Genomic DNA, 85,685 nt, shown 5'->3' with positions numbered 1-85,685 from the left:
GGGCAACGCTAATAGACCACTAACAATGCAAGGAAAGGCACGAAAGCCAGAACAAAGAAAGGCACGAAAGCCAGAACAAGGAAAGGCCAAAGCCCCAAGAACACTGACAAACAAGACGCGCCGCAGGCCCCAATCTATATCGAAAAAGCGACCCAAAACTTGCTAAATCGCGGCAGCGCCGACAGCGAGTCACGCACCTTACAAACCCATATCCCCCGCAGAGATAGGCCCTGCCAGCGCCCAGCCACGGCAAACACCCAATTGCTGCACCGCAGCACACCCCGCCCACCTCTTTGAGAAATTAATTTCCGCTTGCGAGACTCCGCGCCATGCCGGATGAGTCGGGCAGGCCTAACCCGCCCCCCATCCATGACATCCTCAATAAAACCTGGATGGAGACACGCGTGTTCCTTTACGGCTTTGGTCCGGTGTTGCTAGCCGGCACGATCCAGACGATCGAGCTGTCCGTCCTGTCGCTGGCAGCTTCCGTGCTGCTCGGCCTCGCGGGCGCAGCGGCGAAACTCTCCTTCAACCGCCCGCTCAGGGCAATCGCAACCGGCTATACGACGCTGATCCGCTCGGTGCCCGACCTCGTGCTCATGCTGCTGCTCTTCTACAGCATCCAGATCGCGGTCAACAATCTCACCGATGCGCTCAATCTCCCGCAGTTCGATATCGATCCGTTCGTGGCCGGCGTGCTGACCCTCGGCTTCATCTATGGGGCGTACTTCACCGAAACCTTCCGCGGCGCGTTTCTCGCCGTGCCGCGTGGCCAGCTCGAAGCGGGCAGCGCCTACGGCATGAGCGGCGCACGCGTATTCACGCGCATCCTGTTTCCGCAGATGATGCGCTTCGCGCTGCCGGGCATCGGCAATAACTGGCAAGTACTGGTCAAGGCCACGGCGCTCGTGTCGATCATCGGTCTCGCCGATGTCGTCAAAGCCGCTCAGGATGCGGGCAAGAGCACCTTCAACATGTTTTTCTTCATTCTGGTCGCCGCGCTGATCTATCTGGCGATCACCACCGCGTCGAATCTCGTGCTGATCTGGCTGGAAAAGCGCTATTCCATCGGCGTGCGTCACGCGGAGCTCTAAGACCATGATCGACATTCTCAATCAATTCTGGCGCGCGTTCCTGTACTGGGACGGTCAGCGCATGTCCGGTCTGGCGGTCACGCTGTGGCTGCTGGTGGCGTCGATCGGGATCGGCTTCTTCATGGCGATTCCGCTCGCGGTGGCGCGCGTATCGAAGAAACGCTGGCTGTCGACGCCGGTGCGTCTCTACACTTACGTGTTTCGCGGCACGCCGTTGTACGTGCAACTGCTCTTGATCTACACCGGCATGTACAGCCTCGAATTCGTGCGCTCGCATCAGTTGCTCGACGCGTTTTTCCGCAGCGGTTTTCACTGCGCTATTCTCGCTTTCGCCCTGAACACCTGCGCATACACCACCGAGATTTTCGCCGGCGCGATCCGTTCGACTTCGCACGGCGAAGTGGAAGCGGCTCGTGCTTACGGGATGAGCTGGTTCACGATGTACCGCCGCATTGTGATACCGTCCGCGCTGCGCCGGGCGCTGCCGTTGTACAGTAACGAAGTGATCCTGATGCTGCACGCCACCACGGTCGCGTTTACCGCCACGGTGCCGGACATCCTGAAGGTGGCGCGCGATGCGAATTCCGCCACGTATCAGTCGTTCGACGCGTTCGGCCTCGCGGCGCTGATTTACCTCGTGGTGTCGTTTGGGCTGGTGGCCTTGTTCCGTCGCGCGGAGCGTCACTGGCTGGGTTACCTGGCGGTGCGCACGCACTGAGCAGGCATGTTTCGATTGAGCGGCGCGGCAGGTTCGCGCCGTCACGTAGATTGATCCGTATTTTCAAAGGGAGAGCATCTTGCTCCACACGACTCAAACCGAAGCTTGCAAGCTCGCCGTCCAGGACATCCACAAGCGCTACGGCGACAACGAAGTGCTCAAAGGCGTGTCGCTGAACGCAAACAAGGGTGACGTGATCAGCATCATCGGCGCGAGCGGATCGGGCAAGAGCACCTTCCTGCGCTGCATCAATTTTCTCGAGCGGCCGAACGCGGGGCAGATCGTCGTCGACGGCGAAATGGTCAAAACCAAAGCCGACCGCGCCGGCAATCTGGAAGTGGCCGATCACAAGCAACTGCAACGCATCCGCACGAAACTGGCGATGGTGTTCCAGCACTTCAACTTGTGGGCGCACATGAACGTGATCGAGAACATCGTCGAAGCACCGATTCATGTGCTCGGCATGTCGCGTCGCGAAGCCGAAGAACGCGCGCGCGAATATCTCGAGAAGGTCGGTCTCGCGCCGCGTCTGGAAAAGCAGTATCCGTCGCATCTGTCGGGCGGTCAGCAGCAACGGGTCGCCATTGCGCGTGCGCTGGCGATGAACCCCGACGTCATGCTGTTCGACGAACCCACGTCCGCGCTCGATCCCGAACTGGTCGGCGAAGTGCTGAAGGTGATGCAGAAGCTCGCTGAAGAAGGTCGGACGATGATCGTCGTGACGCACGAAATGGGCTTCGCGCGCAACGTGTCGAACCATGTGATGTTCCTGCACCAGGGCCGCACCGAAGAAGAGGGCTTGCCCGCTGAAGTGCTGACCACGCCGCGCAGCGAACGGCTCAAGCAGTTCCTCTCCGGCAGCCTGAAGTAACGCGCGGCTCGCGCATTCCGCGTTTTACTGACAAGTGATGGCTCGCACGTCCAACCCGGCTCGCACCACGCAGGTCGCCATCGTCGCCTTGCCGCCGGTGTCGATGTCGGGCGTGGGGCCGATTGTCGACGCGCTTAATCTCGCCAACGAAATCGACGGCCGGGCGTTGTATCGCGTGCAGGTGTGTTCATGGGACGGCCGTGCGGTGCCCTTGTCGGGAGGTGCACAATGGCCGGCCGATGCCGCCTTCGGCGATGCGATTTCGTGCGACTGGCTGATCATCGTCAGCGAACGGTTCCAGCAATTCGCCGATTACCGGCTGTTTCTGGCAAGTCTGTCGCGCGTCGGGCAGCGCACGCCGCTCGTCACCGGCATTCATCATGGCGTCTGGTGGCTGGCGATGGCGGGGCAGTTGTCCGGCTATCGCGTGAGCGTCAACTGGGAAACCTATCAGCAGTTCTCCGAGCAGTTCGAGCGCTCGATCGTTACCCAACAGATTTTCGAAATCGACCGTGATCGCGCAACTTGCGCGGGCGGTCAGGCGACCGTCGACTTCATGCTGGCGATGATCGGCCGCGATCACGGGCCCGAATTGGCGGACCGGATTGCCGATACGCTGGGCGTCGGCGTATTGCGCGCGGGCGAAGAGCGTCAGCGCATTCCGTTCGTGACCGCACCGGGCGAGCGTCATCCACGTCTGAACGATGCGCTCATGCTGATGGAAGCGAATATCGAAGACCCGCTGACCACCGATGAAATCGCCGGTCTCGTCGGTGTCTCGCGGCGTCAGCTGGAGCGCCTGTTTCGTCAGTATCTCGGCTCGATGCCGTCCAAATACTATCTGGGGCTGCGGCTTTCGAAAGCGCGCACGCAATTGCAACGCACCAGCAAATCGGTGGTGCAGATCAGCCTTGCTTGCGGGTTTTCGTCGGCGGCGCACTTTTCGAATGCTTACCGCGAACGCTTTGGTGTCACACCACGCGAGGATCGTCGTAACTGGATCGACAAGCAGACCGGTGCGACCGGCGCCGCGGCCAGCGAGCCGCGCCCGGCCGCGTTGATCGAACGGCCCGACCAGGCGGAATAACCAGACGGAATAAACGGCCGGAAAGCACGCAGTCTGCAAGCTGCACGCGACATATCCGCCGGAAGCTCATAGAAAGCGTCGCGTATGCGCAAGACGTATCGCGCGCAGTTTCCTACACTACCTGTACTACCTCTCACCTGTAACGAGGATTTGCCATGAACGACCTGACTGTGACACGCCAGACCTTCGACGAAGTGATGGTGCCGGTGTTTTCGCCCGCCGCCTTCGTGCCGGATCGCGGTCTCGGCTCACGCGTCTGGGATACGCAAGGCCGCGACTATATCGACTTCGCCGGCGGTATCGCCGTCACTGCGCTCGGTCATGCCCATCCTGAACTGCTGAAAGTCTTGCACGACCAGGGCGGCAAGCTGTGGCACATCGGTAACGGCTACACCAATGAACCGGTGCTGCGCCTTGCCAAACGTCTCGAAGAACTGACTTTCGCCGACCGTGCGTTCTTCGCCAACTCGGGCGCGGAAGCGAACGAAGCTGCGCTGAAGCTGGCGCGCCGCGTCGCGTTCGAGCGCCATGGCGCGGATAAGGTCGAAATCATTTCGTTCACGCAGTCGTTCCATGGTCGTACGTTCTTCACGGTGAGCGTCGGTGGCCAGCCGAAGTATTCGGAAGGCTTCGGCCCGGTGCCGGCCGGCATCATCCATCTGCCTTACAACGATATCGAAGCGGCGAAGAAAGCGATCGGCGCGAAGACGTGTGCGGTGATCGTCGAGCCGATCCAGGGCGAGGGCGGCGTAATCCCGGCCGATCCGGCATTCCTGAAGGCACTGCGCGAAGCCTGCGATGAGCACGGCGCACTGCTGATTTTTGACGAGGTACAAACGGGTGTGGGCCGCAGCGGCTATTTCTACGCGTATCAGGACACCGGCGTGACGCCGGACATCCTGACCACCGCGAAGGCGCTCGGCAACGGTTTCCCGATCGGCGCGATGCTGACCACCAACGAACTGGCCGCGCACTTCAAGGTCGGCGTGCATGGCACGACCTACGGCGGCAATCCGCTGGGCGCGGCGATCGCGGAGAAGGTGGTCGAGCTGATCAGCGACCCGAAGGTGCTCGAAGGCGTGCGTACGCGCAGCGAAGCATTGAAGGGCCAACTCGCGAAGCTGAACGAACGCTTTGGCCTGTTCAAGGAAGTGCGCGGCAAGGGTCTGTTGATCGGTGCTGAGTTGACCGATGCATTCAAGGGCCGCGCAAAAGATTTCGTCACGGCTGCGGGTCAGCACGGCGTGATCATGCTGATGGCGGGTCCGGACGTGCTGCGTTTCGTGCCGTCGCTGATCATGCCGCTCGACGATATGTATGAAGGCTTCGCGCGTCTGGCGAAGGCGATCGAAGAGATCGTCGGCGCAAAGACTGAAGCCGCGTCGAAGTGAACCACGGCAGCGAGCTAAAGCACTGAATCATGCGTCACATTCAACAGGAACGATGATGCTCTTCGTACGCCCCGGCCGCCTCGCCGATCTCGATGCGCTCGAACATATGGCGCGCACCGCGCAACCGGTGCTGCATTCGCTGCCGCACGATCGGGGCGCGCTCGAAGCGCGCGTCGCGTTGTCGGAAGACTCGTTTCGCGCGGATGTGGATTTTCCGGGCGAGGAGTTCTATCTGTTCGTGCTCGAGGATGCACAGAGCGGCAAGTTGATGGGCACGGCGAGCATCGTCGCTGCTGCCGGTTACTCCGACCCGTTCTACGCGTTTCGCAACGACGCGCTGATTCATGCGTCGCGTGAGTTGCACGTGAATCGCAAGATTCACGCGCTGACCATGTCGCATGAGTTGACGGGCAAGAGCCGGCTGGCGGGCTTCTATATCGACCCGTCGCTGCGTGGCGATGCGGCCGCGCATCTGATGTCGCGCGCGCGGATGATGTATATCGCCGCCAATCGCAAGCGCTTCACGCCTGAAGTGTTCTCGCTGCTGCTCGGCGTGACCGACGACTCAGGTGTGTCGCCGTTCTGGGAAGCGGTGGGGCGCAAGTTCTTCGGCCGCAATTTCGCCGACATCGAAATCGAATCGGGCGGACGCAGCCGCACCTTTATCGCCGAAGTGATGCCGACCTATCCGATCTATGTGCCCTTGCTGCCGGAAGCGGCGCAGCGGGTACTCGGCGAGCCGGATTCGAAGGCGCTGCTCGCGTATGACATTCACCTCGAAGAAGGCTTCGAGACGGATCGCTTTATCGATATTTTCGACGCGGGCCCGGTGTTGACCGCACAGGTGGATCGCAGCGCCTGCGTGACGCGCAATGAAACACGTGTGGTGCGCGAAGCCGGCGCGGCAGCCGAAGGCTCGACCTATCTGATCGCGCATAACGGTGCAGGCGGTGAGTTCCGCTGCGTGCTCGATACCTTGTCGGGCGAAAAGGCGGCCGGCGCGTCGCTGTCGCATGCGGCGCGCGCCGCACTCGGTGTGCAGGAGGGCGACGCGGTACGCTGCGTGCCACTGCATCAGCCGCATCAGGAAGAATTGACGGGAGACGCACGATGATCGTCGTTCGTGTTGTGCAACGAGGCGATGTGGACGCGCTCATGCGGCTCGCGCAGGAGACCGGTCCCGGTCTCACCACCTTCAAGCCGGATCGCGATGCATTGGCGGCGCGCGTTGAGCGTGCCCGCCGCACGATGGAAGACAAGGCCGAGCCGCACGAAGCCGGTTACTTCTTTGTGATGGAAGACACCGACACCGGCGACGTGGCCGGCGTATGCGGCATCGAAACGTCAGTCGGCCTGCAGCAACCGTTCTACAACTATCGCGTGAGCACGGTGGTGCACGCGAGCCAGGACCTCGGAATCTGGACGCGCATGCGCGCGCTGAACATTTCGCATGACCTGACGGGTTACGCCGAAGTGTGTTCGCTGTTCCTGAGCCCGCGTTACCGCACGAGCGGCGTCGGTGGTTTGCTGTCGCGTTCGCGCTTCATGTTTCTCGCGCAGTTTCGCGAGCGCTTTCCGCAGCGTTTGTGCGCGGAATTGCGTGGCCATTTCGATGCGGAAGGCACCTCGCCGTTCTGGCGTGCGGTCGGCTCGCATTTCTACCAGATCGATTTCAACGCGGCGGACTATCTGAGCTCGCACGGCCGCAAGGCGTTTCTCGCCGAGCTGATGCCGCGTTATCCGGTGTATGTCGAGCTGTTGCCGGAAGAGGCGCAGGAATGCGTCGGCCTCACGCATAACGACACGATTCCGGCGCGCCGCATGCTCGAATCGGAAGGGCTGCGCTACGAGAATCACGTCGATATCTTCGATGCGGGCCCGGTGCTCGAATGCCATATCGCCGACTTGCGCACGGTGCGCGAAAGCGTGGTGGTGCCGGTCGAGATCGCCGACGTGCCGGCGGGCGCGCCGCAGGATGCACCGCGTTCGATGGTATCGAATACGTCGTTGGGCGATTTTCGCGTGGGCGTGGCCGCGGGCGTGCCGCAAGACGGCGTGTTCCGTATGAGCGCCGCCGAGGCGGCCGCACTCGACGTCAAGGCAGGCGACCCGGTTCGGGTCCTGCCGCTGAAACACAAACAAGGATGATCATGAGCGAGCTTTTCATCGACGGCGAATGGGCCGCCGGCACAGGACCCGCATTCGCGTCGCGCAACCCGGGTACCGGCGCGACGGTGTGGGAAGGCAATAGCGCATCGGCGGACGACGTCGATCGTGCAGTGCGCAGCGCGCGCCGTGCGTTCGCGGCGTGGTCGGCCTTGAGCCTCGACGAACGTTGCGGCGTGGTGCGCCGCTTCGCCGCGCTCGTGACGGAACGCAAGGAAGCGCTTGCCGAAGCGATCGGCCGCGAGACCGGCAAACCGCTGTGGGAAGCGCGCACTGAAGCCGCTTCGATGGCGGCGAAGGTCGAGATTTCGATTCAGTCGTACAACGAGCGCACCGGTGAAAAACGTTCGCCGATGGCTGACGGCACTGCCGTGCTTCGGCATCGCCCGCATGGCGTGGTGGCGGTGTTCGGGCCGTATAACTTTCCGGGGCACCTGCCGAACGGGCATATCGTGCCGGCATTGATCGCGGGTAACGCGGTAGTGTTCAAGCCGTCGGAACTCGCGCCGGGCGTGGCGGCACTCACGGTGCAGATCTGGCGCGATGCGGGCTTGCCCGCCGGCGTGCTGAACCTTGTGCAAGGCGAGAAAGAGACGGGCATTGCGCTCGCCAACCATCGACAGATCGACGGCCTGTTCTTCACGGGTAGTTCGGATACCGGCACATTGCTGCACAAGCAATTCGGTGGCCGTCCGGAGATCGTGCTGGCGCTGGAGATGGGCGGCAACAATCCGCTCGTGATCGGACCGGTGGCGGACGTCGACGCGGCCGTGCATCACACGATTCAATCGGCGTTTCTGTCGGCGGGGCAGCGTTGCACGTGCGCGCGTCGTATTTTCGTACCGAACGATGCGTTCGGTGACCGCTTTGTAGAACGCCTGACCGAAGTGACGTCGCGCATCAGCGTCGGCGAATACAACGCCGATCCGCAGCCGTTCATGGGCGCGGTGATTTCGGCGCGTGCGGCTTCGCGTCTGGTCGCGGCCCAGGAGCGTCTGCTGGCCGACGGCGCGAAAGCACTGCTGAAAATGGAGCAGCGCGATCCGAAACTCGGCTTCGTCACGCCGGCGATTCTCGACGTGACCGCCGTGAAGGACCTGCCGGACGAAGAGCATTTCGGGCCGCTGGCACAGATCATTCGTTACGGCACGTTCGACGGAGCGCTCGAAAAAGCCAACGATACCGAGTTCGGTCTTTCCGCCGGCCTGCTCGCCGACGACGAAGCCCTGTGGACGCATTTCCAGCGCACCATTCGCGCGGGTATCGTCAACTGGAACCGGCCGACTAACGGTGCATCGTCGGGCGCGCCGTTCGGTGGTCCGGGACGTTCGGGCAATCACCGGCCGAGCGCGTTTTATGCTGCCGACTACTGCGCGTATCCGATGGCGTCCGTCGAAAGCGCGCAACTGCAAATGCCCGCGAGCGTTTCGCCGGGCCTTCAATTCTAAGGATCGACGATGCAAGCCACTGAAGCCAATTTCGACGGTCTCGTCGGCCCGACCCACAATTACGCCGGGCTCTCGTTCGGCAACGTTGCGTCGCAGAACAACGAGAAGTCGGTCGCCAATCCGAAGGCCGCTGCCAAGCAGGGCCTGCGCAAGATGAAGCAGTTGGCCGATCTCGGCTTTCATCAAGGTGTGTTGCCGCCGCAGGAACGTCCCTCGATGCGTCTGTTGCGCGAGCTCGGTTTTTCGGGCGACGACGCGACGGTGATCGCGCGCGTGGCCAAGGACGCGCCCGAGTTGCTGGCCGCCGCAAGTTCGGCTTCGGCGATGTGGACCGCGAATGCGGCGACGGTGAGTCCGTCGGCCGACACGCATGACGGCCGCGTGCACTTCACGCCGGCCAATCTGTGCAGCAAGCTGCATCGCGCGATTGAGCATGAATCGACGCGCCGTACCTTGCGTGCGATTTTCAGCGACGCCGATCGTTTCGCGGTGCATGAAGCGCTGCCCGGCACGCCGGCACTCGGCGACGAAGGCGCGGCGAATCACACGCGTTTCTGCTCGGAATACGGCACACGTGGCGTCGAATTCTTCGTGTATGGCCGCAGCGAATATCGCCGCGGACCGGAGCCGAAGCGTTTTCCCGCACGTCAGACCTTCGAGGCGAGCCGCGCGGTCGCGCATCGTCACGGTCTGGCAGAAGCGGCCACGGTGTACGCACAGCAAAACCCCGACGTGATCGACGCGGGCGTGTTCCATAACGACGTGATCGCGGTCGGCAACCGCAATACGCTGTTTTGCCACCAACTCGCGTTCGTCGAACAGAAGGCGGTGTACGACGAACTGCGCACGAAGCTCTCCGGGCTGAAGGCGGAGTTCAACGTGATCGAAGTGCCCGACGCGCAAGTGAGCGTGTCCGACGCGGTCACGTCGTATCTGTTCAACAGCCAGTTGCTGACGCGCCCGGACGGCAAGCAGGTTCTGGTGGTGCCGCAGGAATGCCGCGAGAACGAGCGCGTGGGCGCCTATCTGGACGATCTGACCTCGCACACCGGTCCGATCGACGACGTGCTCGTGTTCGATCTGCGCGAAAGCATGAAGAACGGCGGCGGCCCGGCATGTTTGCGGCTGCGCGTGGTGCTGAACGACGTGGAGCGCGCGGCAGTGACGTCTGGCGTGTGGATCAACGACAAGCTGTTCGGACGCCTCGATACGTGGATCGAAAAGCACTATCGCGATCGTCTCGCACCGTCCGACCTGACCGATCCGCAATTGCTCGCCGAGTCGCGCACCGCGCTCGATGAATTGACGCAGATTCTCGGCCTGGGTTCGCTGTATGACTTCCAGCGCTGAGCACGGCATGCCGTTTTCGATGCTCGACGATTTCCTTGCCTATACGTTAGCGGGAACGCGGCCTGGCGCGCAGGAAACGCAAGGTGTGTGCGGCAACAATGCCAACGCCGTGCGCTGGTCATGGCTCGACGACGGCGTGCTGCTCATGGAGCCCGCGGTGCGGAATGAAGGCATCCGCAGTGTGCTCGTCTCTGCCGGCGTGCATGGCGATGAAACCGCGCCAATTGAACTGCTGTCGTATCTCGTGCGCGATATCGCACGAGGCGATGCCGCGCTGTCGTGTCGCCTGCTGGTGATTCTCGGCAACGTCGACGCCATGCGCGACGCGTGCCGCTATCGTGACGACGATCTGAACCGCCTCTTCAGCGGACGTCACGAGCAGGTGCCGCACAGCCACGAAGCGCCGCGCGCGGCGGCGTTGGAGCGTGCGGCAACGCAGTTCTTTGCCGCGGCGTCGCAGGAGCCGGGCGCCCGTTGGCACGTCGACATGCATACGGCGATCCGCCCCTCGGCTTTCGAGCAATTCGCCTTGTTGCCGCACACCGGCAAGCCGTTTTCGCGCGCCATGTTCGAGTGGCTCGGCGAAGCGCGCATCAGCGCCGTCCTGCTTCATACGACTAAGGGCAACACCTATTCGCACTTCACCGCGCATGCATGTGGCGCCGAAGCGTGCACGCTCGAACTCGGCAAGGTGCGCCCCTTCGGGCAGAACGATCTGACGCGTTTCGCCGGTGCGGACGAAGCGGTGCGTCATCTGCTGGCCGGCACAAAGAACGGCAACGCGCCCGCGGCAATGCCGCGCGTGTTCACCGTGATCGACCAGCTCACCAAGCAAAGCGACGCATTCGAATTGCTGGTGGCCGCGGACGTGCCGAATTTCACGCCCTTCGTGAAAGACACCGTGCTCGCACGCGACGGCGATTATCGCTACACCGTGCGTCACGATGAGGAACGTCTCGTGTTTCCGAACGCAACGGTCAAGCCCGGTTTGCGCGCGGGTTTGCTGGTGGTCGAGACGACGCAGGACACGCTGTCCGGTCTCGTTTAGACGTGCCATTGCAGCGCAGAACGTTGCGCGCCTTCGCGCGCAACGTCTCATACCAGACCGCTTACGCGGCCTGCGTCGCGGTCTGACTGACCAATCCTTCCGCCACCATCGCCTCACGTACCTTCGGCCGCGCTGCCACGCGGGCCAGATACGCGTTGAGGTGCGGATACGGGCCTAGATCCACCGACAGCATCCGCGCCCAGCTCAACACCGTGAATGCGTAAGCATCGGCGACAGAGTATTGTCTCGTGAGATAGTCGCGTGACGTGAGTACACCCTCGAGTTCGTTAAAACGTGTAGCGAGTTTCTCGCGGCATTCGAGCTTCGTTGATTCGGCTGTCTCCTGATGCCAGAGCCATGGGCTGAATGTCTTATGCAATTCCGTGCTGATATAGGTGAGCCATGCGACCGCTTCGAACCGTTGCGGCGTTCCAGCGGGCGGTAGCAGCGCGCGCTCCGGCGCAAGATCGGCGATGTATTGCAACAGCGCAGCGCCCTCGGTATGGCGCGAGCCGTCGTCGAATTCGACGAGTGGCACATAGCCGCGCGGCGAGATCGCGTAGTAGTCGTCGCCATTGGCGAGCTTGTGCGTTTGCAAATTGACCTTGATGGTGTCGAAGTCGAGTCCGGCTTCGCGCAATGCAATGTGAACGGCCAGCGAGCAGGCGCCCGGTGAGTAATAGAGTTTCATGGTGTCACCGCTATAAACGAGAGTGAAGTCCCGGCAGGTGCCGGTGGCAAGGCTCGTCGGCCGACAAGTCGATGTGGTAAAAGTAGCCCGGATCGCGTTCAGAATAAACAGGCGGCTTGCCAAACCATGCGTGCAAAAACGCAATACGAACTGACTTCGGCGGATACCCAGACCATTCTTGCGCTGGTGCGCGCCGGCACGCTGGCCGAGGCCGCGCAGCGTCTGGGGATCGATGCCTCGACGATTTTTCGCTCGGTGCAGCGGATCGAACGCGGGCTCGGGCAGCGTCTGTTCGAGCGTTCGCGCAGCGGTTATCGCGCGACGCCGCTCGGTGCGCAACTGGCGCGTCACGCCGAGCGGATCGAAAGCGAGCTGGCGGCCGCGCGCTCGACCGTGCAGGCGAGCAGTGACCGCGTCAGCGGCGCGGTTCACGTGACGACCACCGATACCGTGCTCTACGGTCTCCTGCTGCCCGCGCTGCATGATTTCGCGGCGCTGCATCCGGCGCTGTCGTTCGAATTGACTGCCACCAATAGTCTCGCGAGCCTGACCAAACGCGACGCTGATATTGCCGTGCGCGCTACGCGCCGCGCGCCGGATCATCTGGTCGGCAAGCATGTAGGCCCGCTGCGTATCGCCGTGTTTGCCGCGAAGGCGAGCGGTATCCGGGCGAGCGACGCCGATGCGTTGTCGCGCTGCGATTGGGCGGCGCCGGACAGTTCGCTCGGCGATCATCCTTCGGTTCTGTGGCGCAAGCGCCATTGTCCGACGGTCGAGCCACGCTACAAGACCAACAGCGTGATGGCGGTGTTCGAACTGGTGGTGCGCGGTTTCGGCGTCGGCATCTTTCCCACCTTCCTCGCGCGTGATCGCGACGATCTTGTGCAACTGACCCCACCGCTCGACGAAGCCGAATCGCAGGTCTGGGTGCTGGCGCATCCGGAGTCGCGTCATCTGCCGCATGTCGCGGCGGTCTACACGCATCTGTCGCAGCGGCTCGGCAGCGATTTCGCAGCCGGCGACGGCGCGGTCTGACGTGCATCACACAGCGTGCCGCCTTGCGTGAGCGCGACACGAAGTTGCACCTTTAAGCGCCCGTTGAGCGGTTCGCCAAACGAGCCGGGCAAAGGGGCGCCCACAGGGCCGCCTACAGGGCTGCAATTCGAAGCCTGTACAATCCCGCCCTCGCGGCTGTTGCGCTGCACCACACTGGCCGCACGAGTTTGAATCGCATTTTTGGCGCGGCAATCATGCTCGCCCGGATTCGGCTCCGTCTTATTCAATACCGTAGAGGAACACCCGTAATGAAGATGAATTGGCGAAACATGGCTGCGCTCGCGCTGTTCGCGACGGCAACGGTAGCGGCAGGGTCCGCGTCGGCAGCGGATATCAAGGAAGTGCGCTTCGGCGTCGAGGCGTCGTATGCGCCGTTCGAATCAAAGTCGCCGTCGGGCGAGTTGCAAGGTTTCGATATCGACATCGGCAATGCTGTGTGCGCAAAGCTGAAGGCGAAATGCGTGTGGGTCGAGAATTCGTTCGACGGCCTGATTCCGGCGCTTGAAGCGCGCAAGTTCAACGCGATCAACTCGGACATGACGATCACGGAACAGCGCCGCCAGGCCATCGACTTCACCGATCCGATCTACACGATCCCGAATCAGATGATCGCGAAGAAGGGCAGCGGTCTGCTGCCTACGCCGGCCTCGCTCAAGGGTAAGCACGTCGGCGTGCTGCAAGGCACGATTCAGGAAACGTATGCGAAGGCGCGCTGGGCCCCGGCGGGCGTCGACGTCGTGCCGTATCAGACGCAGGACCAGATCTACGCCGACCTCGCATCGGGGCGTCTCGACGCTGCGTTCCAGGACGCGGAAGCGGCTTCGAAGGGCTTTCTGAAGAAGCCGCAAGGCGCAGGCTTCGACTTCGCCGGCCCGGCCGTCAGCGATGAGAAGCTGCTCGGAGCGGGTGTGGGCTTTGGCCTGCGCAAGGGCGACAAGGCGTTGAAGGACGCGGTGAATCAGGCGCTCAAGGAACTGAAGGCCGACGGCACGATCGACCGCTTCGCCGCGAAGTACTTCGACGTGAAGGTCGTGTTGAAGTAAGGCGTTGGGTATTTTGCCTGAATGGTTTTGCTTGAATGGTTTTGTTTGCAGCAACCGGCCGCTTGATGCGGCCGGTTGTCTTTTGAGGTTGTCAGCGAACGTTCGCTTCAGGCTGATCGAGATAGTCGAACACCACTTCACCGAGTCCTAGCGTCAGATCGGCAATCAGATGCCGTGCCTCGACGATTTCGAGCACCGGCAATTCCGCGACCGGCGCCAGAGCATGGTGTGCCAGTTCGAGCGAAGCGGGACCCGTCCATGCACCTTTGAGGGTGATGTCTTGCAGGTAGTAGCGCACCAGTTCGCAAATGCGCGGTGTGCCGTCCACGTGCGGAATGATTTTCAGCAGGAAGTTCGGCGTCTCCAGACGCTTCTGTTGCTGCGCGAGATCCAGTTGCCGATGCTTGTAGCCCATCGTGCCGGTGGCGATGCGCACGGGGCCGTAATCGAGCGTGCCGAGGAGTGTGTCGGTATGGACTTCCAGCACCGGCGAGGCGAGCTTCTTCGGAAAGCCCCACAATTCGCGGCCGCCGGCGATCGGCGGATGATCGTCCAGATACATCGCCAGCGTGTAACCACCTGCCACGCCGTTGTACGACACCGGGATCACCTGACCGCTTTCCGTGTAGTCGCCGAAGCCGGTCGAATCCGGCATGCGAATGAATTCGTAATGGACGAGCGGCTCGCCGATCTGCAGCGGTTCGGGCACCACGGCGCGCAGTTTGTCCGGATCGGTGCGGTAAGTGATGATCAGAAATTCCCGGTCGACGAAACGATACGGACCCATCGGAAACGCCGGGCTCGTGATCGGCATCGCGAAGGCATTTGACAGCACGCTTTTGACGTCCATGATTTTCCTTGGTGGTTAAAGGCTGTGGTGGAACGCTTTTGCACTGCACAAGAGTATCGTCGATTCTTTCCTTCTCTTCAGCCAGACTGGTTGCCAATTATTTCGAGATATTGCGGCGCTGACATGTCCGGGCGCATCGGCCTGCGCTAAAATCGGCAGGCACACCGCACGCGCAAAGGGTCTCGGGGCCTGGATGGGCGCGATTGGTGCAGCAAAAACCAAAATACAGCAGGAAGCGCCCGGGCGGCGCTTAGCGGGGGACCAGAATGACCACCATCGCAATCGAGAATCCCAGCCATACGGGGGCTGCGGACGATGCGCAACTGAATGCCAGCTTCGCGCGCCAGCCGATTCTGAATCGGGACGGCATGCTATGCGGCTATGAGATCAAGGTGCGCGCGCCGGAGTTGCCGGTGGGCGCCGACTCCGAAGCGGGCGCAGCATCGCCTGGCGATCCGGCTGCGGATGCGTTGCCGGGCCGCGCGCCCGATCCGGCGCAACTCGTCGCGCGAGCCGTGATTCGCGGTTTGATGCAGGGCAATGTGCGCGGTGCGCTCACCGGGCATCCCGCTTACGTCGACGTAAGCCGCGAGATGCTGTTCGACGATTCGATCCAGCATCTGCCCACTGACCGCTTCATGTTCGAATTGTCGCCGTCGATCCTGGTCGACGATGCGCTGATTGAGCGCATCGTTCAATTGCACGGCCGGCGCTATCGCTTCGTACTCGACGAAGTGACGCAGCCCGATGAAACGTTTGCGAAGCTGCTGCCCTACGCGGAAGTCGTCAAGATCGATTTCACACGGGCGTCGAAAGCGCTGTTGCCCAAATTGACGAGCGTGCTCAAGTCCGCGGGCAAGCTGCTGATCGCGCTGGGTGTCGATGCACAGAGCGATTTCGAAGAGGCGCATGGTCTCGGTTTCGACCGCTTCCAGGGCTACTTCTTCGCGCGTGCGCAGACCTCGACGACGCGGCGTGTCAGCGCGCCGCGGCATGCATTGCTGAATCTGCTGCAACTGCTGTCGGGCGACCCGACCGTCGCGCAACTCGAAGCCGAACTCAAGCTGAATCCGGTGCTGGTCATGCATCTGATGAAGCTCGCGAATTCGAGCGGCTTGGCTGTCGGCCACAAGGTCACGACGCTGCGCGAAGCGATCAATGCGACCGGCACGAACCGGATTGCGCGCTGGACGCAATTGCTGTTGTACGCGGACGGCCGCAAGGTTGCGCTAGAGGACGATCCCCTGCTGCAACTCGCGGCGACGCGGGCGCGCTTCATGGAACTGGCGATCGAGCGTTTGCCCGAAGCGGGGCGTGACGAAGCCGATGCGGCGTTTCTGACTGGCGTGTTTTCGTTTGTCGATGCGGTGTTCGGCGGCTCGCTCGAAAGCACGCTGAATGTGCTGACGCTATCGCGGCCGATTCAGGCGGGGATTCTGCATCGGCAAGGCGTGTTGGGGTTGTTGCTGACCGCGGTCGAAGAGCTTGAGCGCGGGGCGTGGGATGAACTCGATGCCTTGTGCGCGCGCTTGCAGCCGTTGACGGTGGAAGAGATCGCGCTGCTGGGGTTGGCGGCGGGGGCGTGGGCCGGCGTTGCGGATCGGAGTGCGGAGGGGTTGGAGCGGATTGAGGATTGAGGGGTGAGGTTTGAATCAAAGGCCGGCATGCTGCGCATGTCGGCCTTTGCACATCTGCGATTCTCGATTTAGGGCAAACACAAAACCGGTGAGAGTGAAGCACTGTGGTCAACGATCACGCCACGTCTTCACATCATCTCCATTGCCTGCATCTGCCCCAGGCCAAAAAAACGTCCTAACTCCTTGGCTAACTCATTCAACGCGCTCATTTCCTTCTGGGATATTCGGCGTGGCTCCTGCGTATGAGACCAGTCGCCATATAGCAGCGCCACCGTCTGATCGGTGTCGTCGACTACCGGGAGCAGCACGAAGGCGCGGGCATCGTCGAACGAACGGCGGAACCACTCCGGTAGCCGCGCGACCATCTTCGGGTCACGTGCGTTCTCGATGAAAATGCCGACCGAGTTCGCGATCGCGAGATGAAACACGTCGGGTTCGAAGGCGGTGTTGAACGACAGCTTCGGCAGCGCCGCGTCGATCTTCGGACCGAGCCCGAGGCGCGCCTTGAAGGTGCCGTTGCTGTGCTTGACGAACACCACCGTACGCGCAAAGCCGAGCGCCGCCAGCACGGTTTCCGCGGCCAGCGCGAGGGCCGGCGCGAGCGCGCTGCCGTCGGGCAGGCCGCGCAGATCGCCCACCCCTGCCGCGATACGCGCTTCCGGATTGAGTGCCTCACGCGCGATCGCGTCCGCATTGGCGCGCAGTTCCACAATCTCGCGCATCACGCCGTCGCCACCTTCTTCGCGGGCGAGCGCGATGCTCATTCCATGCAGCACGTCCGGATCGGTATTCAGTGCGTGGCTGTATTCCTGCGCCAGTTCGGCGATGCGCTCTTCGCGCTCCCAGTCCGGCATGTTCTGCTGGGTGAGCACGTCGGCGACCGCCGTCGAATAGTTGGTGATGGCGCGCAGCCACTGCACCTGGCGCGGTTGCTCGACGTCCAGCGGATCGAACTCGCCCATGCCGGAGCGGATCATGTCCGGCAGGCGCCAGCGGACCGCGGCTTCGGCGCCGATTTCGTCGAACGTGACGCCGAGCACCAGCACGCAGGCATCGGCTTCGAGAGCGCCGTCGTCGATATGGCGGCGGATTTGATCCCACTCGGCGTCGAGGTAGAACACCACCAGCAGCTTGCCGATCTGCCGCATCAGCGTGCAGACCACGGCTTCCTCGCCGGCGCGCAGATCGCCGCGCTCAGTGAGCTTGCGGGCGACGCAGCCTGACAGCAGCGTGCGGTTCAATTCGAGTTTCGCATCGATACGGCGCGGCGCGCTGTGATGAAAGTGATCGACGATTTTCAGGCCGACCACCAGATGGCCGACTGCGTCCATGCCGAGCACCATCAGTGCGCGCGACACGGTGGTGATGTTGCCGCCAAACGCCATATACATGGCCGAGTTGGCCAGCCGCAGCACTTTTTGCGTCAACGCGAAATCCGACAACACGACCTGCACGAGGCCGGTGAAGTCGAGGTCGTCGTTGTTCATCGCCGCCATGGTGGTGCGCAACGACTGCGACAGCATGGGGAAATCGCCGCGCTCGCTCATTCGCGTCCAGAGCCGGTCGAGCACCGCCGCCTTTACCATGTGAGTCCCGCCAAAGCCATACATGTTCCAATGAGTGCCACACCGGCACGAGGCCGGCATCTTCCGCAGCGCACGAAGTTTGCCCGCGTCATTATGCGGTGTGCAAATGAAGCGTGCGCGCTTCGAAACGTTGTGCAAGTTCGTCGGAGGGCAACGCCTTGCAGACGAGCCATCCCTGAATGTGGTCGCATCCCATCTCGGTGAGCAGGCTGCGTTGCGCTTCCGTCTCGACGCCCTCGGCAACCAGCTCGAGATCGAGCGTTTGTGCAAGCCCGACGACCGCGCTAACGATTGCCTGATCGTTCCGGGAGGTTAGCAGATTCTCGACAAAACTCCGGTCGATCTTGAGCTTGGCCAGAGGGAATCGTTGCAGGTAAGCCAGACTCGAATAGCCGGTGCCGAAATCGTCGACGGCAAAGCGGATGCCCATCGCCGTCAATTCTTCCAGCAAACCCTTGGCATGCGCCGGGTCGTGCATCAACAGGCTTTCGGTGATCTCGAACACGAGGCGGCGCGGATCGATGCCCGTCAATTCGATCGCTTCGCGCACGCTGTCCTTGAAACGTGGATCGCGGAACTGCTGCGGCGACACGTTGACGGCGACGTATTGCAACGAGATGCCCCGCGCGTCCCACTGGATCAGCTGCATGCAGGCAACCTTCAACACCCAGTTGCCGAGGAAGTTGATCAGGCCGATCGATTCCGCGAGCGGAATGAACATCGAAGGAGGCACGAGGCCGTGCACGGGATGCGACCAGCGGATCAACGCTTCGACGCCGACCACGCCGTGCGTGCGACTGCTCGTGATCGGCTGGAAGTGCAGCGAGAACTCGCCATTGCGCACGCCGTCGTAGAGATCGGCCTCCAGCTTCAGGCGCTCGGCGTCGGCGGGGTTGTCGTCCGGTACGTAGAAGGCGAGGGTGTTGCCGCCGGCCGCCTTCGCCTGCAGCAAGGCGTGATCGGCCCAGCGCAGCAGGTGAGTGTCGTGGGCGGCGTCGTCGTTCGCGTGGCGCACATCGGGGTAGAGCGCAATGCCGATGCTCGCTGACAAGTGCACCTGTTGGCCGTTGAAAACGTACGGTTGCTGGATCGCGGTCAGCAGGCGGCGCGCCAGCGCTTCGGCCGCGGCGGCGGCGTCGGTGCGGCTCGCGGCAGGCTTCACGAGGATCGCGAACTCGTCGCTGGCGACACGCGCCACCGTCTCGTTCGGGCTCGTCATGTTCAATAGACGCCGCGCCGTGTCGCGCAACATCTCGTCGCCGGCATCGTAGCCGAGCGCGCGGTTCACGCGCTGATAGTCGTCGAGGTCGAGCAGCAGTAGTGCGGCCGGTGTGCCGTGGGCGTCGGCCTGCTGCTGCGCGTCGAGTAGCGCGGGGATCAGCGCCGGCTGATTGGCCAGGTTGGTCAGGCGGTCCAGATGCAGCGCCTGGGTCAGGCGTTCCTCGGTGGCGCGCCAGGCGGATACGTCGAAGCCGGCGATCGCATAGCCTTCGACGCCGTCATGCAGGCTGCGTACCACGCGCAGTTCGACGGTGATCGGGTAGGTCAGTGACTTGATAAGTCCGAGCGTGGCCTTTTCGACGTTGCCCGTGGCGGTGGCGCGCGTCAGCAGCGCATCGAGGCGCGGCACGTCGGCGGGCGCCACGAGATCGTGCAGCGTGATGGTCTCGAGATACTCGCGGTGATAACCGATGAAGCGCAGGCTCGCGTCTGAAACATAAAGGAAGCGCAGGCTCTCATCGATGTGCGCCAGCAGGTCGACGGCGCCGACCACCTGTTCCAGTTGCGCAGCGCGGCTGACGCCGGCTTGCGGTTTGCCGGGGGCATGCCGGCCGAACGCACGAAACCGGTCGATGACCGTGCGCAAGGAGCCCCGGCGGGGCGCGGTGATCCTGTTCGCTTCCATGTTTGTCGCTGGCAACCTGTGTTCGTCTGCAGGCGGGGCGGCATACTGCCCGCCGTATTCGGGCGGTTGAGAGGTATCAGGCCGCCCCATCAGAACAAGATAACGACCCCCGGCGGAAAATCTTTAGCGCCTGCTGCAAAAAACAAATGGTAAGGAAGTGACGGCGTGGCCCGGCGGCGGTGCGAGGATGATTCAGTTAAAGTGGACTGGCTTCGTTTCCGTTAATACGTCAAACCTGCTGTGCAGCGCCGGCGATGACGACGCTGCGTAGCTTTCCGAACACTTGCACCGATGATCCATGTCTGAACGTCACTTTGTCAGGGCCACCCCCCGGCACATCGAGGTGATCGAACAAGGTGCCGACGACGCCGACCCGGCATCCTCGGCACAGTTCGTTTATCTGGGACGCCAGCCGATTCTCGATCGCGACGGCGCGCTCAATGCTTACGAATTATTGTTTCGATCCGGCGCGCATAACTATGCCGAGGTCAGCGACGACGCCCAGGCGACGGCGCAGGTCGTGGCTCGCGCGATCGGCGGAATCGGCGTGGCGGCCGTGCTGGGCCAGCACCGCGGCTTCGTCAATATCGACCGTGCGCTGCTTTTTAACGACATCGTCCATCTGATGCCGCCCGAGCGCTTCGTGCTCGAGATTCTCGAAACCGTCAAGTTCGATGCGCACCTGGCCCGCCGGCTGACCGAATTGCGCCGCGCCGGCTTTCAGGTGGCGCTCGACGACGTCAGCGAACTGTCGGACGAGCTGCTCGCCGCGCTGCCGCACGCCGACATCGTCAAGATCGACTTCCTGCTGACCGAGCGGTCCGCACTGGCCAAACTGGCGTCGACCGTCCGCAGCCATGGCAAAACACTGATCGCCGAGAAGGTCGAGACGCGCGAAGACTTTTTGCTGGCTCGCGACCTTGGCTTCGACCTGTTCCAGGGCTACTTCTTCGCGCGGCCGCAGGTGCTGGCCGCGCCGCGCAATCGCTCGCCGCGCCCCGGTTTGCTGCGTTTGCTGGCGCTGTTGTCGCGCGATGCCGGGATTGTGGAGCTCGAAGCGGAGCTCAAGCAGAACCCGAGCGTGGTGGTGCAGCTGCTGCGTCTCGTCAATTCGAGCGCATTCGGGCTGGGGCGCAATATTGCCTCGCTGCGTGAGGCCATCATCGCCACCGGCACGCGGCAGATTGCGCGCTGGGCGCAACTGCTGTTGTATGCGGACAGCGGCGATCTGCCGTGGCGCGCCGATCCGCTGGTGCAGCTGGCCGGCACGCGCTCGCGCTTCATGGAATTGGCCGCGGGCTGTCTGCGCCCGTCCGATGACGATTTCGCCGACGCCGCCTTCATGACCGGCATTTTCTCTCTGGTCCACGTGGTGCTTGGCAGCACGCCGGCGGCTGTGCTCGAGAAGCTCGGCCTTGCCCCGCAGATTCGCGAAGCGATCGTCACGCGTGGCGGCGCGCTCGGCACCTTGTTGCGGATTGCCGAAGCGGCCGGCGAGGGCGCCGATGCCGCGCTGATCGCAGCCGGACCCGACGCGCCGCCCGGCTTCGCGGCGCTGACGCCCGAGGTGCTGGCGGAGCTGAACCTGTCCGCAGCGGCATGGTTCGGCGCGCATATCGAAGAAGCCGCCTGATGCATCCTGCGAGCAGTTTCCGACGTACCTTGTCAGTACGTGTTTCAATAGCGTATTGAGGTTGCCGAGGTTCGGCTGAACGCCGTGACTTTGGCTTATTGCACTGACTGCGTGCATTAACGTTCCGAGGAGACTGCAGATGAAGAGAAAACTCATTCCGATGACGCTGGCGGCTGTCTTGTCGGTGGGATTCGCGATGCATTCGCTGACGGCTTCAGCCACGCTCAAACCGGGCGATGTCGCGCCGCCGTTTACCGCGGATGCTTCGCTGGGCGGCAAGACCTACACGTATTCTCTGGCCGACGAATTGAAGAAGGGGCCGGTGGTGCTGTATTTCTATCCGGCGGCCTTCACGAAGGGCTGCACGATCGAAGCCCACGAGTTTGCCGAAGCGGTTGACGAGTACAAGAAATATGGCGCGACGGTGATTGGCGTATCGCACGACAACATCGACACCTTGACGAAGTTTTCGGTGAGCGAATGCCGCAGCAAATTCCCGGTGGCGGCTGATGCCGATTCGAAGGTGATCGGCGCCTATGATGCCGGCATGCCGATGCATAGTTCGATGGCCAATCGTGTGTCGTACGTGATTGCGCCGGACGGCAAGATTATTTACGAGTACACGAGCCTGTCGCCGGAGAAGCACGTCGAGAACACGCTGAAGGCGGTGAAGGATTGGGCGGCTGCGCATAAGCAGCCATAACGGGCGGGTTTTGCGCGGCGGCGCGTTTTTCGCAATGGTTTTTTGCCATGAGGATCGGGCGTTGCTCGTGCTAGCCTGAGTTTTTTTGCCGGGTGAGTTTGCGATGCCGATTCTCGTAGCACTCATTGCGCTGATCGCGCTGGTATATGGCGCTGTGCGGGCGTTTTATGCCTTGCAGGCGGCTTTTGGGTTGGGTGTTGCTGTTGGGGTTGCTGTTTTTGTTGGGTTGCTTTTGATTGCTGCGGTTGGTTATTGGTGGCGGCGGCGGAAGGAGGTCGCTCCTAATGTTCGTGATGGTGATTGGACTCACGAACTTAATGGCACCTGGGGGTCGGTGCGGCTTGCTGCTGGTAAACGGTTTTGTGAGGTTCGCCTTGGCGGCGAGCTGGGGGCCTATATTTTTGCTGATCTGCTTGGGGCTGAGGTGCAACGCCATGATGCTCTATGGCAGGTCGCTTTGATGGTCAAAGACCCTAAGCATCAGGTTTGGGTTTTGCCCATGCTGGGCGAGCGGCAGGCTAAGCAGTGGAGGAGGATTTTTTTGCTTGCTGTTGGGCAGAGGCTTTAAGGGTCTTTTTTGCCTTTTGCGGCGGCATTTGGCCGTGTTCCTGGGGCTTTGGCCTTTCCTTGAATTGTTAGTGGTCTATTAGTGTTGCCCCTGTGCGGGGCGGCACTTACTTTCTTTGCCGCCGCAAAGAAAGATAAGCAAAGAAAGCGGCTAGAAGCCCCTGCTAAGTGGGCACCGTGGTCTGCTACCGGTAGTGGTGCGACTGGAATCTGTGTTCGTGCCGCTGCTTAGGCTTGTGACAAGGGCGTCATACTTCCGGCGGCGCTGCGCGCGCCGAAGAGTACTTCTTAAAACCGCCCGCTACGTTTTAGCTCATACGTATCCACACGTTTGTGCTTTTGCGTTTGTGCCCTTGCGCCCAAGAGCCGTTTATAAAACCGATCGCTGCGTTTTGGCGCCCGCGTCTCGCCACCGGGCCGTGGCTCGTCATCGCACCGCCATATCATTTGAGGCGGGGTTCCCGGAAGAGTGCAGGGCGCGTCGCCGAGGCGAAGCCGATGGCCCTGCTGCGCAAAACCGAAGCCCATGGTTTCCCATGCAGACCCGTCCGCGACGCACGCAGTGCGGAGTGGGAGCTGACGAATCCTTTGTCACTAGCGTGGAATGTGAGAGAACACGGATTCCAGTCGCACCACTACCCGTAGCAGACCACGGTGCCCACTTAGCAGGGGCTTCTAGCCGCTTTCTTTGCTTATCTTTCTTTGCGGCGGCAAAGAAAGTAAGTGCCGCCCCGCACAGGGGCAACGCTAATAGACCACTAACAATGCAAGGAAAGGCACCAAGGCCAGAGCCACGAACAACAAGCGCCGCGAAGGCAAAAAACCTCAAGACGCTGCCACTCCAGCCCGCCGCCCCTTGCGGCCCTCCCACCGAACCCGAATCCGATCCATATAAAGATAAACCACGGGAGTGGTATACAAAGTCAGCATCTGACTAACAATCAACCCACCCACAATAGCAATCCCCAGCGGAGCCCGAAGCTCCGCCCCTTCACCACTTCCAAAAGCCAGCGGCAACGCCCCAAGCAGCGCGGCACAGGTAGTCATCATGATCGGCCGGAACCGCAACATACAAGCCTGATAAATCGCATCCTGCGACGACAACCCCTGCCGGGAGGCTTCAATAGCAAAATCCACCATCATGATCGCGTTCTTCTTCACGATGCCGATCAGCAAGATCACCCCGATCAACGCAATGATGCTGAACTCAGTCTTGAACAGCAGCAAAGCCAGCAACGCCCCCACGCCCGCGGAGGGCAGGGTCGACAAAATCGTCAGCGGGTGGATATAGCTCTCGTACAACATCCCCAGCACGATATACACCGCCGCCAATGCGGCCAGAATCAGGATCGGCTGGTCGGACATCGACTGCTGGAACGCCTGGGCCGTGCCCTGGAAGCTGCCGTGGATCGTCCCCGGCATGCCGATCTGCGCCATCGTGTCGTAGATCGCCTGCGTCGCCGTCGATAAGGACACGCCCGGCGGCAGATTGAACGAAATCGTCGAGGCCACGAACTGGCTCTGGTGATTCACCGACAACGGCGTATTCCCCGGCCCGAAGCTCGCGATCGCCGACAACGGCACCATCGTTTCCTTCGAGGTCGATACGGCCGCGCCCGATGAAGCACTCGACTTGCCGCTCGCCGCAATCGAATTGATCGCCTGGTTGCGCGCGGAGTCGGCAGCGATGCTCGCCACGCTCGATGCCGTCGTGCCGGCTGTGCCGCCAGTCGTTGCGCTCGTGCTCGCTGTAGTCGTTGTCTGCGCGGTCACCGTGCCCGCCGGCGCGTTAGTGGTCTGCGCGCCGCTCGCGCTGCCGCCCGAAGTGCTGACGTAAATCTGTTTCAGCATGTCGGGACTCTGCCAGTACTTCGGCGCCACTTCCATCACGACGTGATACTGGTTCAACGGGTTGTAAATCGTCGAGACCTGGCGCTGGCCGAACGCGTCGTACAAGGTGTTGTCGATCTGCGCCGGCTTGATGCCAAGGCGCGAGGCAGTCGCGCGGTCGATCGTCACCATCGCCTCGAGGCCGCCTTGCTGCTGGTCGGAATTCACGTCGGCGAGTTCGGGGCGCGCCTGCAGCGCCTCAGTGAGCTTCGGTCCCCACAGATACAGGTCAGGCGTCGAATCGGCCAGCAGCGTGAACTGATACTGCGCGTTCGATTGTCGGCCGCCAACGCGAATGTCCTGCACCGCTTGCAGGAAAGTCCGCGCGCCGGCCACGTCGCCGAGCGGGGCGCGCAGTTGCTGGATCACCTGGTCGGCGGAGAGCTTGCGCTCGCTCTTCGGCTTCAGCGAAACGAACATGAAACCGGAGTTGGTCTGCCGGCCGCCGGTGAAACCCGCCACGCTGTCCACCGCAGGGTTCTTGCCGACGATTTCCATCATTTCCGAGAACTTGCCTTTCATCGCCTGGAACGACGTGCTCTGGTCGGCCTGGATGCCGCCGACCAGCCGGCCCGTGTCCTGCTGCGGAAAGAAGCCCTTCGGCACGATGATGTACAGCCAGATGTTCAGTCCGATGGTCGCGAGCAGAATCATCACGATCAGGCGCGGATGCCGCAGCGCCCAGCCAAGGGTGCGCTCATAACCGCGATGCATCGACATGAAGCCGCGTTCGAGCCAGAGGCCGAAACGTCCTTCTTCCTTTTTCTCGTGCGGCTCGCGCAGCAGGCGCGAACACATCATTGGCGTCAAGGTGAGCGAGACGATCAGCGACACGCCAATCGCGAGCGACAGCGTCAGCGCGAACTCGCGGAACAGCCGCCCGACAATGCCGCCCATGAGCAGAATCGGCAGGAACACGGCGACCAGCGAGATACTGATCGACAGCACCGTGAAGCCGACTTCGCGCGCGCCGAGGAAGGCGGCCTTCATGCGCGGCACGCCGTTCTCGATATGCCGCGAGATGTTCTCCAGCACCACGATCGCATCGTCGACCACGAAGCCGGTCGCGATCGTCAACGCCATCAGCGAGAGGTTGTCGATCGAAAAGCCCAGCATATACATCGCGCCGAACGTGCCGATGATCGAGATCGGCACGGCCACGCTCGGAATCAGCGTGGCGCGCCAGTTGCGCAGGAACAGGAACACCACCATCACCACCAGCGCCACCGCGATCATCAGCGTGCGCTCGGTGTCTTTCAGCGACGCGCGGATCGTCGTGGAGCGGTCGGCGGCCGGCGCGATGTCGACGTCGGCGGGCAGCGACGCGTGCAATTGCGGCAGCATACCCATCACGCGGTCGATGGTGTCGATGATGTTCGCGCCGGGCTGGCGGTACAGGATCACCAGCACCGAACGCTTGCCGTTGAAGAGGCCGAGGTTGCGCAGGTCTTCGACCGAGTCGACCACCTCCGCGACGTCGGACAGTTTCACCGCCGCGCCGTTACGGTACGCGATGACAAGATCCTTATACTGCGACGCCTTGCTCGCCTGGTCGTTGGTGTAGATCTGCACGCGGTTCGGGCCGAATTCGATCGAGCCTTTCGGGCTGTTCGCATTGGCTGCGGCGAGCGCCGCACGCACGTCTTCGAGACCGATGCCGTAGTGGGAGAGGGCATTCGGTTCGAGTTCGACACGCACAGCCGGATTCGCTGAACCGCTCACATCCACTTCGCCAACGCCGTCCACTTGCGAGAGCGACTGCTGCAACACGGTGGCTGCCGAGTCGTACAACTGACCGGCGGTCAGCGTCTTCGAGGTGAGCGCGAGAATCAGGATCGGCGCGTCGGCCGGATTCACCTTGTGGTACGTCGGGTTGCTGCGCAAGCTCGCCGGCAGATCGGCGCGCGCGGCGTTGATGGCCGCTTGCACGTCGCGCGCGGCGCCGTCGATGTCGCGGTTCAGTCCGAACTGCAGCGTAATGCGCGTCGAGCCGACCGAGCTCTGCGAGGTCATTTCGGTGACGTCGGCGATCGAGCCGAGATGCCGTTCGAGTGGACTCGCGACGCTGGTCGCGACCGTGTCCGGGCTCGCGCCCGGCAGCGTCGCCTGCACCGAAATGGTCGGGAAATCGACCTGCGGCAGCGGCGCGACCGGCAGCTTGGTGAACGCGAAAATACCGGACAGCGCGATGCCGATCGCCAGCAGCGTGGTGGCGACCGGGCGGGAAATAAACGGACGCGACAGGTTCATCGCTTAAGTCCCTGCATCGGTGGCGGGCGGCACAGGCTTGCCGCGATTGAAGCGTTCACGTGCGCGGCGGGCGAGTGAGTCGAAACCGAGATAGATCACCGGCGTGGTGAACAGCGTGAGCAACTGGCTGACGATCAAACCGCCGGCAATCGCGATACCGAGCGGGCGGCGCAACTCCGAGCCGGCGCCGGTGCCGAGCATTAGCGGCAGGGCGCCGAGCAGGGCGGCGAGCGTCGTCATCAGGATCGGCCGGAAGCGCAGCAGACACGCCTGATAGATGGCTTCGCGCGGCGGCTTGCCTTCCTCACGCTCGGCGTAGAGCGCGAAGTCGATCATCATGATGGCGTTCTTCTTCACGATACCGATCAGCAGCACGATACCGATAATGCCGATGATGTCGAGATCGTGCCCGGTGATCAGCAGCGCGAGCAGCGCGCCGACGCCGGCCGACGGCAGCGTCGACAGAATCGTGATCGGGTGGATGAAGCTCTCATACAGCACGCCGAGCACGATATACATCGTGACGATTGCCGCCAGAATCAGGAACAGTTCGTTCGACAGCGACGCCTGGAACGCCAGTGCCGCACCCTGGAAGCGCGTCTGGAACGACGCCGGCAGCCCGACCTCCTTCTCCGCCTGATCGATCGCTTTCACGGCCGCGCCGAGCGACGAGCCGGGCGCGAGGTTGAACGACACGGTGGTGGCCGGGAACTGACTTAAGTGCGTAACGAGCAGCGGCGCCGGTTTCTCGATGAACTTCGCGATCGACGACAGCGGCACCTGGCCGCCCGACGAAGTGGAAGAGGGCAGATAGATCGATTTCAGCGACTCGGTGTAGTGCTGCATCTGCGGCTGCGCTTCCAGAATCACGCGGTACTGGTTCGATTGCGTGAAGATGGTCGAGATGATGCGCTGGCCGAATGCGTCATACAGTGCGCTATCCACGGTAGCCGGCGTGATGCCGTAACGCGACGCCGTGGCGCGGTCGATTTCGATGTACACCGACTGGCCGTTGTCCTGCAGATCGGTGGCCACGTCCGCCAGTTCCGGCGACTGCTTCAGCCGGTCGACCAGCTTCGGCACCCACGTGGTGAATTCGCTGATGTTCGGGTCGGTCAGCATGAACTGATACTGCGTCGGGCTGACCGTGGAATCGATCGTCAGATCCTGCACCGGCTGCATGTACAGCGAGGCGCCCGGAATATGCGCGACGTCCTGCTGCAACTGGCGGATCACTTCGCTCGCGGTGTTGCTGCGGTCGTCGCGCGGCTTCAGGTTGATCAGCATGCGGCCGCTGTTCAGCGTGATGTTGCTGCCGTCCACGCCGATGAACGAGGTGAGACTCTCCACGTCCGGGTTCTTCAGGATCTGCGCGGCGAGTTGCTGCTGGCGCTCAGCCATCGACGCATACGACACCGACTGCGGCGCCTGCGTGATCGCCTGGATCACGCCAGTGTCCTGCACCGGGAAGAAGCCCTTCGGAATGTACACGTACAGCACACCGGTCAGCACCAGCGTAAGCACCGCGACGAACAGGGTGGAGCGTTGCCGGTTCAGCACCCAGGTGAGCGCGACTGCGTAGCGGGCGATCACCCAGTCGATCGCTTTATGAGCCTTCGCTTCGAAACGGTGGCTTTCATGCGGTGGCGAGTGGCGCAGAAGCTTCGCGCACATCATCGGCACGAGCGTGAGGGAGACGATTGCCGAAATCACGATCGTCACGGCCAGCGTGATCGCGAATTCATGGAACAGGCGTCCCACCACGTCGCCCATGAAGAGCAGCGGAATCAGCACGGCGATCAGCGAAACCGTCAACGAAATGATCGTGAAGCCGATCTGCTTCGAGCCCTTCAGTGCGGCTTCCAGCGGCGATTCGCCTTCTTCGACATAGCGCGCGATGTTCTCGATCATCACGATCGCATCGTCCACCACGAAGCCGGTCGCAATGGTCAATGCCATCAGCGACAGGTTATCCAGCGAGAAACCGCACAGGTACATCACCGCGAGCGTGCCGATCAGCGAGAGCGGCACCGACAGACTCGGAATGATGGTCGCGTAGACGTTCGCGAGGAATAGATACATCACCAGCACCACCAGCACGACCGACATCAGCAGTTCGAACTGCACGTCGCGCACCGAAGCGCGGATCGTGGTGGTGCGGTCGGTGACGATCTCGACGTTGAGCGCGGCGGGCAGCGATTGTTGCAGTTGCGGCAGCAGTGCCTTGATGCTGTCGACCACCTGGATCACGTTCGCGCCCGGCTGGCGCTGCACGTTCAGGATGATCGCCGGCGTGTTGTTGACCCATGCGCCGAGCTTGGTGTTCTCCGCGCCCTGCACGATGTTCGCGACGTCCGTCAGCATGACCGGGCGGCCGCCCTTGTACGCGACCACGGCGCTCTTGTAGGCGTCGGCGTCGGTCAGCTGATCGTTCGCGTTGATCGTGTAGTTGCGCGTCGGGCCGTCGAAGTTGCCCTTCGGCGTGTTGACGTTCAGGTTCGAAATCGTGGTGCGCAAGTCGTCCAGATTCAGACCGTACGCGGCGAGCGCGCGCGGGTTCGCCTGAATCCGCACGGCCGGGCGTTGACCGCCGGACAGGCTCACCAGACCCACCCCCGCGACCTGCGAGATTTTCTGCGCGAGACGCGTGTCGGCCAGGTCCTGCACCTGCGTGAGCGGCATCGTCTTCGAGGTGATCGCGAGCGTGATGATCGGCGCGTCGGCAGGATTGACCTTCGCGTAGATCGGCGGCGCGGGCAGGTCGGACGGCAGCAGGTTGCCCGCGGCGTTGATCGCCGCCTGGACTTCCTGCTCGGCGATGTCGAGCGGCAGATCGAGGCTGAACTGCAGCGTGATGATCGACGAGCCGGCCGAGCTTTGCGACGACATCTGATTCAACGACGGCATCTGCCCGAACTGGCGTTCGAGCGGCGCGGTGACCGACGAGGTCATCACGTCCGGGCTCGCGCCCGGATAGAAGGTCTGCACCTGGATCGTCGGATAGTCGACCTCGGGCAGCGCGGAGAGCGGCAGAAAGCGCAGCGCGACGAGACCGACCAGCATGATCGCCGCCATCAGCAGCGCGGTGCCGACGGGGCGCAGAATAAAGGCGCGGGATGGATTCATGCGATAGTTGCCGTGCCTTTATTCCGAGGCTTGCGCCGCGTGTTTGCGATGATGTCCATGCGCGCCGGATGCGCCCGAAGCGGCAGCCGCACCGCTTGCACCGCTTGCACCACGCGCGCCCGAAGCGCCGCGCGGCTTGTCGGCCGGAATCGTGATTTTCGCGCCTTCCTTCAGCCGGTCCGAACCGTCGATCACGACGCGCTCGCCGATCTGCAGGCCGGATTTGATGCTGGTGCGTTCGCCGTCCACTGGACCGATCTTGACCGGACGCACGGTCACCGTGTTGTCCGGCTTCACGACATACACGAACTGACCCATCGAGCCGTTCAGCACGGCCGGCGTCGGCACAATCACGGCGTCCTTGATCGTGTCCACGAGCAGGCGCGTATTCACGAACTGATTCGGGAACAGCACGTTCTTCTCGTTCTGGAAAACTGCGCGCAGTTTGACCGTGCCGGTCGTGGTGTCGATCTGGTTATCCAGGGTTTCGAGCGAGCCGCCTTCGAGCGAGGTGGTGTTGCTGCGGTCGTACGCGGTGACCGAGAGCTTCGCGCCCGTTTGGGTCTGCTGGAGGATTTGCTGCAGGTTGTCTTCGGAGGTCGTGAAGATCACGCTGATCGGCTGCAACTGCGTAATCACGACGATGCCGTTGGTCAGGCTCGGCGTCACGTAGTTGCCCGGATCGACCTGGCGCAAACCGACGCGCCCTGACACCGGCGCCGTGATGCGCGCATAGACGAGGTCGAGCCTGAAGGTATCGATGTTCGCCTGATCGGACTTCACCGTGCCTTCATACTGCCGCACGAGCGAGGCCTGCGTATCGACCTGCTGGCTGGCGATCGAGTCTTGCGAGAGCAGCGTCTGATAACGCTTCAGGTCGAGGCGGGCGGTTTGCAGCAACGCCTGGTCGCGCGCGAGGGTGCCTTGCGCGTTCTCCAGCGAGATCTGATAGGGACGCGGGTCGATCTGCGCGAGCACGTCGCCCTTCTTGACCATTTGACCTTCCTTGAAAAACACGTCCTGCAGCACGCCGCTCAACTGCGGCAGCACGGTGACGTTGGCGAGCGGCGTGACCGTGCCGAGCGCGGTCAGCACGACCGGCATCTCACCCTGGGTGGCGGTTGCCACGTGAACCGGCTGTGGCATGTTGGCGAGGCCGCCGCCACGGCCCCCGCGGCCGCCGCCGCTCGCGCCGCTTGCACCGGCAGCTCCGCTCGCGCCGCCGCCGGGCCCGCCCCACGGATGCCAGCGCCACAACACGATCCCGAGGATGACCAGCGCCGCAACGATCAGCGCGATGTTGCGCCCGCGATGGCTTTTTGCTGCGACCGGTGTGTTGCCGGGACCGCCGACAGGCTTCCCGCTGGTGGACGGTTGCGAACCGGGTTGAGAAGCCGGGGCGGCAGGGCGTGAAGTTTCCGAATGCTTTTGTTGTTCGTCCATCGGTTCGGTCTGGTGGCTGGCTTTGATGTGAGCCGCTCGTGCGCTTGTACCGCTTCAAGAGTTCAGCGGACCGGCACGCAGGCGGCATGGCAGGCGGTTTCGACAGCGGACGCGCCGCAAATGTTCAGCGCGATGCTACCCGAGGCGCGGGACAAAGATGTTAACGCATTGCGCCATCATGACAGGTCGGCGGGACGTTATCGAAGGGCAATAGCGGCAAGCCGGGCAAGCGCCCGCGACGGGAATGCGTGATCCTACGTCGCGGGCTCTGTAACAGTCCACCCGTGTATTTTTCTTTTGATTACGAAGGTTACAGTACGAGCGGAGGGTGGCAAGGCAATGTAATGGCCGGCGAGTGCCCACGCGTTTCAATTGTCGAGGCGGCGCCCGGGTGTGCCGCCGATCTCGAGAACGATCTTGCTGATGCATTCGAGCAGGGCCGGCGCCGCGCGCGAGATCAGCCAGTCGCGTGGGCACTGGTCTGCGGCGCCGCCGCAATTGACGGCATAGCGCTCGCCCGAGGGGCCGATGAATCCTGACGCGATGGCGTTCAGGCCGTCGTACCATTCGCCCGTGGCGATCGCGAAGCCTTGCTCCGCGGTTTCCCGTAGTGCGCTTGTCAGGCGGTTGCTGACATGGCCCCAGTCGTCGCCTTCGGCGGCCTGCAGGCCGGTCAGCAATTTTTCCCGCTCCGGTTCGGCAAGCGCCGACAGATAGGCGCGGCCGACTGCCGTGCGGCTGAGGTTCATGCGCGAGCCGATTTCGAGGCGCGATACCAGCACCGCCGAACGTGGCCGAATCGCATCGATCACCACCATGTCGAGGCGGTCGCGTACGGCCAGATGCACGGACAACGCGGTGCGTTCGGCGAGTTCGATAAGGAAGGGGCGCGCCCGGGCCCGGATGTCGAAGTTGCGCAAAAAGCCGTTGCTCAACTCCAATACCGACGAAGTCAGGACGAATCGCTCGCTGTCGGGCAGGCGGAACAGGAACCCTGCGCCGACGAGCGTGGCGGTAATGCGCGAGACGGTGGGCTTTGGAATGCCGGTCAGCTCGGTCAACTCGCGGTTGCTGAGCGGCGCATCGGCCGCGGCGATCGAGCGCAGCACGGTCAAACCACGTGCCAGCGCGGTGACTTCCTCGCCCGGGCCGTCTTTGTCTTTGGCTGGGCCTGCGGCAGTTCGGGAGGACGTGGGTCGGGTCATATCGTTTTTCTGGAACTATATTTCAATATTCTGTTCGTTTGCCTGTCAGCAACCGTTCCGCAAAGATGCGGCAGAAGCCCCAAAATGGGGCATGAATTCCATTTTTCATCAGAAGATTCATTGTATCGGAATATTTTGCCGAGACGAATGAGGCCTCTTTAGATTTTGCTTGACTTAGTCAGCATAACCATAAAAAATGGAATCTCATTTCGAAAGACGGTTTCAGGTTCTGCATTTTGAAATTCTGAACCAACCGTGGTCCGCGGAGTGTCTGGTCGAGTACCTCTAACAGTCTCCCGTAGCAGTCCACGCAGTGTCTGTCTCGAGTCCGGCGTTCAATATCGCGCGCCCGCCCAACTTTCGAATACCGTCTCTCAGGTTCTAGCACGGCCCTCGGAATGGCTAGAACTTTTTAAGGCGTCACGGAAACGTGACGCCTTTTTTTTCGTCCATGGGTGCACAACAAAATCTGCGGCATTCCTAAAACGCCCCTTTGTGTGCAACAAATACAGTTCTTCAGTAGCGATGCGGAGGGGGCGGCCGGCGGTGCGGAGGCGGCCGATGATGATGGCGCCTGGGTGGTGGCAGAATCGGGAGCTTCGCCGTTAGCGCGAGCAGGTTGAGGCAGGTGTCTTTTACTGAGCAGGCGTTCGGCGTGCATACGAAGACCACCTGTCGTGCCGACGGTTCCCGTGCAGCGGCTCTGGCCTTTGAAGTTGTGCGGGTTCGATACTGGCTGGCTGTGGTACGTCATGCTGCCGCGTCTGCTCGAAGCGAATGCGAGAAAACGGGTTGCTCCGCGGCCAACTTCCGCTTGTTGGCAGTCTGCGGGAACACGTACCAACTGCCGTCATCATGCTTGAAGAAGAACAGCATGTGCGTTCCCGATTGCGACGCGCTTTCGACGCACACGTATCGTCGGCCACCCAATCTGGTGCGGCTGAAAGCGGTCACACGAACTGGCGTTGCGGGCGTCGGCGCGAGCCATTTCTCTACCTGACAACGCAGGGATTGCCCATTCGTGCTCTTCATGTCTCCCTCCAGCAAGTCTGAAGGCCACCAAGGTTAGATAGAACGCAGACCACCGACGCCAGCGCCGGCCTGACATTGGGCCGTCGCTGGCGTTAGCGATAGGCGTTATTGTCCGATTTGCCGGCTCACGTGGTTTTCCTGCTGGTTCAACGCGTAGTCTTCGCGCCTGGTAATGTGGCTGCCGTTCTGGCTCGCCATGTCGCGCTCTTCCTGGCGAATCTGATGGTCATCGCGATGCAGTCTCGCCGCCTCGGCGTGGGACATCTCACCCTCTCGTACTTCCTGGTGAATGCGACGGTCCTGATTCGCGAGGCGATCATTGACCTCGGCACGGCGTGGGTGCGATGCATCCCAGTTCGTTTGCGCCGACGCGGTGCCCACGAATGACAGGGCGAGTGCCGCCGCAGCGGCGATTTTGTAGGCAGCGTTGTGCATGGTCGTCTCCGATTCAGTTGAAGGGACGGCTTCTAGCCGTTCAACTGCTTAACGTTTTGGACGACCACGATGCTGACCGCGCAGTTGTGAGTTCTGAAACCGAATATTTCGTGACGACTGGGCTGCGGGAAATCATGCGAACGCAGGGAGATGTTTCAATCTACACGTCTCGTTACACACAAAAACACCGGTAATCTGCCGGCTCAATATAGTGCGCTCACAACTGACGAGTGAGGCGTGTATGAAAAGAGTTTTTGTGCTGATGCTGATGGCCGTATGTCTTGGTAGCGCGCTGGGCGGCTGCATTGTGGTGCCAGCAGGCGGCTACTATCACCGCTATTAAACCGCAGGCAAAGCGGGCGGCGCATGAACAGAAGGCAGATGCGCCGCCGGCAATCCTGAACGGTCTTATTGAACAGTCTTTGTTGGCATGCGGTTGTCTTCAGAGTGCATAGCGGATATGCCCATGTCGCTCGTGGCGGCCGCGGTCTTGCTCATGTCGCCGGGAACCCGGTTCCACGGGCTCGATACGGGCTCGCTGTGATACGTCATCCCTGCCGTCGCGGCACCGTGCGCGCCGCCGCTGCCGTTGCCGCCGTTGCCATTCCCGCCGGCTTGCGCAAACGTTGCAGCGCACGCGCAAAGCGACGCAACAGCCAGACGCGCGAACAGCGCGTTCATCGTCAACTTTTCCATGGTATTTCTCCGGTGATATCGGCATGCGTTTGCAGCGCCGAAGTCTCATAGACCGCTCAAGGCTGACTGGTTGCGTAGCGGCGACGCGCAAGCAGCTACCCGAGTCTGAACAGAACAGCTATTTGCTGAGTCCAGATGTGAGGTATGTGATTCAGTCGCGGTTCGACGCGGAAAATGACAGCGCTGCGAATGCTCTGTTCGTCGGATTGCCATGCGTAATTGCGCGGCCTTGACTGCATATACGGGGAATACCTGCGCCTGGATTCAAAAATGAACTGCAGTATTGCCGTGCTCGGCGCACTGGTGATGGAGCTCCCATTTGACATCGCGAAGGCACTGGCTTTCGCTCTTATTTCCAGTACGCTCTTTGCGCCCTTTTAATGGAAACGTCATTTGAGGGAGCGTCTCGTGATGAAGTCGATTGCTATTATTCCGGCTCGTCCTCGTCAACTTCTTCGCCGTCCTCCGACTCAATCCGGGTGGTTCCACCCGTCGCTGGAGGGTCGCTGGCAGGGAAGGTGTCTTCAATAGTCTTATCGACATCCTCCTCAGACTTTTCACTCGCGGGGTTCTGTTCCTTCGGGCTGGTGGCCATGTGTATCTCCGGTTGCGTTGGGAATGATTTGACGCCTATGCCGCCGCAATGGGGCGCGCGGCGGCATAGGCGCTACAACGGTACCGTTTGGATTTTAGTGTTCGCTTGGCCGGAAAGCAGGGTCACTTTCCACCGCCTCGCGGGTCGCTGACCAGTACGGCTGCTGGTTGTAGTAGCGATATGTCGACTCTCCCCACTTCGCATCCGCCATCATCGGCCAGTGGTCCTTGTCAAATCCAGGGTCCTCCTTAAGGCGCTGCGCGGCAATGTCGACGACGAAGCATTTCTCTTCCGTATCAAGAGTCAGTGCGCTCCACGGGATGGCATGCAGGGTAGAACCCATTCCAAGGAAACCTCCCTCAGAAAGTACCGCATAGGCAATGCGGCCGTTCCGGACGTCAAGCATGATGTCTGAAATTTTTCCCACGTGTTCGCCATCAGATGACATGACCTTGTTCCCATCGAGCGTTGCTGCGGCCATGATGTCCGGCCCTGGTCCTTCTCCCATGCCACCGCCGACGATGTCAGCTCCGCGTTGGGTGTCGCCTTGCGGGTTAATTGAGCCCATGATTCACCTCCTTCAAAAAAGGTACTTCAATGGCGCGCAAGCGGTGTTCCCAGTCGAAGCTTCGAGCGCGGGCAACTAGAAGCAAAGTCTGGAGGGTATTGGTTGCCATCGGGAGCCTGCAGGAGCCGGCACATTGACGCGGGTTTGGGGACCAGACAAACGCTTCGCCAACAGTGAGTTAATGGCGAGCTCCAAGGCACTCAGGTCGACGGGCTTTGAAAGAAAAACATTCCAAAGCGTGGATTTCTCTTCCGGCGGCACCCGCCCGGAAGCCATCACCACAGGAATCTGGGCAAGCGCGGGATAAAACTTCAGTCGTTCGCATAAGGCAATTCCATCCATGCCTGGCATGTCGCAGTCAGTGACAATCAAGTCGGGAAGGCACTGCGCAGCTTTGGCGAGAGCTGCCTCCCCACCTTCCGCGAGGAGCACGTGGTAACCGCGTCCCACCAGGACAATCTGGAGCAGCCACAGCGAATCTACGTCGTCATCGACGAGCAGGATGGTAGACATATCGCGAACCCAGAGGTATTCCGTTTTTGCGCAACGCCTATGCCTGCCAACCTGGCTACGGCCCACTTGTGAAGCCAGAATCAATCCATTGCGGCTGCCCTGCAGCTAGTCCGTTCGCGAGTGAGCGTGTCATGGTGCTGTCTGGCGGTTCTGCGGCCTGGTCCGGCGGCGGCTCGATAGGCCGCTCGTTATCCCGTCGTTGCCGAGGTGGATTTACTGACCCACGGCACGGCACTTGCGCAAAGCAGGACGCGGGCTGACACCTTCCGGTGCTAACGGCCGCTTCGCTCAAGGAGATTGTTATGCGAGTCGCGACGAGAGGAGTTTTGATTTCAGCGTTGATTTTCGGTGTATCAGGTTCCGTCTACGCCCAGGGAGCGGGTGGCGGAGGGGCGGCCGGCGGTCAAGGCGGCACGGGAATGAGCAAACCGAGTGCGGATGGTTCAACCGGTACGGTATCGGGCGCGTCTGGGGCGAATAGCATGGCACCCGCTGGTACTACTTCGCACAAGAAGATGCACAAGAAGTCCAGCGCTGCCACGCCGGCGTCGGTCACTAATCCCGGTTCGGGCGGCAGTTGATGACGACCTCCGCTCGCGTTCGACGCTCGTTCAACGCGCTTTCGTGTGGCACGCCACTTGCGCAACTCTCGGGCCATTCAAACGAAATATGGAGGTTCAAATGACTGAGTCGCATCAACTCACCGCCGCGGCGGCCGGGGCCCCGCCCGTTGCGTCCGAGCCAGCCAGTTCCACCGGGTCATCTCAACAGGATAACGACTCTACAGCGAAGTCCAGCGGCGGCAACGGAGACCGAGCAACCGGTGGCCGGACGCTGTCCGACGTGAAGGACAAGATTGCTGGTGCACAGGAGGTGGTCAAGAAGAAGTACCGTGTCGTCTCTGAATCAACCGACGATTACGTTCATGAGGCTCCGTGGAAAGCGGTCACGATGGCACTCATAGGCGGACTTATCATCGGCATGCTTGCCCGCCGCTAACGCGGATTCAGCTCTATAGGAGAAGAAATATGGACCCAGTCTCGCATGGAATTATTTTCTGGCTGATTATCGGAGGCATCGCTGGCGCTCTCGCGGGTCGTATCGTCGACGGCGGCGGCTTTGGCATTGTGGTTGATATCATCGTGGGAATTGTCGGAGCTTTCATAGGTGGTTGGCTTGGCGGGGCGATGGGTTTGCACCTGGGAGGCGGCATAATCGGCTCACTGATTACGGCGCTGATTGGCGCGGTCATCCTGCTCGCTGTCTTGCGACTTTTCAGCCGAGGCCGTGCGCGTCCACTCTAAAGACTTCAATTTTCTTATCCGCTGAGCGTGCCGCTACTGATGGCAAACAGTTCGGGCCTGAGACAGTCCGACAGTCAGTCGAGCGCTGACGTCGAGCGATGGAGATGCGGCGGACCGCATCTTCATCGCCGAATCAACCGAGGCGCGAGCAGACCTGGGAGCCTCCGGGGCTGCCTCTGTATGAACGACAGCATGCCAGAACATGACGAGCTACCTAACTGCGTTCGAAAGACAAGACGCGCTAGAACTTCTCTACCCAAGGTCGCAACTCAACCTCCCACGTCCACGCACTACGATGCTGGCGATGGATATGGAGGTATTCCTTGGCGATGGCGTCGGGGTCCAACCATTTGTCTTCATTGCTGGCAACGTCCGCCTCGGGACGGCTGCTCGCGATGCCACCGTCGATGACGAAATGCGCGACATGAATATTTTTCGGAGCGAGTTCTCGCGCCATACATTGGGCCATCCCTCGCAACGCGAATTTGCCCATCGCAAATGGCGTCGAACCCGGTAGCCCCTTCACACTCGCAGTAGCGCCAGTCAGAAGGATGGTGCCGCTGCCGCGCGCCAGCATCCGAATGGCTGCGGCTTGGGCTACGTGAAAGCCACCGACGGCGGTCACTTTCAACGCATCCTCAAGCTTCTCTGATTCGATGTCTTCGACTGCCGCGCGGTAGCGGCCACTCGCGTTGTACACAACGAGATCGGGCGCGCCGAATGCGTCCTCTACGCGGTCAAAAAGTGCGGTGACATCCTCCGGTTGACTGGCGTCGCAACGTACGGGCAGAGCGCCCGTCTCATCGACGAGCTCCGTCAGCTTGCTGGTATCACGGGCAGCGAGCGCAACCTGCATGCCTTCTGCCGCGAACAGTCGTGCGAGCGAAGCACTCAATCCTTTTCCTGCACCCACAATCAAAGCGGTCTCAGTTCGACTCACGGTTCCTCCAGATTCAACAGGGACTGGAATTGCTACGTACAAGTGAAGTTAACAATTCCAGCGCGTGTGTGACTGCATTTGTATCCGCACACCTTGGCCTTTTAGCGGGCGGGGTTGCGGGATGCGCGCTTCGTCATATTGTCGGCCGGCAACATGCCCGGCAACGCCTCCACAAAGAAATCCGCTTGCAATGCGGCCCCAGCCTGCACGTCGTACTGTGCAAAGTCGCGCACACCGGCGGCCAGCAGAACTTCGTCGTCGAGGAAAAAGTTTCCTGTGCATTCTTTGGCCGGGCGCGTCAGGATGTAATGGGCCGCGTCGGCGACGATCTCAGGCGTGCGACACGCTGCAATCATGTCCTTGCCACCAATTTCATTTTGCACAGCAGCTGTCGCTATCGCTGTTCGAGGCCATAGCGAATTGACGGCGACACCCCGGTCTCTGAACTCTCCGGCAAGCGCGAGTGTGAACAGGCTCATCGTGTATTTCGCAATGGTGTATGCCGGAAAATCGCTAAACCATTTTGCGTCCTGGACCAACGGAGGGGACAGCGTGAGGATGTGCGGGTTCGACGCATTGAGAAGGTGCGGCAGGCACGCTTGCGCGCATACGAACGTGCCTCTGCCATTGACCCCATGCATCAGGTCGTACCGTTTGACGGGTGTATCTAGCGTGCCTGTCAGTCGAATGGCGCTGGCATTGTTCACGAGGATATCGATGCCGCCGAACAGAGCAACGGCCTCGGCGACTGCCGCCTTTACGCGTTCTTCGTCGCGAATATCCACAACCAGCGGGAGCGCCTTGCCGCCCGCAGCTTCAACGGCCGCAGCCGCCGTATGAATCGTGCCCTCGAGACGCGGGTCTGGCTCCGCGGTCTTGGCGCAAATCACGATATTCGCGCCGTCGCGTGCGGCTCTGAGTGCAATCGCGAGTCCGATGCCGCGACTGCCACCGGACATGAATAGTGTCTTGCCAGCAAGGCTCATGGTCGTCTCCTGATGATTTACAGCAGCATACGCTTCCGCCGTTATTGGCGCGCAGGGGAGCGCTGCAGCTTACGCGTCGCAAACCTCCTTCAGCATAGGGATTCCCGCGAACCAGCGAGGCGCGGGAGCGGGCGGCATTGTCTGGCATTTTGCAATTGTGATTTCACGCTATCGGTCTAGAAAAAAGATAGGCCAGATCTAAACTCCTATCGAAACTGTAGCGAGGTGAAGAAATGATGAAGCTTATCGAAGGCGCGGTCTTCCTGGGTGCGCTGATGCTGTATCTGGTGCCCGCAATGATTGCAGACGCGAGAGACCGCGAAGACGCCTTTGCGGTGACCATGGTGAACATCCTGCTCGGATGGACCGTGATCGGTTGGTTCGCGGCGCTGATATGGGCGCGCCATCCGGTCAGCGATCGCCGTCTGAAGCAGTTCGCAAAGCGGGCACAACGTGCGGTTGCACGAGTCACTATTGATGCAATAGTTGCTCGCGCTGAAGGTCGTGCTGGGTCCATTCCCTTGTTCAACCCGCGTTTGGTGCCGGTCGTGGCGCGCATCGCAGCAAGCAGCCGTTACCAGCATAGAGGTTAGTCGGTGCCTTGGGCCGAGTGCGAATGGACGGTCCTGACACTCGAGAGACGGGCGCTGTATTGCGTCCTGTTTTCAGACTTGCTTGTTGATTGACCGGGGCGTCAACGCTCTAGTCAATCGAAGAAATTTTTGTGGAGATTGAAATGGATATGCCTGTTACCGAAGAGCAAGTTCGTACGCTCGCGTTTTATCTGTGGGAGAAAGAGGGAAGTCCCGAAGGGCGTTCCCAGGAATATTGGGCAAAGGCACGGCAGCAGCTAGGCGCAGATCGCACGTTGGCAGAATCGGATTAAGAGATTAGTTTGGTGTGACCAGAGTTCCTGAGCGGAGGTTCACTTGCTCGAAACGTCGGCGCTGTTCCACGTATTCAGCCGGAAGGGAGGATAATTGGACGCGTCATCGAGCGCATCGTGAGACCGAGCGAAAGGAGCGACGACGTGCGAAATCAATCTACCGAGTGGTCAAGCAACGACGTCCCAGCTGGTGACCGCACAGATGCCTGGCAGTCGGTGCTCAGTACCAGCTACAGAGAGTGGCAAGTCCCTCACCGTCTGCCTGCTACCTTCTACGCCCACGTCAAACATCATGATTTCGCGGGAGCCGGGATCGTCGAGACGGTATGCGATCCCTGCAAGGGGCAACGCACGCGCGGGCAGGTTCGCCACGATGATGAACTGTATGTCGGAGTGCAACTCACGACGGGCGGGCGCGAACGGTTCAGGATTGGCGATTCAGGCGTGGAGGTCGCGTCCGGCGATGTAGTCGTCTGGACGACCGATCAGTCCATCGAGTTCGAAGTTCTCGAGCGCCTGCATAAGGTGACGCTGATGATTCCATGGTCGGTTATGCGAGAACGGCTACCGGAACGCAAACAGCCGCCGACCGGAGGCAAAATCGAAAGCCGCACAGGCGTCGGTTCATTGCTGGCTGTGCACCTGCTCGCCCTTTCAAATGAAATCGCAACACTCGACGAAAGCGTTCAGGGTTCCGTCAGCAGATCCACGCTCGAACTGTTGGGTATCGCGCTATCCGGCCAGCAACCGTCAGCGACGTTCGACGCCAGCGCGGCGATGCTCAGACGTGTGCAGGACTTCATCCTGCAGCATCTGCACGAAGACGACCTGAACCCGACCCGGATTGCCGAGGCAAATCACATTTCGCTGCGTTACCTGCACATGCTGTTTCAGCGCAGCGACATGACCGTTTCCGGATGGGTACTGGACAGACGACTGCACGCCTGCAAGCAGGCGTTGACGGACCCGGCCTACAACCGGCAACGCATCTCGGAGATAGCGTTCCGCTGGGGGTTCAATTCAACCAGCCATTTCTGCCGGGCGTTCAAAGAGAAGTACGGCGCCTCACCGGGTGATGTTCGCAGGACTACGGGTGTCGGTCCGTTGGACGAGTTGACATGACAAACGCGGACCGGAGCTAGCCTTTTCGCTGAGTCCACGTGCTTGTGTTGCCTGCATGCGTGTACCTATACGTAATGCCCCGAACGCTCGAGAACTTCAATTTTGTAGCCATCGGGGTCCTGAATGAAGAAGAACCGGGCGAGCATCTCTTCGCCGCGCTTGAATTCCTTCACGGGCGTGGGATGGATGCCAAGCTGCGTCATACGCTCATGCTCATTTTCAAGCTCAGGAACGGCTACAGCGATGTGTCCATAGCCGTCGCCATGCGTGTATGCCGGCTCGCGGCCTTTGTTCCACGTCAGCTCAATCTCAAAGTCATTCTCTTCGTTGCGAAGATAGACCAGCGAGAAGTCGGGGAAATCAAGGCGATGACTTGTCGACAGCCCGAGCGCGTCCTTGTAGAACTGCAGCGAACGCTCAAGGTCGTGAACCCGCACCATGGCGTGAATGATTTTGGCCAATTTTTACTCCCTTGTTGCGTAATGCGCGACGCGAGTCAGGCCGAAAAAGACGTGAACGTCTGAACTGCAATTTTCCCCTCTCTAACGTAAAGAGTGTCCGTTGCGAGTGTGACCCACGGCTTTGCCTCCCAGGCGAGGTAAGCCACGTTGCCGATTGTGCTCATGCTTGTAATCTTGAACGCCGGCCAGAACGCCGGGTCTGCACCGTCAACAAATGCCTTGAAGAAGCCCGAGATCTCATCGCGGCCACGGAAGGTCCTGTCCGGCGTAATGACGGCGGAGCTGTCGTCGTAATCCTTGAGAATCTCCTCAACGCCGTGAGCGAACGCGCCGAGATGATGGTCCAGCACCTGTCTGGTTGCTGTTTCTGCCTGTTCAGAGAGATTTGACATGTCGAGTATCCACGAGAGGAGCAACGGGATGGTTCGGTAACGATGGCCGTTGCCGATACATGACGTAGACAGCAGTGCCTTCAGCCCGCGTATGCACGCTGCGCCTCGTCCCAGGTCACCACCACGATCGGCGTGCCATCTTCCTTGATGAAGGATAGCGGCCCCAGGAACGTCATGTAGAACTCGCTGTCGACCGGGAACGCGGTTTTGTCATGACGCGCATTTGCGGACTCGTAACCGTACGCCGGCGCGACGACCGTGTCGCCGCCGTGTTCGCTACCACCGCGGACGTCCATGCGGCCCTTCGTCAGCAAATATTCGCCCGGCCCGACGTGAAAATGCGCGTTGAAGGACGAGCCCGCGGGGCAATCAAAAATCGCGGTCCATGCGCCCATTTCGGGGGAGGCGTGAAGCATCTTCCAGCGGATTCCTCCTTGCGAGAGAGCCTCCGGGAAGGGCTTCCACGGGATCTCATCGATTTGAACCGCTTCTTCGCGAACCTTCGGTTTGATGTCCATCGTCGTCTCCAGATTTCGCCAAACCGAATTCGAGTTCGGCGTGGTTTGTGGGTGATTCAACGATATCGCAGGGGCGCGCCGGAGGATTGCACGGTAGTGCAAGTCGAGTTGCCTGTCAGTGCACCGGAGGGCTCAGAACACGTCTTATCGGTTTAATTACAACGCGCTTCGCGCCCGCCTTCTCAACGACTGCAAAAGCAATTGCGTTCCTCGACGCAGGATTTTTCGTTGTGTGCAAAAATCGGCGCGCGCGACTTAAGGTCCGTACGGTTTACAGCCCATAACAAGGACAGTTGGCCGCATCTATAAAGGTGACGAGGAGTAGACAATTGATTCAGCGTATTTCCGCTTTTTTCACTCAGGTGGTGCATCGGGTGTTGCCCGATCCCCTGATTTTTGCCATTTTGCTCACCGGCGTCACCTTCGCACTCGCGCTTGGTTTGACGCCGAAAGCGCCCGCCGACCTCGTGATGCTGTGGGGCTCCGGATTCTGGAACCTGCTCGCATTTTCGATGCAGATGGCGATGATTCTAGTAACGGGACATGCGCTGGCTAGCTCGGCGCCCGTCAAGCGAGTGCTTGTCGCGCTAGCGAGCTCTGCTCGCACGCCAGGTCAAGGCGTGATGTTGGTGGCGTTTGTCGGCGCCGTCGCGTGCGCCATCAATTGGGGATTCGGTCTCGTTCTGGGCGCGATGCTTGCACGAGAGGTCGCCCGACGCGTCAAGGGAACCGACTATCGGCTGCTCGTGGCGAGTGCTTACATGGGTTTCCTGACCTGGCACGGTGGCTTGTCTGGCTCTGTGCCGCTCGTCGCTGCCACCAAGGGCAATCCGATGGAGAAGACCGTCGGTCTGATTCCGGTTTCGCACACCATTTTTACGGGCTACAACGCGTTCATCACCATCGGCCTCATTATTCTTTTGCCCATTCTGGCAAGACTCATGATGCCGAAACCTGAAGACGTGGTTACGGTAGACCCGGCTCTATTGCAGGATCCGCCGAGTGTGGAGCGCAAGCTTGCGCCCGACGCGATGTTCGCTGAGCGAATGGAAGAAAGCCGTGTACTGGCCATCCTCGTGGCAGCACTCTGCGCCGTCTTCCTCGTCATCCGGTTCATCAACAAAGGGTTCGCACTGGATATCGACACCGTCAACCTGGTGTTCCTCGCAGCGGGCATCGTTCTTCACAAGACCCCCATGGCGTACGCACGCGCGGTAGCGGCGGCAGCGAAGGGCGCGTCCGGCATCATGATTCAGTTTCCGTTTTATGCCGGTATCCAGGCGCTGATGGACCACTCGGGCCTGGCGGGCGTCATCACGAAGTGGTTCGTTGATATCGCCAACGTCCACACATTCCCGTTGCTCGCGTTCCTCAGCTCGGCACTGATCAACTTTGCCGTGCCATCCGGTGGTGGTCATTGGGTCGTGCAGGGCCCATTTGTTATGCCGGCCGCGCAAGCGCTCGGCGCGGACCTCGGCAAATCCGCGATGGCGATTGCGTATGGTGAGGCCTGGACAAACATGGCGCAACCATTCTGGGCGCTTCCGGCGCTTGCCATTGCAGGCTTAGGCGTGCGCGACATCATGGGCTACTGCGTCACGGCGCTTCTGTTCTCGGGCGTTATTTTTGTGGCCGGCATGTACCTGTTCTAACTTCCAGGAAAGGGCGGTCCGTCTCGACGTGAGGGGGATCGCCACGCCGTACCTCTAACCGTGGCTGTCGACCCACGCGCGGGCCCAGTCAAGTCCGGCGTGCTGGGCTTGCTCTTCGGTATCGAAATAGCCAAGGACGCCGGATGCTTCAACGAGCTTGTTGTTTCGAGTAATCGTGCCGCTTGCTGCGTACCGTTCTGGCTGGAGAATGCCTTCCTGCTGCAGGATGGCGTGCCCCCACACGCTATAGCCGTGGTAGCTCTCCAATTCCATCAGCGCGTGACCTCAGCCGACATGCCACGAGAATCAACCCGAAGCACGTTTCCCTCGGGCGTGAACTGGCGCGGAATTGCCGACATATCGGGTTCGTCTGTCGGCGCGGTTTTCTGCACGTGGCTTTGCTTCACCAGCAGCCTGGGTGCGGATGTCGGCGAGCGCCGCGCATGCATGTTCACCGGGTGAGCAACGACGGGTCGATGAACCGCGAGCTTGCGTGCAGCGCCGACCCTATGGGGAGCGGTTGCACGGGCCTCAGGCGGATTCCAGACTTCCGTGTAGCCAGCCGCGTATACGGCCGGCGTGAGCGTCGCCATCAGTATGGCCAATCCAATACGTTTCACGCTTTCTCCTTGCCTGCTTTCCGTTGCAGCCACTCTTTGCAACCAACGCCTTGCCCGACGCAGCCGCCATCGCAGCCGGGACAATAAAAGTGCCAATTCGTTGCCGTGAAATTGCGTCGTGCGGTACTGTATAAATATACAGGTTTTTCGTGGCCCGTGTCCATCGTTACCGCTCTGTGGCAACTGCGCAAACTGGGTTACCTTCACACGTGCTGCGGGAGAAGGCTGAAAGGCGGGAATTGGCTCGCGAGTTTGAGGTCAACCAATTGGGCTGCGCAATGGGTTCAGTCATGTCACGAACGACGATGGATAAACAACGAGATCACAGTTTTGGCCATCATCTGCGCCTGGCACTGTTGATAGCGATCACAGCCGGCTCAGTACCCGCTTCAGCGGCGAGCTTCGACTGCAATCGCGCGCGTCTGCCGGACGAAAAAGCGATATGCGCATCCCGGCAATTGAGCGAATTGGACGTCGAGATGTCAGTGCGCTATCAGATGCTGACGGGTCTTGTCGCCATGGGTACGCGCGGTGACATGGGGGACGAGCAACAGTCCTGGTTGAGCGCGAGGAAGAAATGCGGTGCGAACCAGGCTTGCCTGCTTGGCGCATATCGGTCGCGAATTCAGACGCTAAAGGACGAGTACGCCCGCCTGGCTAGCCGTGGGCCATTCTAGAAGCAGCGTGCTGCGTTATACTCACTTCATGGAAACGAATCCGACCTCGCTGAAGCTGTATTGTTGGTGGCACGCCTGACCCAGGCGGCCCGTTTTTCACACGTACATCTACAACGTGATGCCGCCAGTCCTGGCGGCATTTTGTTTTTGCGCGCATGACTGGTGGTGTCCCCAAACACTGAGTTCACCATGTCACAGGCGAAACAACCCGTTATCCTCACTGGCGACCGGACAACCGGTCCCTTGCACCTCGGCCACTACATCGGCTCGCTGCGCACCCGCGTGCAGCTTCAAAACGAAGCGCAGCAGTTTTTGCTGCTCGCCGATGCGCAGGCGATGACGGACAACGTCGGCCGTCACCAGAAGGTGACCGACAACGTTATCGAAGTCGCGCTGGACTATCTGGCTGTCGGTATCGACCCTGCCAAATCAACGATCTTTATCCAATCGCAGGTGCCGGAGCTCGCGGAATTGACGCAGTATCTGCTCAATCTCGTGACGGTTGCACGCCTCGAACGCAACCCGACCATCAAGGCGGAAATCGTACTCCGCGGGTTCGAGCGGGATATCCCCGCCGGTTTCCTGACGTATCCGGTCAGTCAGGCCGCCGACATCACTGCGTTCAAGGCGACGCGCGTGCCTGTCGGTGACGACCAGTTGCCGATGATCGAACAAACCAACGAACTGGTGCGCCGTTTCAACAGCACCGTCGACAGGCAGGTGCTGGTCGAATGCGAAGCGGTGCTCTCGCACGTCGCGCGGCTGCCGGGCCTCGATGGAAAGACCAAGATGAGCAAGTCACTGGGTAACGCTATTACGCTCGGCGCGAGCCCGGACGAAATCACCAAGGCCGTGAACAACATGTACACCGACCCTAACCACCTGCGCATCAGCGACCCAGGCCAGGTTGAAGGCAACGTTGTGTTCGCGTTTCTGGATGCGTTCGAGCCGGACGTACCGATGGTCGACGAACTCAAAGCACACTATCGCCGTGGTGGTCTGGGGGACAGTGTGGTCAAGCGCGCACTCAACGATCGGCTGCAGGCGATGCTTGCACCGATTCGGGAACGCCGCCAGGAGTTGGCGACCGACCGCGCGGAAGTGCTTAACGTTCTGCGCCGCGGAACCATGCGCGCTCGGGAAGTGGCGGGTGCGACGGTATCAGAGGTGAAAGCTGCGCTTGGTTTGAATTACTTTCAGAACCCACGGTAGAAGATCAGCAAGCCGCGCGGCTGTAAACCCGGCGCAGGCCGGGCGTCGCGCGGTCGTACTTGCCCAGTCGTAGCTTTGGCGGGGCGGTGTGATGTATTGTCACATTCAGTTGATATACAGGACGGGCAATCCTCGAAGGAGATTGATTTGACCGTTCGAAAATCAACGTTGTACGTCGAGAATGCAACAAAGCATCCATTTGAGAGCTGCTTCGTCGACCTTGGTGGGCACTCCGCAGAGCGGGCCCTCACTGTGCTCACTGCCGCAGTCCATGCGGCTCAACGTGAAATGAATGCTTTTGACTGGATTGCAGACGCGCTTCCCGGCGCGACGCTCAAACCGGCCCTGGCATTCGGCACAGTCGGCGAACTGTATCGGTCATACACGAGACCAGCCGAGCTGGGACGCCTGAAAGGGGTGTTGCGCTCCTAACCAGAGCATTCCAATTTGTCCCGCATTCAAACATAGACGTCTATAGTGGAGGCATCGTCGCGCAAGGGGCGAGCTTACTTTTCTGGACCGACGCAATTGATGGGGGACGGCAAGATGCCTGCTGATTCTGGTTTGGCTTACGACCCACAGGGACAAACGCCTGGGTCATTGCTGACGCTGGTTGGATATCTCGAACTCTCGCTGGATGAGGGCGAGTGCGTCGTCATGATGCGGCAAGGTACAGACGTTTTTGCGGTCTACATCGGCGACCCGGCGGACGAGGACAACCCGTTGACCGGTCACGGAACGATCGCAGCAGGCGTGGCCAATGAGATTCTCGAACTGACTCACGCCGGCCTGAACCGGATAACGGTCGGCGACCAGACGTACCGGTTCGTTCGAAGCTTCACTCATATCGCAGACGTTGGAGCCGTGATATTTGCGCCAGCGTAGGCTTGTGAGCATCTCATCCTGCCTTTGCGGCATCGCGAGCCGGCTCTGCCAACGCGTCCGCTTTCGTCTCCAGAAACCCGGTCCCGAACCACTCCACTGTCCTTTGGAGGCGGGTGGCATACGAACGCATCGCTCGCGGCATGGTCTCACCTGTCAACGGTGAATGTTCCACCGCAAACCAATCTGAATCAGGCCCCGATGCGTTCGACTTTCACTAAATGGCTCTTCATTGTCTACGTTCTCGGTAGCGGGACACTTTATTCAATGGCCATACTGCTCCTGTTCCCCTTCGTCGGCAGGGCTGGACGATACTGGTTGGCAAAACAATGGTGTCGTGCACTGGTGGCAGTGATGCGCTGGCTGCCTGGCGTTTCATGTTCGATAGAAGGGCTTGAACATCTTCCTGATGGGCCGGCGATATTGCTGTGCCGTCACGAATCCACGTGGGAGACACTCGCATTTCTTGCGCTCTTTCCACGGCGCATCAGTTTTGTTTTCAAGGAAGAGCTTCTTCGTATTCCTTTTTTTGGCTGGGTGCTGCGTGGCCTTGATATGGTCAGCCTGAACCGCGGCTCCGCTCGGCAGGCTCATCAGGCGGTGACGCAGGAAAGCGCTGAGAGGCTGCAGAAGGGGGATGTCATCGTCATTTTCCCGGAGGGGACCCGAGTGCCACACGATGCCCCGTTGAGAATGACATCGGGCGGCGTGCGATTGGCTTGCGCGACTGGCGTGCCTGCTGTGCCGGTGGTGCTCAACGCGGGCAAAGTCTGGCCGGCGAAAGGCTGGCCCAGCGGCCGTGGACTAATTCGTGTGGTGGTCGGCCCGGCATTCTCTCCTCGGGACCTGTCACAGCAGGAACTGGGGCGAGCCGTCCACGAATGGATGAAAGACGAACTGCTGCGGCTTTGATACCGTTCCAGTCCGACTGCAGGCTCGTTTTGTCGTGCTTCTTCAGTTACCTTTGGCCTCATCCCCAGACCCCATTCGAAACACCGAGATCCCCTCCATAGGGTCCAGTGTTTCGCGCCAGGGTGCTCGCTCCAGCAAGCGGATCGTGTCTTCATAGCCCACGGCCCAGCGTCGCTCGATGCCACTCGACGAAAAATCGATATCCCTGTTCAAATCGTCGTTGTCGAATGCCGGCGCGTCGAGTTCCAATACTTGCATCGTCGTGCCGCAGCCCCAGCCGAGGAGCGCCTGAACCTCCGGCGTATCGCGTTTCTCTTCAGGCACATGCTGACTGAGTTCGCGAATCACATGCCGCAGCCGGTGAATCTGCTTCTGTCGATCGAGATGGCTTTCCGCGCGACTCGAATACTGAATATCGCGCTGCCTACTCATCACCTGCAGAATGGATTCGGGCTCCGGACCGCTTGACGGCCACAACTGCACCGAAAAAATCACCGAGCTGCAGCGTGGCCGATCATCAAGCACGGCTTCAAGCGGCGTGTTCGAGTAGATGCCGCCGTCCCAGTACGATTCGCCTTCCAGTCGCACCGAAGGGAAGCCAGGTGGAAAAGCGGCGGATGCCATCACGTGCTCGACGTCCATCGGTGCATCGCGATTAGTGAAGTACCGCATACGTCCGCTGCAGACATTGACCGTGCCGACCGTCAGCCGCGTCGCCTTGCGATTCAGGTAGTCGAAGTCGATCAACGAAGACAGGGTTTCACGCAGCGGCTCGGTCGAATAGAACGCCGCGCGCTCCGGCCCAACACGCGCCTGAATATTCGCCCATGAGCCGGGTTGCGGGGTGAAGAACGACGGCACGCCTTGCGTGACGATCGCGAGATCGCGTGACCAGTTGGCGAGCCCTGGCAACAGCCAGCTTGCCGCATCGACGCCACGGCGCGCCACGCCGTTCCAGAACTGGGTTAATCGCTCAATACGGTTCTCGGGCAGATTGCCCGCGATGATCGCGCCGTTTATCGCACCGATCGACGTGCCGATCACCCAGTCGGGTTTGACCTTGCGGTCATGCATCGCCTGATAGACACCGGCCTGGTACGCGCCGAGGGCGCCGCCTCCCTGAAAGACAAGAACAACCTGTCCGGGAATCTCCGGTGCGGCCTCCGACTGGCCTGCCGCGTTAGCGTTGCGTTTGCCGTGCGTCTTGTTGCCCATTGCAGGTCTCCCGGACCAATGCCGTGGTGCGGGTGATTTTGCCACGGGTGGGGTGGGCCTGGCGCTGCGGTTTTCCCTTGTTACTGCTGCGAGGAGCTTGCGGGGCTTTCAGGACTCTGCCGCCTGAAAGGCATCCAGCTTTATTGTCTGGGCGTGACGGACTGGACCCGATTGCGTCCTGCACGTTTCGCGTCGTAGAGCGCCGCGTCCGCCGCCTGAACGAGTGCGTTGGGTGTGTTCAGCGTGCTCAGTGTGCTCTGCTCGTTCGTCGCGCACCCGGCACTGATGGTGACCTGACCGCCAGGTATTGGCGCTGTCAGGCCCAACTGCATGATGGCGAGCCGGGCCTGCTCGGCAATGACCGATGCTTCTTCCGATCCTGTGTTGGGTAACACCACGGCGAACTCTTCGCCGCCGTAACGGGCGACGAAATCGCTCGAGCGGCGTGCTGTCCCTGCTAGCGCTTTCGCAATTGCGCTGAGGCAAACGTCGCCGCGAAGATGGCCAAAGGCGTCGTTGTAGTCCTTGAAATTGTCGACATCGATCATGACGAGCGAGAGCGGCTGACCGTTGCGCGCGGCACGTTCGAATTCCCTGCGAAACTGGTCGTCAAAGTAGCTACGGTTATAAACGCGCGTCAGGGCGTCGCGTGTGGACGTATGCAGAAGCGAAGCGTGCGCTTCGGACAATTCGCGGTAGAGCACGGTCACTTCCCAGACCAGCACGCATACCAGCACGCCGGGCGCCAGCATGCTGAAAACCCGTGCGACGTACCAGCCAAGCGTGAACTGAACCGTGCTCAACAGATTCAGACTGGCGTCCGCAAGGGAGGCGAGCAGGGCAATGGCGATCCACAGATCGAGCACGGTCCGCAGGCGCCCTTTGAACAGGACCACGCCGATCGCGAGCGCATCGAGCGCGCAGATGACAAGTCCGGTGCGGCCGCCTAAAAGCGCGTTCGTTTCGGAAGCCGTATGAAAAGGCGCGGACAGGTTCGCATGAATGGCGAATACGCCAAGCGCTGCGGCAAGCGCAGTGGGAACGCCGATTAACGCCCAGGTCCAGACATCGATGCGAGGCAGCCCGATCGGCTTGCTCGGGAGGCGGTCGCGGATGAGCGCGGCCAGAATGACGAGCAGCGGAAATCCTGCATGCCAGAAAACCCACATCCACGCCGCGCTCTGAGGGCCTGCACCGAACAGGCCGGTGCGCGTGAAAACGCCTGGGAACATCAGCAATTGCAAAGCGACGGTAATCGCCGTGAACGCATACGCGCCGCCCAGCGCGCCGAGCATGGGTTGTTGCGTCACGCTGAAGCGGGCGCCAAGAAGAAACGCGGCGATTCCCGACGTGGTGAACACCGTGAGCGCACACATCGGCATGAAAGGCGTGATTGCCGGCAACGGCTGGTGCGCACGCTGACCGGCAATCGCGAATATGAGCAGAACGAGCAACGCACATGTACCTGCAAGAACAGCCTGTTTGCGTGTCGCGGGCCCTATAAGCAAGCTGTCCATTCTGACCTGGTCGGTTGGTGTTCTGGTCGTCTCAGTACATTCGTGTCGCCAAAGGCACAACGCATATGCCGTGCCCGACAATACATCGCGGAGTTTTTCATGGACCGCGTTGATGCTTTGCCGGCAACGCGCGATGGAGCGCCGCAGCCGGTCGGAACCTATTGTCCTACAGATCGGCCCCGATAATCGAGTTGTCAGCGTTCGCGATAGTGCTCGGCCATATGGTCGACGAAAGCTCGCACCTTGGGCGCTACGTGCCGTGTTTGCGGGTAAAGGGCGTAATAGTGTCGCGTGCCGAGGGAGTAACCGGGCAGGAGGTGAACGAGGTGGCCGCGAGCCAGATCGGTCTGAACGGTGTGCCGAGTGAACGCGGCGATGCCCGCACCTGCCAGAGCGGCGGAGTAAAGCGCGGTGATCGCGTCGAATGTGAGGCGGCCGTTCAGCTCGACGCTGGCCGCGAAGTAGCGCTCGCCCGCAGCGGTGAGCGCAAATCGCCGCGTGTTACGGTTGATCAGCTGGACACCGAGCGTGGCTTCGAGTTGCTTCAGTTGGCGCGATATGGTCGAGTGAGAAGTGCCGAGCCGTTCGGCGGCAGCAGAAAAACCTTTGGCATCCACGATGCTGCGGAAGACCCGCATGGCGAGCAGTTGATCCATGACTGGAAAGGAACGAAGTCTAGGGGCCGCAGGGTGTCGCTACAACGCCGTGTGCATCACAAGTTCTGTGCATGATGTGCACAGTGCCGACGGCATCGCCACACCTTACCGAAGCCCCAGCGCCAACTCCACAAACTGCATCGCCCGGGCGTTGGCGTCACCACGACGATGAGCGATGTACAGCGTGGTGATGGTGTCCGTCTCGTCCAGCTCTCTGAACACCACCCCCGGCACTGCGATGGTCTGCAGTGTCGAGGGCACGAGAGCAATACCGAGCCCGGTAGCGGTCAGCCCGATCAGGGTGGATGCCTGCTGGGCCTCCTGCACGACCTGAGGTTCGAAGCCACGCTTCGCACACAACGCGATAATCTTTTCGTGAACCGCGACCCCCGCTTGCCGCGGATAGGCGATGAACGGCTCATCGCGCAGATCCTTCACCTTGATCGACGCGGCTTTGGCGAGCCGATGCCGCGCATGCATGGCGAGCACGAGCGGCTCTTCCATCAACGGCGTGAACACCAGATCGGTAGGGGGCACGCTTTCGGGCATCCGCAACAAACCGACGTCGATTTCGCGCTGCTCGATCGCCTCGATCTGCCGCGATGACGACAACTCCAGCAGCGTGATGTTGACCTTCGGGCGCTGCGTCCGGTACGCATGAATCAGCTTGGGAAAAAACGGTGACAACGTCGACGCGTTGGTAAAGCCGACTCGCAAACGCCCGACGTCGCCGCTCACGGTCTCCCAGACGCTTTCCTTCGCGTGTTCGATCCGCGCGAGGATCGCCCGGGCGTCGTCCAGCAACGCCAGGCCCGCCTCGGTCAGCGCGACCGAGCGGCGCGTGCGGTGGAAGAGCCGCGCGCCGAGTTCCGTCTCCAGCGACTGGATCGCGAGGCTCAGCGGCGCCTGTGTAATGCCCAACCGCTCGGCGCTGCGGCGGAAATGCAGCTCCTGCGCCAGCACCACGAAAAATTCCAGATGACGGATATTCATTGATTTGCTCTGTAAATCAATAACCTTGATTTGGAGAATAAATCAAAACTGTTTCCCGGGCGATACTGTTTTCCACTTACTCAAACGACGGAGACAGCATGAACGGTGCGGAACTGGTCGAACGCCTGCGAGCGCGACACAAGATCATTGCGCTGGGAATTCGCGCTTCGCGCACAACGGATGCGGTGCGCTGGGCCAAAGCGGCCGGCTACGACACGATCTGGGTCGATATGGAACACAGCTCGTTGCCGGTCGATACCGTGTCGCAACTGTGCTCATGCGCGGTCGACCTCGGCCTGATGCCGTGGGTGCGCGTGCCGGAACGCGACTACGGCACGATCAACCGCGTGCTGGACGGCGGCGCGCTCGGCATCATCGTGCCGCGTGTGGAAACCGCCGAGCAGGCGCGCGACGCGGTGATCGCCACGCGCTTTCCGCCGCTCGGTCAGCGCTCGCAACTGGCGACGCTGCCCTACGTCAACTTCGAAAAACTTCCCGCTCGCGAACTCAACCGCCGTCTCAATGACGCGACCGTGCTCAAGGTGCTGATCGAAAGCCGCGCCGGCGTCGAAGCGGCCGATGCGATCGCGGCGATCGAAGGCGTCGACGTGCTCGCGCTCGGTTGCAACGATCTCTCCGCCGATCTGGGCCATACCGGTGAATCGGCGCATCCAGAGGTCGTAGCTGCATGCCGCAAGGTGATCGCGGCGGCGCAGCGTCACGGCAAGGTGGTGATCGTGGGCGGCATGCCCGAGTGCGAGGCGCTCAATGAATTGCGCCGCGAGGGCGCCGCACCGTTTGTCTTTGCCGGCATCGACAGCGATGTTTATCTGGCGGCGCTGCGTGAACGCGTCGAACAGGCACGTCAACTTTAATTCGAACTTCCACTTTCAGATCATGGCAGAAACCCCGCTGATTTCCACGCCGATGCGTGACTATGAAACCCTGTCGCGCCCCTCGTTCACGATGCCGCCGCTTGCCTTCGACGCGCACATGCACGTGTTCGGTTCCGAAGACAAATATCCGAAGGTCGAGCATCCGCATTACACGCTGCCGGACGGTAAGCTCTCGCACTATCTGCAGATGATGAGCGTGCTGCACCTGAAGCGTTTCGTGATCGTGCAGCCGAGTTTTTACGGTACCGACAACCGGTGCCTGATCGATGCGCTGCACGTGGCGGGTTCGATCGCACGCGGTGTCGTGATGATCGAGGAGAACACGGACGCGGCCACGCTGGATAGCTTCCGTCAGTCCGGCGTTCGCGCGGTGCGTCTTGATCTGTTTGCGCGTTCCGGCCTGCCGACCGTCGAGATCCAGCAGTACATCACGCGCATGGCGCGCCTGTGCGCGAGCCTCGGCTGGCACGTGCAGTTCTATGCGCCGGGCTGGGTCGTGCGAAATCTGATTCCGTTTCTCGCTGACGTTCAAACCGATTTCGTCATCGATCACATGGGCTACATGCTCGAAGAAGACGGCCTCACGCAGGCGGATTTCGACCGTCTCCTCAGCTTGCTGAAGGACGGCAACTGCTGGCTTAAACTCAGTGCGCCGTATCGGATCGCCAAACATCGCGGCTATGAAGCCGTGGCGCCGATGGCCGAGGCGATCATCAAGGCGGCGCCGCAAAAAGTGATCTGGGGTTCGGACTGGCCGCACATTCCCGATTCGACGCGCGACACCGGCGAATTGCTGAATCTGCTCGGCGCATGGACCGACGATCCCGTGGTGCACAAGATGATTCTGTCCGACAACCCCGCACGCTTGTTCGACTACTGAGGCAATCCAACCACACTATGTCCTACCAACCCAACGCAGCGTTTGCCGGTCTCTTTCGCGCGTTCACGTCGGACCCGCAGAGCATTGGCATCCATCTGACGCAGCAGATGGCGCAGCTGCAGGCGGACGATCCAATGCTGGTGTCGACCGGCAGCGATATCGTGCTGTTTCCCGGCGCTGGGCGCGCGCCGTCGATCGAGAGTTTTCGCAAGTCGACGCGTGGCTTCATCGAGTTGACGGCGGTATCGCATTTGCCGCTGGCGCTGGCTTATCTTGCGCGAATGCGTGAACTGTCGCCGCACGACGGTACGTGGCAGCGCGACGCGTCGAACCTGCGTAGTCATGCCGAGGCAACGCGCGCGGCGAACTCACTGGAGTTGTGGCGCGATCAAGTCGCGGTCGCCAGCTTTGCGGGCCACGAGCAGAAGATTGCCGATCTCGTCGACTACACCTGCGGCGTGACGATCGATCTGCTCGATCGGATCGAGAAAGACCACTCGCTGCTGAGCTTCGAACGCCTGAACGAGGAGTACTTCGCCGCGCCGTCGACGAGCGCGTTTCCGGTGGCGATGAACGACGTGATGTTCGCGACTTTCGGGCTGGCGTTTCTCGACATCGTCTACCGCATCGGCAACTGGTTTCGCGCGCACGCAATCGACTGGAACCGTCTGATGTTCCTCGTCAGCGGACAGTCGGGCAGGCCGACCGCCGGTGTGAGCTGGGCGTCGAACAACATCTGCTATCTGGTGTGGTGCGCGTCGGATCGCGTGCTGTTGCCGGAACGCGTGCTCATCGCACCGCATGCGCCGTCGTTCTCGGTCGCCGAATTGCCGGACGCCGCGGGCATGGCGGAACTGGAGCGCACCTATCGGGCGTTGTGGCTCAATACGCGTTCGAGTATCGATGTCGCGCGCTTGCTGTTTCCCGGGCAGCGGCCGTTTCACTTCGATCCGGTGCCGGCCGGCGGCATGCCGCCCATCACCTCGATCGACGACCGCGATGCGACCACGGCGCGCCTGCGCCGCATCATGGAAGATCCGACGCAACTGTTGTCGAACTGCGTTGCCGATTACATCGTCGATCAGTTGTACAGCAATGGCAATCAGCCGCAAAAGGTTGCGATTCCTGGCTTTACGAATGTGACTTTCCCGAGCGCCGTGCAGTCGTAACGACGGACGCCGGACTCATACCCGCGCGTAAGGGCAGCCGCGCGGGCCATAACAAAATGCCCTTGATGAAGGAGACAGGCTTCATGAATTCACTTGCACAAGAGCCGTCGGCGGGTCCGCCGCTCAGCAACGTGCTGCGCATCACGCTGGTGTGCTTCGCGGTGTCGATGATCGACGGCTTCGACACGCTGATGCTGTCGTTCGTCGCGCCCTTGCTGGCGAAATCGCTGCAGATCGATCACGCCACATTAGGCCGCGTGTTCGGCGCCGGTTTCATCGGCACGGTGCTCGGCTCGCTGATCATCGGCCCGCTGGCGGACCGTTTCGGTCGACGGCCGATGCTGCTGCTGGCGCTCGCCGTAACCGGCATTTTCACGCTGGGCTGTGCCTTTGCCACGTCGGCAACGATGCTGGCCGCGCTCCGGTTTATCGGCGGCCTCGGTATGGGCGGCGCCATTCCGCCGGTGGCGGCGATCACGGCCGAGAGCGGTTCGCCGCAACGCCGCTCGTCGCTGGTGATTCTGATGTTCATCGGCTTTCCGCTCGGCGCGGTGGTGGGCGGCGCGATCACCGCGGCGTTGATGGTGCGCTTCGGCTGGCCCTTCGTGTTCCTGATGGGCGGCACGTTCGCCTTGCTCGCCATGATTCCGGTGCTGCTCGTGATTCCGGCGCAAACCGTGAGCCGCGCAGAACGGGTGGCGCGATTGCATGCGGCGCGCGGTCTGAGCGTGATCGGCGGCGTGTTTGCCGGTGGCCGGCTGCCGGCAACGTTGGCGCTGTGGTTCGGCGTGTTGTCGAGCATGATCCTGTCGGGCTTCCTGGTCAGCTTCATGCCGACCATTCTCAACATGAACGGCGTCGAACCGGGCCGCGCGGCGCTCGGTTCGGTCGTGCTCAATTTCGGCGCGATCGGCGGCGCGCTGGTGATTTCCACTCTGGTCGGCAAGCGCGGGCCGTTCGTGCCGGTGGCGATTTCCTTTCTGGGTGGCGCTGTGTTGACGGTGGCGTTAGGCCAGATCATCGGTGCGGGCAATGTCGCGCTTGCGATGCTGTTTGCCGTCGGCGGGTTTCTGGTCGGCGGGCAATTGACGTTTCCGGCGATTGCCAGCTATCTCTTTCCCGCTAACGTGCGGGCGGCCGGTGTCGGCTGGACGCTGGCGATCGGACGCATCGGTTCGATCGTCGGGCCGGTGGTCGGCGGCATTCTGCTGTCGCAGCATCTGTCGTTCGAAGCACTTTTCATGCTGGCGGCGATCCTCGCCGTAGGCGCGGCGCTCGGCATCATTCTCGCCAATGTGCTGCGGCCGCGTGAAACAGAAAGTGGCGCGGTCACGCCGACTGCGTCGTTTGCGATCACGAGTTCGGAGTTGGGAGAGGCGGGTCATGGCAAGAACTGAATTAGGCGCGGGTCTGCTCACCAGGCTGCAGGAGCTGCCGACCAGCGGCGCGCGCGCAGTCGAAGTCTTTACGACGGACGAGGGCACCTTTCTCGGCGTGCCGCAACTCGCGCGCGATGTGCCGGGTGAGGCGCCTTACATGAACGGCGGCGACAGCGACATCGAAGCACCGATCTACCGCTGGCAGGACGGCCGTTTCGTCGAGCATGAAGCGCTGCCATTGCCCGGTGGCGAAGACCTCGAGTACTTCGAAATCGACGGCCGGCGCTTCCTCGCGGTGGCGGGCATTCGAACCGGCAAGGGGCCATACGATCTCGATACCGATGCGGTGCTGTATGAACGCATCGCCGGCGCATGGGTGCCACTGCAAAGCTTTCCGGTATTCGGGGCGAAGCAGTGGACGGCTTTTTCGTTCGACTCGCGTCATTTTCTCGGCTTGTCGCAAGGCGTGGTGGTCGATGGTATCGAGCCGAAACATCCTCGCGAATCGTGCCTGTTCGAGTGGAATGGCGAGCGCTTCGTGACGTTCCAGACTTTCAACGGGAAGTGGGGCTACAACTTCGCGTTCGTGTCGTTCGGTGGCGAGCACTATCTCGCGTATGCGGACCACGTTAGCGGGTCGTCGGTGAATCGCTGGAACGGCGAGCAGTTTGTCCCGCTGCAAACGTTCGAGGAAAACGGCGGACGCGCGTTCCGGTTCTTCGAAGCCGACGGCGCGCTCTGGATGCTGCACGCGAACCTGCTCAAACACACCACGCTGTATCGATTCGACGGCGCGCAATTCGTCGAGACGCAGATGCTGGGTGGCCCAGGCGGGCGCGAACTGTGCCTGATCGACGGCAAGGAGGGGCGCTATCTGGTGCGCGTGTGCTTTATCACCGGCACGCCGAAAGCACCGGTTGTCGTGCCGCAATCGGAGATTTTCCGCTGGCGCGATGGGTGCTTCGAACTGGTGGGCGACTTCGCGACATCCGCTGCGACGGATGCCGCCAGCTTCGTCGATGACGGTCAGCGCTATCTGGTAGTCAGCAACAGCCTGAGTGAAGAGATCCGCTTTCGCACTGATTCGACGTTATACCGGTTCAACGGTTAGCGCCTAAACGACATCCCCAGCGCCCGGCCTCCCGCCGGGCATTCCCGACAGGGAACAGATATCCCTTCTGCGAGGGAGGGCACCGTTTTGCCTTTTAAAAATAAAACCACTGGAGACGAGCAATGAAAAAGTTTGCCTTGAGCTTAAGCGCATCCGCTGTACTGGCATTGAGCATGAGCAGCCAGGTTGCGCACGCACAAAGCAGCGTGACGCTGTACGGCATTATCGATGCGGGCATTACCTACTTCAGCAACGTGAACGGCCATTCGAACTTCGTCGCCAACGACGGCTCGATCCAGTCGAATCGCTGGGGCCTGCGCGGTGTGGAAGACATCGGCGGCGGCACGCGGGTCGTCTTCGTGCTGGAGAACGGCTTCAATCTTTACTCGGGCACGATGGTGCAATCGGGCGTGCTGTATAGCCGACAGGCGTGGTTGGGCATCGAAAATTCAACGTACGGCCGGTTCACGCTCGGCAAGCAATACGACTTCTTCTGGGACAACCTCACGCAGTTTGCGATGGGGCAGGTCGCCGGTCAGTACTCGTGGCATCCGGGCGACTTCGATCACCTTGCGGGCACGCTGCATATCAATAACGCGATCAAGTACACGTCGCCGAACTACCTGGGATTGCAGGCAGGCGCGCTGTATGCATTTCCTTCGCAATCCGTATCAGCGGGAACGGGACGCGTGATTGCATTTGGGCTGCGTTATTCGAACGGTCCGTTGAACCTCGGCGCCGCGTACACCGATACGCATGATCTTGGGCTGAATGGGCCGAGCCAGGCCGGCACAACGTTCTTCCCCAATCTGCCTGCCACGCCTGTGCTGGCAAGCAGCGTCAGCAGCTTCGGTGTGGGCGGCAGCTATCGCTTCGGCAGGAGCCTGACGCGCTTGCTGTTCACCGATACGCACTTCCGCATCGGCCACGACAACGGCTCGATGCCGACCTATGAAGTGAATGAGGTGTTTCAACTCACCCCCGCCACGACGCTGATGGGCGGCTACTGGTACAGCAAGCTCGGCTCGCAGAAGTGGCAGAACGGCACGCTCCTGCTCGATTACGCGCTGTCGAAGCGCACCGATGTCTATACGAGTGCGACTTATCTGCGCGCATCGGGCGGCGCGGCACCGGTGTTCCTCGGCGGCGGTGCGGCGCCGGTGTTTGCCAATGGCGTGTATGTCGGCACAGGTCAGTCGTCGACCGCGGTGCGGGTGGGGCTGCGCACGCTGTTCTAGGCCTGACGCGTCGGCAGCGACGGCGCGGTGTATTGCCAGTGGTTCATTTCAAACCGCCAGTTGGACCCGATCCGGAGTAAGCGCCAGGCGGTGGCGTTCTCCGGAGATCAGGAGACAAGCATGGATACCTATCACCAGCGCGTCATTCGATGGTTCATTGCAATAGCGATTCCACTGGTCATTCTCGGGTGCGGCGGGAGTGTTCACGACACAGCGCCCGCCGACCCCACTGTCGTCAAGACCCAGCAAGGGCAGGTTAAAGGCGTCACCGTCAACGGCGTGCGTGAGTTTCTCGGCTTGCGTTATGCAGCGCCGCCGACCGGCGCGTTGCGTTGGAAACCTCCTGTAGTTGCCGCGGCCTACACGACGAGCATGTACGACGCGTCGCACGTCGGCTCGTCGTGTGTACAGGGGACCGCGACGGCCCCGACTGGCAGTGAGGACTGTCTCTTCATCAACGTCTACGTTCCTGGCACCACGGCAAGCACCACGGCGTTGCCTGTGCTGTTCTGGATTCATGGCGGCGGTTTCATCGTTGGCTCCGGGTCCGCGACGGATGGCAGCGCGCTTGCCCAGAAGGCGAACGCGATTGTGGTGACGATCAACTACCGTCTGAATGCGCTAGGCTTTCTGGCTCATCCGGCACTAGCCGCGGAAGATCCCAACGGCGCTTCCGGCGACTACGGCATCATGGACCAGACCGCCGCGCTTGCCTGGGTGCAGAAGAATATCGCTGCTTTCGGCGGCGATCCTGCCAACGTGACGATCTTCGGCGATTCGGCGGGCGGCCATTCGGTGTATGTGCAACTTGCTTCGCCCGGTGCTGCGGGTCTGTTTGCGAAGGCGGTCGCTATGAGCGGTGGCTTTAGCCGGCAGCAGGAGACCTTGCAGCAGGCTGAAACGGATGGCATTGGCTACGCCAAAACATGGGGTTGCACGGACACCACCAGCGCCGCTTGCCTGCGCAATCTGCCGGCCTCCGCACTGCTGCAAGGCAACCCCGTGGCCTGGTATGCGACGATCGACGGCAAGGTACTGCCGAGTTCGACGAGCGCGGCATTTGCCAGTGGTCAGTACAACCGGGTGCCGGTGATATCCGGTTTCACCGAGGACGAAGGAACGTACTTCGTGGCGGCGGCATTCGACGCGCAGGGCAATCCCGTCACATCCGCGGGCTACGAAACGGCGATCCAGAATTTCCTCGACGTGCCCGCTGCCGCCACCGCGGCGCTCTATCCGGCGAGCCAGTTCACGTCGCCGAGCCAGGCACTGGCCAAAGCCACGGGCGACTACCTGTTCACCTGCAGCGAAATGCAGGATGCCGATAACCTGGCGAAGTATTCGCCAGCGGCTTACATGTACCGCTTTTCGGATCCCGCGCCCTATAGCGTACATAGCCTGATTTCATTGCTGCCGCCCACCACCATGAATTACGGCGCCTTTCACTCATCGGACCTCGACTACTGGTGGCAACTGATCCCGAGCCCGACGGCGAACCAGGCAAGCCTGTCCACGGCGATGACAACCGCACTTGCAGGTTTCGCGCATTCCGGTAATCCGAATTCGGGCAGCACGGTGGCGAACTGGCCGTTGTACACATCGGCGACCCGGCAAACGCTCGACTTCGGTTATCCGGTCTCTAACACTTACGACGCGTACACCGCGCATCAGTGCAGCTACTGGTACGGCGAGGCGCCGTCGCACGGGCTGTAGCGTATTCAGGACGGCAGGGAAGAGCGCTGCCCGTGATACATGAGTGCACCAAGCGGATGCATCACGGGCAGCGCAAAACACTACTTACTGTTTGATCCGTTCTCCGAAAACCATTCCACAAAAGCTTGTTTGCGATTCCGTATCCAGGTCGCTAGATTCATTCATATAGCAATGAATCGACGGAGGTCGCATGGCCACACTTTCAGCGACGCTAATCTGGAGCGGACTTCGGCATCCTGTGCGAAGCCTGCAGAATCAATTGTCAAAACGCCCGCCCGTCTCGTCTGAGCAATCCTCTGACGAGACGGCTGCCGCGGCTTATACCTCTCCGTCTCCCGAACGGCTCGAACGCATTGCGGCTTACGCGCGCTGCGGCTATTTCCATATGGAATACACCGCGGGCATGTTTGTCGTGCCGCTGGAGATCCCACGGGAATAACGCGCCTGGCGGCGGTGGCGTGGCAATTCCGCGGCGAACGGGCAGAGCAGGGGCGCTGCAAGCCGGAGCATCCGAACCGATGCTTCTTTAGAAATGACAATTAATTGGTTCGGCTTCGGCTGACTCTCTTTCATAGTGTCTTCTGATGGCTATAGGCGGTTGCATTCGCAGATGGCTTAGACCCGCGCGTACTGATTCGCGCGATATCGACGGAGACATCATGACGCTTGAACTCGCAGAACGCCCCACGCTTGCACTGCTCGAAGCCGCCCGTGCGAAAGCCGCGGAAGCCGGCTTGCCCTATGCCGGTGGCCTGTCGCCACAGGATGCGTGGGCGCTCGTCCAGGCCGGCGACGCCGTGCTGGTGGACGTGCGCACCGCCGAAGAACGCAAATTCGTCGGACTCGTGCCTGACAGCCTGTATGTCGCGTGGGCGACGGGCACGAGCCTGACGCGCAATCCGCGTTTCGTGCGTGAACTGGAAGCGAAAACCGGCAAGGACGCCGTCGTGCTGCTGCTGTGCCGCAGCGGCAACCGCTCGGCACTGGCCGCCGAGGCCGCGGCGAAAGCCGGCTTCACGCAGGTATTCAATGTTCTGGAAGGCTTTGAAGGGGAACTGGACGGCGCGCAACGGCGCGGCGCCAGTAATGGTTGGCGCTTTCATGGCCTGCCGTGGATTCAGGACTGACAGTCTGATCGTTCATGCTGCACTTTACGGGGAGTAACCGCTGTGGCTGTGTTTGACGTCGATGAAATTGTTCACGCGCTTCAGACGGTTCGCCAGCAATGGCGCGAAGTGCAGAAGCGCTCGCTCGAGCCGGGCGGGCGCGAATTACCGGGGCGCGAAGCGCTCTCGGAGGTCATCGACACGCTGAAGGGCGTGCTTTTTCCGATGCGGCTCGGACCACTCGATCTGCGCCAGGAAAGCGAAAACTTCTATGTCGGCCATGCGCTCGACGCCGCGCTGCATGCGTTGCTGAGTCAGGCGCGTCTGGAGTTTCACTACCGCAGCCGCCATCAACCGCCGCCCGCCGCCACGATCGAGGCGCAGGCCGGTATCGCCGTGCGCGCTTTCGCGGCGCGCTTGCCGGCGATTCGCAGCTTGCTCGATAGCGACGTATTAGCCGCGTTTCACGGCGACCCGGCGGCGGGCAGCGTAGATGAAGTTCTGCTGTGCTACCCCGGCGTGCTGGCGATGATCCACCATCGGCTCGCCCATGAGCTTTATGGGTTGGGGCTGCCGCTGCTGGCGCGCATTATCGCGGAGCTCGCGCATGCGCAGACCGGTATCGACATTCATCCTGGCGCGCGGATCGGCGCGGGGTTCTTCATCGATCATGGGACGGGCGTGGTGATCGGTGAAACGGCCATCATCGGCGAGCGCGTGCGGGTCTATCAGGCCGTCACGCTTGGCGCGAAGCGTTTTCCGCGCGACGCGCAAGGACATCTGGAAAAGGGCCACGCACGTCATCCGATCGTCGAGGACGACGTCGTGATTTATGCCGGTGCCACCATTCTTGGACGCGTCACGCTCGGGCAGGGCGCGGTAATCGGCGGCAATGTGTGGGTCACGCAGGATGTCGCGCCGGGTTCGCATGTGACGCAGGCTGTGTCGCGCAACGAAGGCACGAGCGCCGCAGCAGTCCGCGAACGGCCGCTGCGCGATCAGGAGACAGTCGCGGAGCCTGCCACGGCCGGAGCGGCTCGATGAGCGTGCTCGTCAGAGACTTCGGCGCCGCGGTGCGGCGCTTTCGTGAGGCGTCCGGCTGGTCGCAGGAGCAATTGGCCGAGCACGCCGGGCTCAACCGGTCTTATGTCGGCGAGATCGAGCGCGGTTCTGCGATCGCGTCGATTGTCACGCTCGACAAGCTTGCCCGTGCTTTCAACGTGCCGGTCGAACGCCTGCTCAGCCATTCGTCCGATGGCGTGAGCGTTGTCGCGCGCCCGCATTCCACACTCGCCGATCCTGCATCTGCCCGCTAGACCGCTGCTTTGCCGTCTATAGCATGTTGAACGGCCAGCGGCGTCTTCCCATAATCAGTTTCGTTCATAAGCTTTCCTGCTTTTCTTCTATCAATCCTGGAGCTTCAGATGACAGCAACAGTCGGCGGCCTGACGGCGCTCGGCGATACCGCAGCACGGCAACTAGCCAATGCCACCAAAACCGTTCCGCAACTCGCCACGATCACGCCCCGCTGGCTCACGCATCTGCTGCAATGGCTGCCGGTCGAGGCAGGTATCTATCGTCTGAACCAGGTGAAGAATCCTGAAGCCGTCAAAGCGGCCTGCACCGCGCGCGAAGATGAAAGCATCCTGCCGCGCACATTCGTGCCGTACGAAGAGCAACCGCGCGAGTACTTCCTGAATGCGGTCAGCACGGTGCTCGACGTGCACACGCGAATCTCGGATCTGTACAGCAGCCCGCACGACCAGATCAAGGAACAGCTGCGCCTCACGATCGAAACGATCAAGGAGTTGCAGGAAAGCCAGCTGATCAACAACCCGGATTACGGCCTGCTCGCAAATGTCGCCGAAGAGCAGCGCGTGTTTCCGCTGACCGGTGCGCCGACGCCCGACGATCTCGACGAGTTGCTGACCAAGGTATGGAAAGAGCCGGCGTTCTTCCTGACGCATCCGCTCGCGATTGCCGCCTTCGGTCGTGAATGCACACGCCGTGGCGTGCCGCCGCCGACGGTCAGCCTGTTCGGCTCGCAGTTCCTGACATGGCGCGGCATTCCGCTGATTCCGTCGGACAAGGTGCCGGTTGCCGACGGCAAGACCAAGATCCTGCTGCTGCGCGTGGGCGACAAGCGCCAGGGCGTGGTCGGTCTGTTCCAGCCGGGCGTGGCCGGCGAACAGGGTCCGGGGTTGTCGGTGCGCTTCATGGGCATCAACAATCATGCGATCGCGTCGTATCTGATCTCGCTCTATTGCTCGCTCGCGGTGCATTCGCCGGACGCGCTGGCAGTTCTCGATGACGTGGAGATCGGCAAGTACCATGACTACCCAGACACCTACAAGTAAGCCCATGGATAGCGTCCTGCCGCACGATGTGCCGACGGGTCCGCCCGCGGGTTTGCCTGACCCGGCAACGTTAGCGTCGCTAGCCAATGCGTTCTTCTCTGCGCTGCCTGGCAACGCGCCGCAGGTAGGCGGTGCACCCGACGTGGCCGCCACGCTGCCGTTCACGGCGCCTGTGACCAGCGAGATCAGCAATCCGGCTCCGGCCGGTTCGCCGCTCGCGGGTCCCGGCGGCGCGGGCACTGGCGTGCCTGGTGCAGCGTTGCCGCAGGGGCATGTGCCGGGAGGCAACCTGTTGCCTTCAGCACCTACGCATGTTCTGTCGTTGGGGAATCGCGCGCCTGCGTTGGCTCCCCATGCCGTTGCGCAGAACGGCTTGCCAGATAGCGCGGTGACCGTTGCACCCGCGCTCGATCCGCGCTTTGGTGGGGCGGCGCTGGGCGTGCCTGAAGCACACGGTGCGCAGCGTCCGTCCGCGGGTGGTGCAGCGCCTGCGTCGCCTTATTATTTCCTGGGCGAAACGGCGCAAGCCCGGACGTCGACGGTGGCTTCGCCGGATATCGTCGTGCCGGGTTGGAACGAAGTCAGCGCGCAATCGCTCGGACTCCCTGGTGTCGATCAGCCGCTCGCCGAGCAGCGCTTCCCGTACGACAGGCCGGCCGCATCGCAAGCGGCGTCGGGCGTCGCACCGGCGCAGCACACCACCGGTTCGCACTATTTCCTGAATCTGAATGAGGGATCGCAGTTTCCCGGGCACTCTTCCGCTAAGACGGATGGCGTGCCGCATGCCGGGCCGTCAGCGCATCCGCCGTTCGATGTGAATGCGATTCGCCGGGACTTTCCGATTCTGCAGGAACGTGTGAACGGCCGTCAGTTGGTGTGGTTCGACAATGCCGCGACCACGCACAAACCCCAGGCGGTGATCGATCGGCTTGCGTATTTCTACACGCATGAAAACTCGAACATCCATCGGGCCGCCCATGCGCTGGCCGGCCGCGCCACGGATGCGTACGAAGCCGCACGCAGCAAGGTGCAGCGTTTCATCGGCGCGGCGTCGCCGGAGGAAATCATCTTCGTGCGCGGCACCACCGAAGCGATCAACCTGATCGCGAAGACGTGGGGTGTGCAGAACGTTGGCGAGGGTGACGAGATCATCGTCTCGCACCTGGAGCATCACGCCAACATCGTGCCGTGGCAGCAGCTTGCCGCGCAAACCGGTGCCAAGCTGCGCGTGATTCCGGTCGACGACAGTGGCCAGGTTCTGCTCGACGAATATCGGCGCCTCCTCAATGACCGGACGAAGATTGTGTCGGTGACGCAGGTGTCGAACGCGTTGGGCACCGTGGTGCCGGTGAAGGAGATCGTCGAGCTCGCGCATCGTGCAGGTGCGAAGGCGCTGGTCGACGGTGCTCAGTCTGTGTCGCACATGCGGGTAGATGTGCAGGCGCTCGACGCGGATTTCTTCGTGTTCTCCGGTCACAAGGTGTTCGGTCCGACCGGCATCGGCGTGGTCTACGGCAAGCGTGCGATTCTGGAAGATATGCCGCCCTGGCAGGGTGGCGGCAACATGATCGCGGACGTCACCTTCGAGCGCACCGTATTCCAGCCTCCGCCGAATCGTTTCGAAGCGGGCACGGGCAATATCGCTGATGCAGTGGGTCTGGGCGCTGCGATCGATTACGTTCAGCGCGTGGGCATCGAGAATATCGCGCGCTATGAACACGATCTGCTGGCGTATGCGACGAGCGTGCTGCAGCCCGTGCCGGGTGTGCGTCTGATTGGCACGGCGCGCGACAAGGCCAGCGTGTTGTCCTTTGTGTTGAAGGGCTACGAGACCGAGGAAGTCGGGCAGGCGCTGAACGAAGAGGGCATCGCCGTGCGCTCAGGGCATCATTGCGCGCAGCCGATCTTGCGGCGCTTTGGCGTGGAAGCCACGGTGAGGCCGTCGCTTGCGTTCTACAACACCTGCGATGAAGTCGATGCGCTGGTGTCGGTTGTGCGTCGGCTGTCTTCGCGACGCTAATAAAAAACGGCGGCCGTTTGTTACGGCCGCCGTTTTCTCATGCCTGCATTCAGGCAATCCCCGCCAGATAATCCCACGGATAAATTCCTTGCGCGTGTCCGTCGCTGAACGCGATCTGCACGCCGTAGCCCATCGGCTGCATGTCGACAATCGCCAAGTGCGGCTCGATTCGCGTCGTCTTGCCCGAATGCGTCAAGCGACGGCATGTTGAGCAAGGGCATCGTTCTCGCAGCGTGGCGTTGTCGATCCACTTCGTTTGGCCATCACGCCACGTTAGGGACAGCCGCCCCGTCGCGGCATGAATCGTTACGTGTTCGGGCGCGTTCATCAGTGAGCCTTTTCAATTTGCGCCAGCGCTATACGTGCGGCCTTGCGGACTTCCGGGTCGGGATCGGTTGCGGCTGTGTGCAAGGCCGGCAACGACGCTGTGTCGCCCAGTTCGCCGAGCGACAAGGCCGCTTCCTTGCGCAGATTGCTGATTGCATGCGTGAGCAGTGCGGCCACTGCTGCGTTCGCGGTTGCATTTGCATCGCCGAGTTTGCCTAACGCGCGGACTGCCTGGAGACGGACTTGCCAGTAGTCGTCATCGAGCGCCGCGATCAATGCACCCTGTGCGCTCGACGCGCGCAGTTTGCCGAGCGTGGCCGCAGCTTCTTCACGGACCTGCCACGCGGCATCGAGCAACGCGCTCAGCAACGCGGCGATGGTTTCATCCGTCGCTGCTGCGCTGATACCCAACGCGCCGATTGCCGCGCGTCGCACGGCGGCGCTCGCATCCTGCGCGGCGATGGCGGTAAGAGGACCCAGCGCGCGTTCGCTTTTCAACCAACCAAGCACGCTCACGGCTTCGAGTCGCACACCATCCTCGCTTGCGCTCAACGCGGCCAGCGCGGGTTCCAATGCGCCCGTATAGCGCAATTCGCGCAGACCGCGAAGCGCAGCCTGACGCACGAACGCATCGCTATGCGTGGTCCAAGGCGCGAGTAAAGGTCCGGATTCTGGGTCCTTCAGATTGGACAGACTCTGCGCGGCTGCGTCGCGGACATTTTCAGCACGATCTGCCAGCGCTTCGCATAGCGCCTCGACCGCGTCGGTGCGCTCCCATGCACCGAGCACTTCGGCGGCCTGAGCCCGAACGTCCGATGACGTGTCGGTGCGTAACGCGGCGACAATCGGTCCGAGTACGGCTTCGTCTTCGAGATCGGCGAGCGCAAGGAGGGCGATGCGGCGCACGGCGGCGTCCGCGGACGCGAGGCGCGGCAGGAGTGCGGCGGCTTCCGGATCGAGGGAGTCGGGGTCGAACGTCAGCGGAAGCGAAATATCGGTCATGAGTTGAGTGGTGTCTGGAGTGAATTAGCGCAGCAGATAAGGAATGTCGACCCTGACCGCGTCGGTCGGGCAATCCTTCTCGCACGGCATGCAGTACCAGCATTCGTCGAACTTCATGTACGCCTTGCCTTTGCTCAGGTCGATCGCGAGCAGGTCGAGCGGGCATACATCCACGCAGACCGTGCAGCCTTTATCGGCGATGCATTTGTCTTCGTCGATCGTGACCGGCGCGGCGCTGCGCTGGAAAATGTTGTGCGGTGTCGTAGACATGGTGGCTCCTCAAGCGTCGGCCAGCGCGGGCTCGCCGATGCGCAGGTTCTGATAGGCGTGACTCTCATGGTCGTCGAGTGGCACCACGTACGGTTCGACGGCGCGTTTTTCGCTGACCATGCGACCCGCTGCGTCTTTCTTCAGATGCGTGTGGCAGAACCACTCCGCGTCGTTACGCTGCGGATAGTCGACGCGATGGTGGTACAGGCCCCAGCGGCTTTCCGTGCGATACAGCGACGCGTGTGCCGCCATTTCGGCGCAATCGCGAATCGCCCGTACTTCCGCGGCGCGCATCAGTTCGTGCGGATTGTCGGCTTTGATCTGGTCGATATCGGTGGCGATTTCAGCGAACCGTTGCAGGCCGATTTCCATCTTGCGCGTGACCTTCGGCGGCTGAAGATAGTCGTTCACCATGCGGCGCAGCTTGTATTCGACCTGAGCCGGCGCAAGTCCTGTCTCGCGTTCGAGCGGCGCATAGATTCGCGCCCGTTCGGCTTCTATCTGCTCGCTATCGAGCGCCGCAAGCTCACGATCCTCGACGTATTGCGCCGCGTTTTGCCCCGCGAACCAGCCGTAGGTGAACGCACCGAGCATGTAGTTGTGCGGTACCGCGGCCATGTCGCCTGCGGCGTAGAGACCGGCGACCGTGGTTTCCGCGCGCTCGTTCACATAGACGCCGGAAGCGCTATGGCCGCTGCAAAAGCCGATCTCCGAGATGTGCATCTCGATCATCTGCTGCCGGTAATCGGTGCCACGTCCCGCGTGAAAGCGTCCCCGGCTCGGGCGCTCATTCGTGTGCAGAATCTGCTCGATGGTTTGAATGGTTTCTTCGGCGAGATGGTCGAGCTTCAGAAATACCGGCCCGTTACCGCTTTGGAGTTCCTGATAGAACTCCCACATCATCTGGCCGCTCCAGTAATCGCATTCGATAAAACGTTCGCCCTTGCCGTTGGCGGTGAAGCCGCCGAGGGGGCCCGTCACATAGGCGCAGGCGGGGCCGTTGTAGTCCTTGATCAGAGGGTTGATCTGGAAGCACTCGAGGTTCGCTAGCGCTGCACCAGCGTGATAAGCCATCGCGTAGCCGTCGCCGGCGTTGGTGGGGTTCTCGTAGGTGCCCATCAGATAGCCCGAGGACGGCAAACCGAGCCGTCCTGCCGCCCCGCAGCTGAGAATAACGGCCTTCGCGCGCACCACATAGAAATCCGCCGTGCGGCAATCGAAGCCCAGCACGCCGCAAGCGCGCCCTTGCGCATCGGTCAGAACGCGCGTGACGACGATGCGATTGGTGATCGCAATGCGCGCGCGTTTGAGCTGCCGGTAGAGCACTTTCTTGATGTCATGGCCTTCCGGCATCGGCAGAACGTAGGAGCCCATGTGATGCACTTTCTTGACCGCATAGTCACCTGTGCCATCTTTTTCGAACTTCACGCCCCAGCGATCGAGTTCTTCGATGGTCTTGAAACTGTGCTGGGCGTAGGCGTAGACGGCGGCCTGATCGACGATGCCGTCGTTGGCGATGGTGATTTCCTTGGTGTACTGCTCGGGCGTGGCGTGGCCCGGGATGATGGCGTTATTCAACCCGTCCATGCCCATCGAAATCGCGCCGCTGCGTTTCACGTTGGCCTTTTCCAGTAGCAGTACCTTCAGATTCGGATTCTGTTCTTTTGCTTTGACGGCAGCCATCGGACCGGCGGTGCCACCTCCCACGACGACCAGGTCGTACTCGATCACGTGCGTATTCATTTCGTCTTCCTTGTGGTCTGCTTCTCTTTCTGGCGGTCGATGCGAAAGCGGTACTGAAACGCGTCGCCGCGGAAATAGAGGTATTCGTAATCGATCGGTGTGCCGTCCGCGCTATGCGTCAGACGTTCGATGCGCAGCACCGGGCTGCCTTCTTCGACGTTCAATGCTTCGACGATTTCATCGTCGGCGAGAATCGCGTCGATGGAGACGTCGGCGTGGCCGAGCGGCACGGCGCAGTCGTTCTCGAGAATCAGGAAGATGTCGCGCGTGACGAGATCCGCGTTTGAGAGGCGTTTGCCTAACGCTTCCGGCACCCACGTGATTTCGAGCGACACCGGCTCGCGATTGAGCATCCGCACGCGCTGGATTTCCGCGACCTTCGCGCCCTCGGGCAGTTGAAGCCGGCTTGCAATGTGCGTGGTGGCAGGAATGAAGCGGATATGTTTGAGCTGGTTGACGATCTCATAGCCCATCGACGACATCGCTTCGGCGAAGCCTTGCAGCGCGCTGACGTTCTGGAAGGCTTTCGGCTTGGAGACAAAGGTGCCCTTGCCGTGCAGTTTGAAAACGAGGCCTTCTTTTTGCAGATCGCCGAGCGCTTGCCGCACGGTGATACGGCTAACGTTAAACATCGCGCAGAGGTCGTTTTCAGACGGCATCTGCGAATGGGCCGCATACGTGCCGTCGAGAATGCGCGAGCGCAAAGCAGTCTTGATCTGCTCGTAGAGCGGCGGGGTGGAGAGAGGCAGCACGTTGACCGGGTTGGGTTTCTGCATGACCTGTGGGTTGTCTGTACTTGTTATGACAAGTTGCATCATAGTCTAGTGAGGGAGCCCGGAGGGGCGAACGAAGATTTTGTGCTTTGCATTTCTGCGGAACAGCTTTTGGTGTGTCCGATAGCGCCGGAGCCCCGGTGCAGCGTGTTCGGCGGGCGGTTACCGAGTGGTGGGCGGGCGCAAGCAGCGTCGGCGAAGGACGATTAAACTGGCCCGACCTGTTTGCGATGGAGCTTGCTACATGTCACGTCAGCTTCGCCTCGGCGCTTTCATGCGTCCGACGACAATTCATACCGGCGCATGGCGCTATCCCGGCGCCTATCCCGACGCCAACTTCAATTTTGCGCATCTGAAGCGCTTCGCGCAGACGCTCGAGCGTGGCCGTTTCGACGCGTTCTTCATGGCGGATCACCTCGCGGTGCTGAACATGCCGCTTGACGCGCTCAAGCATAGCCACACCGTCACGTCGTTCGAGCCGCTGACGTTGCTGCCTGCGCTGGCGGCGGTCACGGAACGGCTGGGGCTTATCGCCACGGCGTCCACTACGTTCGATGCGCCGTATCACGTCGCAAGGCGCTTTGCCTCGCTCGACCATATCAGCGGCGGCCGCGCGGGATGGAATCTCGTGACCACATCGAACCCCGACGCCGCGCTCAATTTCGGTCTCGACGAGCATGTCGAACACGACGAGCGGTATCGGCGCGCCCGTGAGTTCTTCGACGTGGTCACCGGCCTCTGGGACAGTTGGGCAGACGATGCCTTTATCCGCGATACCGAAACCGGCACCTTCTTCGATCCGGAGAAACTGCATGTGCTGAACTACAAGAGCGAGAACTTCTCGGTGCGCGGCCCGTTGAATATTGCGCGCCCCGTTCAGGGATGGCCCGTCATCGTGCAGGCCGGATCGTCGGAAGCAGGACGCCAGATTGCTGCGGAAACCGCCGAGGTGGTGTTCACCGCGCAAACCCTGCTGGCTGACGGCAAGCGTTTCTATGCCGACGTGAAGGGCCGGATGGAAAAACTCAGGCGTGAACGCGATCACATGAAGATCCTGCCGGCCGCCTTCGTGGTTGTCGGCGATACCCTGGAAGAGGCGCTGGAAACACGTGCGCGGCTCGATACGTTCGTGCACTACGAGAGCGGCATCGCGTCGTTGTCGATTGCATTGGGGCATGACGTGTCCGGATTCGATCCGGACGGCCCGTTGCCCGAGATTCCCGAAACCAATGCGAGCCGGACAGCGCGGCAGCGGGTGGTCGAATGGGCGCAGCGCGACGGGCTGACGATTCGGCAACTCGCTCAACGCATCGGCGGATACTCGGGGCTCGAGATGGTGGGTACGGCGAAAATGATCGCCGATCAGATGGAGCAATGGCTGGTGGAAGAGGGCTCGGACGGGTTCAACGTGATGTTCCCGTATCTGCCGGGCGGCCTCGACGACTTCGTGGACAAGGTCATTCCCGAATTGCAGAAGCGCGGCTTGTTCCGGCGCGAATACGAAGGCGCGACGCTGCGCGAGAATCTGGGTTTGCCACGGCCTGAGAACCGTTTTTTCGCTCGGGTGAAATGACCGGACTACAAATTGGCTTACTTCACGGCGCGTTTGCGCGCCGAGGTGACGCCCGGAATCTCAATCGCGTGTTCGCCGGTCCGAGTATGCAGCGTGTTGAAAAAGAGCGCTTACGCGGTAGCGGCCGCTTCCCGTGGATGCAAGTGGCGACTGACAGGCCGTCGCAATCGGAAGTGTTCACGCAGCGTGCTGCCCTCGTACTCGGTACGGAAAAGACCACGTTGTTGCAAAAGCGGAACCACACCGTCGGCGAAGTCCTGCAAGCCACCCGGCAGAACATCCGGCATCAGATTGAAACCGTCAGCAGCGCCGCCTTTGAACCAGTGTTCGATATCGTCGGCGATCTGTTCCGGCGTGCCGACGACGACACGATGTCCGCCGCCGCCCGCAAGCGCGCGGATCAATTGCCGCGCCGTGTATCCGTGGGTCCGCGCCTGTGCGAGCGTGGCGTTGAAGAACGTGTGATTGCCATTGCCGTTGCCGGGCAATGAGAGATCGTCCGGCAGGCGCTCGTCGAGTTTCAACCGGTCGACGCTAATGCCCAAGATGCCCGCCAGTCGGGTGAGGCTATAGGTCCATGGAATCAGATCGACCAGTTCATCGCGGCGGCGCAGGGCCTCGGCTTCGGTTGCGCCGATTATCGTGGTGAGTCCGGGTAGCACGCGAATTGCGTTGTTGCCACGTCCCCACGCCGCGGCGCGGGACTTCAGTTCGCGCGCGTAGGCGGCGGCTTCGTCGAATGATTGCGATGCTGAGAACACGGCTTCCGCGTGCCGTGCCGCGAGTTCGCGTCCGTCAGCTGATCCGCCTGCCTGAATCAGCACGGGGTGCCCCTGTGCACTACGCGGCAAGTTGAACGGACCATCGACACTGAAGTATTTGCCGCGATGGTCGATGCGATGCACCTTCGTGGTGTCGATGAAGCGGCCGCTCGCCTTGTCGCCGATAAAGGCGTCGTCTTCCCAGCTATCCCACAGCGCCTTCACCACCTCCGTGAATTCGGCTGCGCGCTCGTAGCGTTGCGCGTGATCGGGCACCGCCTCGCGGCCGAAATTGCGGGCTGAGCCGAGATCGGCGGTCGTCACGATGTTCCAGCCGGCCCGGCCTGCACTGAGCTGATCGAGCGTGGCAAAGCGGCGGGCGATGTTGTACGGCTCGTTATAACTCGTCGATGCCGTGCCGATTACGCCGATATGCGTCGTGGCCGCGGCAATGCCGGCGAGCAATACGGTCGGCTCCAGCGCCGTGATCGGGCGGAAGTCGATCTGATCGGCAATCGAGGCGTTATCCGCGAGAAACACGGCATCGAATTTCGCCGCCTCGGCAATCTGCGCGACACGAACGTAGTGGGCGATATCGACGAAGGCGCGCGGATCAGCTTCGGGCGTGCGCCATGCGGAAGGGACAAAGCCGGAGTGGAGGATATTGACGTTCAGATGAAGCTGGCGCGGCGGGTCGGTTCTCATGGTCTTGTCGAATGCGGAAGCAGCCAGCAACGAACGGACGAACGCTCTGACCGATTTGCCCATTGTCGAGTAGCGGATCGTTCGAGACCACGAAGGAATTCTGGCATCGATATGCCGGCGAAGACTAAGCGCCGGGCTACATCGCTCTCTGGTCGCGGTTCGCCATGCGCGACGCTTTGCATATCAGAACAAATTGGTTTTCCGCGAGTCTCGCCCGGGCACACAATCGTTCTTGGGTGACGGTATGCAATGCGTCCCGTTTGCCGTCTTTGGCGGGTCCACCGGAGAAACAATGAAATGTCTGCCTCGCTCAATTCGGGTATATGAAGGCCCCCATTAACCTGACCCGTTCACCGCTTCCCGACCGTATGGAAAAGCTTCCGCGCTCGAGCGAGCCGATCCTGACTGCCTCTGCGCTGACGAAGCGCTTTGGTGCAACGGTCGCGCTATCGAACCTCGATTTCTCGATCCATCCCGGCGAAGTTGTCGCATTGATGGGCGCCAACGGTGCGGGCAAGTCGACGCTCGTCAAGATCTTAAGCGGCGTGTATGCGCCCGATGGCGGGACCTTGACGCTGCTGGGCAAGTCGTATCGACCTGCTTCGCCCCAAGCCGCTAAACAACTCGGCATTGCCACGGTGCATCAGTCGATTGCCGATGCGGTCGTGCCGACGCTCTCGATCGCGGACAACCTGCTGCTCGACCGCTTGTGCGATCCGGCATCGCCCTGGCGCGTGCCGCCCGCGGCGCGCCGTGAGGCTGCGAGGCCGCTTGCCGAGCGGGTCGGACTGGATGTCGATCTGTCGGCGCCGCTCGGGTCGCTCTCGCTCGCGAGTCAGCAGCTCGTGACGCTGGCGCGCGCGCTGGCTTCGCGCCCCAAGCTACTGATTCTCGATGAGCCCACCGCCAGTCTGTCCGCCGCAGAAGCGGAACGGCTGTTCCAGCGGCTCGATCCATTACGCGAGGAGGGTGTCGCGATCCTGCTGGTCTCGCATCGGCTGGGTGATCTGCGGCGCATGGCGGACCGGGTAGCGATCGTGCGCGACGGACATCTCGTCGCCGATCTGCACCCGCCAATCGATTTCGACGCTGCCGTCGAGACGATGATTGGACGGCCTCTGCCACAAGCTCGAACTCAGGATGAGAAAGACGCGGCCTCGCTCGAACCCTGTTTCAGCGTGCGCGATTTTCAACTGACGCCGACAAGCCGCTCATTCGACCTCGACGTCCAGCGCGGCGAGATCGTCGCGGTAGCAGGGCCGGTGGGTGGCGGCAAATCGCGTTTCGCAAGAGCGATTTTCGGTGCGGCACATGCGAGCAGTGGTCGGATGGTGCTCGACGGCAAGCCATGGCGTCCTCGTTCACCGGCCGATTCGATTCGCGCGGGCGTGTTCCTCGCCGGCGAGGATCGTTGGCGCACCTCGTTGTTTCCCGACAGCGTGCCGTTCGCATCGATTGCGGGGACGCTCAGCTTTCCGTTCCTGTCGAACTGGTTCAGGCGCGGCGTGGTACGCGAAGCCGCAGAGCGCGATGCCGCGACCGACGCGATCAGAACCTTCGGCATTCGCTGCACCGGCCCCGACGATCGCCTGACGCGTTTATCCGGCGGCAATCAGCAGAAAGTCGTCCTCGCGCGCTGGCATGTCGAACGCGCGCGCTTGTTGCTGCTCGACGAACCGTTTCAGGGTGTCGACGCCGGCGCGCGCGCCGATATCGTCGATACCTTGCGGCGGCATGCCCATGAACGCGCGACGATCGTATTCGTCAGCGATCTCGAAGAGGCCCTGGAGATTGCCGATCGCGTCGTGCGGTTCGATCGAGCGACGCTCGAGCGCGCAACTGTTCAACCCATCCATGACGCGAGCTCTGAACTTCATTCATGAAACACCTTACCCCTTCAATTCCCGGCGACGTCGCATCCGACCAACGGACGCAGTCAGCATGGCGTAGTTTGCGCGATCACCTGGAGCGCACCGGCATCCTGCTCGTGCTGGCGATTCTGATTGCCGTGTTCGCCATCAGGGAACCGGCCTTCCTGAACATCGACAACCTGTTCAGCATTCTCCAGGCGGTATCGATCGTGGCGTTGCTTGGCATTGGCGTGACGATCACGTTGGCTGCGGGTGGCTTCGATCTCTCGGTGGGCAGCGTGGCTGCTTCGGCGCAGATGGCGGCGAGCTATGTGCTGATCGTCTGGCATGGCAGCGCGCTGGCGGCCGTGGCCGCGTGTGTCGCGCTGGGCATCGCGGCTGGCCTGTTCAATGGCTTGTTGATTACGCGGCTGCGTGTGCCGGACCAATTGGCGACGCTCGGCACTCTGTTCCTGCTGGCCGGTCTGCAACTGATCCCGACGGGCGGCCGCTCGCTTGCAACCGGAACCGTGTTGCCCGATGGCAGGGAGGCAAGCGGAATATTCTCGGACGCGTTTCTGGCGTTGGGACGTCTGCGTCTTTTCGATGTCGTGCCGTTGCCGGTCCTGATTCTCATTGCGTTGACGGTGCTCGCCTGCATCGTCATGGAGACGACGCGCTGGGGACGCGTGATCTACGCGATCGGCGGCAATGAGACGGCCGCGCGGCTGGCGGGTGCGCCTACGGCCCGCTACCGGATCGCGGCCTATGTCGCCTCGGGGGCGATTGCGTCGTTGGGCGGCGTGCTGATCGCCGCGCGTGTCGGGCGAGGCGATGTCAGCGCCGGACACTCCCTGCTGCTCGACGCCGTGGCGGCTGCGCTGATGGGTTATGCAGTGTGGGGCGCGAAGCGGCCCAACGTGTTCGGCACCGTAGTAGGCGCGGTGTTTGTCGGTGTGCTCCTGAACGGCCTGACCATGCTGAATGCGCCTTACTACATGCAGGATTTCATCAAGGGTGTGCTGCTGGTTCTCGCGCTGGCGTTTACGTTCAGTGTTGGACGGTCTGCGGACTCACGCGGCTGAGGTCACCGGACCGCCGAAATGTCGTTTGCCATCCGAAGGAATATCGATTGCCGAATCGTTCAGTTTGCGCATGCAGTGTCCGCTGATAGATTGAGCGAACAGTCATTCAAGCGGAGATTCCCATGGCAGAGTTTGGCGAAGCGGCTTCATCGAATATCCGCGACGAGAGTAGACATGCGGTCCGTGTGATCGCCGATGACGCGCAGGCCATTGCTGTTGCGCACGAGCTTGCAGGCCGCCTCGCGCAAGGCGCGGCCGCGCGCGATACCGAACGCCGCTTGCCACACGAGGAGATCGAGTGGTTCTCGCAATCCGGGCTGTGGGCCATCACGGTGCCAAAGGCTTACGGCGGAGCGGGCGTGTCGTTTGTTACGTTGACGGAAGTCATCAAGATCATTGCAGCAGCGGATCCGTCGCTCGGGCAGCTACCGCAGAATCACTTTGGTCTCGTGGACGTGATCGCGCTAACCGGCTCGGAGGAGCAGAAGAAATATTTCTTCGCACAGGTGCTGGGCGGCAAGCGTTTCGGTAACGGCTTTTCGGAGAAGGGCACAAAGAACGTGCTCGATCTGAAGACGAGCGTGACGCGGGACGGCGGCGATTACGTCGTACAGGGCACCAAATTCTATTCGACCGGCGCGCTGTTCGCCGACTTCGTCCCCGTGCTGGGGCTCGATAGCGAACGCAAAGGCTGGCTTGCTTACATTCCGAAGGGCACACCGGGGCTGACCGTGATCGACGACTGGTCGGGCTTCGGTCAACGCACTACGGCAAGCGGTACGGTCGTGTTGGAAAGCGTACGCGTGCCGGCTTCGCATGTGTTGCCTGCGCATCGCGTGTCCGATTTTCCAACGCTCAACGGCCCAATTTCGCAGATTATCCAGGCCGCCATCGACGCCGGCATCGCGAAGGCGGCGCTGGCCGACACGTTGACGTTCGTGCGCTCGCGCTCGCGGCCGTGGATCGACAGCGGGGTCGAGCGTGCGAGTGACGATCCGCTGACCGTGCGGGAGATCGGTCATTTGCATATCCAGTTGCACGCCGCCGAGGCCTTGCTCGAACGCGCCGCGCGCGTGATCGACGAAATCGCCACGAAGGCCGAAACAACCGAAGACGACGTGGCGCGCGCATCGGTTGCCGTGGGCGAAGCGAAAGTGTTGACGACGGAAATCGCCTTGCTGGCAGGCGAAAAACTGTTCGAGCTCGCCGGTACCCAGTCGACGCTCGGTGAACACAATCTCGACAGGCACTGGCGCAACGCACGCGTCCATACGCTGCATGATCCGGTGCGCTGGAAGTATCACCTGGTCGGTAACTACTATCTGAACGGCGTCAAGCCGGCACGTCATCCCTGGAATTAACGCCAGGCGCAATCCTTAACCGAACCCGATCATGGCCAGAGAAATCCGCCTTAACGCATTCGACATGAACTGCGTCGGGCATCAGTCGCCAGGCTTATGGGCGCATCCACGCGACACGTCGTGGCGTTACAAGCAAATCGATTACTGGACCGACCTCGCGAAACTGCTCGAGCGCGGCAAGTTCGACGGTCTTTTCATCGCCGACGTGCTGGGCATTTACGATGTCTTTAACGGCAATGGGGAAGCCGCGATTCGCCAGGCCGCGCAAGTCCCGGTCAACGATCCCGTGCTGCTCGTCTCGGCGATGGCGAACGTGACCGAGCATCTCGGCTTCGGCGTGACCTGCTCGCTTTCGTACGAGCACCCGTATCCGTTCGCACGGCGCATGTCGACGCTCGACCATCTGACGAACGGCCGGGTTGGCTGGAACATCGTCACGTCGTATCTGGACAGCGCCGCACGCAATGTCGGCTTGCCGGCGCAGGCCAATCACGACGAACGCTATTCGCTTGCCGAGGAGTATCTCGAGGTCTGCTACAAGTTGTGGGAAGCGTCATGGGAAGACGACGCTGTGGTGCGCGATGCTGTGCGGAAGGTCTTCACCGAACCCTCGAAGGTTCATCCTATCAACCACCGTGGGCAGTATTTCGACGTGCCGGGCATTCATCTCTGCGAGCCGTCGCCTCAGCGCACGCCCGTACTCTACCAGGCAGGCGCCTCGAAGCGCGGTAAGGACTTCGCCGCGCAGCACGCCGAGTGCATTTTTATCGCCGCACCGTCACGCACGATCCTGAAGAATTTCGTCGCCGATATCCGGGCACGCGTGAAGTCATTTGGCCGCGATCCGCACGACGTGCTGATTTTCAACCTGCACACGGTGATCACAGGCAAGACGTCAGCGGATGCACACGCGAAGCACGCCGACTATCGCCGCTATACAAGCGACGAGGGCGCGCTCGCGCTGATGTCGGGGTGGACCGGCATCGATCTGTCGAAGTACGACCTCGACGAACCGCTGCGCTATATCGAGAGCAATGCGGTTCAATCGGCCGTAGAGGCTTTATCGAGCGCGGATCCGACACGAGTGTGGACCGTGCGTGAGATTGCGAAGTGGGGCGGCATAGGGGGACTCGGACCGCTTTCAGTGGGAAGCCCGCAGGAGATCGCCGACGAGTTGCAGTCGTGGGTCGAGGAGACCGACGTCGACGGATTCAACCTTGCGTATGCATTGACTCACGAGAGCTTCGCAGATTTCGTCGACCTGGTCGTGCCCGAGTTGCAGCGACGAGGCGTCTACAAGACCGACTACACCAACGGCACGCTGCGCGAAAAATTGCATGGCGGTGGTCCTCGACTGGCCGAACCGCATCCTGGTGCGGCCTACCGCACGCGCACGCCGGCCCATGCCGGATAGCACCCCGCTTACTCATAAAACATCGACTAACAGGTTGGAGATCATTGATGAAATCGTTTCTTCGTCGCAAGCTGGATGTGAGCCTTACGTTTCGCACACTCGCCCTGGCGGCGGCCACGATGCTTGCCGGCGCCGTCGCGCACGCGGCACCGCTCAAAGGTGCGCCCGCACCGTTCGACAAGGGCGGCGTGAAGATCGCGCTCGTCAACTATCTGTCGACGGGGGATTTCTTCCAGGCTTATGAAGCCGGTGCGCAAAAGCAGGCCAAAGCGCTCGGCATCGATCTACGCATCTACGAAGGCCGTCAGGATGCGGCCGAACAACGTGAACAGATTCAACAAGCGATCAGCCTGGGCGTGTCCGCAATTATCGTGAATCACGGTTTGCCTGAATCGCTCAAGGATGTCGTGCAGCGTGCCTTGGATAAGGGCATCAAGGTCGTCGCATTCGATGTCGATCTGGGCAATCCGAAGGTACCGCAGATCGAGCAGAGCGATCGCGATCTGGCAGCGCTGCTGCTCGATCAGGCGGTGAAAGACAACGGAGATACCTTTGCCGCCGGCTACGTGTACGTAGCGGGTTTCGCACCGCTCGACCGGCGCGATGCGGTGTGGCGTGACTTCAAGGCCGCTCATCCGAAGGTTCAGGAGAAGGCGCGCTGGGGCACGGTGGACAATCCGATCGCGCAGTCGGTGGCCAACCAGGCTGCTGCCGCCTATCGTGCGCATCCTGAGATTCGTGTGGTGTTCGCGCCTTACGACGAATTCGCACGCGGCGCGAAGCTCGCTGCGGACGAGGCGAACCTGTCGTCGAAACTGCGCATTTACAGCGCCGATATTTCGACCTCCGACATCGAGGCGATTCGCGCGCCGAATAGCGCGTGGGTGGCGACCGCGGCGACGAATCCCGCGGTGGTGGGTGCGGTGTCCGTACGGGCCGCGGCTTTGCTGCTCGCGGGGCAGACGCCCGAGCACCGGATTGTTGTCAAGCCGACGCTGATCACGCGCGACGATCTGGTGAAGAACAACATCAAGACGATTGCCGAGCTCGGCGATAAATTCCCGGCATTCCGTTCGAGCGATGCCGCGACGGCAGCGTGGATTCCGGCAGCGGACTGAGTGTCAGAGGCCGCACCGTCAATCATCTCCTTTGGACTTAAATGAGCAAACGTAGCGGACACCTGCGCCTCGGCGCTTTCCTTTACCCTGCCGGACACCACATTGCGGCGTGGCGACATCCCGAGGCGCAGGCGGACGCCGGCGTGAACTTTCGCCACTACGTCCGGCTCGCACAAGCGGCCGAGGCCGCGAAATTCGATCTGATCTTTCTCGCCGACGGCGTGGGGACACGCGGCGACAACGTCGATTTTCTGAGCCGCACCGCGCACAGCTACGTGGCGCAGTTCGAGCCGATCACGTTGCTGTCGGCATTGGCAGCTGTGACCGAGCGCATCGGTCTGGTCGGCACAGCCTCGACGAGCTTCAACGAGCCGTATCACATTGCCCGCAAGTTCGCTTCGCTCGATCACATTAGCGGAGGACGTGCGGGTTGGAATCTGGTCACTTCGTCGAGCGAGCACGAAGCGAAGAACTTCAACCGTGACAAACATTTCGATCACGCCGAGCGTTATGCCCGCGCCGCTGAATTCGCGGAAGTCACAGCAGGTCTGTGGGACAGCGGGGAGGACGACGCGTTCGTCCGCAACAAAGCTGAAGGGCGTTTCTTCGACCCCGCCAAACGACACGTGCTGGATCACAAGGGACGCTTCTTTCAGGTCAAGGGGCCGCTGAACGTTGCACGTTCTCCGCAGGGGCATCCGGTCGTCGTGCAGGCGGGGTCGTCCGAAGCCGGCCGGGACCTCGCAGCGAAAACGGCCGAGGTGATTTTCACGGCGCAGCAAACGCTGCAGGACGCGGCGGACTTTTACGCTGACGTGAAGGGACGCATGACGGTGTACGGCCGTCATCCGGACGATCTGAAGATCATGCCGGGCGTGTTCCCGATCGTGGGCCGCACCGAAAGCGAGGCGAAAGAGAAGTTCGAGCGATTGCAGTCGCTCGTCGATCCGAAAGTGGGACTTGCGCTCGTATCCGGGTTGACCGGTGGGTTCGATCTCTCGGACTATCCACTCGACGGGCCGATCCCTGAGCTGCCCGAAACGAATGCGAGCAAGAGCCGTCAGGTGTTGACGATCGAACTGGCTCGCCGCGAGAACCTCACGATTCGCCAGCTGTATTTGCGGGTTGCGGGTGCGCGCGGCCATTGGCAACTCGTCGGCACGCCGGCGCAGATTGTCGATCAACTCGAAGAGCGCTTTGTGAATCACGCCGCTGACGGTTTCAACGTGATGCCGCCGGTGCTGCCGGAGGGTCTGACCGATTTCGTCGAACTGGTATTGCCGGAGTTGCGGCGACGTGGGTTGTTTCGCGAGGACTATGAAGGGCGCACGCTGCGAGAGAACCTCGGATTGCGGCGGCCGAGAAGCCGCCATTCTTCCGTACTTCAATCCGGCGCATAACTTTCCATGATTCGTTATTTCCTCCCGGCGCAGTCGTCGCCTACGCTGAAGCGATAGATGCATGCGTCTACCGCCGCCGCGCGTTGCGTGCCGCGGCCGTTCAGCGAATCGTTTCAACGTGATGAGGATGCGAACATGAGCGATATCGTCATCGATGCACCGGTATCTGCCGCGACGGTCGAGGCAGACTTGAACTACCTCGAGTTCACCGGCGAGAAACCGGTGTCGTACCAATACGAACCACCGCCGGGTGTGCCGAAGCGCAGTGGCGTGTACCGGTCGCATCGGGTGAGTATTTCGAATGCCCGCGTCGCGCCGCCGCCTGGCGCGTTGTCGCTCGATCGTAACGGCTTCGAGTTGCATCGGCACGCTAGCGCGCTGAACGATTTCTCCGATCCGGCAAAGATCGAATCTGTCTACTATCGCGAAGCGGAGCAGTTGCTGAAACAGGCCACCGGCGCTCGCCGGGTGGTTGTGTTCGATCACACGCTGCGTGACGGCAATCCTGAGCGCAACGATGGCGTGAGGGAGCCCGTCAAGTACATCCATAACGACCAGACGTTTGTGTCGGGGCCGCGCCGGGTGCGCGATCATCTGCCGACCGGTGAAGCGGAGCGCTTGCTGCAGGGCCGTGTCGCAATCGTCAATCTGTGGCGTCCGATCGGAGAAACAGTGCAATCGTCGCCGCTTGCGCTATGCGATTCGCGCAGTATCACGCTCAACGATCTGGTCGCGTCGGATCTGGTATATCCCGACAAGGTCGGCGAGACGTATGCTCTGGCCTTCAATCCGCGGCACCGTTGGTATTACTTTCCGCAGATGTCGCCCGATGAATTCCTGCTGCTGAAGATTTACGATTCGGCGGGCGACGGAATCGCGCGTCTCACGGCCCATACGGCATTCGACGATCCCACGTCGCCGGCCGATGCGCCGCCGCGCCGGAGCATCGAATTGCGCACGCTGTTGTTCTTTTGAGTGCCGACGTTGAACGCGCCGGCATGCCGTGAAATACGGGGCGGCCGATAGCAGGACGCGTCTGCTGCAGCATCGCAGAATCTGCAATATCGAAAGCGTGAATTCTTGTTTGTTTGTGACGCAGCGTTTGGTTAGCATGCGGCGTTTGGGTCGTTGCCTTACTTCTTTGCTCGACGCTGCTTTTGTTTTTCGTCGAACGAGGTGAGCGTAACGCTTGCCCGGTGCGTTTTCACAGCTCTCACGCCTTCGACATGTCAAGCCTCCATGCATCCGACGCCGGCCAGCAGGCCACCGGCGTGACACGACGGCTGGCCGCCGCGATCGCTCAGGCGTCGCCGTCCCGCGACGCCGACGCCATTGCCGCCGCAAGACGCGGCATTCTCGACTTTCTCGCTGCCGCCTTTGCCGGCGCGAGCGACAGCGGCTATCAAAAACTCCTGTCAGTCAGCGCCAACGACTCGCGCGGCGAAGCGTCGGTGATCGGCAGCAGCGCCCGTGCATCGGCGCAGCAGGCTGCGTTGCTCAACGGTTACGCGGGGCACGCGCTCGACTACGACGACGTGCACAGCAGCGTAAGAGGCCATCCTGCGACGGTCTTGCTGCCCGCGCTGTTCGCGCTGGCACAAGCACGCGGCAGCAGCGCGCTCGATTTGCTCGACGCCTACGTCGTTGGCGTCGAAACGATGGCGCGCCTCGGTCTTGCACTAGGCAGCCGGCACTATGAGCAGGGCTTTCATAACACCGCGACATTGGGCGCACTTGGCGCGGCAGCCGCTGCGTCTTATCTGCTGAAACTCGATGCCGCCGCCATTGAGAACGCGCTGGGTCTTGCCGCCACACAATCCGCCGGCTTACGACTGCAGTTCGGCAGCGAAGCGAAACCCTTGCATGCCGGGCTTGCCGCGCGCGCCGGCTTGTTCGCCGCCGAGCTCGCGGCAGCGGGACTGCAGGGCTCGCCTGAAGCGCTGGACGGACCGGTCGGCTTTTTCGCCGTGTTCAGCGGCGGCGCAGCGCAACCCGAACGCGTGCTCGACGGCTGGGGCGCACCGTGGCAAATCGCAGCCCCGGGTTTGTACTTCAAGCCGTGGGCATGCTGCACGGCGACGCACTACGCCGTGCATGCCGCATTGACGTTGCGCGACACACACCGTCTCACGCCGGACGACATTGCCGAGGTGACGGTGATATTTCCGCCCGGCGGCGACACACCGCTTTCCAGACATTTGCCCTCGACGGGTCTCGAAGCGCGTTTCAGCGTTGCCTACGCAGTCGCGGCCGCGCTGACGGATGGTTCACCCAGCGTGGCTACATTCGCCGATGTGCCCGTGCGCGACGACCTGATCGCACTCGCACGGCGCGTGGCGAGCCGTCACGATGAGACCGCCGCGCGCGCGTCGACCGATCCGGCCACGCGTTTCTCGACTGTCGAAATCGCATTGCGCAACGGGACGGTACTGAGCCATAAGACCGACCGTCTCTACAGCGCGACGGATCTGGCCGCGAAATTCGCGGACGCGACCGGTCACGACGAACGTCTCGCGTTCATCCCCGCGCATATCGACACGATGCAGAGCACCGCCGACCTCGCGTCCCTTTTCAATGTCTTCGCACAGATCCACGTATGAGCACGAATAACAGCAGTACCCGCAGGCAAATGCGTCTCGGGCTCTTCATTCAGGGTGCGGGACACCACGTCGCCGGCTGGCGGCATCCTGACGCGCAGGCTGGCAGCGAGAATCTGGCGTTGATGCAGCGCATCACGCAGACCGCCGAGCGTGCGAAATTCGACATGGTCTTTCTCGCCGACGGTCTCACCAGCGGCCCCGATGCGCATCCGTCGATGGCGATGCGGCTCGAGCCGCTGTGCCTGCTGTCGGCGCTCGCCATGGGCACGCGCCACATCGGTCTCGCCGCCA

81 protein-coding genes (1 of these 81 only partly in view) are annotated in these 85,685 nt (G+C 61.5%); 50 read left to right on the top strand and 31 right to left on the bottom strand.

Going from position 1 to position 85,685, the window contains the following annotated elements; translation table 11 throughout:
* Positions 1-404: 404 nt before the first annotated feature.
* The 10 genes from M0D66_RS22995 to astE all read left to right on the top strand — a co-directional run bounded on the left by M0D66_RS22995 (position 405) and on the right by astE (position 11,173).
* Complete coding sequence (locus M0D66_RS22995; protein ID WP_063497873.1) at positions 405-1,094, top strand: ABC transporter permease; 690 nt, start codon at positions 405-407, stop codon at positions 1,092-1,094.
* 4 nt (positions 1,095-1,098) lie between these two features.
* Positions 1,099-1,812 (top strand): ABC transporter permease, encoded by a 714-nt coding sequence (locus M0D66_RS22990; protein WP_054043065.1) that lies wholly within the window; start codon positions 1,099-1,101, stop codon positions 1,810-1,812.
* Positions 1,813-1,891: 79 nt separating this feature from the next.
* Positions 1,892-2,683, top strand: a complete 792-nt coding sequence (locus tag M0D66_RS22985) for an ABC transporter ATP-binding protein (RefSeq protein WP_054043063.1) — start codon at positions 1,892-1,894, stop codon at positions 2,681-2,683.
* A 37-nt stretch (positions 2,684-2,720) separates the two neighbouring features.
* The gene (locus M0D66_RS22980; protein WP_093632258.1) at positions 2,721-3,770 is read left to right on the top strand and encodes a GlxA family transcriptional regulator; all 1,050 of its coding nucleotides are present in this window, start codon (positions 2,721-2,723) and stop codon (positions 3,768-3,770) included.
* A 155-nt stretch (positions 3,771-3,925) separates the two neighbouring features.
* Positions 3,926-5,161 (top strand): aspartate aminotransferase family protein, encoded by a 1,236-nt coding sequence (locus M0D66_RS22975; protein ID WP_093632261.1) that lies wholly within the window; start codon positions 3,926-3,928, stop codon positions 5,159-5,161.
* Positions 5,162-5,216: 55 nt separating this feature from the next.
* Entirely contained in the window at positions 5,217-6,275 is a 1,059-nt protein-coding gene (aruF, locus tag M0D66_RS22970; RefSeq protein ID WP_093632263.1) for an arginine/ornithine succinyltransferase subunit alpha, read from the top strand.
* Complete coding sequence (astA, locus tag M0D66_RS22965; protein WP_054043058.1) at positions 6,272-7,309, top strand: arginine N-succinyltransferase; 1,038 nt, start codon at positions 6,272-6,274, stop codon at positions 7,307-7,309. Before aruF ends, astA begins: the two co-directional genes overlap by 4 nt.
* Positions 7,310-7,311: 2 nt before the next feature.
* Entirely contained in the window at positions 7,312-8,775 is a 1,464-nt protein-coding gene (gene astD, locus M0D66_RS22960) for a succinylglutamate-semialdehyde dehydrogenase (RefSeq protein WP_266211666.1), read from the top strand.
* A 9-nt stretch (positions 8,776-8,784) separates the two neighbouring features.
* Positions 8,785-10,125, top strand: coding sequence for an N-succinylarginine dihydrolase (gene astB, locus M0D66_RS22955; RefSeq protein ID WP_200621527.1), 1,341 nt, complete (start codon positions 8,785-8,787; stop codon positions 10,123-10,125).
* On the top strand, positions 10,109-11,173 hold the full coding sequence (gene astE / locus M0D66_RS22950; RefSeq protein ID WP_266211665.1) for a succinylglutamate desuccinylase: 1,065 nt from the start codon (positions 10,109-10,111) through the stop codon (positions 11,171-11,173). Before astB ends, astE begins: the two co-directional genes overlap by 17 nt.
* A gap of 61 nt (positions 11,174-11,234) precedes the next feature.
* On the opposite strand, the gene gstA is transcribed toward astE, so the two are convergent.
* Positions 11,235-11,864 carry a glutathione transferase GstA gene (gene gstA, locus M0D66_RS22945; RefSeq protein ID WP_266211664.1) on the bottom strand — a complete coding sequence of 210 codons (630 nt, stop codon included), beginning with the start codon at positions 11,862-11,864 and terminating at the stop codon, positions 11,235-11,237.
* Positions 11,865-11,990: 126 nt separating this feature from the next.
* On the opposite strand from gstA, the gene M0D66_RS22940 reads away from it, so the two are divergent.
* Positions 11,991-12,899: a LysR family transcriptional regulator gene (locus M0D66_RS22940; RefSeq protein ID WP_200661343.1), complete on the top strand. Its 909-nt coding sequence runs from the start codon at positions 11,991-11,993 to the stop codon at positions 12,897-12,899.
* A 269-nt stretch (positions 12,900-13,168) separates the two neighbouring features.
* Entirely contained in the window at positions 13,169-13,963 is a 795-nt protein-coding gene (locus M0D66_RS22935) for an ABC transporter substrate-binding protein (RefSeq protein WP_211701793.1), read from the top strand.
* Positions 13,964-14,054: 91 nt separating this feature from the next.
* Here M0D66_RS22935 and M0D66_RS22930 read toward each other — a convergent pair whose 3' ends face one another.
* Positions 14,055-14,813, bottom strand: a complete 759-nt coding sequence (locus M0D66_RS22930; protein WP_266211663.1) for an acetoacetate decarboxylase — start codon at positions 14,811-14,813, stop codon at positions 14,055-14,057.
* A gap of 266 nt (positions 14,814-15,079) precedes the next feature.
* Here M0D66_RS22930 and M0D66_RS22925 point away from each other — a divergent pair, with 266 nt between their 5' ends.
* Positions 15,080-16,450: an EAL and HDOD domain-containing protein gene (locus M0D66_RS22925; RefSeq protein WP_266211662.1), complete on the top strand. Its 1,371-nt coding sequence runs from the start codon at positions 15,080-15,082 to the stop codon at positions 16,448-16,450.
* A gap of 128 nt (positions 16,451-16,578) precedes the next feature.
* Here the strand turns inward: M0D66_RS22925 and M0D66_RS22920 are convergent, their stop codons facing one another.
* Both M0D66_RS22920 and M0D66_RS22915 read right to left on the bottom strand, forming a co-directional pair.
* Positions 16,579-18,036: an HDOD domain-containing protein gene (locus M0D66_RS22920; protein WP_200621523.1), complete on the bottom strand. Its 1,458-nt coding sequence runs from the start codon at positions 18,034-18,036 to the stop codon at positions 16,579-16,581.
* A 91-nt stretch (positions 18,037-18,127) separates the two neighbouring features.
* Complete coding sequence (locus tag M0D66_RS22915; RefSeq protein ID WP_054043040.1) at positions 18,128-19,942, bottom strand: bifunctional diguanylate cyclase/phosphodiesterase; 1,815 nt, start codon at positions 19,940-19,942, stop codon at positions 18,128-18,130.
* A gap of 298 nt (positions 19,943-20,240) precedes the next feature.
* On the opposite strand from M0D66_RS22915, the gene M0D66_RS22910 reads away from it, so the two are divergent.
* The 3 genes from M0D66_RS22910 (at position 20,241) to M0D66_RS22900 (ending at position 22,846) form a co-directional block, all read left to right on the top strand.
* Positions 20,241-21,575 carry an EAL and HDOD domain-containing protein gene (locus M0D66_RS22910; protein WP_200621521.1) on the top strand — a complete coding sequence of 445 codons (1,335 nt, stop codon included), beginning with the start codon at positions 20,241-20,243 and terminating at the stop codon, positions 21,573-21,575.
* A 139-nt stretch (positions 21,576-21,714) separates the two neighbouring features.
* Positions 21,715-22,278, top strand: a complete 564-nt coding sequence (locus M0D66_RS22905; protein WP_175053312.1) for a peroxiredoxin — start codon at positions 21,715-21,717, stop codon at positions 22,276-22,278.
* Between the two features lie 103 nt (positions 22,279-22,381).
* Entirely contained in the window at positions 22,382-22,846 is a 465-nt protein-coding gene (locus tag M0D66_RS22900; protein WP_266211661.1) for a hypothetical protein, read from the top strand.
* An 824-nt stretch (positions 22,847-23,670) separates the two neighbouring features.
* On the opposite strand, the gene M0D66_RS22895 is transcribed toward M0D66_RS22900, so the two are convergent.
* The 10 genes from M0D66_RS22895 to M0D66_RS22850 form a co-directional block, all read right to left on the bottom strand.
* The gene (locus M0D66_RS22895) at positions 23,671-26,985 is read right to left on the bottom strand and encodes an efflux RND transporter permease subunit (protein ID WP_266211660.1); all 3,315 of its coding nucleotides are present in this window, start codon (positions 26,983-26,985) and stop codon (positions 23,671-23,673) included.
* Between the two features lie 3 nt (positions 26,986-26,988).
* Positions 26,989-30,111 (bottom strand): MdtB/MuxB family multidrug efflux RND transporter permease subunit, encoded by a 3,123-nt coding sequence (locus M0D66_RS22890; RefSeq protein ID WP_266211659.1) that lies wholly within the window; start codon positions 30,109-30,111, stop codon positions 26,989-26,991.
* Between the two features lie 18 nt (positions 30,112-30,129).
* Positions 30,130-31,554: an MdtA/MuxA family multidrug efflux RND transporter periplasmic adaptor subunit gene (locus M0D66_RS22885; protein WP_256456359.1), complete on the bottom strand. Its 1,425-nt coding sequence runs from the start codon at positions 31,552-31,554 to the stop codon at positions 30,130-30,132.
* A gap of 368 nt (positions 31,555-31,922) precedes the next feature.
* Positions 31,923-32,759, bottom strand: coding sequence for an IclR family transcriptional regulator (locus tag M0D66_RS22880; protein WP_093632298.1), 837 nt, complete (start codon positions 32,757-32,759; stop codon positions 31,923-31,925).
* Positions 32,760-33,509: 750 nt separating this feature from the next.
* The gene (locus tag M0D66_RS22875; protein WP_093632300.1) at positions 33,510-33,791 is read right to left on the bottom strand and encodes a hypothetical protein; all 282 of its coding nucleotides are present in this window, start codon (positions 33,789-33,791) and stop codon (positions 33,510-33,512) included.
* Positions 33,792-33,896: 105 nt separating this feature from the next.
* On the bottom strand, positions 33,897-34,226 hold the full coding sequence (locus M0D66_RS22870; protein WP_200569948.1) for a hypothetical protein: 330 nt from the start codon (positions 34,224-34,226) through the stop codon (positions 33,897-33,899).
* A gap of 408 nt (positions 34,227-34,634) precedes the next feature.
* Positions 34,635-34,907, bottom strand: a complete 273-nt coding sequence (locus M0D66_RS22865; protein ID WP_266211670.1) for a hypothetical protein — start codon at positions 34,905-34,907, stop codon at positions 34,635-34,637.
* A gap of 442 nt (positions 34,908-35,349) precedes the next feature.
* Positions 35,350-35,517: a hypothetical protein gene (locus M0D66_RS22860; RefSeq protein ID WP_167378269.1), complete on the bottom strand. Its 168-nt coding sequence runs from the start codon at positions 35,515-35,517 to the stop codon at positions 35,350-35,352.
* A gap of 94 nt (positions 35,518-35,611) precedes the next feature.
* Positions 35,612-36,085: a PRC-barrel domain-containing protein gene (locus M0D66_RS22855; RefSeq protein ID WP_093632306.1), complete on the bottom strand. Its 474-nt coding sequence runs from the start codon at positions 36,083-36,085 to the stop codon at positions 35,612-35,614.
* A gap of 75 nt (positions 36,086-36,160) precedes the next feature.
* Entirely contained in the window at positions 36,161-36,598 is a 438-nt protein-coding gene (locus M0D66_RS22850) for a two-component system response regulator (RefSeq protein ID WP_256456362.1), read from the bottom strand.
* Between the two features lie 681 nt (positions 36,599-37,279).
* Here M0D66_RS22850 and M0D66_RS22845 point away from each other — a divergent pair.
* Positions 37,280-37,597: a YqjD family protein gene (locus M0D66_RS22845; RefSeq protein ID WP_093632312.1), complete on the top strand. Its 318-nt coding sequence runs from the start codon at positions 37,280-37,282 to the stop codon at positions 37,595-37,597.
* Positions 37,598-37,626: 29 nt separating this feature from the next.
* Complete coding sequence (locus M0D66_RS22840) at positions 37,627-37,902, top strand: GlsB/YeaQ/YmgE family stress response membrane protein (protein ID WP_266211658.1); 276 nt, start codon at positions 37,627-37,629, stop codon at positions 37,900-37,902.
* 241 nt (positions 37,903-38,143) lie between these two features.
* Here M0D66_RS22840 and M0D66_RS22835 read toward each other — a convergent pair whose 3' ends face one another.
* Both M0D66_RS22835 and M0D66_RS22830 read right to left on the bottom strand, forming a co-directional pair.
* Positions 38,144-38,815, bottom strand: a complete 672-nt coding sequence (locus M0D66_RS22835; RefSeq protein ID WP_266211669.1) for an SDR family NAD(P)-dependent oxidoreductase — start codon at positions 38,813-38,815, stop codon at positions 38,144-38,146.
* A gap of 128 nt (positions 38,816-38,943) precedes the next feature.
* The gene (locus M0D66_RS22830) at positions 38,944-39,828 is read right to left on the bottom strand and encodes an NAD(P)-dependent oxidoreductase (protein ID WP_093632316.1); all 885 of its coding nucleotides are present in this window, start codon (positions 39,826-39,828) and stop codon (positions 38,944-38,946) included.
* 233 nt (positions 39,829-40,061) lie between these two features.
* Between M0D66_RS22830 and M0D66_RS22825 the strand changes: the two genes are divergently transcribed.
* From M0D66_RS22825 to M0D66_RS22815, 3 genes are all read left to right on the top strand, one after another.
* Positions 40,062-40,421 (top strand): superinfection immunity protein, encoded by a 360-nt coding sequence (locus M0D66_RS22825; RefSeq protein ID WP_093632318.1) that lies wholly within the window; start codon positions 40,062-40,064, stop codon positions 40,419-40,421.
* Between the two features lie 143 nt (positions 40,422-40,564).
* Complete coding sequence (locus M0D66_RS22820) at positions 40,565-40,714, top strand: DUF2934 domain-containing protein (protein ID WP_093632320.1); 150 nt, start codon at positions 40,565-40,567, stop codon at positions 40,712-40,714.
* Between the two features lie 144 nt (positions 40,715-40,858).
* Positions 40,859-41,836, top strand: coding sequence for a helix-turn-helix domain-containing protein (locus tag M0D66_RS22815; protein ID WP_200655162.1), 978 nt, complete (start codon positions 40,859-40,861; stop codon positions 41,834-41,836).
* 65 nt (positions 41,837-41,901) lie between these two features.
* Here M0D66_RS22815 and M0D66_RS22810 read toward each other — a convergent pair whose 3' ends face one another.
* The 3 genes from M0D66_RS22810 to M0D66_RS22800 form a co-directional block, all read right to left on the bottom strand.
* Complete coding sequence (locus M0D66_RS22810) at positions 41,902-42,297, bottom strand: VOC family protein (protein WP_093632324.1); 396 nt, start codon at positions 42,295-42,297, stop codon at positions 41,902-41,904.
* Between the two features lie 35 nt (positions 42,298-42,332).
* Positions 42,333-42,689, bottom strand: a complete 357-nt coding sequence (locus M0D66_RS22805) for a nuclear transport factor 2 family protein (RefSeq protein WP_256456367.1) — start codon at positions 42,687-42,689, stop codon at positions 42,333-42,335.
* Positions 42,690-42,769: 80 nt separating this feature from the next.
* On the bottom strand, positions 42,770-43,207 hold the full coding sequence (locus M0D66_RS22800) for an acetylacetone-cleaving protein (RefSeq protein ID WP_256456368.1): 438 nt from the start codon (positions 43,205-43,207) through the stop codon (positions 42,770-42,772).
* A 329-nt stretch (positions 43,208-43,536) separates the two neighbouring features.
* Between M0D66_RS22800 and M0D66_RS22795 the strand changes: the two genes are divergently transcribed.
* Positions 43,537-44,859: a TIGR00366 family protein gene (locus tag M0D66_RS22795; RefSeq protein ID WP_266211656.1), complete on the top strand. Its 1,323-nt coding sequence runs from the start codon at positions 43,537-43,539 to the stop codon at positions 44,857-44,859.
* Positions 44,860-44,913: 54 nt separating this feature from the next.
* Here M0D66_RS22795 and M0D66_RS22790 read toward each other — a convergent pair whose 3' ends face one another.
* Together M0D66_RS22790 and M0D66_RS22785 are read right to left on the bottom strand one after the other, a co-directional pair.
* Positions 44,914-45,132 carry a hypothetical protein gene (locus M0D66_RS22790; protein ID WP_093632330.1) on the bottom strand — a complete coding sequence of 73 codons (219 nt, stop codon included), beginning with the start codon at positions 45,130-45,132 and terminating at the stop codon, positions 44,914-44,916.
* Positions 45,132-45,479 (bottom strand): hypothetical protein, encoded by a 348-nt coding sequence (locus tag M0D66_RS22785; RefSeq protein ID WP_266211655.1) that lies wholly within the window; start codon positions 45,477-45,479, stop codon positions 45,132-45,134. Before M0D66_RS22785 ends, M0D66_RS22790 begins: the two co-directional genes overlap by 1 nt.
* Positions 45,480-45,784: 305 nt before the next feature.
* Between M0D66_RS22785 and M0D66_RS22780 the strand changes: the two genes are divergently transcribed.
* The 5 genes from M0D66_RS22780 (at position 45,785) to M0D66_RS22760 (ending at position 49,162) form a co-directional block, all read left to right on the top strand.
* Positions 45,785-46,156 carry a lysozyme inhibitor LprI family protein gene (locus M0D66_RS22780; protein WP_200655511.1) on the top strand — a complete coding sequence of 124 codons (372 nt, stop codon included), beginning with the start codon at positions 45,785-45,787 and terminating at the stop codon, positions 46,154-46,156.
* A 189-nt stretch (positions 46,157-46,345) separates the two neighbouring features.
* Positions 46,346-47,368, top strand: a complete 1,023-nt coding sequence (gene trpS, locus M0D66_RS22775; RefSeq protein WP_266211654.1) for a tryptophan--tRNA ligase — start codon at positions 46,346-46,348, stop codon at positions 47,366-47,368.
* A gap of 147 nt (positions 47,369-47,515) precedes the next feature.
* Complete coding sequence (locus M0D66_RS22770; protein ID WP_093632336.1) at positions 47,516-47,800, top strand: hypothetical protein; 285 nt, start codon at positions 47,516-47,518, stop codon at positions 47,798-47,800.
* Between the two features lie 114 nt (positions 47,801-47,914).
* Positions 47,915-48,253, top strand: coding sequence for a hypothetical protein (locus tag M0D66_RS22765; protein ID WP_093632747.1), 339 nt, complete (start codon positions 47,915-47,917; stop codon positions 48,251-48,253).
* Between the two features lie 198 nt (positions 48,254-48,451).
* Positions 48,452-49,162 carry a 1-acyl-sn-glycerol-3-phosphate acyltransferase gene (locus M0D66_RS22760; RefSeq protein WP_266211653.1) on the top strand — a complete coding sequence of 237 codons (711 nt, stop codon included), beginning with the start codon at positions 48,452-48,454 and terminating at the stop codon, positions 49,160-49,162.
* A 42-nt stretch (positions 49,163-49,204) separates the two neighbouring features.
* Here the strand turns inward: M0D66_RS22760 and M0D66_RS22755 are convergent, their stop codons facing one another.
* The 4 genes from M0D66_RS22755 to M0D66_RS22740 all read right to left on the bottom strand — a co-directional run bounded on the left by M0D66_RS22755 (position 49,205) and on the right by M0D66_RS22740 (position 53,543).
* Positions 49,205-50,377, bottom strand: a complete 1,173-nt coding sequence (locus tag M0D66_RS22755) for a patatin-like phospholipase family protein (RefSeq protein WP_266211652.1) — start codon at positions 50,375-50,377, stop codon at positions 49,205-49,207.
* Between the two features lie 140 nt (positions 50,378-50,517).
* A complete protein-coding gene (locus tag M0D66_RS22750) occupies positions 50,518-51,894 on the bottom strand; it encodes a sensor domain-containing diguanylate cyclase (protein ID WP_266211651.1) in 1,377 nt (458 codons plus the stop codon).
* 194 nt (positions 51,895-52,088) lie between these two features.
* Entirely contained in the window at positions 52,089-52,550 is a 462-nt protein-coding gene (locus M0D66_RS22745) for a LysR family transcriptional regulator (protein WP_266211650.1), read from the bottom strand.
* 105 nt (positions 52,551-52,655) lie between these two features.
* Complete coding sequence (locus tag M0D66_RS22740) at positions 52,656-53,543, bottom strand: LysR family transcriptional regulator (protein ID WP_200618611.1); 888 nt, start codon at positions 53,541-53,543, stop codon at positions 52,656-52,658.
* A gap of 98 nt (positions 53,544-53,641) precedes the next feature.
* Between M0D66_RS22740 and M0D66_RS22735 the strand changes: the two genes are divergently transcribed.
* The 13 genes from M0D66_RS22735 (at position 53,642) to M0D66_RS22675 (ending at position 67,412) form a co-directional block, all read left to right on the top strand.
* Entirely contained in the window at positions 53,642-54,418 is a 777-nt protein-coding gene (locus M0D66_RS22735) for an HpcH/HpaI aldolase/citrate lyase family protein (RefSeq protein WP_093632348.1), read from the top strand.
* 22 nt (positions 54,419-54,440) lie between these two features.
* Complete coding sequence (locus M0D66_RS22730) at positions 54,441-55,319, top strand: amidohydrolase (RefSeq protein WP_266211649.1); 879 nt, start codon at positions 54,441-54,443, stop codon at positions 55,317-55,319.
* Between the two features lie 17 nt (positions 55,320-55,336).
* Positions 55,337-56,488, top strand: a complete 1,152-nt coding sequence (locus tag M0D66_RS22725) for a DUF5624 domain-containing protein (protein ID WP_266211648.1) — start codon at positions 55,337-55,339, stop codon at positions 56,486-56,488.
* An 83-nt stretch (positions 56,489-56,571) separates the two neighbouring features.
* On the top strand, positions 56,572-57,885 hold the full coding sequence (locus M0D66_RS22720; protein ID WP_266211647.1) for an MFS transporter: 1,314 nt from the start codon (positions 56,572-56,574) through the stop codon (positions 57,883-57,885).
* Positions 57,872-58,978, top strand: a complete 1,107-nt coding sequence (locus M0D66_RS22715; RefSeq protein WP_200618607.1) for a hypothetical protein — start codon at positions 57,872-57,874, stop codon at positions 58,976-58,978. Before M0D66_RS22720 ends, M0D66_RS22715 begins: the two co-directional genes overlap by 14 nt.
* Before the next feature lie 122 nt (positions 58,979-59,100).
* A complete protein-coding gene (locus M0D66_RS22710; protein ID WP_266211646.1) occupies positions 59,101-60,216 on the top strand; it encodes a porin in 1,116 nt (371 codons plus the stop codon).
* Between the two features lie 120 nt (positions 60,217-60,336).
* On the top strand, positions 60,337-61,929 hold the full coding sequence (locus tag M0D66_RS22705) for a carboxylesterase/lipase family protein (RefSeq protein WP_266211645.1): 1,593 nt from the start codon (positions 60,337-60,339) through the stop codon (positions 61,927-61,929).
* Between the two features lie 190 nt (positions 61,930-62,119).
* Complete coding sequence (locus M0D66_RS22700; RefSeq protein WP_093632360.1) at positions 62,120-62,368, top strand: hypothetical protein; 249 nt, start codon at positions 62,120-62,122, stop codon at positions 62,366-62,368.
* A gap of 220 nt (positions 62,369-62,588) precedes the next feature.
* Positions 62,589-63,056, top strand: coding sequence for a rhodanese-like domain-containing protein (locus M0D66_RS22695; RefSeq protein ID WP_256456380.1), 468 nt, complete (start codon positions 62,589-62,591; stop codon positions 63,054-63,056).
* A gap of 42 nt (positions 63,057-63,098) precedes the next feature.
* Entirely contained in the window at positions 63,099-64,079 is a 981-nt protein-coding gene (epsC, locus tag M0D66_RS22690; protein WP_256456381.1) for a serine O-acetyltransferase EpsC, read from the top strand.
* Positions 64,076-64,351 (top strand): helix-turn-helix domain-containing protein, encoded by a 276-nt coding sequence (locus tag M0D66_RS22685; protein ID WP_266211644.1) that lies wholly within the window; start codon positions 64,076-64,078, stop codon positions 64,349-64,351. Before epsC ends, M0D66_RS22685 begins: the two co-directional genes overlap by 4 nt.
* A 108-nt stretch (positions 64,352-64,459) precedes the next feature.
* Positions 64,460-65,392 carry a family 2A encapsulin nanocompartment shell protein gene (locus tag M0D66_RS22680; RefSeq protein WP_054040017.1) on the top strand — a complete coding sequence of 311 codons (933 nt, stop codon included), beginning with the start codon at positions 64,460-64,462 and terminating at the stop codon, positions 65,390-65,392.
* Complete coding sequence (locus M0D66_RS22675; protein WP_266211643.1) at positions 65,367-67,412, top strand: family 2A encapsulin nanocompartment cargo protein cysteine desulfurase; 2,046 nt, start codon at positions 65,367-65,369, stop codon at positions 67,410-67,412. Before M0D66_RS22680 ends, M0D66_RS22675 begins: the two co-directional genes overlap by 26 nt.
* Before the next feature lie 49 nt (positions 67,413-67,461).
* On the opposite strand, the gene M0D66_RS22670 is transcribed toward M0D66_RS22675, so the two are convergent.
* Genes M0D66_RS22670 through M0D66_RS22650 form a run of 5 tightly spaced genes read right to left on the bottom strand, consistent with a single transcriptional unit; the run spans position 67,462 to position 71,530 of the window.
* On the bottom strand, positions 67,462-67,740 hold the full coding sequence (locus M0D66_RS22670) for a DUF971 domain-containing protein (RefSeq protein ID WP_093632371.1): 279 nt from the start codon (positions 67,738-67,740) through the stop codon (positions 67,462-67,464).
* Complete coding sequence (locus M0D66_RS22665) at positions 67,740-68,741, bottom strand: HEAT repeat domain-containing protein (RefSeq protein WP_266211642.1); 1,002 nt, start codon at positions 68,739-68,741, stop codon at positions 67,740-67,742. Before M0D66_RS22665 ends, M0D66_RS22670 begins: the two co-directional genes overlap by 1 nt.
* A gap of 24 nt (positions 68,742-68,765) precedes the next feature.
* Positions 68,766-69,011: a ferredoxin family protein gene (locus tag M0D66_RS22660; RefSeq protein WP_054040025.1), complete on the bottom strand. Its 246-nt coding sequence runs from the start codon at positions 69,009-69,011 to the stop codon at positions 68,766-68,768.
* Positions 69,012-69,020: 9 nt separating this feature from the next.
* Positions 69,021-70,754: a fumarate reductase/succinate dehydrogenase flavoprotein subunit gene (locus tag M0D66_RS22655; protein ID WP_266211641.1), complete on the bottom strand. Its 1,734-nt coding sequence runs from the start codon at positions 70,752-70,754 to the stop codon at positions 69,021-69,023.
* Positions 70,751-71,530 carry a GntR family transcriptional regulator gene (locus tag M0D66_RS22650; protein ID WP_266211640.1) on the bottom strand — a complete coding sequence of 260 codons (780 nt, stop codon included), beginning with the start codon at positions 71,528-71,530 and terminating at the stop codon, positions 70,751-70,753. Before M0D66_RS22650 ends, M0D66_RS22655 begins: the two co-directional genes overlap by 4 nt.
* 241 nt (positions 71,531-71,771) lie before the next feature.
* Here M0D66_RS22650 and M0D66_RS22645 point away from each other — a divergent pair, with 241 nt between their 5' ends.
* The gene (locus M0D66_RS22645) at positions 71,772-73,100 is read left to right on the top strand and encodes an LLM class flavin-dependent oxidoreductase (protein WP_266211639.1); all 1,329 of its coding nucleotides are present in this window, start codon (positions 71,772-71,774) and stop codon (positions 73,098-73,100) included.
* A 110-nt stretch (positions 73,101-73,210) separates the two neighbouring features.
* Here the strand turns inward: M0D66_RS22645 and M0D66_RS22640 are convergent, their stop codons facing one another.
* Positions 73,211-74,566, bottom strand: a complete 1,356-nt coding sequence (locus M0D66_RS22640) for an LLM class flavin-dependent oxidoreductase (RefSeq protein ID WP_266211638.1) — start codon at positions 74,564-74,566, stop codon at positions 73,211-73,213.
* Between the two features lie 368 nt (positions 74,567-74,934).
* Here M0D66_RS22640 and M0D66_RS22635 point away from each other — a divergent pair, with 368 nt between their 5' ends.
* From M0D66_RS22635 to M0D66_RS22595, 9 genes are all read left to right on the top strand, one after another.
* Positions 74,935-76,449 (top strand): sugar ABC transporter ATP-binding protein, encoded by a 1,515-nt coding sequence (locus tag M0D66_RS22635; protein ID WP_266211637.1) that lies wholly within the window; start codon positions 74,935-74,937, stop codon positions 76,447-76,449.
* On the top strand, positions 76,446-77,501 hold the full coding sequence (locus M0D66_RS22630; RefSeq protein WP_200654411.1) for an ABC transporter permease: 1,056 nt from the start codon (positions 76,446-76,448) through the stop codon (positions 77,499-77,501). The genes M0D66_RS22635 and M0D66_RS22630 overlap by 4 nt, the downstream gene beginning before the upstream one ends.
* Positions 77,502-77,623: 122 nt before the next feature.
* A complete protein-coding gene (locus M0D66_RS22625; RefSeq protein ID WP_266211636.1) occupies positions 77,624-78,862 on the top strand; it encodes an SfnB family sulfur acquisition oxidoreductase in 1,239 nt (412 codons plus the stop codon).
* Between the two features lie 31 nt (positions 78,863-78,893).
* Entirely contained in the window at positions 78,894-80,276 is a 1,383-nt protein-coding gene (locus M0D66_RS22620; RefSeq protein ID WP_266211635.1) for an LLM class flavin-dependent oxidoreductase, read from the top strand.
* A gap of 119 nt (positions 80,277-80,395) precedes the next feature.
* Positions 80,396-81,394: a substrate-binding domain-containing protein gene (locus tag M0D66_RS22615; RefSeq protein ID WP_256456520.1), complete on the top strand. Its 999-nt coding sequence runs from the start codon at positions 80,396-80,398 to the stop codon at positions 81,392-81,394.
* A gap of 41 nt (positions 81,395-81,435) precedes the next feature.
* Entirely contained in the window at positions 81,436-82,794 is a 1,359-nt protein-coding gene (locus M0D66_RS22610) for an LLM class flavin-dependent oxidoreductase (RefSeq protein ID WP_266211634.1), read from the top strand.
* Between the two features lie 135 nt (positions 82,795-82,929).
* A complete protein-coding gene (locus tag M0D66_RS22605; RefSeq protein ID WP_266211633.1) occupies positions 82,930-83,769 on the top strand; it encodes a CmcJ/NvfI family oxidoreductase in 840 nt (279 codons plus the stop codon).
* A 251-nt stretch (positions 83,770-84,020) separates the two neighbouring features.
* Entirely contained in the window at positions 84,021-85,394 is a 1,374-nt protein-coding gene (locus M0D66_RS22600) for an MmgE/PrpD family protein (RefSeq protein WP_266211632.1), read from the top strand.
* A protein-coding gene (locus M0D66_RS22595; protein WP_093632393.1) for an LLM class flavin-dependent oxidoreductase crosses the window boundary here: on the top strand, positions 85,391-85,685 show its beginning. Its footprint extends 1,034 nt past the window's final position; 295 of the gene's 1,329 nt are visible here — the first part of the coding sequence; its start codon is at positions 85,391-85,393; its stop codon lies beyond the right edge, outside the window. The genes M0D66_RS22600 and M0D66_RS22595 overlap by 4 nt, the downstream gene beginning before the upstream one ends.

Source organism: Paraburkholderia sp. SECH2, from assembly GCF_030464795.1.
Classification (GTDB): Bacteria; Pseudomonadota; Gammaproteobacteria; order Burkholderiales; family Burkholderiaceae; genus Paraburkholderia; species Paraburkholderia aspalathi.
This window is presented reverse-complemented; position numbering and strand designations above follow the sequence as displayed.

Excerpts from the sequence above, each read along its gene's own strand:
- M0D66_RS22765 (WP_093632747.1), top strand. The coding sequence starts at position 47,915 with ATGCCTGCTGATTCTGGTTTGGCTTACGACCCACAGGGACAAACGCCT.
- gstA (WP_266211664.1), bottom strand. The coding sequence starts at position 11,864 with ATGAAACTCTATTACTCACCGGGCGCCTGCTCGCTGGCCGTTCACATT.
- M0D66_RS22680 (WP_054040017.1), top strand. The coding sequence starts at position 64,460 with ATGACAGCAACAGTCGGCGGCCTGACGGCGCTCGGCGATACCGCAGCA.
- M0D66_RS22715 (WP_200618607.1), top strand. The coding sequence starts at position 57,872 with ATGGCAAGAACTGAATTAGGCGCGGGTCTGCTCACCAGGCTGCAGGAG.
- M0D66_RS22710 (WP_266211646.1), top strand. The coding sequence starts at position 59,101 with ATGAAAAAGTTTGCCTTGAGCTTAAGCGCATCCGCTGTACTGGCATTG.
- M0D66_RS22605 (WP_266211633.1), top strand. The coding sequence starts at position 82,930 with ATGAGCGATATCGTCATCGATGCACCGGTATCTGCCGCGACGGTCGAG.
- M0D66_RS22900 (WP_266211661.1), top strand. The coding sequence starts at position 22,382 with ATGCCGATTCTCGTAGCACTCATTGCGCTGATCGCGCTGGTATATGGC.
- M0D66_RS22780 (WP_200655511.1), top strand. The coding sequence starts at position 45,785 with ATGGATAAACAACGAGATCACAGTTTTGGCCATCATCTGCGCCTGGCA.
- M0D66_RS22875 (WP_093632300.1), bottom strand. The coding sequence starts at position 33,791 with ATGAAGAGCACGAATGGGCAATCCCTGCGTTGTCAGGTAGAGAAATGG.
- M0D66_RS22700 (WP_093632360.1), top strand. The coding sequence starts at position 62,120 with ATGGCCACACTTTCAGCGACGCTAATCTGGAGCGGACTTCGGCATCCT.
- M0D66_RS22890 (WP_266211659.1), bottom strand. The coding sequence starts at position 30,111 with ATGAATCCATCCCGCGCCTTTATTCTGCGCCCCGTCGGCACCGCGCTG.
- M0D66_RS22860 (WP_167378269.1), bottom strand. The coding sequence starts at position 35,517 with ATGGCCACCAGCCCGAAGGAACAGAACCCCGCGAGTGAAAAGTCTGAG.
- M0D66_RS22745 (WP_266211650.1), bottom strand. The coding sequence starts at position 52,550 with ATGGATCAACTGCTCGCCATGCGGGTCTTCCGCAGCATCGTGGATGCC.
- astE (WP_266211665.1), top strand. The coding sequence starts at position 10,109 with ATGACTTCCAGCGCTGAGCACGGCATGCCGTTTTCGATGCTCGACGAT.
- M0D66_RS22865 (WP_266211670.1), bottom strand. The coding sequence starts at position 34,907 with ATGAACGCGCTGTTCGCGCGTCTGGCTGTTGCGTCGCTTTGCGCGTGC.
- M0D66_RS22920 (WP_200621523.1), bottom strand. The coding sequence starts at position 18,036 with ATGGTAAAGGCGGCGGTGCTCGACCGGCTCTGGACGCGAATGAGCGAG.
- M0D66_RS22805 (WP_256456367.1), bottom strand. The coding sequence starts at position 42,689 with ATGTCAAATCTCTCTGAACAGGCAGAAACAGCAACCAGACAGGTGCTG.
- astD (WP_266211666.1), top strand. The coding sequence starts at position 7,312 with ATGAGCGAGCTTTTCATCGACGGCGAATGGGCCGCCGGCACAGGACCC.
- M0D66_RS22720 (WP_266211647.1), top strand. The coding sequence starts at position 56,572 with ATGAATTCACTTGCACAAGAGCCGTCGGCGGGTCCGCCGCTCAGCAAC.
- M0D66_RS22845 (WP_093632312.1), top strand. The coding sequence starts at position 37,280 with ATGACTGAGTCGCATCAACTCACCGCCGCGGCGGCCGGGGCCCCGCCC.
- trpS (WP_266211654.1), top strand. The coding sequence starts at position 46,346 with ATGTCACAGGCGAAACAACCCGTTATCCTCACTGGCGACCGGACAACC.
- M0D66_RS22730 (WP_266211649.1), top strand. The coding sequence starts at position 54,441 with ATGGCAGAAACCCCGCTGATTTCCACGCCGATGCGTGACTATGAAACC.
- M0D66_RS22790 (WP_093632330.1), bottom strand. The coding sequence starts at position 45,132 with ATGGAATTGGAGAGCTACCACGGCTATAGCGTGTGGGGGCACGCCATC.
- M0D66_RS22695 (WP_256456380.1), top strand. The coding sequence starts at position 62,589 with ATGACGCTTGAACTCGCAGAACGCCCCACGCTTGCACTGCTCGAAGCC.
- M0D66_RS22935 (WP_211701793.1), top strand. The coding sequence starts at position 13,169 with ATGAAGATGAATTGGCGAAACATGGCTGCGCTCGCGCTGTTCGCGACG.
- astA (WP_054043058.1), top strand. The coding sequence starts at position 6,272 with ATGATCGTCGTTCGTGTTGTGCAACGAGGCGATGTGGACGCGCTCATG.
- M0D66_RS22930 (WP_266211663.1), bottom strand. The coding sequence starts at position 14,813 with ATGGACGTCAAAAGCGTGCTGTCAAATGCCTTCGCGATGCCGATCACG.
- M0D66_RS22625 (WP_266211636.1), top strand. The coding sequence starts at position 77,624 with ATGGCAGAGTTTGGCGAAGCGGCTTCATCGAATATCCGCGACGAGAGT.
- M0D66_RS22975 (WP_093632261.1), top strand. The coding sequence starts at position 3,926 with ATGAACGACCTGACTGTGACACGCCAGACCTTCGACGAAGTGATGGTG.
- M0D66_RS22635 (WP_266211637.1), top strand. The coding sequence starts at position 74,935 with ATGGAAAAGCTTCCGCGCTCGAGCGAGCCGATCCTGACTGCCTCTGCG.
- M0D66_RS22800 (WP_256456368.1), bottom strand. The coding sequence starts at position 43,207 with ATGGACATCAAACCGAAGGTTCGCGAAGAAGCGGTTCAAATCGATGAG.
- M0D66_RS22840 (WP_266211658.1), top strand. The coding sequence starts at position 37,627 with ATGGACCCAGTCTCGCATGGAATTATTTTCTGGCTGATTATCGGAGGC.
- M0D66_RS22855 (WP_093632306.1), bottom strand. The coding sequence starts at position 36,085 with ATGGGCTCAATTAACCCGCAAGGCGACACCCAACGCGGAGCTGACATC.
- M0D66_RS22825 (WP_093632318.1), top strand. The coding sequence starts at position 40,062 with ATGATGAAGCTTATCGAAGGCGCGGTCTTCCTGGGTGCGCTGATGCTG.
- M0D66_RS22820 (WP_093632320.1), top strand. The coding sequence starts at position 40,565 with ATGGATATGCCTGTTACCGAAGAGCAAGTTCGTACGCTCGCGTTTTAT.
- M0D66_RS22665 (WP_266211642.1), bottom strand. The coding sequence starts at position 68,741 with ATGACCGATATTTCGCTTCCGCTGACGTTCGACCCCGACTCCCTCGAT.
- M0D66_RS22830 (WP_093632316.1), bottom strand. The coding sequence starts at position 39,828 with ATGAGCCTTGCTGGCAAGACACTATTCATGTCCGGTGGCAGTCGCGGC.
- M0D66_RS22990 (WP_054043065.1), top strand. The coding sequence starts at position 1,099 with ATGATCGACATTCTCAATCAATTCTGGCGCGCGTTCCTGTACTGGGAC.
- M0D66_RS22885 (WP_256456359.1), bottom strand. The coding sequence starts at position 31,554 with ATGGACGAACAACAAAAGCATTCGGAAACTTCACGCCCTGCCGCCCCG.
- M0D66_RS22750 (WP_266211651.1), bottom strand. The coding sequence starts at position 51,894 with ATGGACAGCTTGCTTATAGGGCCCGCGACACGCAAACAGGCTGTTCTT.
- M0D66_RS22915 (WP_054043040.1), bottom strand. The coding sequence starts at position 19,942 with ATGGAAGCGAACAGGATCACCGCGCCCCGCCGGGGCTCCTTGCGCACG.
- M0D66_RS22620 (WP_266211635.1), top strand. The coding sequence starts at position 78,894 with ATGGCCAGAGAAATCCGCCTTAACGCATTCGACATGAACTGCGTCGGG.
- M0D66_RS22600 (WP_266211632.1), top strand. The coding sequence starts at position 84,021 with ATGTCAAGCCTCCATGCATCCGACGCCGGCCAGCAGGCCACCGGCGTG.
- M0D66_RS22685 (WP_266211644.1), top strand. The coding sequence starts at position 64,076 with ATGAGCGTGCTCGTCAGAGACTTCGGCGCCGCGGTGCGGCGCTTTCGT.
- M0D66_RS22610 (WP_266211634.1), top strand. The coding sequence starts at position 81,436 with ATGAGCAAACGTAGCGGACACCTGCGCCTCGGCGCTTTCCTTTACCCT.
- M0D66_RS22705 (WP_266211645.1), top strand. The coding sequence starts at position 60,337 with ATGGATACCTATCACCAGCGCGTCATTCGATGGTTCATTGCAATAGCG.
- M0D66_RS22630 (WP_200654411.1), top strand. The coding sequence starts at position 76,446 with ATGAAACACCTTACCCCTTCAATTCCCGGCGACGTCGCATCCGACCAA.
- M0D66_RS22740 (WP_200618611.1), bottom strand. The coding sequence starts at position 53,543 with ATGAATATCCGTCATCTGGAATTTTTCGTGGTGCTGGCGCAGGAGCTG.
- M0D66_RS22615 (WP_256456520.1), top strand. The coding sequence starts at position 80,396 with ATGCTTGCCGGCGCCGTCGCGCACGCGGCACCGCTCAAAGGTGCGCCC.
- astB (WP_200621527.1), top strand. The coding sequence starts at position 8,785 with ATGCAAGCCACTGAAGCCAATTTCGACGGTCTCGTCGGCCCGACCCAC.
- M0D66_RS22655 (WP_266211641.1), bottom strand. The coding sequence starts at position 70,754 with ATGAATACGCACGTGATCGAGTACGACCTGGTCGTCGTGGGAGGTGGC.
- M0D66_RS22910 (WP_200621521.1), top strand. The coding sequence starts at position 20,241 with ATGTCTGAACGTCACTTTGTCAGGGCCACCCCCCGGCACATCGAGGTG.
- M0D66_RS22905 (WP_175053312.1), top strand. The coding sequence starts at position 21,715 with ATGAAGAGAAAACTCATTCCGATGACGCTGGCGGCTGTCTTGTCGGTG.
- M0D66_RS22660 (WP_054040025.1), bottom strand. The coding sequence starts at position 69,011 with ATGTCTACGACACCGCACAACATTTTCCAGCGCAGCGCCGCGCCGGTC.
- M0D66_RS22650 (WP_266211640.1), bottom strand. The coding sequence starts at position 71,530 with ATGCAGAAACCCAACCCGGTCAACGTGCTGCCTCTCTCCACCCCGCCG.
- M0D66_RS22755 (WP_266211652.1), bottom strand. The coding sequence starts at position 50,377 with ATGGGCAACAAGACGCACGGCAAACGCAACGCTAACGCGGCAGGCCAG.
- M0D66_RS22725 (WP_266211648.1), top strand. The coding sequence starts at position 55,337 with ATGTCCTACCAACCCAACGCAGCGTTTGCCGGTCTCTTTCGCGCGTTC.
- M0D66_RS22640 (WP_266211638.1), bottom strand. The coding sequence starts at position 74,566 with ATGAGAACCGACCCGCCGCGCCAGCTTCATCTGAACGTCAATATCCTC.
- M0D66_RS22895 (WP_266211660.1), bottom strand. The coding sequence starts at position 26,985 with ATGAACCTGTCGCGTCCGTTTATTTCCCGCCCGGTCGCCACCACGCTG.
- M0D66_RS22940 (WP_200661343.1), top strand. The coding sequence starts at position 11,991 with ATGCGTGCAAAAACGCAATACGAACTGACTTCGGCGGATACCCAGACC.
- M0D66_RS22735 (WP_093632348.1), top strand. The coding sequence starts at position 53,642 with ATGAACGGTGCGGAACTGGTCGAACGCCTGCGAGCGCGACACAAGATC.
- M0D66_RS22645 (WP_266211639.1), top strand. The coding sequence starts at position 71,772 with ATGTCACGTCAGCTTCGCCTCGGCGCTTTCATGCGTCCGACGACAATT.
- M0D66_RS22850 (WP_256456362.1), bottom strand. The coding sequence starts at position 36,598 with ATGTCTACCATCCTGCTCGTCGATGACGACGTAGATTCGCTGTGGCTG.
- aruF (WP_093632263.1), top strand. The coding sequence starts at position 5,217 with ATGCTCTTCGTACGCCCCGGCCGCCTCGCCGATCTCGATGCGCTCGAA.
- M0D66_RS22870 (WP_200569948.1), bottom strand. The coding sequence starts at position 34,226 with ATGCACAACGCTGCCTACAAAATCGCCGCTGCGGCGGCACTCGCCCTG.
- M0D66_RS22670 (WP_093632371.1), bottom strand. The coding sequence starts at position 67,740 with ATGAACGCGCCCGAACACGTAACGATTCATGCCGCGACGGGGCGGCTG.
- M0D66_RS22880 (WP_093632298.1), bottom strand. The coding sequence starts at position 32,759 with ATGACCCGACCCACGTCCTCCCGAACTGCCGCAGGCCCAGCCAAAGAC.
- M0D66_RS22760 (WP_266211653.1), top strand. The coding sequence starts at position 48,452 with ATGCGTTCGACTTTCACTAAATGGCTCTTCATTGTCTACGTTCTCGGT.
- M0D66_RS22925 (WP_266211662.1), top strand. The coding sequence starts at position 15,080 with ATGACCACCATCGCAATCGAGAATCCCAGCCATACGGGGGCTGCGGAC.
- M0D66_RS22980 (WP_093632258.1), top strand. The coding sequence starts at position 2,721 with ATGGCTCGCACGTCCAACCCGGCTCGCACCACGCAGGTCGCCATCGTC.
- M0D66_RS22675 (WP_266211643.1), top strand. The coding sequence starts at position 65,367 with ATGACTACCCAGACACCTACAAGTAAGCCCATGGATAGCGTCCTGCCG.